Source organism: Wolbachia endosymbiont of Oedothorax gibbosus (assembly GCF_936270435.1).
Lineage (GTDB): Bacteria > Pseudomonadota > Alphaproteobacteria > Rickettsiales > Anaplasmataceae > Wolbachia.
The window spans coordinates 1,589,343-1,684,633 of sequence record NZ_OW370567.1 but is presented as its reverse complement, the minus strand read 5'-3'; the positions used below and the strand labels follow the sequence as shown (position 1 = coordinate 1,684,633).

The 95,291-nt window shown below is 35.0% G+C and carries 84 protein-coding genes, 1 tRNA gene, 2 rRNA genes and 22 pseudogenes; 62 read left to right on the top strand and 47 right to left on the bottom strand.

Annotated elements, in window-relative coordinates:
• Positions 1-39 precede the first annotated feature (39 nt).
• Positions 40-858, top strand: a complete 819-nt coding sequence (locus NBW39_RS08645) for a transporter associated domain-containing protein (RefSeq protein ID WP_250295211.1) — start codon at positions 40-42, stop codon at positions 856-858.
• A 63-nt stretch (positions 859-921) separates the two neighbouring features.
• Here NBW39_RS08645 and NBW39_RS08640 read toward each other — a convergent pair whose 3' ends face one another.
• Entirely contained in the window at positions 922-1,200 is a 279-nt protein-coding gene (locus NBW39_RS08640) for a hypothetical protein (RefSeq protein ID WP_410543413.1), read from the bottom strand.
• Positions 1,201-1,280: 80 nt separating this feature from the next.
• Positions 1,281-1,574, bottom strand: coding sequence for a hypothetical protein (locus tag NBW39_RS08635; protein ID WP_370273653.1), 294 nt, complete (start codon positions 1,572-1,574; stop codon positions 1,281-1,283).
• A gap of 133 nt (positions 1,575-1,707) precedes the next feature.
• On the opposite strand from NBW39_RS08635, the gene purM reads away from it, so the two are divergent.
• Positions 1,708-2,745, top strand: coding sequence for a phosphoribosylformylglycinamidine cyclo-ligase (gene purM, locus NBW39_RS08630; protein WP_250295209.1), 1,038 nt, complete (start codon positions 1,708-1,710; stop codon positions 2,743-2,745).
• On the opposite strand, the gene purC is transcribed toward purM, so the two are convergent.
• Positions 2,742-3,464: a phosphoribosylaminoimidazolesuccinocarboxamide synthase gene (purC, locus tag NBW39_RS08625; protein ID WP_250295208.1), complete on the bottom strand. Its 723-nt coding sequence runs from the start codon at positions 3,462-3,464 to the stop codon at positions 2,742-2,744. The genes purM and purC overlap by 4 nt on opposite strands.
• 74 nt (positions 3,465-3,538) lie before the next feature.
• Between purC and trmD the strand changes: the two genes are divergently transcribed.
• From trmD to NBW39_RS08600, 5 genes are all read left to right on the top strand, one after another.
• Entirely contained in the window at positions 3,539-4,249 is a 711-nt protein-coding gene (gene trmD / locus NBW39_RS08620) for a tRNA (guanosine(37)-N1)-methyltransferase TrmD (protein WP_250295207.1), read from the top strand.
• On the top strand, positions 4,233-4,610 hold the full coding sequence (rplS, locus tag NBW39_RS08615) for a 50S ribosomal protein L19 (RefSeq protein WP_250295206.1): 378 nt from the start codon (positions 4,233-4,235) through the stop codon (positions 4,608-4,610). Before trmD ends, rplS begins: the two co-directional genes overlap by 17 nt.
• Positions 4,611-4,819: 209 nt before the next feature.
• On the top strand, positions 4,820-6,070 hold the full coding sequence (locus NBW39_RS08610; protein ID WP_250295205.1) for a PstA family ABC transporter permease: 1,251 nt from the start codon (positions 4,820-4,822) through the stop codon (positions 6,068-6,070).
• Between the two features lie 6 nt (positions 6,071-6,076).
• On the top strand, positions 6,077-6,874 hold the full coding sequence (locus tag NBW39_RS08605; RefSeq protein ID WP_250295204.1) for a phosphoribosylformylglycinamidine synthase subunit PurQ: 798 nt from the start codon (positions 6,077-6,079) through the stop codon (positions 6,872-6,874).
• A 19-nt stretch (positions 6,875-6,893) separates the two neighbouring features.
• The gene (locus tag NBW39_RS08600; protein ID WP_250295203.1) at positions 6,894-7,130 is read left to right on the top strand and encodes a hypothetical protein; all 237 of its coding nucleotides are present in this window, start codon (positions 6,894-6,896) and stop codon (positions 7,128-7,130) included.
• A 25-nt stretch (positions 7,131-7,155) separates the two neighbouring features.
• Here the strand turns inward: NBW39_RS08600 and NBW39_RS08595 are convergent.
• Positions 7,156-7,443: pseudogene (locus tag NBW39_RS08595) on the bottom strand (transposase); the annotation flags it as partial.
• 94 nt (positions 7,444-7,537) lie between these two features.
• Between NBW39_RS08595 and NBW39_RS08590 the strand changes: the two are divergent.
• Positions 7,538-8,410, top strand: a complete 873-nt coding sequence (locus tag NBW39_RS08590; protein ID WP_250294632.1) for an IS982 family transposase — start codon at positions 7,538-7,540, stop codon at positions 8,408-8,410.
• Positions 8,411-8,423: 13 nt separating this feature from the next.
• Here NBW39_RS08590 and NBW39_RS08585 read toward each other — a convergent pair.
• Positions 8,424-9,001 (bottom strand): annotated as a pseudogene (locus tag NBW39_RS08585) (IS630 transposase-related protein); the annotation flags it as partial.
• A 60-nt stretch (positions 9,002-9,061) separates the two neighbouring features.
• On the opposite strand from NBW39_RS08585, the pseudogene NBW39_RS08580 reads away from it, so the two are divergent.
• From NBW39_RS08580 to NBW39_RS08540, 9 genes and pseudogenes are all read left to right on the top strand, one after another.
• A pseudogene (locus tag NBW39_RS08580) lies at positions 9,062-9,457 on the top strand (IS66 family transposase); the annotation flags it as partial.
• 69 nt (positions 9,458-9,526) lie between these two features.
• A pseudogene (locus NBW39_RS08575) lies at positions 9,527-9,625 on the top strand (IS5/IS1182 family transposase); the annotation flags it as partial.
• Positions 9,626-9,685: 60 nt separating this feature from the next.
• Positions 9,686-10,478 (top strand): IS5 family transposase gene (locus NBW39_RS08570; protein ID WP_250294670.1). Its coding sequence is split into 2 segments (ribosomal slippage): positions 9,686-9,949 and positions 9,951-10,478, totalling 792 coding nucleotides; the frame shifts between segments, so codons are not numbered across the junction.
• Between the two features lie 13 nt (positions 10,479-10,491).
• Positions 10,492-10,644, top strand: a pseudogene (locus tag NBW39_RS08565) (IS4 family transposase); the annotation flags it as partial.
• An 872-nt stretch (positions 10,645-11,516) separates the two neighbouring features.
• On the top strand, positions 11,517-14,405 hold the full coding sequence (locus NBW39_RS08560) for an ankyrin repeat domain-containing protein (RefSeq protein ID WP_250295202.1): 2,889 nt from the start codon (positions 11,517-11,519) through the stop codon (positions 14,403-14,405).
• Positions 14,406-14,656: 251 nt separating this feature from the next.
• Positions 14,657-15,516, top strand: a protein-coding gene (locus NBW39_RS08555) for an IS630 family transposase (protein WP_250294642.1) whose coding sequence is annotated in 2 segments (ribosomal slippage) — positions 14,657-14,981 and positions 14,981-15,516 — 861 coding nt in all. Because the reading frame shifts where the segments join, the coding sequence is not laid out codon by codon here.
• On the top strand, positions 15,513-16,181 hold the full coding sequence (locus NBW39_RS08550) for a hypothetical protein (protein ID WP_250295201.1): 669 nt from the start codon (positions 15,513-15,515) through the stop codon (positions 16,179-16,181). Before NBW39_RS08555 ends, NBW39_RS08550 begins: the two co-directional genes overlap by 4 nt.
• A gap of 23 nt (positions 16,182-16,204) precedes the next feature.
• Positions 16,205-17,031, top strand: a protein-coding gene (locus NBW39_RS08545) for an IS5 family transposase (RefSeq protein WP_250294694.1) whose coding sequence is annotated in 2 segments (ribosomal slippage) — positions 16,205-16,592 and positions 16,592-17,031 — 828 coding nt in all. Because the reading frame shifts where the segments join, the coding sequence is not laid out codon by codon here.
• A complete protein-coding gene (locus NBW39_RS08540; protein ID WP_250295200.1) occupies positions 17,028-17,558 on the top strand; it encodes a hypothetical protein in 531 nt (176 codons plus the stop codon). Before NBW39_RS08545 ends, NBW39_RS08540 begins: the two co-directional genes overlap by 4 nt.
• Positions 17,559-17,601: 43 nt before the next feature.
• Here the strand turns inward: NBW39_RS08540 and thyX are convergent, their stop codons facing one another.
• The 4 genes from thyX to acpP form a co-directional block, all read right to left on the bottom strand.
• Positions 17,602-18,456: an FAD-dependent thymidylate synthase gene (gene thyX / locus NBW39_RS08535; protein ID WP_250295199.1), complete on the bottom strand. Its 855-nt coding sequence runs from the start codon at positions 18,454-18,456 to the stop codon at positions 17,602-17,604.
• Positions 18,457-18,465: 9 nt separating this feature from the next.
• Positions 18,466-19,743 (bottom strand): UDP-N-acetylglucosamine 1-carboxyvinyltransferase, encoded by a 1,278-nt coding sequence (gene murA, locus NBW39_RS08530; protein WP_250295198.1) that lies wholly within the window; start codon positions 19,741-19,743, stop codon positions 18,466-18,468.
• A 114-nt stretch (positions 19,744-19,857) separates the two neighbouring features.
• A complete protein-coding gene (gene fabF / locus NBW39_RS08525) occupies positions 19,858-21,129 on the bottom strand; it encodes a beta-ketoacyl-ACP synthase II (RefSeq protein ID WP_250295197.1) in 1,272 nt (423 codons plus the stop codon).
• A gap of 13 nt (positions 21,130-21,142) precedes the next feature.
• Positions 21,143-21,403: an acyl carrier protein gene (acpP, locus tag NBW39_RS08520; RefSeq protein ID WP_182158739.1), complete on the bottom strand. Its 261-nt coding sequence runs from the start codon at positions 21,401-21,403 to the stop codon at positions 21,143-21,145.
• Between the two features lie 145 nt (positions 21,404-21,548).
• Here acpP and NBW39_RS08515 point away from each other — a divergent pair, with 145 nt between their 5' ends.
• Positions 21,549-22,547: a polyprenyl synthetase family protein gene (locus NBW39_RS08515; RefSeq protein ID WP_250295196.1), complete on the top strand. Its 999-nt coding sequence runs from the start codon at positions 21,549-21,551 to the stop codon at positions 22,545-22,547.
• Entirely contained in the window at positions 22,540-23,463 is a 924-nt protein-coding gene (locus NBW39_RS08510; protein ID WP_250295195.1) for an FKBP-type peptidyl-prolyl cis-trans isomerase, read from the top strand. The genes NBW39_RS08515 and NBW39_RS08510 overlap by 8 nt, the downstream gene beginning before the upstream one ends.
• 79 nt (positions 23,464-23,542) lie before the next feature.
• On the opposite strand, the gene hslU is transcribed toward NBW39_RS08510, so the two are convergent.
• From hslU to NBW39_RS08495, 3 genes are all read right to left on the bottom strand, one after another.
• Positions 23,543-25,033 carry an ATP-dependent protease ATPase subunit HslU gene (hslU, locus tag NBW39_RS08505; protein WP_250295194.1) on the bottom strand — a complete coding sequence of 497 codons (1,491 nt, stop codon included), beginning with the start codon at positions 25,031-25,033 and terminating at the stop codon, positions 23,543-23,545.
• 1 nt (position 25,034) lies between these two features.
• Positions 25,035-25,589 carry an ATP-dependent protease subunit HslV gene (gene hslV / locus NBW39_RS08500; RefSeq protein ID WP_250295193.1) on the bottom strand — a complete coding sequence of 185 codons (555 nt, stop codon included), beginning with the start codon at positions 25,587-25,589 and terminating at the stop codon, positions 25,035-25,037.
• A gap of 226 nt (positions 25,590-25,815) precedes the next feature.
• Positions 25,816-26,608, bottom strand: a protein-coding gene (locus NBW39_RS08495) for an IS5 family transposase (protein WP_250294889.1) whose coding sequence is annotated in 2 segments (ribosomal slippage) — positions 25,816-26,343 and positions 26,345-26,608 — 792 coding nt in all. Because the reading frame shifts where the segments join, the coding sequence is not laid out codon by codon here.
• A gap of 61 nt (positions 26,609-26,669) precedes the next feature.
• On the opposite strand from NBW39_RS08495, the pseudogene gshA reads away from it, so the two are divergent.
• Positions 26,670-27,728 (top strand): annotated as a pseudogene (gshA, locus tag NBW39_RS08490) (glutamate--cysteine ligase); the annotation flags it as partial.
• 82 nt (positions 27,729-27,810) lie between these two features.
• Here gshA and NBW39_RS08485 read toward each other — a convergent pair.
• The 3 genes from NBW39_RS08485 to NBW39_RS08475 form a co-directional block, all read right to left on the bottom strand.
• Positions 27,811-28,548, bottom strand: coding sequence for an alpha/beta hydrolase (locus NBW39_RS08485; RefSeq protein ID WP_250295803.1), 738 nt, complete (start codon positions 28,546-28,548; stop codon positions 27,811-27,813).
• Between the two features lies 1 nt (position 28,549).
• Complete coding sequence (locus tag NBW39_RS08480; protein WP_250295192.1) at positions 28,550-29,077, bottom strand: c-type cytochrome; 528 nt, start codon at positions 29,075-29,077, stop codon at positions 28,550-28,552.
• A 357-nt stretch (positions 29,078-29,434) separates the two neighbouring features.
• Positions 29,435-29,818, bottom strand: a complete 384-nt coding sequence (locus NBW39_RS08475) for a hypothetical protein (RefSeq protein WP_250295191.1) — start codon at positions 29,816-29,818, stop codon at positions 29,435-29,437.
• 612 nt (positions 29,819-30,430) lie between these two features.
• Between NBW39_RS08475 and NBW39_RS08470 the strand changes: the two genes are divergently transcribed.
• The 8 genes and pseudogenes from NBW39_RS08470 to NBW39_RS08435 all read left to right on the top strand — a co-directional run bounded on the left by NBW39_RS08470 (position 30,431) and on the right by NBW39_RS08435 (position 35,010).
• On the top strand, positions 30,431-31,075 hold the full coding sequence (locus NBW39_RS08470) for a recombinase family protein (RefSeq protein WP_250295190.1): 645 nt from the start codon (positions 30,431-30,433) through the stop codon (positions 31,073-31,075).
• Positions 31,035-31,181, top strand: a complete 147-nt coding sequence (locus NBW39_RS08465; RefSeq protein WP_153295669.1) for a recombinase family protein — start codon at positions 31,035-31,037, stop codon at positions 31,179-31,181. The genes NBW39_RS08470 and NBW39_RS08465 overlap by 41 nt, the downstream gene beginning before the upstream one ends.
• 61 nt (positions 31,182-31,242) lie before the next feature.
• The gene (locus tag NBW39_RS08460) at positions 31,243-31,440 is read left to right on the top strand and encodes a hypothetical protein (RefSeq protein ID WP_250295189.1); all 198 of its coding nucleotides are present in this window, start codon (positions 31,243-31,245) and stop codon (positions 31,438-31,440) included.
• A gap of 27 nt (positions 31,441-31,467) precedes the next feature.
• Positions 31,468-32,241, top strand: a pseudogene (locus NBW39_RS08455) (IS5 family transposase).
• Positions 32,242-32,314: 73 nt separating this feature from the next.
• A protein-coding gene (locus NBW39_RS08450; RefSeq protein ID WP_250294889.1) for an IS5 family transposase occupies positions 32,315-33,107 on the top strand; the annotation gives its coding sequence in 2 pieces (ribosomal slippage) (positions 32,315-32,578 and positions 32,580-33,107; 792 coding nt in all).
• On the top strand, positions 33,073-33,423 hold the full coding sequence (locus NBW39_RS08445) for a recombinase zinc ribbon domain-containing protein (RefSeq protein WP_250295188.1): 351 nt from the start codon (positions 33,073-33,075) through the stop codon (positions 33,421-33,423). Before NBW39_RS08450 ends, NBW39_RS08445 begins: the two co-directional genes overlap by 35 nt.
• A gap of 31 nt (positions 33,424-33,454) precedes the next feature.
• A complete protein-coding gene (locus tag NBW39_RS08440; RefSeq protein ID WP_250295187.1) occupies positions 33,455-33,820 on the top strand; it encodes a hypothetical protein in 366 nt (121 codons plus the stop codon).
• Between the two features lie 121 nt (positions 33,821-33,941).
• Positions 33,942-35,010 (top strand): annotated as a pseudogene (locus tag NBW39_RS08435) (transposase).
• On the opposite strand, the gene NBW39_RS08430 reads toward NBW39_RS08435, so the two are convergent.
• From NBW39_RS08430 to NBW39_RS08420, 3 genes and pseudogenes are all read right to left on the bottom strand, one after another.
• Positions 34,960-35,832: an IS982 family transposase gene (locus tag NBW39_RS08430; protein ID WP_250294632.1), complete on the bottom strand. Its 873-nt coding sequence runs from the start codon at positions 35,830-35,832 to the stop codon at positions 34,960-34,962. The pseudogene NBW39_RS08435 and the gene NBW39_RS08430 overlap by 51 nt on opposite strands.
• A 238-nt stretch (positions 35,833-36,070) precedes the next feature.
• Positions 36,071-36,381 (bottom strand): annotated as a pseudogene (locus NBW39_RS08425) (transposase); the annotation flags it as partial.
• Between the two features lie 661 nt (positions 36,382-37,042).
• The gene (locus NBW39_RS08420; protein WP_250295186.1) at positions 37,043-38,341 is read right to left on the bottom strand and encodes a cbb3-type cytochrome c oxidase subunit I; all 1,299 of its coding nucleotides are present in this window, start codon (positions 38,339-38,341) and stop codon (positions 37,043-37,045) included.
• Between the two features lie 62 nt (positions 38,342-38,403).
• On the opposite strand from NBW39_RS08420, the gene NBW39_RS08415 reads away from it, so the two are divergent.
• A complete protein-coding gene (locus tag NBW39_RS08415) occupies positions 38,404-40,179 on the top strand; it encodes an ABC transporter ATP-binding protein (RefSeq protein WP_250295185.1) in 1,776 nt (591 codons plus the stop codon).
• A gap of 41 nt (positions 40,180-40,220) precedes the next feature.
• Here NBW39_RS08415 and NBW39_RS08410 read toward each other — a convergent pair whose 3' ends face one another.
• Both NBW39_RS08410 and NBW39_RS08405 read right to left on the bottom strand, forming a co-directional pair.
• Positions 40,221-41,159, bottom strand: a complete 939-nt coding sequence (locus tag NBW39_RS08410; RefSeq protein WP_250295184.1) for an ATP-binding cassette domain-containing protein — start codon at positions 41,157-41,159, stop codon at positions 40,221-40,223.
• Positions 41,072-41,638 (bottom strand): ATP-binding cassette domain-containing protein, encoded by a 567-nt coding sequence (locus tag NBW39_RS08405; RefSeq protein ID WP_250295183.1) that lies wholly within the window; start codon positions 41,636-41,638, stop codon positions 41,072-41,074. The genes NBW39_RS08410 and NBW39_RS08405 overlap by 88 nt, the downstream gene beginning before the upstream one ends.
• Positions 41,639-41,726: 88 nt before the next feature.
• Between NBW39_RS08405 and NBW39_RS08400 the strand changes: the two are divergent.
• Together NBW39_RS08400 and NBW39_RS08395 are read left to right on the top strand one after the other, a co-directional pair.
• A pseudogene (locus NBW39_RS08400) lies at positions 41,727-41,909 on the top strand (hypothetical protein); the annotation flags it as partial.
• A 54-nt stretch (positions 41,910-41,963) separates the two neighbouring features.
• Positions 41,964-43,604, top strand: coding sequence for an ABC transporter ATP-binding protein (locus NBW39_RS08395; RefSeq protein ID WP_250295182.1), 1,641 nt, complete (start codon positions 41,964-41,966; stop codon positions 43,602-43,604).
• Here NBW39_RS08395 and NBW39_RS08390 read toward each other — a convergent pair.
• Complete coding sequence (locus tag NBW39_RS08390; RefSeq protein WP_250294632.1) at positions 43,554-44,426, bottom strand: IS982 family transposase; 873 nt, start codon at positions 44,424-44,426, stop codon at positions 43,554-43,556. The genes NBW39_RS08395 and NBW39_RS08390 overlap by 51 nt on opposite strands.
• Positions 44,427-44,521: 95 nt before the next feature.
• Between NBW39_RS08390 and NBW39_RS08385 the strand changes: the two are divergent.
• Together NBW39_RS08385 and NBW39_RS09280 are read left to right on the top strand one after the other, a co-directional pair.
• Positions 44,522-44,731 (top strand): annotated as a pseudogene (locus NBW39_RS08385) (hypothetical protein); the annotation flags it as partial.
• A 491-nt stretch (positions 44,732-45,222) separates the two neighbouring features.
• Positions 45,223-46,101: pseudogene (locus tag NBW39_RS09280) on the top strand (transposase).
• A 150-nt stretch (positions 46,102-46,251) separates the two neighbouring features.
• Here the strand turns inward: NBW39_RS09280 and NBW39_RS08370 are convergent.
• The 3 genes and pseudogenes from NBW39_RS08370 to NBW39_RS08360 form a co-directional block, all read right to left on the bottom strand.
• Entirely contained in the window at positions 46,252-46,869 is a 618-nt protein-coding gene (locus NBW39_RS08370; protein ID WP_250295180.1) for an SURF1 family protein, read from the bottom strand.
• 1 nt (position 46,870) lies between these two features.
• Positions 46,871-47,347 carry a bacterioferritin gene (bfr, locus tag NBW39_RS08365; protein WP_250295179.1) on the bottom strand — a complete coding sequence of 159 codons (477 nt, stop codon included), beginning with the start codon at positions 47,345-47,347 and terminating at the stop codon, positions 46,871-46,873.
• Positions 47,348-47,602: 255 nt separating this feature from the next.
• Positions 47,603-48,897: pseudogene (locus NBW39_RS08360) on the bottom strand (iron-containing alcohol dehydrogenase).
• Positions 48,898-48,939: 42 nt separating this feature from the next.
• Between NBW39_RS08360 and dapE the strand changes: the two are divergent.
• A complete protein-coding gene (gene dapE / locus NBW39_RS08350) occupies positions 48,940-50,136 on the top strand; it encodes a succinyl-diaminopimelate desuccinylase (protein WP_250295177.1) in 1,197 nt (398 codons plus the stop codon).
• An 879-nt stretch (positions 50,137-51,015) separates the two neighbouring features.
• On the opposite strand, the pseudogene NBW39_RS09275 reads toward dapE, so the two are convergent.
• Positions 51,016-51,894: pseudogene (locus NBW39_RS09275) on the bottom strand (transposase).
• 696 nt (positions 51,895-52,590) lie between these two features.
• Entirely contained in the window at positions 52,591-53,502 is a 912-nt protein-coding gene (gene ftsY, locus NBW39_RS08335; RefSeq protein ID WP_250295176.1) for a signal recognition particle-docking protein FtsY, read from the bottom strand.
• A gap of 185 nt (positions 53,503-53,687) precedes the next feature.
• Between ftsY and iscU the strand changes: the two genes are divergently transcribed.
• The 5 genes and pseudogenes from iscU to NBW39_RS08310 form a co-directional block, all read left to right on the top strand.
• Complete coding sequence (iscU, locus tag NBW39_RS08330; protein WP_250295175.1) at positions 53,688-54,080, top strand: Fe-S cluster assembly scaffold IscU; 393 nt, start codon at positions 53,688-53,690, stop codon at positions 54,078-54,080.
• Between the two features lie 10 nt (positions 54,081-54,090).
• Positions 54,091-54,495 carry a HesB/IscA family protein gene (locus NBW39_RS08325; RefSeq protein WP_250295174.1) on the top strand — a complete coding sequence of 135 codons (405 nt, stop codon included), beginning with the start codon at positions 54,091-54,093 and terminating at the stop codon, positions 54,493-54,495.
• Positions 54,488-54,946, top strand: a complete 459-nt coding sequence (locus NBW39_RS08320; RefSeq protein WP_370273648.1) for an iron-sulfur cluster co-chaperone HscB C-terminal domain-containing protein — start codon at positions 54,488-54,490, stop codon at positions 54,944-54,946. Before NBW39_RS08325 ends, NBW39_RS08320 begins: the two co-directional genes overlap by 8 nt.
• Positions 54,924-56,894 (top strand): Hsp70 family protein, encoded by a 1,971-nt coding sequence (locus tag NBW39_RS08315; RefSeq protein ID WP_250295172.1) that lies wholly within the window; start codon positions 54,924-54,926, stop codon positions 56,892-56,894. Before NBW39_RS08320 ends, NBW39_RS08315 begins: the two co-directional genes overlap by 23 nt.
• A 261-nt stretch (positions 56,895-57,155) precedes the next feature.
• A pseudogene (locus NBW39_RS08310) lies at positions 57,156-57,362 on the top strand (IS66 family transposase); the annotation flags it as partial.
• Between the two features lie 12 nt (positions 57,363-57,374).
• Here the strand turns inward: NBW39_RS08310 and NBW39_RS08305 are convergent.
• The gene (locus tag NBW39_RS08305; RefSeq protein WP_250294632.1) at positions 57,375-58,247 is read right to left on the bottom strand and encodes an IS982 family transposase; all 873 of its coding nucleotides are present in this window, start codon (positions 58,245-58,247) and stop codon (positions 57,375-57,377) included.
• Positions 58,248-58,340: 93 nt separating this feature from the next.
• On the opposite strand from NBW39_RS08305, the pseudogene NBW39_RS08300 reads away from it, so the two are divergent.
• A pseudogene (locus NBW39_RS08300) lies at positions 58,341-58,988 on the top strand (IS66 family transposase); the annotation flags it as partial.
• Between the two features lie 28 nt (positions 58,989-59,016).
• On the opposite strand, the gene NBW39_RS08295 reads toward NBW39_RS08300, so the two are convergent.
• Positions 59,017-59,876, bottom strand: a protein-coding gene (locus NBW39_RS08295) for an IS630 family transposase (protein WP_250294642.1) whose coding sequence is annotated in 2 segments (ribosomal slippage) — positions 59,017-59,552 and positions 59,552-59,876 — 861 coding nt in all. Because the reading frame shifts where the segments join, the coding sequence is not laid out codon by codon here.
• Positions 59,877-59,936: 60 nt separating this feature from the next.
• Between NBW39_RS08295 and NBW39_RS08290 the strand changes: the two are divergent.
• A pseudogene (locus NBW39_RS08290) lies at positions 59,937-60,444 on the top strand (IS66 family transposase); the annotation flags it as partial.
• A 330-nt stretch (positions 60,445-60,774) separates the two neighbouring features.
• Here the strand turns inward: NBW39_RS08290 and NBW39_RS08285 are convergent.
• Positions 60,775-61,305 (bottom strand): disulfide bond formation protein B, encoded by a 531-nt coding sequence (locus tag NBW39_RS08285; RefSeq protein ID WP_370273646.1) that lies wholly within the window; start codon positions 61,303-61,305, stop codon positions 60,775-60,777.
• Positions 61,302-62,711: a ribosome biogenesis GTPase Der gene (gene der / locus NBW39_RS08280; RefSeq protein WP_250295170.1), complete on the bottom strand. Its 1,410-nt coding sequence runs from the start codon at positions 62,709-62,711 to the stop codon at positions 61,302-61,304. The genes NBW39_RS08285 and der overlap by 4 nt, the downstream gene beginning before the upstream one ends.
• Positions 62,712-62,846: 135 nt before the next feature.
• Here der and NBW39_RS08275 point away from each other — a divergent pair, with 135 nt between their 5' ends.
• The gene (locus tag NBW39_RS08275) at positions 62,847-63,947 is read left to right on the top strand and encodes a hypothetical protein (protein ID WP_250295169.1); all 1,101 of its coding nucleotides are present in this window, start codon (positions 62,847-62,849) and stop codon (positions 63,945-63,947) included.
• Between the two features lie 119 nt (positions 63,948-64,066).
• Positions 64,067-65,101 (top strand): annotated as a pseudogene (locus NBW39_RS08270) (acyl-CoA carboxylase subunit beta); the annotation flags it as partial.
• Between the two features lie 383 nt (positions 65,102-65,484).
• Here NBW39_RS08270 and NBW39_RS08265 read toward each other — a convergent pair.
• Complete coding sequence (locus tag NBW39_RS08265) at positions 65,485-65,697, bottom strand: MbtH family protein (RefSeq protein WP_250238581.1); 213 nt, start codon at positions 65,695-65,697, stop codon at positions 65,485-65,487.
• A gap of 535 nt (positions 65,698-66,232) precedes the next feature.
• On the opposite strand from NBW39_RS08265, the gene NBW39_RS08260 reads away from it, so the two are divergent.
• From NBW39_RS08260 to NBW39_RS08240, 5 genes and pseudogenes are all read left to right on the top strand, one after another.
• Positions 66,233-66,799 carry an acyl-CoA dehydrogenase family protein gene (locus NBW39_RS08260; protein ID WP_250295168.1) on the top strand — a complete coding sequence of 189 codons (567 nt, stop codon included), beginning with the start codon at positions 66,233-66,235 and terminating at the stop codon, positions 66,797-66,799.
• Positions 66,800-66,819: 20 nt separating this feature from the next.
• A complete protein-coding gene (locus tag NBW39_RS08255) occupies positions 66,820-67,215 on the top strand; it encodes an acyl-CoA dehydrogenase family protein (RefSeq protein WP_250238969.1) in 396 nt (131 codons plus the stop codon).
• A gap of 536 nt (positions 67,216-67,751) precedes the next feature.
• Positions 67,752-67,892, top strand: a complete 141-nt coding sequence (locus NBW39_RS08250; RefSeq protein ID WP_250295167.1) for a hypothetical protein — start codon at positions 67,752-67,754, stop codon at positions 67,890-67,892.
• Between the two features lie 52 nt (positions 67,893-67,944).
• On the top strand, positions 67,945-68,979 hold the full coding sequence (gene ltrA / locus NBW39_RS08245; protein ID WP_250238971.1) for a group II intron reverse transcriptase/maturase: 1,035 nt from the start codon (positions 67,945-67,947) through the stop codon (positions 68,977-68,979).
• Positions 68,980-69,079: 100 nt separating this feature from the next.
• A pseudogene (locus NBW39_RS08240) lies at positions 69,080-69,199 on the top strand (IS982 family transposase); the annotation flags it as partial.
• Between the two features lie 410 nt (positions 69,200-69,609).
• Here NBW39_RS08240 and NBW39_RS08235 read toward each other — a convergent pair.
• From NBW39_RS08235 to NBW39_RS08220, 4 genes and pseudogenes are all read right to left on the bottom strand, one after another.
• Positions 69,610-70,662 (bottom strand): annotated as a pseudogene (locus NBW39_RS08235) (IS256 family transposase); the annotation flags it as partial.
• A gap of 20 nt (positions 70,663-70,682) precedes the next feature.
• On the bottom strand, positions 70,683-71,087 hold the full coding sequence (locus NBW39_RS08230) for a transposase (RefSeq protein WP_250295166.1): 405 nt from the start codon (positions 71,085-71,087) through the stop codon (positions 70,683-70,685).
• A gap of 172 nt (positions 71,088-71,259) precedes the next feature.
• A complete protein-coding gene (locus NBW39_RS08225; protein WP_250294925.1) occupies positions 71,260-71,598 on the bottom strand; it encodes an IS110 family transposase in 339 nt (112 codons plus the stop codon).
• Between the two features lie 105 nt (positions 71,599-71,703).
• Positions 71,704-72,496, bottom strand: a protein-coding gene (locus NBW39_RS08220; protein WP_250294670.1) for an IS5 family transposase whose coding sequence is annotated in 2 segments (ribosomal slippage) — positions 71,704-72,231 and positions 72,233-72,496 — 792 coding nt in all. Because the reading frame shifts where the segments join, the coding sequence is not laid out codon by codon here.
• A 170-nt stretch (positions 72,497-72,666) separates the two neighbouring features.
• On the opposite strand from NBW39_RS08220, the pseudogene NBW39_RS08215 reads away from it, so the two are divergent.
• Positions 72,667-72,963 (top strand): annotated as a pseudogene (locus NBW39_RS08215) (transposase family protein); the annotation flags it as partial.
• Positions 72,964-73,651: 688 nt separating this feature from the next.
• Here the strand turns inward: NBW39_RS08215 and NBW39_RS08210 are convergent.
• The 3 genes from NBW39_RS08210 to NBW39_RS08200 all read right to left on the bottom strand — a co-directional run bounded on the left by NBW39_RS08210 (position 73,652) and on the right by NBW39_RS08200 (position 76,847).
• The gene (locus NBW39_RS08210; protein WP_250295165.1) at positions 73,652-74,242 is read right to left on the bottom strand and encodes a CvpA family protein; all 591 of its coding nucleotides are present in this window, start codon (positions 74,240-74,242) and stop codon (positions 73,652-73,654) included.
• Positions 74,243-74,299: 57 nt separating this feature from the next.
• Positions 74,300-75,040, bottom strand: coding sequence for a riboflavin synthase (locus tag NBW39_RS08205; protein WP_250295164.1), 741 nt, complete (start codon positions 75,038-75,040; stop codon positions 74,300-74,302).
• 67 nt (positions 75,041-75,107) lie between these two features.
• Positions 75,108-76,847, bottom strand: coding sequence for a hypothetical protein (locus NBW39_RS08200; RefSeq protein ID WP_250295163.1), 1,740 nt, complete (start codon positions 76,845-76,847; stop codon positions 75,108-75,110).
• A 147-nt stretch (positions 76,848-76,994) separates the two neighbouring features.
• On the opposite strand from NBW39_RS08200, the gene pheS reads away from it, so the two are divergent.
• The 8 genes from pheS to NBW39_RS08160 all read left to right on the top strand — a co-directional run bounded on the left by pheS (position 76,995) and on the right by NBW39_RS08160 (position 82,904).
• Entirely contained in the window at positions 76,995-78,038 is a 1,044-nt protein-coding gene (gene pheS, locus NBW39_RS08195; protein ID WP_250295162.1) for a phenylalanine--tRNA ligase subunit alpha, read from the top strand.
• On the top strand, positions 78,039-79,331 hold the full coding sequence (glmU, locus tag NBW39_RS08190) for a bifunctional UDP-N-acetylglucosamine diphosphorylase/glucosamine-1-phosphate N-acetyltransferase GlmU (protein ID WP_256466297.1): 1,293 nt from the start codon (positions 78,039-78,041) through the stop codon (positions 79,329-79,331).
• A gap of 70 nt (positions 79,332-79,401) precedes the next feature.
• Positions 79,402-79,869, top strand: a complete 468-nt coding sequence (locus NBW39_RS08185; protein WP_250295160.1) for a P44/Msp2 family outer membrane protein — start codon at positions 79,402-79,404, stop codon at positions 79,867-79,869.
• Positions 79,870-80,198: 329 nt separating this feature from the next.
• Positions 80,199-80,501, top strand: a complete 303-nt coding sequence (rplU, locus tag NBW39_RS08180) for a 50S ribosomal protein L21 (RefSeq protein WP_182366585.1) — start codon at positions 80,199-80,201, stop codon at positions 80,499-80,501.
• 10 nt (positions 80,502-80,511) lie between these two features.
• Positions 80,512-80,781, top strand: a complete 270-nt coding sequence (gene rpmA, locus NBW39_RS08175) for a 50S ribosomal protein L27 (protein WP_096617064.1) — start codon at positions 80,512-80,514, stop codon at positions 80,779-80,781.
• Positions 80,782-80,790: 9 nt separating this feature from the next.
• Positions 80,791-80,867 (top strand) — tRNA-Ile (locus NBW39_RS08170).
• Positions 80,868-80,930: 63 nt separating this feature from the next.
• A complete protein-coding gene (gene metK / locus NBW39_RS08165; RefSeq protein WP_250295159.1) occupies positions 80,931-82,103 on the top strand; it encodes a methionine adenosyltransferase in 1,173 nt (390 codons plus the stop codon).
• A 126-nt stretch (positions 82,104-82,229) separates the two neighbouring features.
• Positions 82,230-82,904: a thiaminase II/PqqC family protein gene (locus tag NBW39_RS08160; RefSeq protein WP_250295158.1), complete on the top strand. Its 675-nt coding sequence runs from the start codon at positions 82,230-82,232 to the stop codon at positions 82,902-82,904.
• A 207-nt stretch (positions 82,905-83,111) separates the two neighbouring features.
• On the opposite strand, the gene NBW39_RS08155 is transcribed toward NBW39_RS08160, so the two are convergent.
• Together NBW39_RS08155 and NBW39_RS08150 are read right to left on the bottom strand one after the other, a co-directional pair.
• Positions 83,112-83,938, bottom strand: a protein-coding gene (locus NBW39_RS08155; protein ID WP_250294694.1) for an IS5 family transposase whose coding sequence is annotated in 2 segments (ribosomal slippage) — positions 83,112-83,551 and positions 83,551-83,938 — 828 coding nt in all. Because the reading frame shifts where the segments join, the coding sequence is not laid out codon by codon here.
• Between the two features lie 296 nt (positions 83,939-84,234).
• Positions 84,235-85,107, bottom strand: coding sequence for an IS982 family transposase (locus NBW39_RS08150; protein WP_250294632.1), 873 nt, complete (start codon positions 85,105-85,107; stop codon positions 84,235-84,237).
• 83 nt (positions 85,108-85,190) lie between these two features.
• On the opposite strand from NBW39_RS08150, the gene NBW39_RS08145 reads away from it, so the two are divergent.
• The 3 genes from NBW39_RS08145 to ruvC are packed head-to-tail and all read left to right on the top strand — an operon-like array spanning position 85,191 to position 86,860.
• Complete coding sequence (locus NBW39_RS08145; RefSeq protein WP_305879772.1) at positions 85,191-85,496, top strand: thiaminase II/PqqC family protein; 306 nt, start codon at positions 85,191-85,193, stop codon at positions 85,494-85,496.
• Positions 85,497-85,543: 47 nt separating this feature from the next.
• Complete coding sequence (locus NBW39_RS08140; RefSeq protein WP_250295156.1) at positions 85,544-86,371, top strand: cytochrome c oxidase subunit 3; 828 nt, start codon at positions 85,544-85,546, stop codon at positions 86,369-86,371.
• Positions 86,372-86,860 carry a crossover junction endodeoxyribonuclease RuvC gene (ruvC, locus tag NBW39_RS08135; RefSeq protein WP_250295155.1) on the top strand — a complete coding sequence of 163 codons (489 nt, stop codon included), beginning with the start codon at positions 86,372-86,374 and terminating at the stop codon, positions 86,858-86,860.
• A 44-nt stretch (positions 86,861-86,904) separates the two neighbouring features.
• Here ruvC and ruvX read toward each other — a convergent pair whose 3' ends face one another.
• The 4 genes from ruvX to NBW39_RS08115 form a co-directional block, all read right to left on the bottom strand.
• Positions 86,905-87,372: a Holliday junction resolvase RuvX gene (ruvX, locus tag NBW39_RS08130; RefSeq protein ID WP_250295154.1), complete on the bottom strand. Its 468-nt coding sequence runs from the start codon at positions 87,370-87,372 to the stop codon at positions 86,905-86,907.
• A complete protein-coding gene (locus NBW39_RS08125) occupies positions 87,373-89,157 on the bottom strand; it encodes a ribonucleoside-diphosphate reductase subunit alpha (protein WP_250295153.1) in 1,785 nt (594 codons plus the stop codon).
• A gap of 58 nt (positions 89,158-89,215) precedes the next feature.
• Entirely contained in the window at positions 89,216-90,292 is a 1,077-nt protein-coding gene (locus NBW39_RS08120; protein WP_250295152.1) for a class I SAM-dependent DNA methyltransferase, read from the bottom strand.
• Positions 90,293-90,423: 131 nt separating this feature from the next.
• Positions 90,424-91,216, bottom strand: a protein-coding gene (locus NBW39_RS08115) for an IS5 family transposase (protein WP_250294670.1) whose coding sequence is annotated in 2 segments (ribosomal slippage) — positions 90,424-90,951 and positions 90,953-91,216 — 792 coding nt in all. Because the reading frame shifts where the segments join, the coding sequence is not laid out codon by codon here.
• Between the two features lie 277 nt (positions 91,217-91,493).
• Between NBW39_RS08115 and NBW39_RS08110 the strand changes: the two genes are divergently transcribed.
• Together NBW39_RS08110 and rrf are read left to right on the top strand one after the other, a co-directional pair.
• Positions 91,494-94,260: ribosomal RNA gene (locus tag NBW39_RS08110) — 23S ribosomal RNA — on the top strand.
• A gap of 66 nt (positions 94,261-94,326) precedes the next feature.
• Positions 94,327-94,433: ribosomal RNA gene (rrf, locus tag NBW39_RS08105) — 5S ribosomal RNA — on the top strand.
• A 16-nt stretch (positions 94,434-94,449) separates the two neighbouring features.
• Here the strand turns inward: rrf and NBW39_RS08100 are convergent.
• From NBW39_RS08100 to rpmH, 3 genes and pseudogenes are all read right to left on the bottom strand, one after another.
• A complete protein-coding gene (locus NBW39_RS08100; protein WP_250295151.1) occupies positions 94,450-94,668 on the bottom strand; it encodes a hypothetical protein in 219 nt (72 codons plus the stop codon).
• Positions 94,669-94,759: 91 nt separating this feature from the next.
• Positions 94,760-95,035 (bottom strand): annotated as a pseudogene (gene rnpA, locus NBW39_RS08095) (ribonuclease P protein component); the annotation flags it as partial.
• Positions 95,036-95,102: 67 nt separating this feature from the next.
• Positions 95,103-95,237, bottom strand: a complete 135-nt coding sequence (gene rpmH / locus NBW39_RS08090; protein WP_006279898.1) for a 50S ribosomal protein L34 — start codon at positions 95,235-95,237, stop codon at positions 95,103-95,105.
• Between the last annotated feature and the right edge of the window lie 54 nt (positions 95,238-95,291).

Sequence of the window (95,291 nt, the reverse complement as noted above, 5' to 3'; positions counted from 1 at the left end):
ATCTGATCTGAAAACGTTTTTGCCATTACAGAGAATAAATTGAGTAAAAAAAGAACCTTAGTAGAAAAAATAGCATATAGAATTTTTCTCTTCCTTTTCAAAAAAGCTTCTGTGTTGAAAAAGTGTGCGACTGAGGCATTAATGAAAGATCTGCCAGACCTTAATATATTTAATGGTCTATTAAAATTCCGCGATTGTGGTATAATGGATATAATGACTCCACGTACAGAGATATGCGCAGTAGATATTGAGTCAAGCGAGCATGAAATAATAAAGAAGATAAAAAACACTTGCTACACTAAAATACCAATTTATAGAAATAACTTTGATAACGTAATAGGCTTTTTTTATGTAAAAGATGTTATTTTTAATAGGGATAAAAATTTTAATCTGAGAAATATCATACAAAGCGTAATATTTGTTCCACCCTCGATGAAGACAACTAATCTTTTTGTTAGGATGAAATCTTCTAAATCATACTTAGCTATTGTATTGGATGAATATGGTGGAACTGATGGTTTAATTTCAATGACCGATCTTATAGAGGAGCTAATATCAAACATTGATAGTGAAAATGAAGTAAATTCAGAATATACCATTACTGAATTGTCTCAGAATAAGTTTGAAATATCAGCAAGAGCTCTTATAAAAGATATAGAAGAGGATCTAAAAATAGAATTACGTGACCCTGAAGAAGACTATGTTACACTTGGTGGTTTGATTCTTTCGATTGCTGGTAAAGTGCCTTCTGTAGATGAAGTCATTAAATATAAAAATGGTATGAAGTTTATCATCAAAGATGCAAATGAACGCTACATTAATAAAATAGTACTAGACTTAAGTGATTACAAAAATTAGATTTGGTATCCTTTGTCGGTTGCCTTGAAACGAAGAAAAAGTTGTAATAACCAAATATGCAACTCAAGTTATAGTTAAACCTATCTCCAGCAAATTATTTTCGCAAGTACAATGCATTTCAGTGTTATAGTACTCTAATAATAAAGAGGTCATATAGATATTAATATCTTTTGTATTTAAATTAGTGTCATTTTTTTTGATTAATTTGTCTACTAATGATTTGCTTATTGGTTTGTGTTCATTTAGAATTTTTATAGTTAATAGCATTTTATCTTCTGTTTGACTCAGTAAAACAGACATTAGTTCAACTTCCGCCACTGCACTGGCTATAGTTAGCACCATATTAGAAATTATCTTATTTATCTTTTCAATTAAATCTTCCTTATTTTTTGCGGAGTATGCATCTATTTTCCACGTAAGCTTTACTTTTTTTTTAATAAATAATTTTCGATATTAGATTTGGTCTGATCAAAGCTGTAATTATCCGCTGAAGAAGAATATGCCTGCTTCATAACTTTATGTTTATATATTAAATCATCGGAGCTTTCTTTAAGCAACGACAACGCTTCCTTCTGCGCATCGGCATCATTCTTATCTATTACTTCAAGCTCTTCTAAGCCAAACATTATTCCATTCATAGAGTTAGCAAAGTCATGAAGCAACCGTCCTGATAGCAGTTCCGTTATTAACAGTATGTTTTTGGTATTTTTGCTCATTGGATAATTATAAATGATTTAAGTTACCCTATATGGGTAAGCATATAATAGTCAATTAAGAGAAAGTTTTGTTGTACTTTTTATATCAAGGCGTTAATATAGTATTAACAATTTTAAAATTTATAGAAGAATTATGAATGCTTATATCAGATCAGGAATAAATCTTGAGCTATATAATAAGTTGCTAAAAGAAGTCAAGCCTATTGCTCAAGAAACTACTAGAGAAGAAGTAATCAGCGAAATAGGTTCATTTTCTGCGTTGTTTGATTTTGCTGCACTAAGTAAGAAGTATGACCATCCAGTACTTGTTTCCTCAACTGATGGAGTAGGTACAAAACTGTTGATAGCTCAAGAAGTGAATAAGCATGATACTATAGGTATAGATTTAGTTGCAATGTGTGTAAATGACTTACTTGCACAAGGAGCAACGCCTTTATTTTTTCTTGATTACTTTGCAACAGGCGTTTTGAGCAAAGACGTTTTGTTATCTGTGGTCCAAAGCATTGCAAAGGGGTGCAAGCAAGCTAAAATAGCATTGGTTGGTGGAGAAACTGCAGAAATGCCTGGAATGTATGATAATAATCACTATGATCTTGCAGGATTTGTGGTTGGTGTAGTTGATCGAAAGCAAATTCTTCCAAACTGTAGCATGATGAAAGCAGGTGATTATATAGTTGGCTTAGAGTCAAGTGGAATTCACTCAAATGGGTTTTCTTTGGTGCGCCATATTTTCAAAAGCTTAGGTATAAATTATAACGATATATCTCCATGGAATAATAAATCTTGGAGTGAAATACTACTTGAACCAACAAAAATATATGTTGATTCTTTGTTGCCTATTATGCCAAAGGTAAAAGGTGTTGCACATATAACAGGTGGTGGCTTGATAGATAATATTCCACGGGTTCTTCCAAAAAACTTATTTGCAAACATAGACATTAATTCCTGGAAATGGCCAGATATATTTTTATGGCTAACAAAGGAGGGTAAAATAGAGGAGAAAGAGATGCTAAAAACATTTAATTGTGGCATTGGTATGGTGCTGATTGTAGATTCCGAGAATATGAAGGATGTGGAAAGCCATTTCCAAAAGCGTGGAGAAAAAATTGAGATTATTGGAAAACTTAATGAGGCATGTAACCCTCCACTTGATAGAGTAGTATTTAGTTAACCTAACTTTACTGACAGTCTTTTTGCAACTTCTAGGTATGCTTTCTTTAAATCTCCTAAATTCAAACGAAAGACGTCTTTATCTAGCTTTTTATAAGTATTTTTATCCCATAACCTGCAGTTATCAGGGCTGATTTCATCAGCTAAAATGATTTTAGTACTGTCGTTTATCAATCTGCCAAATTCTAACTTGAGATCAACTAAATATATACTTGCATTTGAAAATAGGTGGACTAAAATTTCGTTGATTTTTAAAGTTGTAGTTTTAACTTCATCCATTTCTTTGCTAGATAGCCAATCAAAATACAGTATGTGATTTTCATTCACCATTGGGTCGGCTAGGTCATCATTTTTGTAAAAAAACTCGATTATAGGGGATGCAAGCCTCTCACCTTCTTTGATATTAAAACGTTTGCAAAAGCTGCCAGCTGCAACATTTCTAACTACCACCTCAAGAGGTATTATCTTGAGCTTTTTGACTAGCTGTTCTCTTTCGTTTAGAGTTTTTATAAAGTGCGTGCTAGTTCCTGCTTCTTCAAGTTTTTCCATGATAAAAGCACTAACATGATTATTAATTATTCCTTTGCCCTCAATAATTTCATATTTTTCCTTATTGAATGCTGTAACATCATCTTTAAAGTGCTGTATAACAGTTGATGAGTCTTCAGTTTCAATAATGGCTTTCGCTTTACCTTCGTATATCGTTTTATTCAGTGACATGCTTAATTTAACTATATATTATATCAATTTACTGTTTTTAGAGTATAGCCCCAAATAACTTAAAATAAACCTTAATGGCATTCAATGTTACAATATTAACCATATTTCCAGAAATGTTCCCCGGGTTTTTGAACTATTCTCTTGCCGGAAAAGCGTTAGAAAAAAAAATATGGAACCTTGAAGTAATAAATATTCGTTCTTTTGCGAAAGATAAACATTCAACTGTGGATGATGTTCCATATGGAGGTGGAGCAGGAATGGTTATGCGCCCTGATGTAATTGGTAGTGCAGTGGATAGTATGCTCTCTATTCATAAAAACACTAAGTTTATTTACATGACTCCATCTGGAACTAAGTTTAATCAGAATATTGCCAGAGAATTATTAGAGTTTCCTCATATAACAATATTGTGTGGTCGATTTGAAGGTATTGACCAAAGGATAATTGATGCGTATACTCCTTATGAGTTAAGTATCGGAGATTATATACTTTCAGGAGGTGAGCCAGCTGCGATGGTGGTTCTCGATGCATGCATTAGACTTCTTCCAGGTGTAGTAAATAATACCGATAGTATTACTGAAGAAAGTTTTAATTATGGTGGTGGTATACTTGAATATCCTCAATATACTAGACCTGAGCAGTGGAAGGGATATAAAGTACCTGAGGTTTTGTTATCTGGCAATCACAAAAAAATAAGTGATTGGAGGCAGAAGCAGTCTCATGTTATAACAAAAAAGCGTAGGCCTGAATTATTGAATGGAGAGATAAATGACAAATTTACTTAAAAAATTTAACGAACAGCAAATGCAAGTGTTAGCTAAAGAAATACCAGAATTTCGTCCTGGCGATGATCTGAAGGTCACTTTTAAAGTAGTTGACGGTGCAAGTGAACGTATACAGATATTTGAAGGTGTATGTATATCAAAAAGGAACCGCGAGTTACATTCTTCTTTTGCGGTCAGAAAAGTAAGTCATGGAGAAAGTATAGTATCACAATTTTTTGTTTACTCTCCTGCATTAATTTCAGTACAAGTGACAAGAAAGGGAAAGGTCCGTAGAGCAAAATTATATTATCTGTGCAAGCTATTTGGGAAAGCTGCAAGGATCAAAGAACGTACTACTTATGTTAAAAAGAAATCTAAGTAGATACAATAGGGAAATTGTGTCATCCCAGCGCTTCCCAGTGTCATCTAAGTAGCTGATACTGGGGTCTGCCTTATTCTATATTATGTTTTAGCATGGACTCTGTTGCCATTTGCCTGATTTGCAAGTATTTTTATAACTGGATTCCAGTGTCAGCTACTTGCATGACATCAATGGTTATTAAACTTGACGATGGGATCCAGGAAAAATAAATGGGTATAAAGAAAAAATTCCTTAAATTACTTCAGTCAAGGCGTGTGCACGCTCGTATAAAAAGGAAAAATAAAAAGAACAGAATGTTACGCTTTTGCTCTTTCACGGCACTAGTTATCTCACTTGGCTGCCCTATATGTATACTGCTCAGTATATTAGTTAACTCCTATAGCGCTTTAACAGTAACGAAAATTTTATTGCCAGTTGAAATAAATGCTGATCTTACTTTGGCGAGTAATCCTAGTGATTTGCGATATAAGTCCATCGGCTTACTCAACGATTCTTTACGTAAGGTGTTTAAAGGAACTGATTTTAAAGACAGTGACGAAATTTTAAGTCGTAATTCTTACAAAGAACTAGAGAAATTTTTTCGTAAGAAAGTAAAAGATAGTGGTGAATATGAGATCTGGTTTACCGCGTCAAGTATAATTAATTCAATAAATAAAGATAAACATTTGAATGATTATTATGCTAAATTACTTGATTGGCTAAAAGAAAAGAGGAGAGTGAAAAAATTTTTTAATAAGTCTTTATTCCTTAAATCTGACTCTCGTGAACCTGAGAATGCAGGGATTTTAGGGGCATTTATTGGTTCATTAATGACAATTATAGTGTGCTTAGCATTAGCATTACCAATAGGAATTATGTCGGGCATCTGTCTTTACGAATTTATGCCTAAAAATAGGCTAATGACCAATATTGTAGAAATTAGCATAAATAATCTTGCTGCAGTGCCTTCAATAATATTTGGTGTAGTGGGCTTAACTCTCTATCTTGGCATATTTGGGCTGCCCCGTTCTTCGCCACTTGTTGGTGGAATGACTCTTTCATTTATGATGTTACCTAATATTATAATTGCAACAAAAAATGCCTTTGCGAATGTTCCTATTACGATAAAAGATGCAGCGTTTGCACTCGGTGCACCTCACATCAAGGTGATATTAGATCACTCTTTACCGATTGCGTTACCAAGAATAATACATGGTGCTGTGCTTGCAATTGCAAGGATTTTAGGCGAATCTTCCCCTTTACTTATGATAGGTATGGTAGCATTTATTGCTGATACACCTACGTCCTTCTTCGATCCGGCAACTGTTTTGCCTGTACAAATATACATATGGTCAAGCAGTCCTGAAATTGCATTTATTGAACTTGCTGCTATCGCAATTATAGCTTTATTATTGGTGTTATTTGCGTTAAATTTAGTAGCAAATTTTGTAAAAAGGAAATTCGAATTTTTTAATTTTTAGCAATTCATGAAAATCACAGTCCTATCTGGTTATGGCTTAAATTGCGAAAAAGAAACCGCATTTGCATTTATGGAATGCAGCAGAAAACTTGGTATTGGTAATATTGAAGTAAAAATCGTTCACATTAACGATATCATAGATAATCCAGGTGAACTGAAATTAAGCAATATACTTGCAATTCCAGGAGGTTTTTCCTATGGTGATGACACTGGTGCTGGTAATGCGTTTGCTTTACGTATTAAAAACAACTTGTTGGATGAGTTTCAAGAGTTTTTATCTCAGGACAAGCTGATTATAGGAATATGTAATGGTTGTCAGATATTAGTAAAATTAGTTCCAGAGTTCTCTAATCTAGCTTTAATCCATAATGATATAGGCAATTATCAATGTCGTTGGATTAGAGTGAGAGTTAATCCGCAGAGTAATTCTGTTTGGCTACGTGGCCTGAGTGAACTATATCTCCCTGTTGCTCATGGGGAAGGCAAATTTTTTATGGATCAAGATATTTTGAACCAATTGATTGAGAGCAATTCCGTTGCACTGCGTTACATTGATGAAAATGGCAACTATGCTAACCTACAATTTCCTTACAATCCGAACGGATCTACATACGACCTAGCAGCTTTATCAGATAAAAGTGGAAGAGTGCTAGCTTTAATGCCCCATCCAGAGAGGGGAATATTTTTTACCCAGCAAGATAATTGGCCTCTTGAAAAAGAGAAATGTAACCGTGCAGGAGTTACTATACCAGAATATGGTGATGGAATGCTTATATTTGAAAATGCACTGAAGTATTTTTGTTAAAATTTATTGATAGGGGTTTATGGTCAAATTTGTGAAAATCTCAACCAAATTCATCAGAACAGACCAGGAAAATAGCATTAAAATAAGAGCATTCACTGAATCTGATATCTCAATTCTTTTTACAAGCTTTGCAGAAATAAATTGGCTAAAACCGCTATCTACATTTGAAATTTATTTGAAAGAGCAAAAATTTGGTGAGCGTATTGTATGGATTGCTTCTTATAATAATGAATTTGCTGGATACGTGACATTATAGCACTTCTCATAATAATCCGAACAGATCATAGAAAGGCAGAATCAACAGCATGACGAAAAGACTTGAATAGAGGAATGTTTTTCCTGACTCTGTTTTTTATAGCAAACCAATGATGTTCAATTTTGTTAAAATCTGGAGAATACGGTGGCAGATACAAAATTTCTGCACCAATCCCTTTAGCAAGCTTAATGATCTTATCAGACTTATGAAAAGTAGCATTGTCAAGAATGACAGTTTGTCCAGGTTCCAAGGTCGGTATCAAAAATTGCTCAAACCATCCATTAAAAATATCCATATTACAGTGGCCTTCAAAACCTCAGTTATGGATTAGAAAATAGATAAAAGTATAACTAAGAAGAGGGAAACAGGGTAAACTCGAGTATTTTAGTAATAATAAGAGGTTACCCATGAAGAAAGATATTACAGAACTGTACTGTTGCGTCGAGGATTTTTGTCGTGCGGTAGATGATAATTTTGCAAATAGGTTCTTATCAAACGGCAAAAAACCAACCAGAGTACCAGAAATAGCGCACTCAGAAATTCTAACCATAATCCTATTATACCATAAATCACCATGTAAAAACTTCAAGGCTTTTTATCTTTGTTATCTTCAGTTATTCTATAGATCAGAGTTTTCAAAGCTGCCTTCATATCACAGATTTATTGCCTTAAAGCCGCGAGTTTTGTGGTATTTAGCATTACTTTTGCAATGGTTTTGTGAACAAGCAAAAATGACCGGGATTTCCTACATAGATTCTACTTCAATAGCAGTATGCCATCGAAAAAGAATCTCAAGAAATAAGGTTTTCAAAGGATTAGCAGAGTTAGGAAAGAATACTTACGGCTGGTTTTTTGGTTTTAAATTACATGTAGTAATCAATGAAATAGGTGAAATTCAAGGTGTTACGCTAACCAGAGGTAACGTCGATGACAGAAAACCTGTACCAACTCTAACCAAAAAACTAACTGGACTTTTGTTTGGAGATAAGGGCTATATAAAGAAAGAGCTCTTTGAGAAACTATTCGATAGAGGTCTAAAACTCGTCACTAAAGTGAAAAAAGGTATGAAAAATGCACTGATTTCGCTGAAAGAGAAGATTTTACTAGGGAAAAGATCGATTGTTGAAACGGTTTTTGGCTGCCTAAAAAACAAATTTGAACTTGAGCACACTCGGCATAGATCCACAGTAAATTTCTTGGTACATATTTTTTCTACCCTCATTTCTTATTCAATGCAATCGAAAAAGCCCTGTATTTCTCAGCTTTACTTCGTTGGTTAATCCATAACTGGGGTTCAAAGGTTAATGGAGCAACTATTTTTCTTTCACTTAAAGCTGCAATCATACTGATTCGTTGAGTTTTCTTCCCAGATTTTAGGGCATAAAACCGCTGTCCCTTCTGACAATATCCATAGGGGTAGTCTTCAGTGTTGTCAATGCCAGACTCATCTATATACACTAAGTTTTTAGGTTCTTTTGTTGCTATAATTTTCAAGAATTTAGCACGTTTTTCTTCGCTTCTTTCCTTGTACCCATAGGTCTTTTTTTGCGTGTAAATCCAATTTTTTTCAGGGCTCGGTGGATAGTTTGGATACTAACGTTGCTCCAAAGTTTAGCCATTTCCAATAGAGTCTTTCCTCCGTTTTCTCTGGCAAATTTAGCAAAGGCATCCCAGTCGGTAATTTTGTGATTGTAACCTCCATTTCCAAGTTTTTTTGATTGAAAGTCACCTGTTTCTTTTCTTCTTTGCTGCCACTCCCACAAAGTAGTTCGTCCAATTTTAAATCTTGCTGCCACTGTTTCTCTGCTTTCTCCCTCGTCTAGAGCTTCCATTGCTTTTTTCCTTAAGTCATAACTATATGCTGCTGGCATACCTACCTTCACTACTACAAATCCTTATTTTACCTTATTTGGACTATTATGAAAAGTACTATAACTGACAGATATGCAGCATACAATTATTTTTCTGATGAAAAGAGGCAAATTTGTTGGATCAAGGGATTTTGAAACATAGTTGGAACATTGAGGTCAAAATTCTCGGCTGTTATTTGAGAGATGTTGCTGCTGAGTTGTTTGCACTGAAAAAAGCTCTGTTAAAAAATGAGATAGATGTTTTTAGATTTGCCAGACGCGCAAGAAAATTGCGAAAGCGTACACGATGTTACTTGAAGGAAATATCTCCCTTACCTGAAGCAATTGGAGCTTCTCGAGTTGCAAAAAATATTTTGAAATCTGAAAGAATGATGTGGAATTTTTTGAATGATTCAGAAAACATTCCATTGACATGCTGAACAACAGATACGACACTATGTCGTTTACCGTAAAAACTAGACCTCTTTCGAAACTAGCATAAAGCCAAAGAAGATATACAATGGTAATTTAGTGTGAAGGAGATAGATGAAATACAAAACAGCAAAAGAGTTAGAAGATGAGAAATTTCGCAGATTAACAGGGCTAAAAAGAGCAACGTTTGATAAGATAGTGGAAATTCTAAGAACCTGTTCATAATCTCAAAAAAGTGATAAACTATGAGATGATGTATATGAATAAGGATATATGAGAAATTTATACCCAAGTGACATAAGTCGAGAACAATTTGAAAAAATCAGATCAATTCTGGAGAGTAGTAGGAAGAAAACAAAACCAAGAAAACTTGATTTGTATGATGTATTTTGTGCAGTGCTGTACGTCCTAAAAAGTGCCTGTCAGTGGAGAATGCTGCCAAAAGATTTTCCAAAATGGCGAAGTTGTTACGAATATTTTAAAAAATGGAGTGAAAAACCAAGCGAAGATACAGAAAGTACTTTGGAGCGTGTATTAAAAAAAATTAGTTGGAGAGACACGTATCAGCAATGGTCGGAAAGAAAGAACTAGTTTTTGTATAATTGATGCTCAGAGCGTAAAAAATGCAGATACTGCTGAAAATAAGGGCTACGATGCAGGTAAAAAAATTTCAGGAATAAAGCGCCATATTGCAGTAGATACACAAGGTTTACCACACGCGATTTATGTAACAACGGCAGAAGCAACCGACCGCAGCAGTGCCATGAAAATGGTCGAAAATGCTAAAGAAAAACTCTCTGAAGTTAAAAATATACTTGTTGATGCAGGCTACACTGGAGAAAATTTTGCAACACAAATAAAAGCAACTATTGGTTCGACGGTCGAAGTAATAAAGCGAAGTGAATTACACACCTTTGTTGTACTGCCAAAGAGATGGGTTGTTGAGCGCTCTTTTGCTTGGTTGGAAAAATGTAGGCGTTTGTGGAAAAATTGCGAGCGGAAACTCAACACTAGCTTACAAATGGTCGTTCTTGCTTTCACTTCTTTACTCCTTAAAAGATTATGAACAGGTTCTAAGAGAAATTGTGAGGTGGGTGGCCAAGTTAGGAGGGTTTTTAGCTCGCAAAAATGACTTAGAACCAGGCCCTATAGCTTTGTGGAAGGGATGGAAACGTCTCTTTGATTTAGCAGAAGGATGGAGACTTGCTCATGAATTCTATACTTGTGGGTAATAGTAAGTGTCATCCCAGTGCGTGACACTGGGATCTCATTTCGTAACTTCATAGTATAAATTATTTCAAATTGTATCTATTTGCAAGTATATAAATATAATAATTTTGCATAAAAAATTAGATCCCAGTGTCACGCACTGGGATGACACCATAGGGGGCACTGGGATCCAGGATTTTGACTGTAAACAAGCATACTATACAACATTTTCAATGAAATTGCCAAAAACTGGATTCCATCGTCACGCGCTGGAATGACACCTCTCTTGGGCTCTTTTAGCCATAAATATTAAGAAATTCACCAAATGAAAAAAAGGCAAAAGGAACCCCATAGTTGGCTAATTACCTATATTAACTTTATAAATTGGCGTTTTTTATCCTCAACGTCCCAATTTAGCTACTTTTATAACCCAAATTGTAAACGTTAAGAAATTTACTAAGCAGAAAAAAAGGCAAAAGAAACCCTGCTAGCCAGTTATTCACTATCTATTTTTTTAATTGGCGTTTTTTGTTGTCTTAAATGCTTTAATAAGCGCATTTTAGCTTATGTGGGTAAAAACCCGAAAGTTTTATAAAGACATAAAGTGCACATAGTGCAAAAAATTAAAAATAAGACGCCAACTACGTTATTTTCTTGCTGTTTAATCTGCACAGACTGAAGATAAATAAATAGCTTCAGTTTCATGATAAGGAGGCTGGAGGAGTTTGTCAAGGAAGTTTTATGGCCTAGCGTCACGCGCTGAAATGACAGATTACTGTTACCTTATTTAGGTACAGAAAAAAAATCTCAACGTTTAACACATTTTTCATAGTATACACCGTATGATTGATAAATAAAATAATGAATAGATTTACATAATGTTTGGAGGCTACCAATGGTCAACAACAAGATTACTTTGAATTTTGAGATAGAGAAAGGTGAGCCTATAGATCGATATTACTTTTCTGCACGTATAAAGCTTACAGATGAAAGCAAAAATCTTTTGCGTGAGAAACTTGGCAGTACAGCTCAATTCGATAATCTAGACGACCACTTCAATCTTAACCATGAGAATTTTTATATCTACTACAATAAATATAGTGAGCACAACGGTAGAAATGAGCTAACCGTTAGGGATGATAACGGTAGATATTTAACTTCCAATCTTCCACTCAATCATAACGGATTCTCAATGGAACTGTCATCTGATGGGGCATCAATTGTAGATTATGGTTTTTATCCTTTAGCTGTAATTTATAATCCAAATTACTACGATAAGGCAAAGGAAAAAGTATTTGATGATCATGGCACATTGCTACCAACTATATCAAACGTACTAGATAAATTACTAAGCAACACAAACGGCTTAACCATACAAGAGATGTTTTTACAGCTGCAAAATGAAGCTGCTGAAAAAGAGGTGAAGTTAGTAAGAGAAAAGAGACAAGCAGAAGAAGAATTAAATCAAAAGAATGAAGAGTTAAAAGAGCTCATAGAGAAAGGCGGTATTACCTTATTTAAAGTAGTAAAAGGTAATGATATAGGTAACGGGCGTTCAGCAGTAGTTTTACAGTTTACTGCAGAAGGTAAGGGAATAAATGAAATTACCCTTGATTATGAAAAATTCTATATAGCAGATTATGAAGATAGTGAATTCTTGCATTGTGTTAGTTCTGATTATGACATGCTACTTGATTATGAAAATTTATTTTTTGTGCTCAATCAAAGCTCCTACTCCGGCTTTGAAAGTGGGTTTTATTCAGCAGATAGCACTGATCCCTATCATTACGCTAAATATTCAAAGGAACCATATTTGAGTGGTGATCAGCTATCTGAAAAATTATCTAATGAGTTGGAGGAAGATAGTAATCAGATAGATGCAGAAGTTATGTTTAATGATCAACCTATGAACGAAGAAGTTACAGTGAAAAGTGAAGTCAAATCTAGAAAGAAAAGGGCAGTCGATGAGGATAATAAGAAAAACGTTATAGAAGATGTAAATAAGGCAGATGAAAACGGTTCAACACTTTTGCACTCTGCTGCTTCATTGGGAGATTTAAGTAAGATAGTAACGCTTATAGAACACAATGCGTATATTGACGCAAGAGACCATAACGGACAAACACCACTACATTATGCTATTCAGTCAGGAAATACAGAAGTAGCAAAATGCCTTATTGATAATGGTGCAAACCTTAATATTCAGGACAATTATTATCAGAAAACTAATACTCAATATGTTTATTACAAAACGCCTTTACACTATGCTGTTGAATCTGGAGATACAGAGATAGCTAAATACTTAGTAGATCATGGTGCAAATCCTAATATTCAAGATGCTTATTCCAGAACACCGCTACAAAGTGCTATTTATTCAGATAATACAGAAATAGTGGAATATCTGTTAGATCATAATGCAGATCCTAATAGTAAAGGTCATTATAGTATTCCTCCGTTGTTTATTGCTGTTAAGCTAGGACATACAGAAATAGTTAAGAATTTAGTTGAACATGGTGCAGATCTTAATGTCAAAAACACCTCTGCTCAAACACTACTACATTATGCTATTGAACTCAAACATACAGAGATAGCTAAATACTTAATAGATCACAATGTAGATATTAACACTCGAGATATTAGTTCTGGTAAATCTCCATTACATTTTGCCATGAGCATGAAAAATATGGAAGTAGTTAAATATCTCATAGAGCACAATGCGAATATTGATGCTCAGGATGGCTACGGTTTAACACCTTTACACCTTGCTGTTAATTTAGGAAATCAAGAGATATTAGAATACTTAATAAAGAATAATGCAAATATTGATGTTCGAGATAGTGAAGGCTGGACACCACTTATTCATGCAGTAAGGCATGGGCAATTGGACAAAGTAAAGTACCTGATAAAGAATGGAGCTGATATTAATGTTGTGGATAAAGAAGGAGATACATTGTTTGATCATGCTATGTTTTGTATAAAAGATGCAAGACTGCACAAAAATGTGGCAGATAGTAAAAAATATGGTGATAACGATTCTTATTATCAAGAGCTTTCAAAAAAAGCTGCAATTTTGGAGAAGACTGGAGAGGATATGCTTAACTACCTCAAAAAACTTACTAACAATACTATGGAAGAAGAAGAATCTAACTATATAGATCAAATGCAAGCGGATGATAGCAGCAGTTATAAACCAGCTTTGCAAAGCAATCGTGATGATTATGCTGATACGAAAAAAGCTCTGCAGGAAAAATTGCATGGAGATGAAATACACAAGCAAAGTAATGAGAAAGCTAAAAAAGATATAGAAGTAAAAAAAGTAACCGTAGAAACTGACAGTAGCAATAATAAAATTGAAAAACAAACAAAACCAATAGAAGACGAACAAAAAACTGTTATGGCAAGTGTGATAGAAAATATGGATAAGAATTCTGATAGTGAAGCAGAAGATTCTAACAGTATTGCAAATGCACAACACCCCTTAAAAATAAACAAAGGTGAGCTTCTTGAAACAGGAAAATATAAAGTGGAGCTGCAAGCTACAGGCGAAGACATAAATAATTTTTATCAAAACTTAAGTAGTCAGTATACCACTGGGAAATACAGTTATGATCAAATGACGGTTCTATATAATAAAGTTTATGCACGAGATTCTAGTCACGATGGAAAGCTGATGCTTCTTCCTGAAGCATATGTTGCAGATGGTCACCTGTTTATTCAGGAGAGAGATTTTGGCACTTTGTATGATTTTAATGAGATGTTCTATAAAAGTGATGAATTGATTTGATCAATACTAACACAATAAGTTAAGTTTAATAAGCATATAATTAAAATATTAATTACTTAGCGGTGTAAATTATTGTAATATTAGCTAATATAGTTAATATTTTAAATAATTAATATGCCAAAATATGTTAATAAATATGTCAATCATATCGATGAATCCAGTATATTAAGAGTCTATACCTCTAAAGATATAGTACTTTTCATAATAGTCCAAATAAGGTAAAATAAGGATTTGTAGTAGTGAAGGTAGGTATGCCAGCAGCATATAGTTATGACTTAAGGAAAAAAGCAATGGAAGCTCTAGACGAGGGAGAAAGCAGAGAAACAGTGGCAGCAAGATTTAAAATTGGACGAACTACTTTGTGGGAGTGGCAGCAAAGAAGAAAAGAAACAGGTGACTTTCAATCAAAAAAACTTGGAAATGGAGGTTACAATCACAAAATTACCGACTGGGATGCCTTTGCTAAATTTGCCAGAGAAAACGGAGGAAAGACTCTATTGGAAATGGCTAAACTTTGGAGCAACGTTAGTATCCAAACTATCCACCGAGCCCTGAAAAAAATTGGATTTACACGCAAAAAAAGACCTATGGGTACAAGGAAAGAAGCGAAGAAAAACGTGCTAAATTCTTGAAAATTATAGCAACAAAAGAACCTAAAAACTTAGTGTATATAGATGAGTCTGGCATTGACAACACTGAAGACTACCCCTATGGATATTGTCAGAAGGGACAGCGGTTTTATGCCCTAAAATCTGGGAAGAAAACTCAACGAATCAGTATGATTGCAGCTTTAAGTGAAAGAAAAATAGTTGCTCCATTAACCTTTGAAGGCCACTGTAATATGGATATTTTTAATGGATGGTTTGAGCAATTTTTGATACCGACCTTGGAACCTGGACAAACTGTCATTCTTGACAATGCTACTTTTCATAAGTCTGATAAGATCATTAAGCTTGCTAAAGGGATTGGTGCAGAAATTTTGTATCTGCCACCGTATTCTCCAGATTTTAACAAAATTGAACATCATTGGTTTGCTATAAAAAACAGAGTCAGGAAAAACATTCCTCTATTCAAGTCTTTTCGTCATGCTGTTGATTCTGCCTTTCTATGATCTGTTCGGATTATTATGAGAAGTGCTATAACTCTCAAATTAAAGTATTTTTCAAAACTGCAAATGAAGAAATTGATAGAATTTTTTCAGGGCAAGAAGTAGTGAAATTTTTAAATCAAACTACCAATATAAGAGATCATAAAAACAAATCTGCCATTAGTAAAAATGTGGAACAAGGCATCATTAAAGATGTAGAAGGTATACATAGAGAGAATGGTAGATATGTATATAAAGCACCAGATTTATTAGCTGAAGAACAATACAATAAATTATTTGAAAGTGAGCAAGCCGTTCAATTTAATTTGAATGATTTTATGTCAGATAGTATATCAAACATTGTACAATTAAAAGGTAGATTTGAAAAAATTTTAGATTTTGATCCCGAGGAAGGGTTATGTCACCCATTAAATTACTTTATTACCCTAATAGGATTAGAGAATAGGAAAGACTTTACTGGACTCAAATTTGGTGATGTTGTATCTGAACAAGATTTTATAGATTATATTGACGAAAGAAAAGAACAAACGACTGAATTATTAATAATGAAGGTCTTGTTGCAATTCTTACCTATTCTTCATATTCAGAGCATTGAAAGGCGCGAGGGAGAGTTATTTTATGACGAGACAATAGACTTCTTTCAAAATTGGAAAAGAGCAAAAAATTAGTATAAAATCATACATTTAAAAGTATGAGATATGAAGAAACTAAGGAGTTAGATGAAGAGAAGTTTCGTCGTCTGACAGGAGTAAAGAAGGCAACTTTCAACAGGATGGTAGAAATTTTAGATGAAGAAGATAGAAGGAAAAAAGCAAAAAGTGGGCGTAAAAGCAAGCTCTGTATAGAAGACAGGCTACTTATGGCATTGGAATATCTTCGTGAATATCGGACATATTTCCACATTGGTCGAAGTTATGGTATGAGCGAAAGTACGACCTATAAAATCATAAAGTGGATTGAAAATACATTGGTAAAACATCCGGATTTTGCATTGCCAGGGCGAAAAGAGGTTCTAAAAAGTGATATAGAATATGAGGTTTTAGTGATAGATGCAACAGAAACTCCTGTGGAAAGACCCAAAAAAAGCAAAAAAGATTTTATTCAGGAAAAAAGAAAAAGCACAGTATAAAAACACAGATTATTTCGGAAAAAGAAAGCAAAAAGATCATTTGCACGTCTTTTTCAAATGGTAGGAAACATGATTTTCGGCTTTTTAAGGAGTCAAAAGTGCACATACTACCAAGTATCAAAGTCCTAGCAGATAGCGGTTACAGAGGTCTACAAAAAATTCACGCAAATGTTGAATTGCCACATAGAAAAACGAAAAAGCACCCATTGACTAAGAAACAAAAGCAAGAAAATCAAGAGCTTGCAAGCAAAAGAGTTGTGGTTGAGAATGTAATCGGTTTGCTTAAAAGATTTAAAATTATTGCAGATAAATATCGCAATCGGCGAAAACGTTTTGGATTGAGATTCAATTTGATAGCTGGAATTTACAATCTAGAGTTGATGATGTGAATTTTGAAAGAGGTCTAATATATGAGCAAGAGTGTAATGATTTATCTTCAACAGAGGTATGGGTTCATACTAACCAAGAAAAAGTCAAGTGTGCTTTAGATAATGTAGAGATAGGATGCTATTTAGAATTTAGTTTTTCTTGTTATGCATGCAATGGAGAAGAGGACGAAAATGACGATAATATTTCACATTCTATATTGATATATAAAGCAGAGAATAGTAAATACATATTTTTTGACCCTAATAGAGGAGCAATTGGCTTTTGTCCTAATACAGGAGTTGCTAATTTTACATCAGAGGAAGTTTGTAAAGCAGTAGAGTTGGCTGTAAACCATTATTCATATGATATGTATATTGAAAATTCTCCAGACTATTGTGAAATCTACGTTACGCTTAGAAACGCAACATTAATGTTAAGGAAAGCTGAGGAACTTTATGAAACAAGAGAGAGAACAAATTCAAAAATAGTTGATATATCAGTTGATAACAATACTGGTGAATTGTTGCTTACACCTATAAATCTATAAAGATATACAATTGCTATAAAAATTTATGCATATGCCTTTATCTTTAAGATTGTTTATCAAGTATGGACATCAGCTCGTCCCATTCTCTTTTACCAATGTTACTTTCTTCTCTAGTAACGTTTTTCCCTTTAATTAATTTACGAATTGTTTCTAAACCAGCTCTTGAAATACAAGCTGACTCTAAGCAATATTCAACAAAGGCATTATAGGCCAGTGGAACCCACTTCTTTATTATATCCAGCATAACTTCTGCATAGACTCTAATTTCATATTGGGCATGCTTATCAGCTCTAAGCTTCAAAAAATGAAGGAGGTTATGCAGATCTATTTTCCAATAAAATTGCGTGTAGTAATTAAGCGTTAGGTTAGTTCGGGCAATTTCTCTTGCAAGCCCCTGCTCAATAAATTTTTCATAATGAGAATATACTAAATTAGAGTCATTTGTTAGAGAATCCATTATTTCCTTTGAAGTACCCGAATCAAAAGCTTCCCCGCTACCTTGTTTATTATTATCAGATTGTTTTGCAACCTGTTCTGGTTTTGGTATATAAAATTCATTATCAAGTATTGAATACCTTGCTGAATACTCATTCACATTTGCAGTTCTATGCCTTATCCATTGCCTTGCAACAAAAATTGGAAGTTTCACGTGAAACTTAATTTCACACATTTCAAATGGAGTTGTATGGTGATGTCTCATTAAATACTTTATAAGTGCTTCATCTTGACTGATCTGTTTTGTTCCCTTACCATAAGAAACACGAGCAGCTTGAACTATTGCGCTATCAGAACCCATATAATCTATTACTCGAATAAATCCATGATCTAGTACCTTATGCTCTTCGTACAGAATTTCATCTATTTCTTTCACTGTGACTCGTTTAGTTATTTCATTCATAGCATGTCCTCAAGATGAAATAGAGATATCAGCTCCACATGAATTAAGTTTTTCGTGCATTGCCTCATATCCTCTCCATAAATGATGCGAATTATTTATTGTAGTTTCTCCACTAGCTACCAAAGAAGCAAGCACTAAAGCTGCTGTTGACCTTAAGTCAGTGGCACACAGATTAGCTCTAGATAAGCTTTTTATTCCATTTATAGTAGCTTTATTTTTCTTGATGCTGATATTAGCACCTAACTTTCTCAATTCATTTGCATGTGTAAATCTGTTTTCAAAAATGTTCTCTTCAATTACTGATATCCCATCAGCGATACACATTGCAGACATCAGTTGTGGTTGCATATCACTGGGAAAGTTGGGGTATGGATCTGTTGCAACGTTAGCAGACTTAATAGAGCCATTTTTTCTGGAAATAACAATGCCCCCATCATACAGTTCAATCATAGCTCCTATAGCCTTCAATTCATTTACAATACATCTTATATCAGATAGACTTATTCCTTCTAACTCCAACTTACCACCGGTTATTATAGCAGCTAGTGCATAGGTGCCTGCTTCTATGCGATCTGGTATTATTTTATGAACACATCCATTTAATGCTTCAACTCCTGTTATTGTGATCCTTGTATCACTAATCTCAATATTAGCACCCATTTTCTTTAGAAACTCTATTAAATCAAGAACTTCCGGCTCTGTTGCAGCATTGTTTATTATTGTCACTCCTTCTGCAAGTGTTGCTGCCATTATTATATTTTCTGTTGCACCAACGCTTATTTTCTCAAGTGTAACTTCTTTTCCTTGTAGCTTTCCTTTCACTGTTGCAATTATATTACAGCCTTCAACTTCAATTTTAGCCCCCATTTCTTCTAATGCTTTGATATGCATATTAACAGGACGCTTTCCGATATTGCATCCACCAGGAAAGACCGTTGTGATTTTACCAAATCTACTGAGAATTGGACCTAGCATTAAAAGAGATGCTCGCAGCTTACTTGCAGTTTCATGTGACATTACGTGATTGTTGATATTACTGCAGTCAATTTCCAAAGTATGATTTGCTTTATAATCTTTATTGCGTGTAAAGTCCACTTTCGCTCCAAGACTCTCAAGCAGCTTAGACATTAGATGCACATCAATTAAATCAGGTACATTATGCAAAATTACCGGGAAGCTACTCAATAGACTTGCTGCCATTATTGGTAAAACAGCATTTTTTGAGCCATTAATCTTGATTTTTCCGACCAGAGGTTTATGGTTACTACTTACTAATATTTTGTGCATTTTAGATCTTACCAAATAAGTATAGTAAATCGACAGTAAAAGGCAAATTACAGATAATATAGCTATCACAGATCATAATGTTCGTACATTTTAGCTATTCAGCAGCAGAATTGATTACACTTGTCCAAAGATGAGCGATGCATTAGTGCCACCAAAACCAAACGAATTAGAAAGTGCATATTGAATTTTATGCTCCTGAGCTTTAAACGCTACAAAATTTAAATCACATCCTTCTGAAGGTTTATGTAAATTTAAGGTTGGCGGAATAATTCCATTATTTAACGCAAGAATACTGAATATTGCTTCAACGCTCCCTGCAGCACCAAGTAAATGTCCTATAGAAGATTTAGTTGAAGAAACAGGTATTTTATAAACGTAGTCACCGAATAACTGTTTCATTGCTATTACTTCAATTTTATCTCCAAGTGGCGTTGAAGTTCCATGTGCGTTGATATACCCAATTTGACTTGGGCTCACTTGTGCACTCTTTAAAGCAAGCTGCATTGCCTTAAATGCGCCTCTTCCTTCTAAATGCGGTGCTGTAATGTGGTACGCATCTCCTGTAAGTCCGTATCCAGTAAGTTCTGCATATATTTTTGCTCCCCTTTTTTTTGCATATTCATGTTCTTCCAACACCAATATACCTGCTCCTTCACCCATGACAAATCCATCGCGTTCTTCATCCCATGGCCTTGAAGCTTCTTCTGGTTTATCATTGAATTTAGTTGATAATGCTTTCATAGACGCAAAACCTGCAATTCCAACTCTACACAGTGCACTTTCTGCTCCACCTGCAATCATAACATCTGCTTCACCAAGTTTTATAGTTCTTGCTGAGTTTATGATTGCATGCGCACCTGTTGCACATGCGGTTACTGCTGAATCGTTTGGACCTGTAAATTCGTATTTAATAGAAATATGACCAGATATCAAATTTATTAGACTTGCAGGGACAAAAAATGGACTGACACGTCTGGGCCCCTTTTCCTGCATGGTAATTACATTTTCCTGAATTGATGGTAAACCACCTATACCAGAGCCAATAGTCACACCAATACGCTCCCGATTGATATTTTGGCTTTCCAAAATTAACGAATCATCTACTGCCTGAATAGCTGCTGCAATGCCGTAATGAATAAAACGATCTGTCCTTTTTAGATCTTTTTCAGTAATATAATCTATAGGATTAAAGTAATTCTCAACATTATCGGATTGCACAGGTACCTGCCCTGCAATTTTGCAAGCAAGATCAGAAGAATCAAATCTATCTGTATTGATTGCTTTTATGCCAGATTCGCTTTTTATTAGCCTTGACCAAGTGTTGTCAACATCTGCCGCTAGTGGAGTGATTAAACCAATACCAGTGACTACTACTCTTCTGCTCATTTAACACTAACTATTAGCCTTTTTTATTATTAATGTACTCAACTATTTGCTCCATAGTTTCCATTTTTTGTGCGTCTTCATCTGGAATTTCTATTCCGAACTCTTCTTCTGCCGCCATGATGATTTCAACTGCATCTAAACTGTCTGCACCATGCTCCGAAAGCTTTGAAGAGCTGTTGAATTTCTCTACATCCTTACTAATGTGCTCCAGTATAATCTTTTTCACTTTTTCTTCTATGTCTTCTCTAGTGCTCTTTGCTAGTTCGCTATTCACATTTCTTACCAAAAAAATAACCTATTCTTTGATGTTATAAAAAATTTTTATGTTTGCAATATCTTTTATAACTGGTAAACTACAGTAAAGTTTTCTACTGCCCTAGCTGGCTAGCGTTACGTGCTAAACAATTAACAATTCAAAGATGCTAGACGAAACAACAAAAAATTTGCTTATTGTAGAAGTAAACAAACTTTTACCTGAAAATAGCGAGAATAAGCTTATATCAGCTATGCGTTATATACTCCTTGCTCCTGCAAAACATATACGCTCCTTTTTAGCCATAACTTCATCGCGAATGTTTAACGTAGAAGCTAAAAAAGTAATATCAGCTGCTGCAGCGATTGAATTTGTTCATGCTTACTCTCTAATTCACGATGATTTACCGTGCATGGACAACAGTGACACTCGAAGAGGCCAGCTGAGCTGCCACAAAAAATTTGATGAAGCAACAGCAGTGCTTGCCGGAGATGCACTACTTACTCTGGCTTTTGAGGTATTATCTTCGTTAAATTGTGAAATCATGAAAGTTCTTTCTCAGGCAATAGGAATTAGGGGAATGGTGGGAGGACAGATTTTAGATATTAACAGTGAGCATATAGATCTTAACCCCCAACCCTCTGTCATCCCAGTGCTTGACACTGGGATCCAGAAGGCTTTGCCTACAAGCATTTCGTGCAAAAAGCCATGCGATGGTGGAGCTGAACATGAAATGGATTCCAGTGTCAGCTACTCGAATGACACCCTTTCTACCTTAAAACCACAACATTCGTACGGCTGTATGTATAACGCTGGAATGACGTCGGGCCAAGCTGATAAAATAAAAGAAATTCATTTAATGAAAACCGCAAAACTATTTGCAGCTTCATGTGAAATAGGCGCTATAATAGGGGGTGCTACAGGCAAAGAGCGGAGAGCATTATATAATTACGGGATAAATCTAGGGCTTATCTTTCAAGCTAAGGATGATATTGAAGACTACGAACAAGATAAAACAAATAATCTTATGTCTGTGCTTGGTAAAAGTGAAGTAGAGGACTATATAGACAGCCTCTTTAAACAAGGCTTGGATAATTTGAGTGCGCTTTCAGGGGATACTAATTATTTATATGATTTATTAAATCAAGTAAAGAAAGATGGTTAGAAAAATTATATTACAAATGCTTATCTCTGTAGTAATGATTCTCACTTTAACTTCTGCTTTTGTGTTCACTATTGTCTATATAAACAAAAGTAAATCGGAAAAAAAGGACAAGCTTTATGAGATAAGTGCCACGCATGGTGGTTTGATACAGACGATAGCACATTATCTAGTGAAGCCAATACTTGAATCAGCGCTTGACCGCTATATTGAAAAGCATGGGCTAACAGAATATTTAGAAGAAATGACGCAGCAAAAGGAAGAAGATTCGATAAATTTTTATGAAATTACTGAAGGCAGTGGCAGTAAGGCTTTCTGTGGCCTGGAAGTCCTATTGCAAATATATAAAATTTCTAATAATAACTCAGCAACACTCCCTAGCAAAGTTTCTGATGTTACTTTGAAAATAGGTCAAGATGACCTAAAAGAAGTGAGTTTAGGGGTAATAGGTATGAAAGAAGGCGGAGAGCGTGTAGTTACTATTGCCAATGATAACAAAATGAATTTTAATTCTTATTACGTCAAACTGATCGAAGTAAAGGATAAATATCCCGACTCAGTAAATAATCTGATGGTTTTTAATGACTTAATTAACAAGACTGGAAAACAAGTAAGGTGCGGCGATGAGATATCGGTTAAATATAGTGTAAAGAAGCATAATGGGGAATATATAGTCAAAGATCAAGCAGTACAATTTAAGGTTGGTGATAGAAAAGCACCACTTGCTATAGAGCTTGGAGTTGTAGGAATGAGAGCTGGTAATAAAAGAACTATCCTTTCTCCACCCGACCTTTTCACTATTACTGACGATATGTTAATAAAAAACATAGATTATGATGAAGAAAATATCTCAATAATTGACTTAAACTTAGATGTTAAGCAAGAGGTTGTAGCACATTATTCTACTGTTGAAAAATAGCTTAAAGAATACAGTTTAGATTTACTGGCTAATCTTCTGAACACTCTCTATATTACTTAAAGTAGACTTTTCATTTTTCCTAAAGTATAAACTTAGATAAATCAAGCTGCTTCGAAATTGACTCAAGCTTATCTTTTACATACTTGCTGTCTATAATGAATTTTTCGCTATTTTTCTCAGAAGCAATGAAACTTATTTCATCTAGAAGCTTCTCCATGACAGTGTGAAGCCTTCTTGCGCCTATATTTTCCACTTGCCTATTAACTGTAAACGCTATTTCAGCTATGGTTTTTATACCATCATCAGTGAACTCAAGCGTCACATTTTCTGTTTTCATTAAAGCTATGTACTGCTTTAACAAACTAGATTCTGGTTCCTTTAATATTCTTACTAAATCCTCTTGAGTAAGTGCCTTAAGTTCTACCCTAATCGGTAATCTGCCCTGCAATTCTGGTAAGAGGTCAGATGGTTTAGACTGATGAAAAGCACCAGATGCAATAAATAATATATAGTCTGTTTTTACATGGCCATACTTAGTTGTAACAGTTGTTCCTTCAAGTAGTGGTAACAGATCGCGTTGCACTCCTTCTCTGTTTACTTCACCTTTTACTTCTGTACGTGCTGCAATTTTGTCTATTTCATCCAAAAATACTATACCGTCATTACTAACAAGATCAATGGCTTCTTTGATTATCTTATCTTCATCCATTAGCCTTTCACTTTCTTCACTAATTAATATTTCACGCGCTTCTTTTACCTTCAACGTAATAGTTTTTGTTTTTTTGCTCCCATTAAACATTTTGCCCATTATTTCTGTTACGTTCATCACACCAACTTGCCCACCTGGCATGCCTGGTATATCAAAAGTAGGTAACGTACTCTTGCTTTCTCTGACGTTAATAGAAACTTCTCCGTCCTCACACTCTTTACTCTTCAACCTTTCTCTAAAATTTTTTTTACTTTCTTCGGTTGCATTTTCGCCTACCATAGAATTGACTATTATCTCCTCAGCTAAATTTAAAGCTTTTTTAGCTAAGGCTTTACGGGCTTTCTCTTTAACTAAAACTATTGCTGCATCAACCAAATCACGTATTATCGAGTCAACATCACGTCCAACATATCCTATTTCAGTAAACTTTGTTGCCTCAATTTTTATGAACGGTGCACCGGCAAGTTTTGCTAAGCGGCGAGCTATTTCAGTTTTACCAACTCCTGTATGACCAATCATCAATATATTCTTAGGTATGATTTCATCACGCAATGGAAATGGAACCTGATTGCGACGCCAACGATTTCTGAGCGCAATAGCAACAGCACGCTTTGCATCATCCTGTCCGATTATGAATCTGTCCAATTCTTTAACTATCTTCTGTGGTGGAAGGTCATCTAACAAAACTTGAGTACTGTCATTAACTTGAACATCACTGTCACTTAAATCAAAACCACTCTTAGTATCTTTATAGAGATCATTTTTTTCATTGTAGGTGTCACTACTACAAGACTGCCCTTCTGAAAGAGTTATAGGCTGATTGGAAAAATTGGTGCATAAAATTTTTTGCTTGGAAGACATATCACTCCTCTATCTTTTCAATAATTACATTATGGTTCGTATAAACACATATATCGCCAGCTATCTTCATAGCCTTTTTCGCAATTTCCTCTATTGATATTCCTTTAATATCAATTAAAGCTCTTGCTGCAGATAGAGCAAAATTTCCCCCAGAGCCAATAGCAGCGATTCCATCTTCAGGTTCAAGAACATCACCTGTTCCCGTAATTACTAATGAAATAGACTTATCTGCAACGATCATCATAGCCTCTAATTTCCTCAGATATTTATCCATTCTCCAGTCTTTTGCAAGTTCAACACATGCTCTCATTAATTGTCCTGGGTGCTTATCAAGTTTAGATTCTAATCTTTCAAAAAGAGTAAATGCATCAGCTGTTGCTCCAGCAAACCCAGCAATTACAGAATCACCAGAGAGACGCCTAACTTTTTTTGCTCCGGATTTTATAACAGTGTGGCCCAGTGAAACCTGTCCATCACCTATTACTACTACACTTTTATCTTTTCTAATTGACAGTATAGTGGTTCCATACATTTTACTATTGTCATGGTGGATCATTTTTCTATCACTTTAAATAATAATCTCATTATACTTTAATCGCTAGTCAAATTTACTAAATATGTTTAACTATAGCTTATAATATAGTACCTTCCTTATAACATTTAAAGTGCAGATGCAAAACATAATTCACCCATATTTGGAAAGAAGTATAGATAATTGGTTCGTAGCAAAATTTAACGGCCTTACATTGCCATTTTATAGCTCTATAGATCTTAGAACCTGTTCATAATCTTTTAAGGAGTAAAGAAGTGAAAGCAAGAACGACCATTTGTAAGCTAGTGTTGAGTTTCCGCTCGCAATTTTTCCACAAACGCCTACATTTTTCCAACCAAGCAAAAGAGCGCTCAACAACCCATCTCTTTGGCAGTACAACAAAGGTGTGTAATTCACTTCGCTTTATTACTTCGACCGTCGAACCAATAGTTGCTTTTATTTGTGTTGCAAAATTTTCTCCAGTGTAGCCTGCATCAACAAGTATATTTTTAACTTCAGAGAGTTTTTCTTTAGCATTTTCGACCATTTTCATGGCACTGCTGCGGTCGGTTGCTTCTGCCGTTGTTACATAAATCGCGTGTGGTAAACCTTGTGTATCTACTGCAATATGGAGCTTTATTCCTGAAATTTTTTTACCTGCATCGTAGCCCTTATTTTCAGCAGTATCTGCATTTTTTACGCTCTGAGCATCAATTATACAAAAACTAGTTCTTTCTTTCCGACCATTGCTGATACGTGTCTCTCCAACTAATTTTTTTTAATACACGCTCCAAAGTACTTTCTGTATCTTCGCTTGGTTTTTCACTCCATTTTTTAAAATATTCGTAACAACTTCGCCATTTTGGAAAATCTTTTGGCAGCATTCTCCACTGACAGGCACTTTTTAGGACGTACAGCACTGCACAAAATACATCATACAAATCAAGTTTTCTTGGTTTTGTTTTCTTCCTACTACTCTCCAGAATTGATCTGATTTTTTCAAATTGTTCTCGACTTATGTCACTTGGGTATAAATTTCTCATATATCCTTATTCATATACATCATCTCATAGTTTATCACTTTTTTGAGATTATGAACAGGTTCTTAGAAACTCTGGCTACAAAATTGCTCCAGTAGACGCTAATTTATTTCCTGCGGGGTTCAACAATCTAAGTGAGATATCAAGAGCAATAGCAGCAAAACTAATAAAAAGTTATTTTGAAACAAAACAATATAAAAAGACTCTCATAATACCGGAGAATTACACACGAAATAAAATGTATATAGAAAACGTATTTGCCATAGAGAAAATACTGCAACTCGCAGGTTTTGAAACTAGAATTGGCCTCTTTCATAATGAAACGTACAATTTAATAGAACCGTATGAAGCTATTGTGAAAGAAAACTCTCTATTAAAGACAACTTCAGGATTTGCGCCTGATGTTATTATACTGAACCGCGATATGACGAGCCACATACCAGACATGCTAAAAGACGTAAAGCAAGATATAGTACCAAGCCCACTATATGGTTGGCATAGCAGGCAGAAATTTAAGTATTTTGAAATCTATAAAGAATTAGCGTCCGAGTTTTGTAGCGAATTTAAAATAGATCCATGGCTTATTTCTGCGCTTACAGAAAACTGCAATGGAGTTAATTTTAATGATGATTCATCACTAGGAGCAGTAGCAACTAAAGTTGACCAAATATTATCTCTAGTGCAAAAAAAATATGAGGAATATGAAATAAAAACACAACCTTACGTTTTTATCAAAGCAAGCAATGGCACATATGGGATGGGCATTATAACGGCAACAAGTGGAGAGGAAATATTAAACCTCAATAAAAAAAAGCGTCATAAAATGAAAAAGATAAAAGAAGGAATAGCAATTAATAGCGTTATTATACAAGAAGGTGTACCAACCATTGACATATTTAAAAGCAGTTCTGCAGAACCGCTAATATACTATATAGGAGATACTCCAGCATGTTACTTATACCGATGTAATAGCAGGAAAGATGTATATTCCAGCTTAAACTCCATTGACTGTGAATTTCATGACATTAGCAAAATAGTGGAAGAAAAAACTCCAGCACTTTGGAATATAGTTAGTAAATTAGCAATGTTAGCATTAGCGGTGGAAATAAAAGCTTTTCATTAAATTCTCTCAAAGCTTGTGTCCGTTCAGCAGAATGGTTTAAGAAACGATAGCTTTTTTTAGTGCAAATAATTCAAAAGATTAATCATAACATGGCTCTAATAGTCCTAAATAAAACTTCCAGTGAATGATTGTCAGACATGTTGTGCTCTGCTGATTTTATCAAGTACACCTCAACATCGGTTGACTTAATTTTTTCAGCTAAATTTAATGAAGTTTGATAAGGAACATCTTTATCATTAATACTGTGCAATAAGCACACAGGACAGTTTATATCTATTGTCTCTTTGTTTAAAAGAAGATTCTTTCTGCCATCTTCGATCAAATTTTTAGTTATTTTGTATGTACAATGCTCTGAAGTAAAATCTATTGCACCTTTAGAATCTAGTTCTTCCTTTTGCTTGCCTGACAATTGCTTGAATATCAAATCTTCAGTAAAATCAGGAGCAGACGATATGCCGATTAATGCTGCAATTTTTTCTGGAAATTGAAGGGCAGTGAGCAGCATCAGCCATCCCCCCATACTTGAACCTATAATTATTTGTTTATCGCTAGTTAATTCACTTATCACTTTAGCACAATTTTTTTGCCAATCGCTTATCGTGTAATCAATAAAATCACCACTTGAATGACCGTGACCAAAATAATCAAATAGCACAAGTGCTACGCCATTTTCTTGGCAAAATTTGTAAATAGCAGTTGCTTTCGTTCCATCCATATTGGATGCAAATCCGCCGAAAAAAACTACAGAAGCTTTCTTTCCTTGTAGCTTTTGATATGCTATGTGACCATTATTTCCATCAAACAATTTACAGTAATCCATACTACTTTGGCAAAGCAACCGGACTATCGCTCATCGAACGCAAATAACTGACTAAGTCTGCAATTTCTTGTGGATTGGAAATACCTGCAAATGCCATACGTGTACCTTTTATATAGGCTTTTGGGTTCTTTAAAAAGGCAAATAGCTCCTCATATCCCCATTTTCCTTCTTTTTCAAGCACTGCTTTTGAGTAATTGAATGAGTTACCAAGATGAGCCTTTTTATTTCCAACTACGTTCCATAAGTTTGGTCCTACTTTATTCATTCCACCTTTCTCAAAACTATGGCAAGCTATACATTTTTTTGCTGCTGACTTACCTTTCTCAAAGCTAGCATTCTGCATGAGCGCTCCAATATCCAGCGCCACTTGCTCAATTTTCTGCTGAGATCCATTGCTGCCAGCAGCTACTATCGTTTGGTGTTCAATCTTATATTCCTCTGGACTGTAAAGCATATCAACTACATTACTAACTATCATAATGATTAGCCCAGAAAGTAAAATCGATGCTGCAATCTTATTAAGCTCCATAGTTAATTTTTATTAAGTAATGTTACTTAAATTATGCAAATATTTTCGCAAATAGCAACCAATTACCTTGAAGCTCGCTAAAGATGAGAGTCTCTACCACTTTAAGTTAGCTAGTAGGATCTCTCGCTAGACCATTTTTCTGTTCTGCTTGAGTAACTCTTGGTCCAATCACATACTGATCTGGAATAATATATTCAAATAGATTTCCTGCAAACTTTCCTGTAACAATTACTGCTGTAGTTATTCCTGCAAGTAGTGCTATAGCCCCTATTCCTGCACCCGCTGCTACTGACCACCAAGTTGCAAATATACCAGGGAGAACAGCATTTGCGGTTACAGCAAGGCCAACTCCTGTTGCTATGCTAGCGACGTCATAGGAATAAAGAAAGGCATAAGGGCTGCTATTACACGTTTCTCCACAAAGCCTACTTTCTTTTTCAATTCGTTAATATCATTGCGAAGGTAATAGCGTGCTCCTATAGCCAAAAGTGCTAACAAAGCTGGAAATACAGCACCAACTGCTCCACCTATAACTAAAGGTGATAAAGCTGTAAAACTAAGTCCTAATCCTGCAGGAGCTCCGACCAAACAACCTATTATGCTACTTACTGCTGCAATATACCCTATTGCACGTGCTATACTCGTATCTTTTTCTTTCATAGCTTTTTCTATATTAGGCCGAAAGTCATATATACGATCTACTATATCATCGAATCCTCCAGTATAATTTCTTTTTCTCATATAACCTCCTTAATGCTTTATTAAAGAGCATACAGTAGCACTTTTACATCGAATTGTCAAGCTAACAAGAGTATAAATCATTTTCAAAAGAATACAAAGGAGTTCTTGCATAACCTAGAAAAAAGAATGGTTTCATGAAAGTAGCTGACACTGGTTCCTTTATGACGGCAGTGCCCTCTTCTTGTCATCCAAGTAGCCCCTATAATGTCATCCGAGTAGCCCCTCTATCTGTCATCCCAGTGCCCTTATAATGTCATCCCAGTGCTTCCTTCTCCTGTCATCCCAGTGCCCTTATAACTACTCCGCCAACAATGTTGCAAAAAACATAAAATTAGAGAAAAGCATTTCTCGAAAACTTCTGTGTCCAAAAACAAAAGTGCCATTTATTTATAGCGCTAATAATCGATTAACCATCAGCTTCAATGAATGATATGAACATATTATTTCAAGGAAAGATCATGGGAAATAAGAGATTAGCTATACGAATTAGCTGTAGCTATGAACCTAACCGGTTGGCAGGAAAGTATTTGTTAGATGCTTATGAAAGAGCAGCGTCAAAGCAAGTAAGTCAAAAAAACTTAAAACATAAAAATGGGATTCAAGGAGGATCAAATGGTAACAGTGAGTTTATATGCAAGAGTTTCTTCGGGGAAACAAGCGCAAGAAAATACAATAGCAAGCCAAGTTGCAGCTTTAGAGAAGCAAATTAGTATGGATTGGTACAGATGTGAGTATAAATTTATTGATACGGCTACAGTGTTAGTCCGTCCTGGTCTAGAAAAATTACGTGATAAAGTAATAGAAGGCAAAATTGACAGGATTTACATTCATTCTCCTGATCGTTTATCTAGAAAATATGCATATCAAATGGTATTACTTGAAGAATTTCAGAAAGTAGGAGCAGAAGCGGTTTTCTTAAATTATGAGGTTAATGATAATCCAGAATCTCAATTGCTGTTACAAATGCAAGGTATGATAGCAGAATATGAACGAGCGAAAATTATGGAACGAAGTCGTCGTGGAAAGATTTATGCGGCTAATAAAGGTTGTGTAAGCGTAATGGGAGGAGCTCCTTATGGTTATCGTTATATAGATAAATATATTGGAGGAGGACAAGCTTTATTTGAAATAAACGAAGAAGAAGCTGATGTTGTTCGGAAAGTATTTTTGTGGGTGGGAAGAGAAAGGGCAAGAAGTATGTCGTCGGCTAAATACTATGTCAATTATAACACGAACAGGGAAAAAGTGCTGGGATAGAAGTGTAATTTGGGGTATGTTAAAAAACCCTGCTTACAAAGGACAAGCAGCTTTTGGTAAAACAAAAGTAGGTACAACATATAAGACCACAAAAACATTCTTGTGAACAACCGAAAGATAATTACTCTACTTATTCTGTTGAAAAAGCAAATTGGATTTATGTTGAAGTGCCAAATATAGTGGACGAGGATGTATTTGATATAGTTCAAGAACAACTAGCTGAAAATAGAAAAATAGCCAGGACAAGAGAAAGAGGAGCAAAGCATTTACTACAAGGTTTAATTGTATGTAAGCGTTGTTGTTATGCATATTACGGAAGTCCTGTAAGAACCTGTTTAAAATCTCGGAGAGATGAGGTAAAATAGGCATAGATTTAAGAAAGAGGTGTATCTATGCGTAAAAATTATCCAAGTGATATAAGTCGAGAGCAATTTGAAAAAATCAGACCAATACTAGAGAGTAGCAGGAAGAAAACAAGAGCAAGAAAACTTGATTTATATGAAGTATTTTGTGCAGTCTTATACGTACTGAAAAGTTGTTGCCAGTGGAGAATGTTGCCAAAAGATTTTCCAAGGTGGGAGAGCGTATATTACTATTTTCAAATGTGGAATAAAAAGAATGGAGAAGAACCAAGTTTGTTGGAATTAGTTTTAAAAAAAATTGGTTGGAGAGATTCGTATCAACAATGGTAGGAAAGAGAAAACCAGTTTCTGTATAATTGATGCTCAAAGTGTTAAAAACACAGATACTGCTGAGAAAAAGGGCTATGATGCAGGTAAAAAGATTTCAGGGCCATATCGCAGTTGATACTCAAGGTCTACCACATGCAATTTATGTAACAACTGCAGAAGCAACTGATCGTAGTAGCGCTGTGAGAATGGTCGAAAATGCTAAAGAAAACCTCTCTGAAGTTAAAAATATATTGGTTGATGCTGGCTACACAGGAGAAAATTTTGCAACTCAAATAAAAACTACTATTGGTGCAACCGTTGAAGTAATAAAACGAACATACCTTTGTTGTATTGCCAAAGAGGTGGGTCGTTGAACGCTCTTTTGCTTGGTTGGAAAAGTGTAGGCGGTTGTGGAAAAATTGCGAACGTAAACTCAACACCAGTTTGCAAATGATTGTCCTTTCCTTCATTTCTCTCCTATTACGAAGATTTTAAACAGGTTCTAAGAACCTGTTCATAATCTCAAAAAAGTGATAAACTATGAGATGATGTATATGAATAAGGATATATGAGAAATTTATACCCAAGTGACATAAGTCGAGAACAATTTGAAAAAATCAGATCAATTCTGGAGAGTAGTAGGAAGAAAACAAAACCAAGAAAACTTGATTTGTATGATGTATTTTGTGCAGTGCTGTACGTCCTAAAAAGTGCCTGTCAGTGGAGAATGCTGCCAAAAGATTTTCCAAAATGGCGAAGTTGTTACGAATATTTTAAAAAATGGAGTGAAAAACCAAGCGAAGATACAGAAAGTACTTTGGAGCGTGTATTAAAAAAAATTAGTTGGAGAGACACGTATCAGCAATGGTCGGAAAGAAAGAACTAGTTTTTGTATAATTGATGCTCAGAGCGTAAAAAATGCAGATACTGCTGAAAATAAGGGCTACGATGCAGGTAAAAAAATTTCAGGAATAAAGCTCCATATTGCAGTAGATACACAAGGTTTACCACACGCGATTTATGTAACAACGGCAGAAGCAACCGACCGCAGCAGTGCCATGAAAATGGTCGAAAATGCTAAAGAAAAACTCTCTGAAGTTAAAAATATACTTGTTGATGCAGGCTACACTGGAGAAAATTTTGCAACACAAATAAAAGCAACTATTGGTTCGACGGTCGAAGTAATAAAGCGAAGTGAATTACACACCTTTGTTGTACTGCCAAAGAGATGGGTTGTTGAGCGCTCTTTTGCTTGGTTGGAAAAATGTAGGCGTTTGTGGAAAAATTGCGAGCGGAAACTCAACACTAGCTTACAAATGGTCGTTCTTGCTTTCACTTCTTTACTCCTTAAAAGATTATGAACAGGTTCTAAGAAATAAACGAGGAGAAAAAGTTGATCATTATGCATATTATCGTTGTATTGGTAGAGATTCTTACCGTTTTGGTGGTAACAAAATTTGTGATAATAAACACATTCGTACAGATGCATTAGAAACAGCTGTGTGGGAAGAAGTTAAGCATTTATTAAAAAATCCAAATAGAATTTTAGAAGAATACAAACGTAGACTTTCAGAGTTTAAAAAATCATCGTGGGATCAAAAAAGCGATTTACTAGAGAAACAAGAAAATAAATTAAAACGTGGTATTGCTAGACTTATTGATAGTTATGCTCAATAATCAAGAAGAATTTGAACCACGAATTAAAGCCATGAAACAGAGCTTAAAAGCAATTGAAGAGGAGAAAAAAAGGATATTCGATCAAAAGAAGTTAAAACAGGAACTAACTCTGATTGTAACCAATTTAGAAGACTTTTCTTCCAATATTACATCAAACCTTGATAACGCAGACTGGCTAATTAAACGTGATATTATTAGAACATTAGTTAAGAGAATTGACATTGAGGATGTAAACGTGGTGTTCCGCATAAAAGAGCTGCCAAACTCTTCTGGACATAATGGAGAAGAAAAGCAAAATTTGCAACATTGTTGGCGGAGCACTGGAATTTTTGTTTCAGCATTAGCCATGCATCTGAACAGACAATGGCGTCAACTTAAGGAAAAATATCAGCGATAGTGTATAAAATTTCTCTCTAAAACTTTTACCATTAAATTATCCAGAAGCCGCAGGAAACAGCACTTTTGTTTCTATTTTATTTCAACAAAGAAGTTTAAAATGTGTCCTTTTTAGGTGAAGCATGCAAAAAGGAAAAAATTTTATTCTACAAATTAAAAATATAATATACTCGAAAGCTTTTCAGAGAATCCATTGTGTTGAGTTTCACGCGAACAAGCTTTTACGACAGTATTTTCTATGATTTTAAAGTTAGTTAAAAAAAGTTTGGGAATAGAATGTGAACTTATGGAGCCATTGACATGTACCCTCAAAGCAAGCTTTTTCTAAAGCAAGGTATAAATACAGGTTTTAAAGAATTTAAGCATCCAAACAGCCTATCAAGATGAATCTGAGCTGGAGAGGCTATAGACTTATTGCAGCAGATGGTTCTGGTATGAGATTACCCAGCTCTGAGGAAATTGTATCCGAGTTTGAACCAAATGGAACAACAGGCACCGCTGGCAATTTGTTTGTTGATTTATGTACTTCACTGATTTGCAGTGCTCGCCTTGCGGCTTGGGAACAAACGTTGGCGGAAGAGCAATTACCCGAAGTTATCACTCAAATGCGTTCATTAAATCAAAAGAAATTATTATTTATCTATGATCGTCTTCAGATTCAGCAGCATGATGATTTGGAAGTAGATTTTATTTTTCGCTTGCAAAAAAGAAATTATAGCAAGCTATGGGAACGCTGGCGAATCAGATTTTGATTTTATATTAGAAAATGAAAAGCTAAAAAATAAAATGAAAGGACAGAAAGTAAGAGCTGACATTAGCCAACGGAGAAACAGAGTTTTTGACCGAGACTTTGGAGCAAAGCTTATGTATTAAGGTGGCACATAGAGGAAACGACTCAAAGTAGGAGCAGAGTTAGAAAATTTTTCTGGAGAGGCTGTATTACAAGAATTTTGGGCAAACTTGGTCATGTGCAATATATTATCGCTTCATATGTGTGATGCACAAGGGCCTTGGAACCCAGATCAAATTGCCGAGTACCGTTTAAATTTTTCAGTTTTATTTGGTGTGATGAGACAGAAACTTTATCAAGTGCTCGTTGCGCCAAAAGATTTTCAAGCCCTTTTTAACCCCAGTTATGGATTAACCAACGAAGTAAAGCTGAGAAATACAGGGCTTTTTCGATTGCATTGAATAAGAAATGAGGGTAGAAAAAATATGTACCAAGAAATTTACTGTGGATCTATGCCGAGTGTGCTCAAGTTCAAATTTGTTTTTTAGGCAGCCAAAAACCGTTTCAACAATCGATCTTTTCCCTAGTAAAATCTTCTCTTTCAGCGAAATCAGTGCATTTTTCATACCTTTTTTCACTTTAGTGACGAGTTTTAGACCTCTATCGAATAGTTTCTCAAAGAGCTCTTTCTTTATATAGCCCTTATCTCCAAACAAAAGTCCAGTTAGTTTTTTGGTTAGAGTTGGTACAGGTTTTCTGTCATCGACGTTACCTCTGGTTAGCGTAACACCTTGAATTTCACCTATTTCATTGATTACTACATGTAATTTAAAACCAAAAAACCAGCCGTAAGTATTCTTTCCTAACTCTGCTAATCCTTTGAAAACCTTATTTCTTGAGATTCTTTTTCGATGGCATACTGCTATTGAAGTAGAATCTATGTAGGAAATCCCGGTCATTTTTGCTTGTTCACAAAACCATTGCAAAAGTAATGCTAAATACCACAAAACTCGCGGCTTTAAGGCAATAAATCTGTGATATGAAGGCAGCTTTGAAAACTCTGATCTATAGAATAACTGAAGATAACAAAGATAAAAAGCCTTGAAGTTTTTACATGGTGATTTATGGTATAATAGGATTATGGTTAGAATTTCTGAGTGCGCTATTTCTGGTACTCTGGTTGGTTTTTTGCCGTTTGATAAGAACCTATTTGCAAAATTATCATCTACCGCACGACAAAAATCCTCGACGCAACAGTACAGTTCTGTAATATCTTTCTTCATGGGTAACCTCTTATTATTACTAAAATACTCGAGTTTACCCTGTTTCCCTCTTCTTAGTTATACTTTTATCTATTTTCTAATCCATAACTGAGGTTTTTTAAGTATACGCGCCAAAGTTAAGATCCGACCGGGAAGATTGTATAGCCGCAATAAAGTAGATAAGCCCAAACGCCATCATGTCTTTAGGAGAGTTTGCTAATGTATGCTCTTAAGTTGACGCCATTGTCTGAACAGATACAATTCTGCAATCATTTATCTTAATATCAAGTTTCTTTTGATGCTTGTGAATAGCTGCAAATTTCTTCCTATTTGTTGCAAATATCCTTTTATAAACCCTACCGTTTGTCTTAAACCAATTCTAAAAAGATTGACGATTATATGCACCAAAATTACGACTTTATCACTGTAAATATAGTTGCCGCCTTGCATTTTTGGACTATTTTCATACCAATTTTCGATAGCTTCATCGATGTAACGAAAAATATTTCCTCTTTCCTGGAGAAATTTGTTATATTCGTTTTGGTTACTGACTCTCATTTTTTGTGGCATATTTTTTCTTCAAAGGTTAAATGGCTATTTTATAATGAATTTTGTCAGTAGCTACCAGATTTTTTCGGTTGCTATGCAACAAAGCCCACTGGGATCCAGGAAAGTTTGCTTGTAAGCAAGCAAACTAGCACAGAAAAACGTTTTCAATGAGATTATATGGAAAACTGGATCCCAGACTGGGATGACACCCTAGTAGAAATCGTTTTTGTAATTGCAACATTCGTGCAATCTTTAGCCATAAATATTTAAGCAAATAAAAAAAAGGCAAAAGAAGCCCTGGTCATTGTCTATTTTCTGTATTGGCGTTTTTTTAAGTCTTAAACGCTGCAATTTAGCTGCTTTTAAATGCAACTAACCTTAGCTATAAATGTTTAAGAAATTTACTAGGCAGAAAAAAAAGGCAAAGAATCCCCAGGGTAGCCAGTATTCAAATTCTCCCTTGTTCTATTTGACGTCTTTTGATGTCTTGAACGCTTTATAAGCGCGTTTCTGCTTGTATAGGTAGAAACCTAAAAGTTTTATAAAGACATGAGGTGCACATAGTGCAAAAAATTAAGCATGATTTACGCCAAATACAAAGTTCCCTTTGTCGTTTTAATCTGCAGATTGCGAAGATAAATAAATAGCTTCAGTTTCATGATAGGGGGGCTGGCGAGGCTTGTCAAGTAGTTTTAGTCCTGTTTTTACCCTTGAGCAGAGACAAAAGCACAATTATTACGAACAACATTCCGCCAATAACTGATATAGCTCCGCCCGTAATAAAGCAGATACGCGCTAATATTGATGAAATGCTTGGCAAATCTGCAACTTTTCTTAAGGCACCATATCCACCAAGCCAAACAAGGCCAGTAATATGGAGAAAATGTCCCACACTGTAGGCATAAATCTGCAATCTTACCACAAAGCTTTTTATTTCTTTACAGCCCAGTTTTGGTAATATCCAGTAGACAAAATTCATAAAAGCTATAGTGATACCAACTACAGAACCATGATAATGAGCGGGAATCGTGACATTACCTTCAATAGTCAGCACTCCAAGCATACCTCCATAAATGAACAATACAAACGAATGGAGTAGATAATTGCCCTTATCACTGAGCAGAGTTTTTATGTTGCGATACGCTAGTATTATTAGGAAACACGGCAAAACTGCTCCCGCAATTCTCATATGCCAAGTAAAGAACTGTATTAACTCAACACTGTCAACTGAATAGAAAAAGTACACAAATGGCGCGCCTACAGCCAAAATTGTGTTTATAAATAGTGGTAAAATGGTAATTTTATTTAGACTAATATCACTAGCATTCAGTATTATCAAATAAACTAAAAACATTGCTTGAGCAAAAGCAAATTGCAGCAAATGTCCGCCTCCCCAGAAGAGATATTCGTAAAATAAATTCTTATCCGAGTGATATATATCTGCCGGCATATTATTGTATGCTAAAACAAAGCAAAGAAATGACGATACAAGTATAATAACCAGTCCAATTTGTCCCATGCAGAGGTATGAGGCTTGCTTATTTGACATATATGCAAGAACTGCATTTATTAATATGCTGGCAATAAATAAACTGAGTCCAAGTAAAAATAATTTGTTTTGTAACACGGGAATATAGTTACTTTTGATAACTTCAGTGTTTGGAACAAATGCGGATATAAACATGAGCAGCATCGAAAGGGTTGATAGAACCCATGAAAAGTTAAACCAACTATTGGTATTTTGTAGGTTTATGATAAAGAGCAGAGATATTATAGAGCACATCCACACCAAAATTGACAAGTTCACGTGTATCACCAGCGCATTATCAAAGATATATTGTGCAGAAGGAACAAGAGAGGAGATAAAAGGCAATCGTAAAAAAATAACAATTATTGACAACAATCCAGAGCAAGCAAGGGCACATACTGCTAAGAATATCCACTGTTTGCAAAGTGTAGCGTTATTTTGTATGTTGAGCATTTACTTTTAGGTACTATAGCATAAGACAGTATACATTTTTCAAATTAATATGAGTAGTTCAAATGAATCATCAGCTACCTAAAACTTTATATTCTTTCATCTGGCATTTTTTGAAGCCATACAAATTATCGGTCTCGATTTTTGTTTCCCTTGCAATCTTTGCAGGGTTTTGGGGACCTTTTAACAATATGCTGATTAAGAACATCATCAACCTTCTACCACATGTGCAGAATGGAGATATTTCAATTTTAATATTACCATCAAGCCTGATTGTCGTGAATTTTATCGTATTTGATAATTTCACTTGGAGAGGAATTGGTTATATACGCTGTAGATTTATTCCTGTTGTTATTAATAGTGTCATTGGAAAAGTGATGGATCATGTACTCGGAAAATCTAATCAATTTTATCAGGATAATTTATCAGGGAAAATTTCAAGACAAATTACTAATCTAGCAGATGGAATTGAAATTCTGATAAGCAGAGTTGCACCGAATTTCTTAAGAGGAGCTTCATTGTTGTTGGCTGCTTTCGTAGCTGCTTACTCTGTAAATTCTGTATTTTATTTCATATTGGTTGTCTGGTTCATATTCTTTGCAAGTGCAAGCATTATGATGTCACGAAAGCTTATTTCGCTGTCTGATGTTCAAGCTAAAGAAGAATCGATAGTGATAGGTGAGCTGGTTGATTCTCTATCTAATCAAAGTAATGTCAGAAATTTTTCTAGAAAGTCTTATGAAAATTCAAGAATGATTCCATTCTTGTGTAATCAGCAAAAAGCGTATACAGCAACCCATTTTTACTCATTTATCATGCACTCCATACAAGGAGGATTAATAGCCATTATGATGGCTTCTTCTGCTTGTTTTCTAATTTATCTTTACAGCAAAAACTTAGTGTCTATAGGTGATTTTGCTTTAATATTAGGTTTATTGATGGAAACAGGAAATATGATGTGGGTTACCATGTCAGAAGTCAATGAGTTCAATAAAGCAGTTGGTCGGTGTAAGCAAAGCTTGAGTTCATTGATGATACCGCTAGAAATTCTAGATAAGTCCAACGCCGCTGCCCTCAAATGTGATCGTGGCCAAATTACCTTCAATAACGTTAAATTCCATTACAATGGTACAGAACCTCTTTTCCAGAATAAATCTATCAAAATTAAAGCTGGGCAAAAAGTAGGGTTAGTTGGCTATTCAGGTGGAGGAAAATCTACTTTCGTGAACCTGATTCTTAGGCTTTATGACGTACAATCTGGAAAAATTTTAATTGACGGACAAGATATTTGTAATGTTACGCAGGATTCTTTGCGTGCAAAAATCGCAATGATCCCACAAGATCCATCGCTTTTTCATAGGACTTTGATGGAGAATATTCGCTATGGAAAAACAGATGCTAGCGATGATGAAGTAATTGAAGCGGCAAAAAAAGCACATGCTCATGAGTTTATTTTGAAATTATCACAAGGTTATGATTCACTTGTTGGTGAAAGAGGTGTAAAGCTTTCAGGAGGGCAGAGGCAACGCATTGCAATTGCAAGGGCTATTTTAAAAAATGCTCCTATATTAATTCTGGATGAAGCAACTTCACAACTTGATTCTGTGACTGAAAGTAATATTCAAGAATCTCTATGGGAGTTGATGCAAGATAAAACTACAATAGTAATAGCCCACCGCCTATCTACGCTTTTGCATATGGATCGCATTTTAGTGTTTGATCAAGGCAAGATTGTAGAAGATGGCATGCATCAGGAACTTCTTGATAAAAACGGAATGTATAAGACTCTGTGGGATGTACAAGTTGGTGGATTTTTGCCAGAGAAAAAGGAAAGTGAGTAGAAAGTGTGATATTTTACTTCAAAAACGTCTTAACTTTCTCCCTACTTTTTTGAGGTTAGGTCAGTTCTTGAAGGTACATTATAACAGTCATGTATTCCTATTTCCTTTAGAAAATCGGTGTCGTGAGAAATAACAATCATTGCACCTGGATAGTGTTTAATAACGTTGATAATATGGCTTTTTGTTTCCAAATCAAGATTGTTAGTAATTTCATCTAAGATTAGAAGTCTTGGTGTAATGGCTGCAATCTGCGCAAGGGTAAGTCTTGCTTTTTCACCTCCTGAAAGTTGACCTATGTAGCTATTTACTTCTTCATTTTTTCGAAATAAGAAATCGTTTAAATGACACCTTACTTCTGAATGAGACCAACTGGAAACGAGGGAAGATATTGATTCAAGTATAGTTTTATCCGTATCAAGCGTACTATAATGCTGGTCTAAATATCCAATATCAGCTCTCTTGGGCACATGCCAATCGCCTGTTTTTTTCACATTAACATCATCTAAGATAGCTTTAACCATAGTGGACTTGCCGCTACCATTCTCACCAAGTATGGCTATACGTTTCCTGGAGTTAAGAGACAAATTAACGCCACGAAGAAGTGGATTATCTACTGTATAACCAACTGAAGCATCATTAATTGAAACAATGGTGTAATCCCCTATATCGGAAGAGTTAAGAGAAAATTTAGGTAAAATGATTTCCGGTAAGACAAGATTTGAGAGCTGTTCTGTAAGTTTCTGTTTCTTATGATCAATAGCTGATTTTTTGTTTCCTGATGTTACTTCTGCACGCAATGCCTTAGCTTTACTAACAACAGAAGGCCATTTTCGCTGTTGAATACTTTTTTTACCTTTGGCTTTGCTTTTTGCAGCGCGATCTTGTTCTCTCATCAATTCTTGGTGTGTATCTTTTTTCTGGCGTTCAAGCAGGGATAGCTTACATTCAATAGAAGATCGTGCTTTACGTGTTTCACGCATATAATCATCATACCATTATCAATGTGCCACAGTGTATCAACGCAATTTCTGAGCAATTCTGTATCATGCGAAACAATTATCAATGTTCCAAGATAGTTGGAAAGCATACGCATAAGGCCCTTGCGGTTTCTAATATCCAAATGATTAGTTGGCTCATCCAACAGCAATACATTAGGATCAAGACCCAAGGCATGAGTCATAGCTTGATTAAGTCGTTGTCCACCACTTAAGTTACAGAACTCATCAATAATCTGCGGCACGTAACCAAACACCACATCTTCTGGTACCTTAATATATCCACTTGTAGCCTTAGAAGTATCGAGCAAAATCTTGAGCAAAGTAGATTTTCCACTTCCATTACGGCCAATAATAGCAATGCGACTACCACTATCTATTTGAATATTAAAATCCTGAAAGCAGGTTTTATGGGAAAATGACAACTCAAGGTTTGTGATTTGGATTGGTTTATGTATAATCATCAAGTATTTCTACTAGGCACACTATATAAAATTTCACCTGAATATTGCACATATTTTCATATTAGTCAAAGTTATGACCTGAGCGAGAGCCCATCGTCTATCCACATTTTTGCACATGGATCGTATTTTGGTTCTTGACCAAGGTAAAATTGTAGAAGACGGCACACACCAAGAACTGCTCGATAAAAATGGAATGTATAAAACCCTATGGGACGCACAAGTTGGTGGATTTTTGCCAGATAAAAAGGAAGGTGGTGAAGATTTACGATAGACTAATTTTCACTGTATACTTATTACGATCACATGAAAATCTTGAGTAAACAGAATGACTAAACTTTCAACCTACCTTAAGTCTATTTTTTTAAAATACAAAATATATCTTTGCTCATTGTGTCTAATAGCAATTACTGCATCTGTGTCTAAAACAATTAAAAGTTATAATATAAAAGAAATCATCGATTCAATCCAATTAAACACCAATGTTACAACATTATTAATGCTGTTTGTTTTTTACACACTTATGCATCATGGAATGTTTTTTATCACTCGGCTATTAGATATAAAGTATAAACCTATAATACTAGCTGAAACTATAACTAACATGTATACAAAAACACTTGGGCATTCATTACATTGGTTTGATTCTCATTTATCAGGTGAAATCTCAAGTAAGATTACAGATTTTCAAAATAGTTTAACCACTTTAATAGGCTCCTGTTTTCAGGCTTTGAACAATGTAGCAACCGTTGTTATAAGTATATTATTTCTTTTTAGCATTAATGTAACATCGGCAACTGTAATACTTGCATTTGTAACAATTTACACACCAGTTATAGCTTTTTTATTAAAAAAGCAAATGGAACTTCAGGAGCAATATGTTGCGGCAAGACAAGAAACTCTGGGGATTATAAATGATTCTATAGCAAACATATTCGGCATAAAAATTATTGGTAATGTGTGGACGGAGTTTAAGCTAAAGATAACTCCGGCATTGTTACGCTGGCAAGATTCAGAGAAAAGAGTCCGTAAATTTGATGCTTATTGGGTAGATAATGCCGATACAATCATGGTGACTATTATGTGTGCTGTGCAAATTTATTTACTGGCTTATTTATATCAGAGCGGACAAATTACCGCAGGTGGTTTTGCTTTTATTTCAATGATTACGCTTAATGTACATGAAGAACTGGATGATTTTTTAAAAAATCTGTTATTTAGTATAAACCCAGGAATCGCATCAATGAAAGCGTCATTTTCATTTATTAATCGTGATTATGACATCGAGGATATGCCAAATGCAGGGCTTCTTACAAATGTGCGTGGCGAAATTAAATTTGAGAACATATGCTTTGCATACAGTGGAAGTAAAACTGATGTGCTACATAATTTCAATTTACATATTCAATCCGGTCAGAGAATCGGCATTGTAGGCATTTCTGGTGCAGGAAAAACAACTATCATTAAGTGTTTGCTCCGGTATTTTGATGTGCAGAGTGGACAAATCCTTATCGATGACCAAAATATCACCAATGCTACACAAGAATCTTTGCGGGCAAATATATCAGTAATTCCGCAAGATATTACTATGTTTCATAGAACTATCTTGGAAAATTTACAGCTTGCTAAACATGATGCAAGTTTTGATGAAGTTGTTGAAGCATGCAAAAAAGCAAAAATCCACAAAGATATTATGCAAATGACCAACGGGTATCATTCTATTGTAGGCGAGAGGGGTGTTAAAGTAAGTGGTGGACAAAGGCAACATATTGCAATTGCAAGAGCTATTTTAAAAAATGCTCCTATATTAATTCTGGATGAAGCAACTTCTGCACTTGATACTCCAACAGAACAGTTAATACAAGAATCACTCAACGAAGTACTTGAAACAAGCAATGCTACAAACCCCAGTTATGGATTAACCAACGAAGTAAAGCTGAGAAATACAGGGCTTTTTCGATTGCATTGAATAAGAAATGAGGGTAGAAAAAATATGTACCAAGAAATTTACTGTGGATCTATGCCGAGTGTGCTCAAGTTCAAATTTGTTTTTTAGGCAGCCAAAAACCGTTTCAACAATCGATCTTTTCCCTAGTAAAATCTTCTCTTTCAGCGAAATCAGTGCATTTTTCATACCTTTTTTCACTTTAGTGACGAGTTTTAGACCTCTATCGAATAGTTTCTCAAAGAGCTCTTTCTTTATATAGCCCTTATCTCCAAACAAAAGTCCAGTTAGTTTTTTGGTTAGAGTTGGTACAGGTTTTCTGTCATCGACGTTACCTCTGGTTAGCGTAACACCTTGAATTTCACCTATTTCATTGATTACTACATGTAATTTAAAACCAAAAAACCAGCCGTAAGTATTCTTTCCTAACTCTGCTAATCCTTTGAAAACCTTATTTCTTGAGATTCTTTTTCGATGGCATACTGCTATTGAAGTAGAATCTATGTAGGAAATCCCGGTCATTTTTGCTTGTTCACAAAACCATTGCAAAAGTAATGCTAAATACCACAAAACTCGCGGCTTTAAGGCAATAAATCTGTGATATGAAGGCAGCTTTGAAAACTCTGATCTATAGAATAACTGAAGATAACAAAGATAAAAAGCCTTGAAGTTTTTACATGGTGATTTATGGTATAATAGGATTATGGTTAGAATTTCTGAGTGCGCTATTTCTGGTACTCTGGTTGGTTTTTTGCCGTTTGATAAGAACCTATTTGCAAAATTATCATCTACCGCACGACAAAAATCCTCGACGCAACAGTACAGTTCTGTAATATCTTTCTTCATGGGTAACCTCTTATTATTACTAAAATACTCGAGTTTACCCTGTTTCCCTCTTCTTAGTTATACTTTTATCTATTTTCTAATCCATAACTGAGGTTACAACTATCGTTATTGCCCATCGTTTATCTACACTTTTGCATATGGATCGCATTTTAGTGTTTGATCAAGGCAAGATTGTAGAAGATGGCATGCATCAGGAACTTCTTGATAAAAACGGAATGTATAAGACTCTGTGGGATGTACAAGTTGGTGGATTTTTGCCGGATAAAAAGGAAAATGAGGAAATGGAATGTTCAAAAGCTACCTAAAACTTTATATTCCGGGCTGTTGAAAAAGTATAGATATAGCTTAATCCACAAAGGTAGAGACATTTTTAAGGATAAAGTAAACGGCATTAGCAAACATGCGAGATATTTTTCGAATGTTGTGCTTAATTTTAAACCAATAGTGCTCAATAGGGTTGAGATCTCACTTTTACTCACAATTTTGAGAGGTCATTATGTGAAGCATAACTATGCTCTCCTTAAGGTTTTCATAGCCCCGCCATAGAGTCATAGACCCTGGTACTTTTTCTATTCATAAATCCACCCAATTTTCCTAACCAAATAATAGCTGTATCCATTCAGGATAGCGGCAAGACCATAGAGTAAAAGTGAGTTTACAACAAATGGTGTCATCCCAGTGCTTCTTTTTTTGTCATCCCAGTCTGGGATGGCTTTGTTGCATAGCAACTGAAAAAATCTGGTAGCTACTGACAAAATTCATTATAAAATAGCCATTTAACCTTTGAAGAAAAAATATGCCACAAAAAATGAGAGTCAGTAACCAAAACGAATATAACAAATTTCTAGAAAAAAGAGGAAATATTTTTCATTATATCAACGAAGCCATAGAAAATTGGTATGAAATTGGGCCAAAAATGCAGGGCGGCAAATATATTTACAGTGATAAAGTCGTAATTTTGGTGCATATAATCGTCAATCTTTTTAGAATTGGTTTAAGACAAACGGTAGGGTTTATAAAAGGATATTTGCAACAAATAGGAAGAAATTTGCAGCTATTCACAAGCATCAAAAGAAACTTAATATTAAGATAAATGATTGCAGAAAATAATATGGAAGATATCGAAATTGCTATAGACAGTACAGATATACAACAATACTCCTGAAGGAAAATAGCAAAGATAGAAAGTATTGCAGCTATAGAAAATTGCATGTAATGTTGAATATATAGCTGTAAAATACAGTAACGGTCTGATCACTATGGAGCTTGTGATTTGCTAAAAGAAGTTCATGCCATAAAAGCACTATATGCAGATAGAGCATATGATAGGCACAAGTTTTATAAGTTGTGTAACGAATATGATATAAAGGCAAAAATTCCACCAATAAACAATGCGGCAGAACATCCAGAAATAGATTATATGTCTGACAGAAATGCTGCTATTAGATTAATAAAATTATACGGTGAAGATGGCGTGAAAGAATGGAAAAAGAAAGTAAATTATGGGAAAAGATCTTATGTAGAAGGTTTTTTCTCGCGACTGAAACAAACATTCTGGTTTAGTTTTCGGAACAAATCTGAGGTTAATCGTGAGAAGGAACTGCGACTCAAGTGTTATTTGCTCAATAAATTCACTGACATTGGTATGCGAAATGGCTACATGAATTTATCGTAAATTACTACCAGTATAAGGTGCGATGCAACAAAGCCATGCCAGTGTCAGCTACTTGCATGACACCCATTTGTTCCTATAGTTGTCTTTTCTCGTCTACCTTATTTTGCCACTCTGCTGAACAGATACCTCTAATTTTATGTACAGAAAGCTTCAAGCTTTATTGAGATTTTGCTTATGGTAAATTACGCACATAATCAACCAAGTTAAGGAAAGTGCAAACCAAGTGACTGCATATTCCAAATGCTTCATTGGCTGTATAGTTAATTTACTGCCAAAATCGTCCTGCCACAATACACACTTCTCTAGCTCAATACCTAATTCATTGGAGATTTCTTCTGTGTTAAAAGTAAACCACGTATTCGAAGCAGTATCATTCTTGATAAACCAATTTTTGCTTTTACTGCTATCGCAATATAAAACTCCACCTGCAGCTACTTTTTCAATTTTTGCTCTTTCCTCTTTTTTTTCTTTAACTATTCCTTTGTTCACTAGCATATAATTTCCAGTAGTAAGTAGCATAGGAGATAACACATGATAGCCACGTTGTCCTGCAAAAACGTATAGTTCTATATCACTTAGAATCCCATCAATCTTGACATGTCTGTAGTTAAATTTCGCAAGATCATCATTGAGCAACAGATGAACAACAGGAAGATTCATATTTTTGATAATATTATTCTTCCAGTTCAATCTGAATATTTGCCATAATCCTAAAAAAAAAAGAAGTGAGCAAGGTATAATTAAAATAAATACTGTTTTTTTTAACACTCTATATTTGTGTTCTTAAATAGTTTTCAACACCCATTAGTTCAATAAGGTCAATCTGTTTCTCAATCCAATTGAAATGCTCTTCTTCATTCTTTAACATCTCTTCTAATAACATTACACTAACAAAATCTTTTTCTTTCTCAGCGATAGAAATCGTTTCTTTGATATCCGTAATACCTTTTCCCTCTAATTTTAAATTAGCCTCTAAGATTTTCTGTATTGTGTCTTTTGTGAACTTTCCATCATGCTTTGATATTTCGTTTGTATCCTGAAAATTTGGGATTCCTTTAAATAACAAAATTCTTTCTGCCAACTTGTTTGCATGTTCAAGTTCCTCGTTAAGCTCATTTTTTACCTTTTCTGCAAGTCTATTAATTCCATTGTTTTTGAGAATCGCAAAATGCAAAAGATACTGACGTACAGAAGTCAGCTCATTGGTCAATAATTTGTTCAAACGTTTTACTATCTCTCCATTCATAATCTTTCCTTAGTTCAATTCATCAGCATAATTTATATGATAACAATGATTATAGCAACTCATTTAATAGTTCCTTTGATAACAACCGTATTGAATGAATACGCGCTAAAGTTAACAGCGATAAAGTGCTAAACGCCATCATGTCTTTAGGAGAGTTTGCTAATGGAGGCTCTTAAGTTGACGTCATTGGCTGAACAGATACAAAGTTTAGCTTTTAGCCTATGATCCCTTTAAATGACAGTTTCACTACAAAACTTAACTTTTTTCTATGCAGTTAGCTAAATCAAGAAAGGTGAATCTATCTCTTGTTGCAAACGCAAGATTGACCACTTTACAATATTGTTCTTTATTCCAACTGAGGTGCTCTGGTAAGTGTGGAATTGATAGATCTTCAAATATTTTTTGCAGGTGTTTTGCAGGTAGTAAATTTTGCTTAATTAAACTGGAAATATTATGCCATTCTTTACAAATAATCTCTTGGATTTTTTGCTGCATAATTTGCTTCTGTTCAAAAGTTCTTACAAATTCAATATTATCAAAGCACTGAGTTATATGTTTTACATCTAAAGTGGTCGGTTTGATAATCGGGTTTTGTATTGATAATATCTTTTCCTGCAAATTAGCCATGGTAATCGTCGTAACAGCAATTTTTTCGCCATGTAGTGAGGAATGGTCTCTTGTTACCATCTCCATTGCGTGAGCTATCATATGCTCTCCTTGGCTTGCAGAATAGCTGCCTTTTGATATTACCATTCCAAGTCCTGAAATTAGTAGAACTTCCATAAGTAATAGGACCACTTTTCTACTTCTTTTAGTAAGCGCCGTATACTCTCTTAGCAAAATTTGCTCCAAATCGCGAACAAGTGTAAAAGGTAATTCATTGTATTTTGTGCCAAGCAACAAATGAGATAGTAGCCAGTCAGCCTGAACTGTTGAACGACAAATGAAATCTGCAAATCCGCTTAATGTGAGGCGCAGTGGTGCATTGGCAAGTATGTCTATATCTATATATATCGCTCTTGGAAGATGTGCTTCGAACGATTTTTTATATCCATTCACTAATATTGAAGCATTTGCAGATGTATATCCATTCATGGAAGCGGCTGTTGGGAACGATATATAATCTTTTTTCTCGAGGTAGCTTGCATATTTGCAGATATCGTTAACAGTTCCAGTCCGCTACCAAATGCAACTATTAAATCACTGTCTTTTGCTTTGTTTCTAACTAGATTTACGGTTTCAAGAGAGGCAAGTGTCATTTTTCTACTTGGTGTCATCCAAGTAGCTGACACTGGAATCCAGGAAAACAACTTATGGATTCCAGTGTTACGCGCTGGAATGACAGGTGGGGCTGGAATAATTAAATGAGAAATTTTATTAAATACGTTTTTATTTAAAAGTTTTGCTGTATTTTCATCTGCAACTAGAAAGATGTCATTTCCGTGTCGTGTGCATATTTCATAGATATCATCAGCAAGGTGGTAATCTGTTATTACTTCCCTTAAAAAAGTTTGTTCGGTTTGATGTAATATTTGTTTTAAATAGTGCATAGAGTGTTTACAATATAGCAATATAAGTATTTTAAGATTGACATGAAAATTGACCCTGTAGAGCTAACTAAGAAATTGATCTCTTTTGAGAGTATAACACCAAGGGACAGCGGGGCAATAGAGTATATAGCAACAATCTTCAAGAAGAGTGGCTTTGATTGTGAAATTTTAGAGTTTGGTGATAAAGTTAAAAATCTTTATGCGAAATATATAAATGGAGTACCAAATTTGTGCTTTGCTGGACACGTTGATGTTGTACCACCAGGTCAATTAAAAGATTGGACATTTGGTCCATTTAATCCAGAAGTGAGGGATGGAATGTTATATGGGAGAGGGGCTGCTGATATGAAAAGCGGAATAGCTGCATTTATTGCTACTATGGTAAATTTGATTGCAGAGAAGTTTCAATTTAATGGTTCGATAAGTGCATTGATTACCAGTGCTGAAGAAAGCACGGAAGAATATGGAACAAAGGCAGTTTTGGAATGGATGAAAAGTAAGCAGAAAAAGATAGATTTTTGTGTAGTTGCCGAACCAACCAGTAGTGAGAAATTAGGTGATACCATAAAAATAGGCAGAAGAGGTTCTGTAACATTTGAATTAATTTGCCATGGAAAACAAGGGCACGTTGCCTACCCAGACCTAGCAGATAACCCAATATATAAGGTAATATCGATATTGAGTAAGGTAAAAAATACTACTTTTGATCATGGTAATAAATATTTTCAGCCTTCACATTGCGAAGTTACTACTATCGATGTTGGAAATAATACTAGTAATCTAATACCTGGCTCAGCAACTACACGTTTTAACATTCGATATAACAATGAACAAACACCGGGTGGCTTATATAAGCTGATTGATGAAATGTGCTCCAGTGTAACTAACGATTATAAACTTTCTATGCATAGCAGCAGGGACGTTTTCCTCTCTACTCCCGATAGAAATACTGATATTATGCTTGATGCGATAAATAAAGTTACCAGTATTGATGCTGTGCTGAGCACAAGTGGTGGCACATCTGACGCTGCGTTTATCAAAGATGTTTGTCCAGTGATTGAATTTGGTATAATCAACAAAACCGCACATCAGATAAACGAATGCGTATTAGTAAACGATATACACAAATTAACAGCTATATATAAGGAATTTATAGAAAATTATTTCAATCCCACTAATAAAATATTGAATCAGGTCAACGTGATTAGTAATATATCTAGTGGTCCATTATTAGCTTAGATGTAATTAAATCTCTTGCATAACTGTTGTTTGAGTAACAATTGGTATCATTTCAGCATGTGACGTAAAAACCATGAGAGCTACAAAAACTTCCTTGACAAACTCCTTCAACCCCCTTATCATGAAACTGAAGGTATTCAGTTATCTTCATCTGTGCAGATTAAACAGTAAGAAAACAACGTAGTTGGCGTCTTATTTTTAATTTTTTGCACTATGTGCACCTTATGTCTTCACAGTATTGCTAGCTATATAAGCTGAAACGCGCTGTTTAAGAAAGTATAGTACGCCAATTTGCAGGATTAGAGAGTGAACACTAATTACTACGGGGTTTCTTTTGCCTTTTTTTCTGCTTAGTAAATTTCTTAAACATTTTAGCTAAGGTGAGTTGCACTTAAAAGCAGCTAAATTGCAGTGTTTAAGACTTAAAAAACGCCAAATACTGAAAATAGACAATGACCAGGGCTTCTTTTGCCTTTTTTTTATTTGGTAAATTTCTTAATATCTGTAGCTAACATGAACAAACATTTGAGAGTAACTTCCGCTAGTAGGGTGTCATCCCAATGCCCTCTTCTTGTCATCCGAGTAGCCCCTCTTTTTTGTCATCCCAGTGCGTGACACTGGGATCTAATTTTTTATGCAAAATTATTATATTTATATAATTGCAAATAGATACAATTTGAAATAATTTATACTATGAAGTTACGAAATGAGATCCCAGTGTCACGCACTGGGATGACAGGGGAGGGAGGCATTGTCCTCTTGGATGGAAACCAGTGTCAGCTACTCGGATGACAGGAGAAGGTATTAGGATGACAACGTCATAAAGTAAAATGAGATCCCAGTGGGCTTTGTTGCATCGCACCTTATACTGGTAGTAATTTACGATAAATTCATGTAGCCATTTCGCATACCAATGTCAGTGAATTTATTGAGCAAATAACACTTGAGTCGCAGTTCCTTCTCACGATTAACCTCAGATTTGTTCCGAAAACTAAACCAGAATGTTTGTTTCAGTCGCGAGAAAAAACCTTCTACATAAGATCTTTTCCCATAATTTACTTTCTTTTTCCATTCTTTCACGCCATCTTCACCGTATAATTTTATTAATCTAATAGCAGCATTTCTGTCAGACATATAATCTATTTCTGGATGTTCTGCCGCATTGTTTATTGGTGGAATTTTTGCCTTTATATCATATTCGTTACACAACTTATAAAACTTGTGCCTATCATATGCTCTATCTGCATATAGTGCTTTTATGGCATGAACTTCTTTTAGCAAATCACAAGCTCCATAGTGATCAGACCGTTACTGTATTTTACAGCTATATATTCAACATTACATGCAATTTTCTATAGCTGCAATACTTTCTATCTTTGCTATTTTCCTTCAGGAGTATTGTTGTATATCTGTACTGTCTATAGCAATTTCGATATCTTCCATATTATTTTCTGCAATCATTTATCTTAATATTAAGTTTCTTTTGATGCTTGTGAATAGCTGCAAATTTCTTCCTATTTGTTGCAAATATCCTTTTATAAACCCTACCGTTTGTCTTAAACCAATTCTAAAAAGATTGACGATTATATGCACCAAAATTACGACTTTATCACTGTAAATATAGTTGCCGCCTTGCATTTTTGGACTATTTTCATACCAATTTTCGATAGCTTCATCGATGTAACGAAAAATATTTCCTCTTTCCTGGAGAAATTTGTTATATTCGTTTTGGTTACTGACTCTCATTTTTTGTGGCATATTTTTTCTTCAAAGGTTAAATGGCTATTTTATAATGAATTTTGTCAGTAGCTACCAGATTTTTTCAGTTGCTATGCAACAAAGCCATCCCAGACTGGGATGACAAAAAAAGGAGCGCTGGAATGACACCTCTCTTGGGCTCTTTTAGCCACAAATATTAAGAAATTTACCAAACGAAAAAAAAGGCAAAAGAAGCCCTGGTCATTGTCTATTTTCAGTATCGGCGTTCTTTAAGTCTTAAACACTGCAATTTAGCTGCTTTTAAACGCAACTAACCTTAGCTAAAATATTTAAGAAATTTACTAAGCAGAAAAAAAGGCAAAAGAAATCCCGTGGTAATTAGTGTTCACTCTCTAATCCTGCAAATCGGCGTACTATACTGTCTTAAACAGCGCGTTTCGGCTTGAAAACCCAGAAATGTTGTGAAGACATAAGGTGCACATAGTGCAAAAAATTAAAAATAAGACGCCAACTACGTTGTTTTCTTGCTGTTTAATCTGCACAGATGAAGATAACTGAATACCTTCACCATCATGATAAGGGGGCTGGCGGAGCTTGTCAAGGAAGTTTTTTGTTTCTATTCCCAATGTTATATGGTTATGCAAGAAGTCTAGTGTTATGCGCTGAAATGACACCATCTAAAAATGGTAATTATGATATTGAGATAATTAAATGTAAGGGAATTAAGAGAAATCTTTAATTACAATTAAATAGTGCTTCAGCAAATTCTTTGCTAGTAAACTCCCTTAAGTCTTCTATACTTTCGCCAATTCCTATAGCATGTAACTTTACCTTATAAGCTTCTGCAAGTCCAATTACTACTCCACCTTTAGCGGTGCCATCTAGCTTTGTTACAATTAGCCCGGTAACATTAACCATTTTGCTAAATGCTTCCAATTGGCTATAAGCATTTTGGCCGGTAGTTGCATCAAGAACTAAAATAACATCGTGAGGGGCAGTGTCATCCAATTTCTTTATCGTTCTATATATTTTTGATAACTCCTCCATAAGGTTCACATTATTTTGTAGCCTTCCTGCTGTGTCAATTAGAACAACATCAACGTTATCTTTTATAGCTTGACTTACAGCTCTATATGCCACACTTGCAGAATCGCTACCATACTCTCCAGTAACAATAGAGCAATCAGAACGTTCTGCCCAAATGTTTAATTGTTCACTAGCAGCAGCTCTAAATGTGTCACACGCAACAAGCATAACGGATTTTCCCATTTCTTTATATTTATATGCGAGCTTACCTATAGTTGTGGTTTTACCATTACCGTTTACTCCGCACACCATTATTATATGTGGTTTTTTATTTAAAATTAACGGTTGCACGACAGGGTTTAATATAGCTTCTATTTCGTTCATTAACTGCCGTGTGATAATGTTATGCTCAACTTCCTTGTCAAATTTGATGCTTGTGAGCCTGTCAATAATCAACTTAGAAGTTCTATGACCAATATCCATGCTAATTAGCAATTCTTCTAGCTCATCTAAAAGCGACTGATCTAATTTTTTTTTGCCAGAAAAAATACTCTTCACCCCGTCGCTAAAGCGAGAAGAAGTTTTTAACAGGCCTTTATAAAGGTTACCAAATAAACTCAAGGGAATACTCCTTTTAAAATTACAAACTTAATATAGAGAATGACACGCACTGAGTGTATTTGTAAAGTAAATACACTCATTTTAGTGTTATTTTGTGAGTAAAATTCCCGTGATACTAGTGTATTTTACTTTAGTTTTTCACCTAAATATGTTATAATGTAAGATAATGGTTTATAGGTAATTTTATGAGTTATAATGAGAAAATATTAGATCATTACGAAAATCCAAGGAATGTTGGCTCTCTGGATAAAAATGATCCAAGTGTTGGTACTGGTTTAGTTGGTGCACCATCGTGCGGTGATGTGATGAAATTGCAGATAAAGGTCAATGACAAAGGTGTTATTGAAGATGCAAAATTTAAAACTTTTGGTTGTGGTTCTGCCATTGCTTCAAGTTCTTTGTTAACAGAGATGATTAAAGGAAAAGCTATTGAAGATGTAACACAGATAAAGAATACTCAAATAGTGGAAGAGTTGTCTCTACCTCCAGTGAAGATACACTGTTCGGTGCTTGCTGAAGATGCTATAAAGGCCGCTATTTATGACTATCAAAGCAAACAAAGTAAAGGTGGACATTGAGAACTAAAGCATGAAAGAAGTAGGCGGAGGTGAAACTGTAAAAAAGAATAAAAAACTTATCACTATAACTGCAAATGCAGTAGAAAGGATAAGGTATTTATTGGATCAAAAAAAGCATGCTAACCTTGAGAAATCAGAAGAAGCAATAGGAATAAGAGTGCTAATTAAACAAAAAGGATGTTCTGGTTTAAAATATGATATTGAATATGCGTATGATACTCGTCCTTTAGAGTCGATGATTGAGGAAAACTGCAGTGATGACCAAAAAGTTAAAGTGTTGATCGATCCAAAATCCGTCATGTTTATTCTTGGCTCTGAAATGGATTATGTAGAAGAAAAATTTTCATCGGGTTTTGTTTTCAAAAATCCTAATGAGAAAGGAAAATGTGGTTGTGGAGAGAGTTTTCATGTCTAGCAACTATTTTGCATTGTTTGAAATTGAACCAGCTTTCAATATCAGCTTTGATGAGTTAGAGAAAAAATATATTGAGCTAAGCAAGACTGATATAAATGAAAGACAGTCCAAAAACATGGAAAATATCAACAAAGCTTATCAAGTGCTAAAGTCACCACTAAAACGTGCTGAGCATTTGCTGGATTTTTTTGATGTAAAAAGCCAAAAGGACCACTTAAATTCTAAAATACTGAGTGAGTCAATGGAAATAAGGGAGTACTTGCTAGACTGTGACGACTTACAATTTGCAAGTAGAATGATTGATGAAAAAATAAAAGGTTGCATTAAAAACCTAATTAATGCTTTTGCTGTAAAGAATCTTGATGGAGCTGCTACACAAGTCTTAAGATTGAAATATTTATATAAGTCATTTGAGGAGGTGAAGAAAAATGCAACCAATTCAAATTTCTGAACCAAATTCAAATGAAGTAGTTTTTGGTATAGACCTTGGCACCACCAATTCTTTGATTGCTATGGTAAATAAAGCTGGCAATGTAAAAGTATTTAAAGATAAGCAGGGAAGAGAGCTATTGCCTTCTGTTATTTCGTATGAAAATAATACATTAAAAACTGGCTACGATGTCAACTCAGGTGCAATTTATTCGATAAAACGTTTAATGGGTAAAAGTGTTAAAGATTTGAACAAGATGGGTGTTTATTTTGAAATAGATCATGAAAGCGAAAAAGTTATTAGAATAAAATGCGCAGAGGAAAAGTATCTTACTCCTGTTGAGATTTCTGCTGAGATATTAAAAGCTTTATGCGAGAGGGTGAAAAAGTCTATAGGAATGGAAGTAAAAAAAGCAGTGATTACTGTGCCAGCTTACTTTGACGATTCAGCACGTAACGCAACTAAATATGCAGCAAAATTAGCTGGCATAGAAGTTCTTCGCCTCGTTAACGAGCCAACCGCTGCAGCGCTTTCTTACTCCATTGAAAAGAACAATAATAGTGGAATATATGCAGTTTATGACCTTGGTGGTGGAACATTTGATATTTCGATATTGAAATTGCATCAAGGAGTGTTTCAAGTCCTTGCGGTTGGTGGTGACACCAAACTCGGCGGTGATGATTTTGATCACCTACTAAGTTCAATTGTGCTTAATAAGTATAGAGAAAAAGTAGGTCTAAATAAAGAATGCTCTAGTGTCATCCAGTACCCTGACTACTTGGATCCAGAAAATCTAGCTGCAAATGAGCACGCTGGGCAATTGTATAGTAAGAACTGGATTCCAGTGTCAAGCACTGGAATGACAGGGCCATCATTTATTGAAGCACGTTCTGTGAAAGAATATCTGAGCAAAAACACTGTAGGTGCTTTTGAATTCAACATTAGACCTTACCCTGTCATCCCAGTGCGTGACACTGGGATCCAGGAAGAAAAAAATATGTGGATTTCAGCGTCACGCGCTGAAATGACATCTAACCGAGTTGTTAACGGCAAGCCATTTGAATGCGAAATTACTAGGGAAGAATTCGAGCAGGCGATCAGTCCTTTGGTTAACAGGACTATCAATATAGTCACTCGTACTATAAGCGATATAGATCTTAAAATTGACGATATAAAAGGAGTAATTTTAGTTGGTGGTGCAACTAGAACACCATTGGTTCAAAATTCACTAGTCAAACTCTTTGGAAATAAAGTACTAAATGACGTGGATCCAGATAAAGCAGTTGCCATTGGGGCAGCTCTGCAGGCTCATGATTTAACTTCGAGCTCAAAAGATAGGAATATTCTCCTGGATGTTCTACCTTTATCACTTGGCATAGAAACTATGGGAGGCATAGTTGAAAAAATCATACCAAGAAATACGCCACTACCAGTTTCAGAGATAAAAGAGTTTACAACTTATGTTGATAGGCAAACAGCAATGAAAATTCACGTTTGTCAGGGAGAACGTGAAATGATAGAGGATAACAAATCTCTAGCGCAGTTTGAACTAAAAGGTATACCGCCACTGCCTGCAGGTTCTGCAAGAATTGAAATAGAATTCACAGTTAACGTTGACGGAATCTTGACTGTTACTGCAAGAGAAAAAGCTACTGGAATTGAGCAGACAGTTGAAGTAAATTCAAGTTTTGGCTTAAGTGAAGCCAACATACAAGATATGGTCAATCAGTCAGTAAACAACTTTGATGGAGACATAAAGGCTCGTTCCCTTGCAGAGGCTAAAATCAATGGCAACAAATTCATACAGTTAGTTGAAGGCAATAATGGCTTTTCCACTGACCAAAAGTTGAAAATTTTATTACAGAACGCAAAAAACGCTTTACAAAGCAACGACTTGAATGAAATTAACAACGCTATCGTCGAGTTAGAAAATTCTTCTTTAGAGTTGTGTGAATTAACAAGTAGGTAGAAAAAACGTATCCGTTCAGGCAATGGCGTCAACTTAAGGAAAAATATCAGTAATTGTGTGTAAAGTTTCTCTCTAAATTTTTACCATTAAATTATCCAAAGAGTGAAGAAAACAGCACTTTTGTTTTTATTTTGTTTCAACAAAAAAGTTTAAAATGTATCCTTTTTAGGTGAAACATGCAAAAAGGAAGTATCCGTTCAGCGGAGCGGTAAAATAAAAAGTAGACAAGGAGTGCTAAAAACATAATATCGCAAGTAGTATGTGTGGTCTGATCTACTAGCTAGTCTTCTCAAGCTCTGTGAAAGCTTTAAAATAGAGATAGAGCAACTAAAAGCAGAGATAAAGAGGTTAGAGATAGAAAACGAAAATTTTAGATCTGAGAATAAGGCGCTAAGAATCGAAAATGCTGAATTAAAGGAAAGACTTGGTTTAAACTCGAAAAATTCATCTCTACCAAGCTCTAGAGACCCCAGTTATGGATTAACCAACGAAGTAAAGCTGAGAAATACAGGGCTTTTTCGATTGCATTGAATAAGAAATGAGGGTAGAAAAAATATGTACCAAGAAATTTACTGTGGATCTATGCCGAGTGTGCTCAAGTTCAAATTTGTTTTTTAGGCAGCCAAAAACCGTTTCAACAATCGATCTTTTCCCTAGTAAAATCTTCTCTTTCAGCGAAATCAGTGCATTTTTCATACCTTTTTTCACTTTAGTGACGAGTTTTAGACCTCTATCGAATAGTTTCTCAAAGAGCTCTTTCTTTATATAGCCCTTATCTCCAAACAAAAGTCCAGTTAGTTTTTTGGTTAGAGTTGGTACAGGTTTTCTGTCATCGACGTTACCTCTGGTTAGCGTAACACCTTGAATTTCACCTATTTCATTGATTACTACATGTAATTTAAAACCAAAAAACCAGCCGTAAGTATTCTTTCCTAACTCTGCTAATCCTTTGAAAACCTTATTTCTTGAGATTCTTTTTCGATGGCATACTGCTATTGAAGTAGAATCTATGTAGGAAATCCCGGTCATTTTTGCTTGTTCACAAAACCATTGCAAAAGTAATGCTAAATACCACAAAACTCGCGGCTTTAAGGCAATAAATCTGTGATATGAAGGCAGCTTTGAAAACTCTGATCTATAGAATAACTGAAGATAACAAAGATAAAAAGCCTTGAAGTTTTTACATGGTGATTTATGGTATAATAGGATTATGGTTAGAATTTCTGAGTGCGCTATTTCTGGTACTCTGGTTGGTTTTTTGCCGTTTGATAAGAACCTATTTGCAAAATTATCATCTACCGCACGACAAAAATCCTCGACGCAACAGTACAGTTCTGTAATATCTTTCTTCATGGGTAACCTCTTATTATTACTAAAATACTCGAGTTTACCCTGTTTCCCTCTTCTTAGTTATACTTTTATCTATTTTCTAATCCATAACTGAGGTCTAGAGAGTTGTACAAAATAAAAAAGGACAAGCCAAAGAGCGACAGAAACGTCGGTGGTCAGGTTGGTCATAAAGGAAGTTTTCGCGCCAAAATGGATGCAGATGAGGTGATAAAAGTAAAGTTGTCATCTACTTGTGAATGCGGAGGAGAGATTGCAATATGCAAGGGACCGTACATTCATCAAAAAGTTGATCTTCCGTAAATTAGGCCTTATGTAGTGGAATATCAATGGTCGTTGCCGGAGATGCGGGAAAAGAAGAAGCAGTAAGTTACCAGAAGGTGTTACGCCAGATACATTTGGTCCAAAAGTTAAGTCAACAATCGCGGCGCTGAGCGGATTTTACAAGAACTCGAAAAGAGAAATAGCAAATATTATAAAAAATATTTTCAACCTGGACATCAGTGTTGGTAGCGTGTCAAATAGCGAGGCTAGAGTTGCAGAAAAATGCCAAGAAGCATATGAGCAGATCGAACAAGAGATAAGTAGGAGTAAAGTTCTACTTATTGATGAAACGAGCCATTATAAGAAAGGTAAACTCGCTTGGTGTTTGCAAGCAATACGGCAAGTTTTGTAAAATTTACAGAGTCAAGGGGAATGAAAGTTTTAAAAAACAGTGTATGCTGCAATCGTAATAGCTTGGTAGTATAGCACTTCTCATAATAATCCGAACAGATCATAGAAAGGCAGAATCAACAGCATGACGAAAAGACTTGAATAGAGGAATGTTTTTCCTGACTCTGTTTTTTATAGCAAACCAATGATGTTCAATTTTGTTAAAATCTGGAGAATACGGTGGCAGATACAAAATTTCTGCACCAATCCCTTTAGCAAGCTTAATGATCTTATCAGACTTATGAAAAGTAGCATTGTCAAGAATGACAGTTTGTCCAGGTTCCAAGGTCGGTATCAAAAATTGCTCAAACCATCCATTAAAAATATCCATATTACAGTGGCCTTCAAAGGTTAATGGAGCAACTATTTTTCTTTCACTTAAAGCTGCAATCATACTGATTCGTTGAGTTTTCTTCCCAGATTTTAGGGCATAAAACCGCTGTCCCTTCTGACAATATCCATAGGGGTAGTCTTCAGTGTTGTCAATGCCAGACTCATCTATATACACTAAGTTTTTAGGTTCTTTTGTTGCTATAATTTTCAAGAATTTAGCACGTTTTTCTTCGCTTCTTTCCTTGTACCCATAGGTCTTTTTTTGCGTGTAAATCCAATTTTTTTCAGGGCTCGGTGGATAGTTTGGATACTAACGTTGCTCCAAAGTTTAGCCATTTCCAATAGAGTCTTTCCTCCGTTTTCTCTGGCAAATTTAGCAAAGGCATCCCAGTCGGTAATTTTGTGATTGTAACCTCCATTTCCAAGTTTTTTTGATTGAAAGTCACCTGTTTCTTTTCTTCTTTGCTGCCACTCCCACAAAGTAGTTCGTCCAATTTTAAATCTTGCTGCCACTGTTTCTCTGCTTTCTCCCTCGTCTAGAGCTTCCATTGCTTTTTTCCTTAAGTCATAACTATATGCTGCTGGCATACCTACCTTCACTACTACAAATCCTTATTTTACCTTATTTGGACTATTATGAAAAGTACTATAACTGACAGATATGCAGCATACAATTATTTTTCTGATGAAAAGAGGCAAATTTGTTGGATCAAGGGATTTTGAAACATAGTTGGAACATTGAGGTCAAAATTCTCGGCTGTTATTTGAGAGATGTTGCTGCTGAGTTGTTTGCACTGAAAAAAGCTCTGTTAAAAAATGAGATAGATGTTTTTAGATTTGCCAGACGCGCAAGAAAATTGCGAAAGCGTACACGATGTTACTTGAAGGAAATATCTCCCTTACCTGAAGCAATTGGAGCTTCTCGAGTTGCAAAAAATATTTTGAAATCTGAAAGAATGATGTGGAATTTTTTGAATGATTCAGAAAACATTCCATTGACATGCTGAACAACAGATACGACACTATGTCGTTTACCGTAAAAACTCATATTTTACACAATCACAGCGAGGAAACACATTCCTCGAACGGATAATTTCATTATACTTAACATGGAAACAAAGGGGCTTTCCAAAATCTCCTATCTATTGTTTCTTAAACCACTCTGATGAACGGATACCAACAAACAACCTTGCAGAACGGCAAATTAGACGGCTATCGTAAAAACAGCTTTTTCACTTGGTCAGAACGTGGAGAAAGATTTGTGGAAAGAATGTTGTCAATATTTTTGACATCACGTCTCAATGCCCTTTCAAAAATTACAGAGTTTAGTTGCTACTCCTGCTTAGTATTAAGAGATCCGTGAACGGTTACAAAGTTCTGAGTGCTGTGTAGCAGTTGTGTTAAAAGTTAATAGAAAAATAGTGCAGTGTCTATTATCTGTCCATTATCCATTTCAGTATATTAGAAAAAATCTATATCAGAATCACTACCGCTGTACCTTAAATTTCTTTCTTTCTCCACAATACAACTTACCTGATACAAATAGAGCTGCTATGAGATAAATTAAATTCCATGTTGCTAAGGAAACACCTAGAACGTAATGAGGTCTGTCACAAGATGGAGAGTAATTAGGATTTAGTAGATTATTTCTCAGCTCTTCTATACTAACGTTACCACCTGCTTGCTCTGTGCATCCTAAAACGTCATGAAATAAGTGGAGTTCAAGACCTACATGATAAAAAGATATTATTGCACCTACAAGGTAACTGCAAAACATTGCATAGATTAAAATTTTGTTATTTTTCAGTATACACGCTACTGCAAGTAACCCTGCAACATAGTAAACTACCCGCTCGTATGTACATAACTTGCATGGCAGCATATTGAAAAAATACTCTAGCACATATGCAAAAATTAGAGCAAAAGCACTTGATAGCAGAAAGATTGCAGGAATTCTGGAATTATTACACATAACTTTAAGCAAATTATCCCTGAAAGTATAAAGCAGAGTATTCATTTTACATAGGGATTTTTATTTTTTTTCAAAAGTAGCCTAACTGGTACGCCGTCTGCAAAAAAAAATTTTCTAAGGTCATTAATTAAATAGCGTTTGTAACTTTCATCAACACTTTCAGGTATGTTACATATCAAAGAAAAAGCTGGAGGTTTAGTACCAATTTGAGCGATATACTTCATTTTAACTGCTTTGCCTTTTACAAGCGGGTGAGAATGTTTTTCCACAGCATCTATTAGCCACTTATTCAGTTTTGCAGTGCTGACTTTCTTGTTCAAAGATTCACTCACTTCAAGACACTTATCTATCACATCGCCGCAGCGCATGCCTTTCAACGCAGAAATTGTTACAGTTGGCACTTCCAAGAATAACCGAGTCACTTCCTGTTGTTTGACAAATTTTATTAACTTACTTCTGTCATCCTTACCTATTAAATCCCACTTATTTAAAACAACAATAATCCCTTTCCCCCCCTTAATTGCAGCTTCACCAATTGATAAATCCTGCTGCTCAATGCCAAGCAGGGAGTCTAGCATTAAAACTACCACATGAGAGCGCTTGATTGATTCCAAGCTTTTTTCAACAAATCTTGATTCTAAGCCATCTACAACATTCGCCTTTCTGCGGATTCCTGCAGTATCAATGAGAGTAATTAGCTCCCCATTATGATCATATACAATATCTACAGAATCACGTGTGGTGCCTGGCTCTGAATTCACTATTACTCTGTTTTCTGTAAGTAGGCTGTTTAAAAAAGTTGATTTTCCGACATTTGGGCGACCGATTATCGAAATTCTTAATTTACCGGACTCATTAGAGCTCTTATTGTCATCCCAGTGCTTGACACTGGGATCCATACTATTTTTTTTCTGGATTCCAGTGTCAAGCACTGGAATGACACCGAAAGGAGGACTATTTGCACTGATATTTTCAATAACACTAGCCAACGCATCATAAAGATCAACCATACCAAGATTATGTTCGGCTGAGATGTATACCGGGCCAAGAAAATCAAAAAACTGCAAATAATCAACATTTTCAGACTTATGACTCTCGCATTTATTTGCTATCAGTATCACAGGTTTATTTATTTTTCTCTTCAGCCACTTTGCAAACTCTTTATTTCGCTCATTTTGCACTTTTGCATCAACAAGAAAGAAAATTATATCTGCACTCAATAAAGAAAATTCGATTTGTTCAATAACTTGCAGTGAAAAATTAGTTTGGTCGTTCCATCCTCCTGTATCTATAACTTTAAACTCCAGATCGCTAATTCTCCCTATTCCCTCACGTCTATCCCTCGTCACCCCTGGAATATTACTTACCACTGCCGCTTTTCTTCCCACCAATCTATTAAAAAGAGTTGATTTACCAGCATTTGGCAGGCCTACTATAGTGATTTTTAGCATAATTCAAGGGCATCTTCTATGTAAAGTAAATTATAATCAAAATTTTTCAATTTAACTATTGACTTTATAAGCCATACGAATATTCTATAGTTAAGGTATTTTATCTTATTTTATTATGTAGAATTGGGGGTGGTTATGCTAATATCAGAGCAAGTAGAGAGTGTAGATAAAAAAGAATTAAAACAACAAGAGTCACAAAAGCGTTCATATAAAAGTATAGAGCGTGCAGAAAAAGCAAGTGATTTCCAATTAAGCATGACAATATATCAAAATTTTGAAAAGGAGAAACGAGAAGAAATCTTAAAGCAGGTAGAAGATATAGAAAAAGAGTATCAAGTGCTTTCTGATCAAACTGTAGGAAGAATGTTAGATGAACTATTAAAAGTTGTAGAGCATGCAGATAAGCATATCATGTTTGGCATGCCTGGCAAGTTGGTGCACGGTATGTCTGAAGAAAAAGAGCAAGAAGCGATAAAAGAAACATCATTGATAGGCTATCTGATAAAAAGTGTAAGCCTAATCAAAAAACAAAACTTAAATCTCGAAGAAAATAATGAAGGTAGGCTAAATTTCCTTTGCTCAAAAATATCCAATTTAATTTCAACGGGTACATATGTTAAAAAAGAAATTTTAGATTCATATTGTAACGATATACTAGTAGATTCAGCTCTAGAAGAAAAGCGCAACAGTTACTTATTGAGCCTAGAGAAAGCTGTGTGTGACAGTATTAAAAATGACAAAAAAGAAGGAATTGTAGTAGAAAGAGATAATAAATTTTATTGTGTAAAATGTCCAGAAGAAAGTGTGATCACTCCTGCAAGGTTTATGAATTCTCCGGAATTTAAGGATTTAGAATATGGTGCATTACGAATGGGAGAAGGAGATAATATAATCCGGTTATACAAGGGAAAATATTGTGACATGAAAGGTAAGTTAAAGATGACCTTTAAGGTAGGCAATGAAAAGCTTGAAATGACTTTATCTTCTATAAAAGATCATACATTAAGTTTTGGTGCAATAACAGTGCATATGGATGATAAAAGTTGTGAAATCTTCTCAAAGTACCTTAAAGAGCTAGAAAAAGAACCTCGTGTAAGCAAGGTCGTCGAAGCTGCTAAAAGTTTTGTGCAAAGTAAAACTGTTTCACCTCCTCTTTCTTCTATGGGCGATGCTAATGTCCAGCAGCGTCAGGACAATGCCAAAAGTTCACAGAGTAATTGCCAAAGTCCAAATTGAAAAAGTTTTAATTATTACGATACACATACACTGTTGCATATAGCAATAGTGTATGTATATAGTAGTAGAGTTTGTAAGCTTAATAAAGTCTACAACTAATTTGAAAACTACTTTATTGTATGCAAGACTTTAAAATACTAGAAAATCTAAAAACCAAAGCACTAGAAGCTGAAAAAGGAGGTGGTTCTGACAGGATTACTAAACAACATGAAAAAGGGAAATTAACTGCTAGAGAAAGACTTAGTATATTGCTTGATGAAAATTCATTCGAAGAATACGATAAATTCGTGAAGCATCACGCAACTGATTTTGGCATGCAAAATGCTAATTTTTTAGGTGATGGAGTAGTGATTGGTCATGGTACTATTTATGGCAAAAAAGTTTTTGTTTATTCTCAGGATTTTACTGTCTTTGGTGGATCACTTGGTGCGTCACATGCAAAAAAAATATGCAAAATTATGGATATGGCAATTAATGCCAGAGTTCCAATCATTGGGCTAAACGATTCTGGTGGAGCCAGAATTCAGGAGGGAGTAAGTTCTCTTGCTGGTTATGGAGAAATTTTTCAAAGAAACGTAAATGCATCGGGTGTTATACCACAAATCTCTTTAATTATGGGCCCATGTGCAGGAGGTGCTGTTTACTCTCCAGCATTAACTGACTTTACTTTTATGGTAAAAAACAGTTCATACATGTTTATAACCGGACCAGATGTAGTAAAAAAGGTTACCTATGAAGATGTAAGCTTCGAAGACCTCGGTGGAGCAAAAATTCATACAAGCAAAACAGGAGTGGCAGATTTTGCATTCAATAATGATGTTGAGATGCTACTCAAAATGCGTGAATTCCTTACCTTTTTACCAGCAAATAATCAAGAATCACCAAAATCTGCATCAATCTGTGATGACGTTGATGAGTCTTTAAATACTCTAATTCCAATCAATCCTAACACTCCTTATGATATGTATGAACTCATTGAAAAAGTGTGTGATGGAAGGAAATTTTTTGAGTTAAAACCTGACTTTGCTCGTAATATCATAATTGGTTTTGGTAGAATTGGAGAAAACACTGTTGGTATTGTTGCAAATCAACCCATGCACCTTGCAGGATGTTTGGATATTGATTCTTCAAGAAAGGTTTACCATAGGCTCCGTAGGAAAATATAATATCTTTTGGATGCTGCTTAGTGTAATAGCCTAATATATACCTTAAAATTCCATGTGAGATAATGTACTGCCTCCTTAAATGGTCCGTATAATATTTGCTGGCTTGAACTTGTTCTTCAGCTGCTAAACATTGAAGGAATGGGTTTATATTTAATTTGCACTCAGCTAGATTGACAATATAAATAAACACTTTATTAGGGTTTTGATTGAATACCAACTGGTCTAAAAGTTTTTGTTCAAAAATACCAGCACATTCCATTAAACCCTTTAGCATATATTGCCCTAGCTTATGATTATTTCACTTTATGTCCTATAGCCCATATGCAAACATACACCAAGTATCAAGCAAAGCTGCTTTGCTTAGATTTTCCCTAATTAGAGGCAGTTAATTTGTCCATTTTTTCCCTAAGGCTTTTTGGTTTCATATCTGTCCATACCTGATTGATGTATTGCAAGCACTCCTCTTTACTACCTTTGGGCCTAACCTGCTTCCAACCATGTGGAATGGGTTTCCATGCAAACCAAAGTGAATACTGTTCTTCCTCATTTATCAAGCATATATATGTTTCATGTTTGTCTGACATAGTATATAATAATTTACTGGTTACATCTTGTTTGCGACAATGGACTTAGATTGGAGGATTGGTCATCCCCACAGTTGTGTTCTAAGCCCCTAAGTATAGAGTTAAAATAAACATTAAAATAGATACAGTACAAGACCCTAATTTAGCATAATCTTATTCTTGTCATAAATTATACTCTTAATCACATAAAAATAATTTTTTAAAAGAAGAATTTTTATATAAAATATCAGAGCATATTGCATAATACAATTTTTTTCCTTTTATATCGTACATAAAGCCTTGTTGAAATTAAAGGTCTAAGAGGAGCCTTAAAAAGCAGGAGCAAGGTTAGGAAATGAATGCATGGTAACCAATCAAAGATAAATATAGTCTTATATCGGTGAAATCATCATATCATTTTATACTGATTTTTAGTTAATCTATCCTTAGTGTTATATAAACATTAGGTATAAAAGTGGCTTTATAAGGCTGCCGTTACTATCTAAATAGGATAACCCTACATTTATATGTACTAATCATATCAACTTACATAGCAATGGTTAGACAAAAGCTTAGCAAGGAGTTAACATCATTATCTCCCCACCATACAGATAAGAAATTAAGGTTGGCGGGGATGTATGGTCTATTTAGGCATGCTATAGACCAAAGTCATGGAGGTAATGGGGATAGTTTTTTTGATTTAATTGCCCATCACAAGGATTTAGGTAAATCTACTTTAGATAGTAGCTTACTACTTTCCATAAATGGCCATTTATGGGGCGCTCTTTTTCCCATCTATTACTTTGGTACCACGCAACAAAAAAGTCAATACCTCAAGCCATTGATGGATGGGAAATTAATAGGTGGACATGCTATTACCGAAGCACAAGCAGGATCTAATGTATCTTTAATGAAAATGCGAGCAGATAGTATAGATGATGGCTTTAGACTAAATGGATCCAAGCGATATATTACTAATGTTCCCATTAACGACATCTTATTAGTTTATGCAAAGACAGGGGATACCGTAATGCATTTATCATTGAAAAGCAAGACTCAGGGGTCTATTTGCATCAAGATCACAGGGTTACTGGTTTTCCTCATTCGTCTATGGGTGAAGTAGTTCTTCAAGATTGAAAAATAGTGCATAATAGGTTAGTAGGTTCAGTAGGTACAGGGCAGGTAATTATCCAAAAAGTATTGGAGTTAGAACGGGCATTTATCTTTGCAGGTATATTGGGCATTATGGAATGGCAATTGGAACAAGTTATCAGATATACCAAGTTAAGACGGGTTGGTAAACAGGTTGCACTCTATGATTTACAAGCTATTTATCATAAGATAGCTGATATTTCCATGAAGCTTAAAACGGTAACATTATGGTTGCATAGATGTGCTCAATTAAAAGATAGTGATGCACGTATTACGCTAGAGAGTTCATATACTAAATTGTTTTGTAGTGAAGCATTTCTACAAGTTCCTATAGATATTGCCCATATGATAGGTGCCTTTGGACTAGAAGTAAACCAAACCCTTTAGCCGATGGGTATTGGATGGGCTAGCTTCTAGGCTATTTTCTGGAACCAGTGAGATACAAAAAAATATTATTGGTGCATTATTGTAAGTTAACAAAAACCCAAGTCATAAAACTATGAAAAATACAATACAAGATAAAATAGATGAATTTGTTCGCCAGCATTTACTGGTCAGCGATGAGTGATTCAATATTCAATATGATGATGACCGTGTGCCGTAGAAGCACAGGAAAGTGTTGAAGCTGTGCAGTAGATGAGGGAAGGCCCCTCAAAGCCGGCTTACAAGAGCAGGCTTTAAACAACCATAAGCTGCTTTGGTAAAGAGTCAAGGTAGTGAGCGTTATGGAAAAGGCACAATTATGTGTCATGTATGAAATAGAGAGACGAACGGAAGTGAACCATTGATGAAGTGTCGAAAGTGTAAAGAAGAAGTCAAAACCAGGGGGTAGTCGTTAACCTGGGACAAATCTACCGGGAGCTTGTTTACTGGGTAGGTGGCCTCTGGCATAAAAGTGGCGTGAATCTATTTCAGGCTATTGCATGGAACTACGGGAACCTGTCATTTCGATGATAAGGGAGAAATCTAAAGAGCTGATCTCTGAGGATCAGAGTATGGATGCGAAAAACAGGGGCGGAGCAACTTGTAGTAGTGATGAAGTTTCTGTAATGGAAATGGAATGAAAGGGTTGCGTTATTTAGTTTTAATTATTAATCAACTGAAAGGGAGGAATTAATGAATGAAACAAAGTCTTTTGATATACCAAAGCAGTTGATTTGGAAAGCTTATAAACGAGTATCCAAAAATAAAGGTGCAGCAGGTGTAGATGAAGTCTCGATAACAAAGTTTGAAGAAAATCTAAAAGATAATCTATACAAACTATGGAATCGGATATCATCCGGAAGTTATTTTCCAGAGCCAGTAAAAGCTGTTTCTATACCAAAAGATACAGGAGGGAAAAGAAACTTATGTGTACCTTCAGTATCCGACAGGATAGCACAAACAGCTGCTAGCATGTATCTTGAACCATTAGTAGAGCCGAAATTTCAAGAAGACTCCTATGGTTATAGACCAAATAAGTCTGCATTGGATGCGATATACACAGCACGGAAGAGATGTTGGGCAAATGATTGGGCAATAGATCTTGATATATCTGGATTTTTTGACAATCTGGACCACGAATTAGTACTGCGGTCTATTAAGCAACATACAAGCTGTAAATGGGTCATACTCTACGTTGAAAGGTGGATGAAAGCTCCTATTCAACTAGCAGATGGTAGCAAGGTAATTAGGAATAAGGGAGTTCCGCAAGGAGGTTCTATAAGCCCGATCATTTCAAACATATTTATGCATCACGCATTTGATGAATGGATGAAACACAATTACCCAACAATACCATTTGAGAGGTACGTTGATGACGCGATAGTACATTGTAGGACTAAGAGACAGGCAGAATCTATGCAAGTAATGATCGGAGAAAGATTGGCTAAGTGCAAATTGCAGTTGCATCCTGAAAAGACTCAGATTGTCTATTGTAAGGATGACGATAGAAGAAAGGAATTTCCTACACAGAGTTTTGATTTCCTAGGCTATACTTTTAGACCTAGAGGGGCAAAGAATAAGATGGGGAATTATTTCATCTCATTATTAGAGGAAATATCTAAGAAAATAGATCCAATAGTCAGAGGCTGGTTTAAGTACTATGGCAGGTTTTGTAAATCAGAGATGTATCCATCTCTGAGAAATATAGAGAGGTACCTCATAACCTGAATTCGGGATTAGCTTGTTAAAAAATAGCTTTAAAAAGCTCCTTTGTGTTTTAAATTTGGAGATAAAAAAATACTAACCAGATTATCCAAAGGAGCCAGTTATGAATGTAGAAAAATTAGTTGAAATATATTATGCTGTTGATGAATTTCTCATAAAGTTTATGCCGTATATGGAAAAACAACTGTTAACCAATTCTAAAAGAAAACCCACTAGAACTTGTTTTGGAAGTGTTCTATAAACTGTGTCACATCTCCTGTTCATCTCAACGTCTCTTTTAATCTACCGGGAAAAAAGATGTCTATCTGAGATATGGTCAACGCCCAGTTTCGTAGCGGCATAGTCCGTTTATCCTCGATCTTCTTTATGGCACAATATACTAATTTAACGTGAGTTCGGGATTTATTTGACTGATTTACAACAATTTAATATCAATTATTTAGTTAATATTTGCACCTATTTAACAAGTTTTTATATCTAATTTTATAAATATAATATATATAATAAACTGATTATCAGAATTATTTGTTATTCAACTACCTATTTAACTGTCTATAAAACAAATTTTATAAATTTTCATTTATATTGATTATCAAATGAAAAAATAATCTAATCCCGAACTCACGTTAAATTATACAAAGCATTTATACTGGTAAACGCTCCTTTTGTCTTGGTAAACTTCCTAATCTGCCTATGCAAGCTTTCTATAGGATTGGTGGTATAAATTAGCCTTCTGACAGGATCTGAATACTTAAAATAACCAGACAAATGTTCCCAATTATTTTGCCGAGATTTGGTAACCATTGGATACTTCCCCCCCCATTTTTCTTCTAATTCCAATAGATAATGCTCAGCAACTTCCTTACTTGAAGCTTGATATATTTGCTTTAAATCAGTTAAAAAAACGTTTTACGTCTTTGCTAGCTACATACTTGAGTGAGTTTCGTATCTGATGTACTACACAGACCTGCACTTGTGCATTAGGGAAAACGCTATTTATGGCTGAAGGAAAGCTTTTTAGGCCATCAACACAGGCAATAAGGATATCTTCTACACCTCTTTCCTTAAGCTCGTTAAGTACACCCAACCAGAAGTTAGCCCCCTCACTTTCAGACAAATAAAATCCCAATACTTCTTTTTTACCCTCTTGATCTATGCCTAATAAGGTAACACTATTGGGTACACAGACTGCAATGGGCGACTACGCCATTCGTTGATTACCGGTAGCAATTTGTCGGTAATACTTGATATCTCTGCCGCCGATATTTTGTGATCATAAATTTCCTCAACGTGTGACGCTATATCTCTATAACTCATACCACTGGCAAATGTGCTCAAGATCTTCGTTTCAAGCTCTGGATGTAAGTTTGTTTGCCTTTTTTTGACTATTTGCGGCTCAAAACTTCCTTCTCTATCCCTTGGCGTCAAAAGTTCAAATGAACCGGCACTTGTCCTTAAAGTCTTTCCATTTCTCCCATTTCTTCGATTATTTTCTTCGCTTTCAGCCAACAAGTGATTTTCTATTTCACCTTCCAAACTTGCCTCCAGCAGCTTTTTTATCAATGGTGTTAATACTCCGTCCCTTCCCGTCAGCGGCCTTCCTTCTCGTATAGACGACAGGATATTTGTTTCTAATTCTTTATAATCTACCAATCCAGTAGTTTTATTTGCTATTCTTTGATTCATATGTGAAACCTCCATTTTTTTTATATCAATTTATTACTTTTTTTTCGGTTTGACACACTTTTTTGAACATTCCCCATAGCAGCAGTGGAAGCAATTTTATATGGCTTTTTATATTGATTATATAATCTAGTAAAGAAAGGTTTGATATAAGAATTAACTTTTTGTGCACTGAGAATACACATGTGTAAAACTTTCCTGATTTGTGATCTACCTCCCTGAATGCACCTTTTTCCTCTACTAAAACCACTATCTCGATTAAAAGGCGCAAGTCCGACAAGGCTAGATATTTGTTTTTCTTGAAGAGTTCCAAGTTCAGGTAAATAGCAGATCAAAGTTAGGGCTGTGATTTTACTTATACCTGGTATACTGGTTATTGATATGTATTTTTTTGCAAGGTCTTGGTTTTGATCGATAAATGTAATCATTTCATCTTCTAAAGTTTTTATTTGATTGTGTAAAATTGCAAGAAGATCTTCTATCTGCTTGATTATAGATGTATCAGTTACCTGTTGGTTTTTTGTATTTTTGCTATTTCTACTAGCTGGTTTCTACGAGATAATTTTTGTTTCAAGCAATCAATATTACTATTACCAACTGTTAAGGGAGTAGCACGCATATCTGTGTTATTAATATAACGTGCTGCAGTCTAGTTTTTGTAGTAATACCAAGGCTTTTAGCATAGTCTCTAACCCATCTAGGTTGAATGACGTACACCTCAAAACCATTGCTTAGTAAAGTATATGCGCATAATTTTTCGTATCCGCCGGTTGCCTCAAGACCAACTTTGGTTACATTATGCAAACGTAAAAAGTCTAGTGTTTTATCGATGGCTTGTATACTGTTTTCAAACGTTTTATAATGTCCAAATGGGTGAATGTGGATATCTAATTTACTTTTGCTAACATCAATGCCAGCAATAATGTTTGATGAATTCATAATTCCTCCGTAATAATAACATATACTGCATTTTCCAGTCTTATATACGAGCCTAAAAGCTCAATCAGTTGTTCGGAACTTTCAGTATAAAACCTAAGAACCTGTTCATAATCTTTTAAGGAGTAAAGAAGTGAAAGCAAGAACGACCATTTGTAAGCTAGTGTTGAGTTTCCGCTCGCAATTTTTCCACAAACGCCTACATTTTTCCAACCAAGCAAAAGAGCGCTCAACAACCCATCTCTTTGGCAGTACAACAAAGGTGTGTAATTCACTTCGCTTTATTACTTCGACCGTCGAACCAATAGTTGCTTTTATTTGTGTTGCAAAATTTTCTCCAGTGTAGCCTGCATCAACAAGTATATTTTTAACTTCAGAGAGTTTTTCTTTAGCATTTTCGACCATTTTCATGGCACTGCTGCGGTCGGTTGCTTCTGCCGTTGTTACATAAATCGCGTGTGGTAAACCTTGTGTATCTACTGCAATATGGCGCTTTATTCCTGAAATTTTTTTACCTGCATCGTAGCCCTTATTTTCAGCAGTATCTGCATTTTTTACGCTCTGAGCATCAATTATACAAAAACTAGTTCTTTCTTTCCGACCATTGCTGATACGTGTCTCTCCAACTAATTTTTTTTAATACACGCTCCAAAGTACTTTCTGTATCTTCGCTTGGTTTTTCACTCCATTTTTTAAAATATTCGTAACAACTTCGCCATTTTGGAAAATCTTTTGGCAGCATTCTCCACTGACAGGCACTTTTTAGGACGTACAGCACTGCACAAAATACATCATACAAATCAAGTTTTCTTGGTTTTGTTTTCTTCCTACTACTCTCCAGAATTGATCTGATTTTTTCAAATTGTTCTCGACTTATGTCACTTGGGTATAAATTTCTCATATATCCTTATTCATATACATCATCTCATAGTTTATCACTTTTTTGAGATTATGAACAGGTTCTTACATTTTTATTCATGGGTAACCTCTCTATTTTTTGATAATATGTTTCCGGAGTTTACCCTATTTTCCTATCTTTTTCACTGACTTCTAATCCGCAACTGGGGTTTAAAGGAGTCAAGAATGCACATACTCTCGGACATAAAAGTCTTAGCTGATTCTGGCTACAGAGGAATGCAAAAGATACACAAAAATGTTGAATTACCGCACAGGAAGACGAAAAAGAAGCAGTTGAATAAGGTAGAAAAGAAAGAAAATCAAGAGCTTGCAAGTCAAAGAGTGATTGTAGAAAATGTAATTGGTCTGTTAAAAAGATTCAAAATAATTTCAGATAGATATAGAAATCGAAGAAAACGTTTTGGCTTGAGATTTAACCTTATTGCAGGAATTTATAATTGGGAGTTGTAGATGTGAAGTTTCGAAAGAGGTCTAATCACAGCGAGGAAACACATTCCTCGAACGGATAATTTCATTATACTTAACATGGAAACAAAAGGGCTTTCCAAAATCTCCTATCTATTGTTTCTTAAACCACTCTGCTGAACGGATACATTCACCAAATGAAAAAAAAGGCAAAAGGAACCCCATAGTTGGCTAATTACCTATACAACAAACTTTATAAATTAGCGTTTTTTATCCTCAACGTCCCAATTTAGCTACTTTTATAACCCAAATTGTAAACGTTAAGAAATTTACTAAGCAGAAAAAAAGGCAAAAGAAACCCTGCTAGCCAGTTATTCACTATCTATTTTTTTAATTGGCGTTTTTTGTTGTCTTAAATGCTTTAATAAGCGCATTTTATCTTATGTGGGTAAAAACCCGAAAGTTTTATAAAGACATAGAGTGCACATAGTGCAAAAAATTAAACATGATACGCCAAGTATATTGAGTTTTTTGTCATTTTATCTGCACAGACTGAAGATAAATAAATAGCTTCAGTTTCATGATAAGAGGAATGGCGGAGTTTGTCAAGTCGTTTCTATTCACAATGTTATATGGTTATGCAGGAAGTCTACTGAATTTTGCTTGCTTTTATTGCAAGTTTTGAAGAGAAAAACGGGAACTGCAGAAGTATAACATATTTATAAATGAATATTTACTCTTCTTTTTTATTGTTTTGAGGTTTTTCTTGATCAACCATTCCTCCACCGATCTCTTTTATTTTTAGTATCAACGACTCTGGTACATACATATCAATTACTTCTTCTGCTGTCACAAATAAAGCCTGATAAGAGTGTGAATTTATTATCCAATTAGGCAATATGTCTTCTGCTTCTATTTTATACTCTCCCTCTTTTTTGTCATATACTGTGTAGCAATATAAGTGCACAGCAAAAAATAATACATAAGAGAGCAGTATTCCTTTAAGCACTCCGAGAAAGATTCCAGTAACTCTATCGATAAACCCCAACCTTATGGGTGATAATATGTACATTAGCCAGTTGTTTATTATCATCAATATAATATTAAGTATAATAAATACAGAGATTGTAGAAAGTATGTTTAGTGTAACTTGAGAATCAAAATATTTACTATAATTTGGAGTGAAAAAATCATAGTGATTAGCTGTAAGAAAAACTGATAAAAATAGAAACATTAGTGCGCATAGCTCTTTTATAAAACCTCTAGTTACCGAGATTATTACGCATAGAACAACAATGAAGATAATTAGGCTATCGAAAAGCATATTTTATATCTATATGGTTTTCAAGATATAATAGTTGTAAATAACAAGGTTGTAAAATTAATTGTATTTATGTTGCATCAATTGATCTAGATACCTAGCGATCATGTCAATTTCTAAATTCAGATAATCATTTATTTTGTTGTACTGAAAAGTTGTATTTTCCCATGTATAGGAAGTGATATTTACTGTAAATTCAGCAGATCCCTTTTGAAATTCGATTTCTGATGGCAATTTTGTTGTCGAAGCTTGACTATGCTCCTCAAATACATCTAAGTATTCTGCGGTGCTCGCCTGTACTTCTCCTAAAAATTTCTCACCACAAACAAATTTCGAAATTGGTCTGTTAATAACTGAATTCACTGTGAGGGAAACCCCGTCTAGTGTAACGGAGCTTTTTTTTGCAATAAATTTAATTAATTCTTGTGGGCACGATAGTTTGATTTCATGAGAATCTAAATTTCGTTCAATTGTTAAAATTTTTATTATCCCATCAACATGACCCTGAACCAGGTGGCCATCGATTCTATCATTTAATCTCATTGCCTGTTCTAGGTTTATTTTTTCCCCTATTTTCCACGTATTTAAGTTAGAAACCTTCATAGTTTCTTGAGACGTTTGGACTGTAAATATATCGCTCATTATATCAACAACAGTTAAACACACACCAGAGCAAGCTATTGAATCTCCTTTATTTATAGAGGGTAAGTTTTGTGTTTTGATATGGAAAATTTGATCAGAGTTGGAGTGAGTGGTAGTATCAGTTATAGTTCCGATATCCGTGATAATTCCTTTGAACATATGGTGAAAATAAATAATTTTACCATGGAAGATCTCTTAGAACAACTTGTTTACATTTTGGGTAAGTTTAAATGCGAGAAGGAGATTTGTTCTGTTCAATAGATTCTATAGAATATTCAGAATATATAAAGCGAGCTAAATTCAAAATACACAGCGCAATTAATATTGGCAACCCTATGTTCAATGCTAACCCAATACTCTCTCTTTTTTCTGGTGGCACTAGTTCTTTTAACATTGACATTTTTCCTAATGGAAAATGCCATAAGCAAAGTGTTGATGCAGATGCTACTATTATAAATAGACAAAAATAAGCCTTTTTTGAGGAAAATACAGTTTTTAATGGTGATTTGAGTGTAATGTTAGTAGATGGTAGAGTTTTAGCTTCATTTATTGCTGGTGAAGGATCTTTAATTGGTAAAGGGTTTGTAGATTTATGAGGAGTGTTCTCATGTTGCGTAGGAGGTTGTTGTATATAAACACTTGAAACTAATTGCTCTTTTTTTCTATATACTTGTTTTTGTAAATATTCTTTACCTAAAAGTGAGTTATTAAGAGGTTGTGGTTTTTCGAGTATCTGTAATACTTCTGATATCTCAACTGGTTCTAATATTTCATGTAATTGTTTATCTTGAAAATAAACAATATTGAATATTGAGTTAAAAACATTGCGAAATGTTTCTGGATCTTGATTTTTGTATCCACTCATCACTTCAATAAATATTTCATCGAGTTTTTTCCCTCTACGCTCAATCTGGTTATCTATCATAGCTACTCTAGCATCATTTTGAGCTTGTTTTATGGTAGATTGTTTTTCTTCTTCTGATAGTTCTTGAGCTTGCTTTTTTGACTTCTTTTTTCTGTTAGCCTTAAAATACTCTGTGTGCGAAGTAGTTTGACCTACATTCTGTTCTGCTTCTTGAGGTATTGGATTTCCTATACTATCCTCTGTCATCCGAGTAGCTTGACTACTTGGATCCATGTTTCTTTTTTCCTGGTCAAGCGCTGGAATGACACCAAATGGTATATTGTTGCTCTGTATAGAAAGTTTTGGTGTTCTTAAAAGGGATAACCTTATTACATCATTAAAAAAATTAGATAAGGGAAAGAAGATTCTATATTTTGGTATATTAGCTTTTATTGCAGCAGTAACCACTGGAGCTTTACAATTTACTTTGCTTGCTACGTTAAAGCCAAACGAGCCTGTAAATGGTACGATTTGTCTATTTTGTGCGTTCTCTTTGTCAATTACGTTCTGTTCTTTTTCGTTTTTACTTTTAGTTTCTTCTACTTGTAGCGTATCTCGACTTCGTTCTTCATTTTTAGTTTTTTCTGCATGTTTTAGCTGCTCATTCAAAAATGCCTCCAAGCTATCCAGCTTAATGTTTTTAATATCTGTTTGCAGTGTTATTGTTACTCCTTGTAGGAGAATTTGAGATGGAGCATTACTTATGAATTCTTCTACAGTTTTATAACTGTTAGTTTTACAGTAGTTATTATATAATTCACTGCTTTCTTTGGGCACTTTTATGTTGACTATAAAATTTTTTTCCCGGGAAAGGCAGATTTTGAAAAAATCAATTAAAGATTTTATTTGAAATGGTCTTGTATTAAAGGTGTCTTGATCTGTTGCTGTTAGCTTAAATGAAAATTCTTGTATATTACTTTCAATACTTCTCGAGCGAATGGTACTGATCTTAATTATTTCGCTAGAAAGTGTTTTGCTTATGTTTTTGGATCTTTCCTTAAAGAGCTTGGGTAAATACTCTATTTTGTACTTATTATTAGTTTCAATGTCACTGTTGTGCATGGTTGATACAGCAAAATTCATCAGTATAAAGGTAAATAAAAAAAATTAATTGGTCAATAAATTAATAATTAGAATGGGGCAGTTTTTCGGATTGTTGATGATATTTAAAATTTTACTATAATGAAAGTTTAAGCCAGCGTTTCTAAGATGAATAAAGAGCTACTGAATGAAATACCTTCACTTGAGGATAAAGCAGTTTCTGAAATTGAGAGTGCTTCTTCTTTACAAGATTTAGAAAAAGTTAGGCTATCATATCTGGGAAAAAAGGGAGTAATTAAAGCTTATTTTGACAACTTAAAAGAGATAGAAGACGCAGGAAAAAAGCGCAATTTAGGCGAAGTTATCAACGTTTTACGTAATAAGCTAGATCAGCTTATAATGAATAAGGAAAATATACTAAGAACCGAAGAAGTTAACTTTAAATTGCAGAACGAGGCAATTGATATCACGTTGCCTGCAAGGCCAGAAAAAATTGGCAGGGTTCATCCACTCAGTAAGGTTATAAACGAAGCAAAGCTCATTTTTGCACATATGGGTTTCAAAGCAGTTGATGGTCCTGATATCGAAGATGAATTTCATGTATTTGATGCACTGAATACTCCAAGTCACCACCCTGCGCGGGAGGAGCAAGATACCTTCTACTTAAAGAATAAAATAAACGACAAAAGAATGGTGCTGCGCACTCATACTTCATCTGTGGAGATCAGAACTATGGAAAAAGCGAAAACTTTTCCGATTAAAATCGTAGCTCCTGGTAGAGTATATAGAAACGACTTTGATGCAACTCACACTCCTATGTTTCACCAGATAGAGGGGTTATATGTCAGTGAGAATGTCAATATGGGTCAGTTAAAATTTACTATTCATCACTTCCTTAATAAGTTCTTTGGCGATAAAGGGTTAAAGATACGCTTTCGTAATAGTTTTTTTCCCTTTACTGAGCCTTCTGCAGAAGTGGACATAAGTTATAAAGGTAGTAAATGGATAGAAGTACTGGGGTGCGGTATGACGCATCCAAATGTATTTCAAAATGTTGGAATAGATCACACTAAATACAGCGGTTTTGCGTTTGGCATTGGTATAGAAAGGCTTGCAATGCTAAAATATCAAATTAGCGACTTAAGGAGCTTTTATGACAACAAAATCAGCTGGCTTGATCATTACGGTTTTCATTTTTCATCTTTAAGATAAGTGATAAGTAAAACTCATACGTTCGTTATACTTGCTGCAGGGCATGGCAGGCGGATGAATTCAGATTTGCCTAAGGTCCTACACAAAATAGGCAGTTTTTCCATGCTCCAGCATGTCATTTACAATGCAAAACAGTTAAATTCTGAAAATATTGCTGTTGTAGTTGATCTGCCTTTAATTGAAAGACTAAAGTGCTTTAAGGATATACAGTTAATTACACAAGAATTAACACTTGGCACGGGAGATGCAGTCAAAACTGCGATGAGAAACCTGAAAGAATTGCCAGATTCGAGCATAATTATTGTGCAGTATGGAGATACCCCACTCATAAAAAGCAGCACAATAACTAAAATGGTTAGTTGCTTAGAAGGCAAGGCTCTAGTTTGCCTAGGTTTTAGGACAAGCAATAAAGAATACGGTAGGTTAATTATTGAGAATGGTTCCTTAAGAGAAATCGTAGAAGCAAAGAGTGATAAAAATAGTCATGAAGAGTTTCTTGCCAATGCTGGAATAATGGTTGCATATGCAAAGAATTTACGTGAATTGGTGGAGAAAATAGAGTGCAATAGCTTAACTCATGAGTATTATTTGACCGATATAGTTTCCATTGCAGTGAGGAGTAATTTAAATGTCGGTTACGTTATTACGGGTGGAGAAGAAGCAACTGGAATAAATAATAGAAATGACCTTATAAAAGCTGAATTTTACTTTCAAGAAAATAAAAGAAAAGTTTTTACCGACTCCGGAGTAACGCTTGTTGCGCCAGAGACTGTTTTCTTTTCTCTTGATACGCAAATTGCCAGAGATTCAGTTATTTACCCATACGTTTTTTTCGGTCCTGGAGTGAAAATAGAGTCTGGTGCGAAAATACTGCCATTTTCGCATTTAGAAAACTGCTTAATTAAAAGTAATGCTGAGGTCGGTCCATTTACCAGAATACGTGGAAATACAACAATTGATAATAAGGCAAAAATAGGAAATTTTGTGGAAGTGAAAACAAGTGAAGTTGGTCAAAACACTAGAATAAAACACTTAAGTTATATAGGAAATACTAAGGTAGGACAGGGGAGTAATATAGGAGCAGGCACTATTGTTTGTAATTATGATGGGAAAAATAAACATGAAACAAATATTGGGAGCAATTGCTTTGTTGGCGCCAATAGCTCGCTGATTGCGCCACTTAATATTCATGATGAATCTGTAATTGCAGCAGGTAGTGTTATAGTTGAGGATGTACCAGAAAAAAGCCTTGCAATAGCAAGAGAAAAGCAAGTGATTAAAAAAATAAAGTAATTTGACTATAATTATCTATTTTTAACGTTTATATGTGTATACATGCGTGTACCGATATTTAGAGGTAAAAATGAAAAAATTATTTACTTTAGTAGCTATATTGCCTGCTGTTTCTTTGTCAGTACCATGTTTTGGAGTTGATTGTGTTAGAGATAGGATCTATACTTCTTCGTCATACAGTTCTGGCAATTTTAGTCATAGTATCGGTTATCACTACACAAACAGCGTAAAAATTTCAGTTGAGCCTATGATTTCAGTTGCAAATATTTTTAAATATAGACTGCAAGGAGGAATTTTGGCAAATTCACGTTATCACTACGAGTTTACAAACACAGATATCACTCTATATGTTAATGTTGGTATAGGTGCTGCTATTGATTTTGTTGGACAGTCAAAGTTTGGTTTCTCATATAAAATAAGCTCTGGTCTTGATTTTCCGCTTTCTTCAAGGACAAGTGCTTTTGCTGGTTATAGTCTATTGAAAGCATTTGAAGATTATAATCATGGATTTGAGCTTGGAATAAATTATAACTTATAAAATCCCAACTGAATAGCAACAGGTTGTACTTTTTTCAAATTGAAGCTGAATTTTTGCTAGATAATTAATAAGCCTTATTATGGAGTTTTAATTAGAGACCTGCTATAAAAGCAAAGTGAGGGGGATTAAAAATGACCAAGTTTTGCTTCTGTTTAAAACAAGATTTTTTGAGAATTAATTATTGTCTGAGAAAAAGCAGATAAAGGGTGAAGAAAGATAGAAGTATTTAAGTAGCTCAGAAGGAGCATTAAGTCATGTTTTTTATTTATATTGACAGCATATATGACATCGTTTACGATTAAAGTTAATAACAATAATTTATATTTATCATGTTTGCAGTAATTGAGACTGGTGGAAAGCAATATTTAGTAAAAGAAGGCAGTATAATAAAAGTAGAGAAGTTAGAAGCTGAAGAAAAAAAAGAGGTGGAAATCAATAAGGTGATTTGTATTTCAAATAATGGCTTATCTTATTCATCTAATGCTACTGTTAAAGCTGAAGTATTGGAGCAGTGCAGGGGGGAAAAAATTATAATCTTTAAGAAGAAAAGAAGAAAAAATTACCGTAGGAAAACTGGTCATAGGCAGTATATAACTGTTCTTCGTATCAATGAAATTAATCTTCAAAAGTAAGAGGTAAGATATGGCAACTAAAAAATCAGGTGGTAGTTCCTGTAATGGTAGAGATTCAGCAGGTCGTAGGTTAGGAATAAAGAAGAATGGGAAAGTTATTCCTGGTAACATAATTGTGCGCCAAAGAGGCACAAAATTCCATCCTGGGAAGAATGTTGGTATAGGTAAAGATCATACGATTTTTGCCAAAGTAGAAGGCTGGGTCAGCTTTAGAAGGTCAGCAAATAAAAAGACTTTTATTGATATCTTGCCTACAGATAATATGAAAGCTTCAGCTTGAATAAATCAGGGGTCTGTAGCTCAGGTGGTTAGAGCGCACGCCTGATAAGCGTGAGGTCGGAGGTTCAACTCTTCCCAGACCCACCATTTAGTAATTATTAACTGTGTTTTTATAGCGGTTTTGGTATTGTATCAGCAGAAACCTAAAGCATGAGTTTATATAAAAATTTAATAACCAGTGAATCAGTGGCGGCTGGTCATCCAGATAAAGTAGCAGATCAAATTTCAGATGCAATACTTGATGAGTACCTTTTCACTGATCCTTTTGCGCGAGCTGCAATAGAGACTTTAGTCACCAAAGATAACGTTATTATAGCTGGGGAAGTATTCGGACCTAACATCAAAAATAGCAGGATTGAAAGTATTGTACGGAATACAATAAAAGATATTGGTTATGAGCATGATGGTTTCCACTGGAGAAAAGTGAAGGTAAATATACTGCTGCATGAGCAATCAAATGACATTGCAATAGGGTTGGATCAAGGTGCTGGAGATCAGGGCATAATGTATGGCTATGCAACAACAGAGACAGAAAACCTTATGCCAGCACCCATTTTTTATGCACACTCGATTCTGAAAAATATCATGAGTGCAGTTAAAGAAGTAAAACTTGGTCCGGATGCAAAGTCACAAATCACTTTGGCATATGAGAATAACCTCCCGGTACGTGCTGAAAGTATTATTGTCTCAATACAGCACCCTGAGGATTTGGATCAATCAAAAGTAAAAGAAATAATTTACCCTTACATAGTTTCATCTTTACCTGAAGGATGGATGTGTCCTGAGGAAAATCTCTTAGTCAATCCAACTGGTAGATTTGTTATTGGTGGGCCAGTTGGTGATTGTGGATTAACCGGACGAAAAATTATGGTTGATACTTATGGAGGTTATATTCCACACGGTGGAGGGGCGTTTTCCGGAAAAGATGCAACCAAAGTTGATAGATCTGCAGCTTATATGGCAAGATACCTTGCTAAAAATATTGTCTTTGCAGGTTTGGCTAAACGCTGTCTTGTGCAGCTTTCTTATGCAATTGGTATATCACAACCCACTTCATTCTATATTGACACATTTAGTACAAATACGATAGATGAAAAAAAGATTAAAAAGTTTATTGAGAGTAGTGTAGATTTATCAACAAAAGGCATAATCAAGCATTTATCGCTTAATCGTCCTATATATAAACGTACAGCCTGTTATGGACATTTTGGTAAAGAGTCAGAAAATGATGGTGGATTTTCTTGGGAAAGCATGAACTTGTCTGCTGATCTTTGTAGAGAATTCAATATAGAAGGTAATAGTAAAATTTCTTTAGGTTGCTAAAATTTTTGATTTACAGCCCCATATTTATATACTAGCTTATTGTTAAAGTATAACACGCTTTTTCATAATAATTATACCACGTTGATAATAATTTTTATATTCAATTTTTATTGTGAGGCTTATAAAGTGTATAACGAAATAGAAGGAGAACTGTACAACGTAATTGTAAAAGAGTTTTCCGATCTTATTGATAAGATGAAAGAACATCCTTTTTATGTTGCATTAATGAATGGTACTTTAGATTATAAAAGATTTAAATTTTACCTTCAGCAGGATTTTCTAGGTTCTGTAGATTGCGCTCGTGCTCATTTAGTTGTTGCAGCTAAAGTTAATGATGTTGAAATAATGAGTAGGTTAATCGATATAACAAAAGGAGCATTTGATTTTCGAGAACAATATAAGAAATATTTCGAGGATTGTGATTTATCTGATAATCATAAAAAGTCAAGAGCTTGTTCTGCCTGTGTTGACCTTTTCATGAGTACTGCGTATCATAATTCTGTTACTGAGACCTTAGTGTTGTCTTATTCTCTCTTTAATGTGTACCAAATTGTTATATGCCATATGGCAAATGAGATAACAACTAAGGGGATTAAAAATAACAAATACAAAAAGTGGATTGATGTCTGTAATAGCAAAGGAATGGACGCGGTGATTGAAGAGGTTAGTGATATTACAAGTAGGCTATACAAAAAAGCTAGTGACTGTGAGAAGGAAAGGATATATGAACTTTGTAGGAAAGGACTGGAACTAGAGATAACGTTTTTAGATGAGGCATATTACTCTAATATACCTCAATAAAAATGCATTAGCACAAGTTGTTTACGTTGTCAGTATTATAGTGTTCAGTGGTATAATTAAGAGTTGTTATGGGTCAAATCTTTTAAAGGATATAATTAAGCATCCTTTTAATGTTGAATTGGCGAGTAACACTCTAAGTATAGAAAGTTTCAGATTCTATATTCAACAAGGTACATTACTCTTGAGTGATTAGACCTCTTTCAAAATTCACATCATCAACTCTAGATTGTAAATTCCAGCTATCAAATTGAATCTCAATCCAAAACGTTTTCGCCGATTGCGATATTTATCTGCAATAATTTTAAATCTTTTAAGCAAACCGATTACATTCTCAACCACAACTCTTTTGCTTGCAAGCTCTTGATTTTCTTGCTTTTGTTTCTTAGTCAATGGGTGCTTTTTCGTTTTTCTATGTGGCAATTCAACATTTGCGTGAATTTTTTGTAGACCTCTGTAACCGCTATCTGCTAGGACTTTGATACTTGGTAGTATGTGCACTTTTGACTCCTTAAAAAGCCGAAAATCATGTTTCCTACCATTTGAAAAAGACGTGCAAATGATCTTTTTGCTTTCTTTTTCCGAAATAATCTGTGTTTTTATACTGTGCTTTTTCTTTTTTCCTGAATAAAATCTTTTTTGCTTTTTTTGGGTCTTTCCACAGGAGTTTCTGTTGCATCTATCACTAAAACCTCATATTCTATATCACTTTTTAGAACCTCTTTTCGCCCTGGCAATGCAAAATCCGGATGTTTTACCAATGTATTTTCAATCCACTTTATGATTTTATAGGTCGTACTTTCGCTCATACCATAACTTCGACCAATGTGGAAATATGTCCGATATTCACGAAGATATTCCAATGCCATAAGTAGCCTGTCTTCTATACAGAGCTTGCTTTTACGCCCACTTTTTGCTTTTTTCCTTCTATCTTCTTCATCTAAAATTTCTACCATCCTGTTGAAAGTTGCCTTCTTTACTCCTGTCAGACGACGAAACTTCTCTTCATCTAACTCCTTAGTTTCTTCATATCTCATACTTTTAAATGTATGATTTTATACTAATTTTTTGCTCTTTTCCAATTTTGAAAGAAGTCTATTATATTCGTACTATCTTAATTACTGCATCCAGGGTAGAAGACTGTAACAATGTTGTTTCACTTATTAGGGTGGCTCGAGGGGCAATTGCTATTGAGAGAATTTTGCATAACCACTACTTTACTATATATGCTATAAGTCGTGGAGAGAAATCTCTTGAGTGCTTAAATTTCACTAATTTTCTTTTGTCTACCTCATATAGCAACACTTATGAAGCTATAAACCCCAGTTATGGATTAACCAACGAAGTAAAGCTGAGAAATACAGGGCTTTTTCGATTGCATTGAATAAGAAATGAGGGTAGAAAAAATATGTACCAAGAAATTTACTGTGGATCTATGCCGAGTGTGCTCAAGTTCAAATTTGTTTTTTAGGCAGCCAAAAACCGTTTCAACAATCGATCTTTTCCCTAGTAAAATCTTCTCTTTCAGCGAAATCAGTGCATTTTTCATACCTTTTTTCACTTTAGTGACGAGTTTTAGACCTCTATCGAATAGTTTCTCAAAGAGCTCTTTCTTTATATAGCCCTTATCTCCAAACAAAAGTCCAGTTAGTTTTTTGGTTAGAGTTGGTACAGGTTTTCTGTCATCGACGTTACCTCTGGTTAGCGTAACACCTTGAATTTCACCTATTTCATTGATTACTACATGTAATTTAAAACCAAAAAACCAGCCGTAAGTATTCTTTCCTAACTCTGCTAATCCTTTGAAAACCTTATTTCTTGAGATTCTTTTTCGATGGCATACTGCTATTGAAGTAGAATCTATGTAGGAAATCCCGGTCATTTTTGCTTGTTCACAAAACCATTGCAAAAGTAATGCTAAATACCACAAAACTCGCGGCTTTAAGGCAATAAATCTGTGATATGAAGGCAGCTTTGAAAACTCTGATCTATAGAATAACTGAAGATAACAAAGATAAAAAGCCTTGAAGTTTTTACATGGTGATTTATGGTATAATAGGATTATGGTTAGAATTTCTGAGTGCGCTATTTCTGGTACTCTGGTTGGTTTTTTGCCGTTTGATAAGAACCTATTTGCAAAATTATCATCTACCGCACGACAAAAATCCTCGACGCAACAGTACAGTTCTGTAATATCTTTCTTCATGGGTAACCTCTTATTATTACTAAAATACTCGAGTTTACCCTGTTTCCCTCTTCTTAGTTATACTTTTATCTATTTTCTAATCCATAACTGAGGTTATAACAGTTTTGTATTCTTACATGTTTATATACAAGACTATCGTTGATAGTATGAAAAATAGATTCAAGAAAAATAATAGATATAAGGATTGGTTTGATTTTTATAGCGGTAGTTTTATAGAATCTGGATGCATTATTTTGGAAAATATTGTTGATGAATATTGCAGCAGGGCAAGAGAAAATGAAAAGAGCAGAATGCTGAAGTTATTTAAGATAAGCGCCCAATTCATATTGGATTTTTTGAACGGTGCATATAATTTTTCACAAATCAATCAAGATTTTGAGGAATATTGACAATTTTAAGCTAATTTGTATCCTTAATAAGTATTTTTTAAAATGCTATGAAAAGTAAAGAACATGATTTTCATTTAGTAGATCCAAGCCCTTGGCCAATTGCTATATCAGCGGCAATTCTTATTCTTGCACTTGGATTAGTTGGCGCGCTTCATAAACAAATTTTCGGAATGTTTTGTTTAGTTCTGGGAATCTCCGCAGTATCAGGGGTGCTGTTCTATTGGTGGAGAGATGTAATAAGGGAGGCCATTTATGACAAATGTCACACTGCCATTGTAAAACATGGACTCAAATTTGCAATGTACTTATTTATTCTCTCAGAGGTCGTGTTTTTTATAGTGTTCTTTTGTTCATTCTTTAAAGCTTGGCTTGATCCAGTTTTTTTATTTGAGGCGTTTTCTCCTGCAAAAAAAGTTGAATGGCCCCCTGAGGGAATTTTGCCACCTGATCCGTGGTCACTACCATTCATGAATACATTAATATTATTGCTTTCTGGTACAACAATTACTTGGGCAAATCACTCTTTACTTGAAAATGATAAAAAGAGCATGATTAAAATGCTGTCCATAACTATATTGCTTGGGTTTTTTTTTATAATAGTGCAAGCAATAGAGTATCATGAAGCGAGTTTTTCTCTACAAGAAACAGGAGAAAAGCTTATTTATACATCCAATTTTTATATGATTACCGGTTTTCACTGCGTACATGTTATAATAGGGATAATATTTTTATCAGTGTGTTTATTTAGAGTGCAGAAAGGCCAATTTACACCTCAGGACCATTTGTGCTTTGAGTTTGCCTCCTGGTATTGGCACTTTGTAGATATAGTCTGGATATTTTTATTTTTATTTGTCTATTGGTTAAGCGTTTATTAAGTGGTGAAAATAATAGGTCTAGATCCAGGGATAAGCAAGACTGGGTGGGCCATTATCAGCCTGAACGAGAAAAATAATATTGAATTTTTGGGCGGCGGTACCATATCAACTGACAATAAGCTCAATACAGATGAACGCCTATATGTAATTTTTGAACAATTAAAGAAAGTAATTTCCCTATACTCTCCTGATGAAGCTGCGGTAGAAAAAATTTTTGTTAATAAAAATCCTAAATCTTCACTAACTTTAGGATATGCAAGAGGAGTTGCAATTTTAGCATTAAAAATAACAGATCTTCCTATAAGTGAGTATGACGCGAACTACATAAAAAAAAGTATTACCGGAAACGGCCATGCTGATAAGGATCAGATTATATTTATGGTGAAGCAAATAGTTAAAAATTTGAGTATAAAATGTCACCATGCTGCTGATGCTCTTGCTGTAGCAATTTGTCATGCTTATACGAAAGGTTCTTGTTTTGTTGAGTAACTTTTATATGAGATTCAGTTTGAAGATTTCCAGATCTGGAAAAACTATTTGATTGTATTTATTTTGTCTAACGTTCGTTGTAAAATGATACATGCGGAGATTTTATCATCTATTTTTTTCGATTTTGTGATTGATATTCCAGTAATTTTTAGTGTATGAGTTGCGATAGATGTTGAGAAGCTTTCGTCTTGTAAGTATATATGTACTTTATATTTTTTTATTATTTTATTTGCGAATTGGATTATGGTTTTACACCATTTAGTTTCTTGCTCGTCCATTTTTAATGGTAGTCCTATTACCATTGATCCAGCTTCATTTTCTTTAAATATTCTATGCAAATAACCTAAATCTTTGCTCATATTTTTTCTATAATATACACTATGAGCTGTAGCTATAAGCTGTGTTTTATCGCTAAACGCTATGCCTATTTGTTTTTCTCCCATGTCAAGGCACATTATGCGCTTATCTTTTGGAATAGACTTTAGAAACTCATCTGGATTTTTATGTAGCATCTATTGGCATGACAAACATTCATCGTAGTCAATATCTGTTTTTTGTTGCAATATTTCACTTTTTTTGAATATGTCATGCGAGACCTTATCGGCTCTCTGCATTGATTGTGATCTGCAGTAATATAAGCTCTTCAATCCTTTTTTCCAAGCAAGCATGTGTATTTTGTGCAAGTAACGTTTATGTATGTTGGCAGGTAAGAACAGATTTACTGATTGAGATTGACAAATATACGAAGTTCTATCACTTGCATGTTCTATAATCCATCTTTGGTCAAGCTCGTACGCTGTTTTAAATGTCAATTTTTCATGCTCACTAAGAAAATCTAAATGCTGAACGGAACCCTCGTTTGTTGAAATTGAAGACCATATTTTATCATTGTCTTGATTTTTTTCTGCTAATAGTTTTTGCAAGAATTTATTTCGCACTACAAATGAGCCTGTAAGTGTCTTTTGTATGAATACGTTTGCTGCATATGGTTCTATTCCAGGAGAGGTATTACCTGCAATAATGGAGATCGAGGCAGTAGGAGCAATAGCGAGCTTGTGTGTAAATCTTTCCATTAGATCAACTTCTTTGGCATCAGGACATGCCCCCTTTTCTTCTGCTAATTTTTTAGAAACTATATCTGCTTGCTCGCGTAAATACTTAAATATTTTTTTATTCCATTGTTGTGCTGTTACTGATTCAAAAGGAACCATTTTGCTTTGTAAAAATGAGTGAAAGCCCATCACGCCAAAACCAATACTGCGTTCTCTTATTGCAGAATATTTTGCTCGCTGCATTTCACTTGGCGCTTTATTTATGAAATCTTCCAATACATTGTCAAGAAAGCGCATTATATCTTCTATGAAGAGTTTATTGTCTTTCCATTCTTCGTAGTACTCAAGGTTTACGGATGATAGACAACACACAGCAGTGCGTGACTTATTCAGGTGATCATAACCTGTAGTTAAAGTTATTTCACTGCATAGATTTGACATCTTGATATCTAAGTTGAGCTTTTTGTAAGATTCTGGCTTATTGTTATTTGTTGCATCAAGGAAAATAATGTAAGGTTCTCCAGTTTCAACTCTTGCTGTTAATATTTTGACCCATATGTCGCGTGCTTTTACGGTTGAAATAACCTTATTATTATGAGGGCTTATTAGATTCCATTCTTGGTCATTCTCAACAGCTTGCATAAATTTATCTGTTACTATTACAGCATGATGTATATTTAATGCTTTGCGATTTGGGTCACCGCCTGTTGGCTTGCGTAAATCCAGAAACTCTTCTATCTCCGGATGAAATACAGGAAGATAGACTGCTGAACTTCCTCGCCTTAAGGATCCCTGACTAATTGCAAGCGTTAGAGCATTTTGCACTACAATAAATGGAACAATTCCTGATGTTTTGCCGCTACCTTTTACACTTTCGCCAATTGAACGTAGATTTCCCCAATAACTACCTATGCCTCCACCACGTGCAGCTAGCCAAACATTTTCATTCCATAAATCAACTATTCCCTGCAAGCTGTCTTCAGTTTCATTAAGAAAGCAAGAAATAGGTAATCCTCTCTTAGTGCCACCATTACTAAGTATTGGTGTTGAAGGCATGAACCACAAGTTGCTCATGTAGTCATAAAGACGCTGCGCATGTTCTTTATTATCAGAATAGTAATTACCAATACGTGCAAAGAGGTCTTGATAACTTTCATTTTCTATTAAATACCTGTCTGATAGAACTGCTTTTCCAAAATCGGTTAATTTGCTATCCTTTGCATAATTAATAGTAATGTTATTCATAAAGTTCCTTTTATTCTTTTATTACATATAGATACTTAAAAGCCACTTTGAGCGATTTTTAAGTGAGGTTTTTCAGATTTTTTTGTTGATGCTGTAATGCAAACAAGATACCGTCAACCTGACTGCCATATATTTTACAGTAACTCATATAACTTATCTGCATATTTATTTCTTTTGCAACATGTTGAACATAACTTTCTGAGTGACGAAAATAGTCTCCTTTGTTTACAAAGTCAATACCTTCACCTTCCTTTCTTCTTATTAAACATACGATAACTCCTTTTTTACTTATAAATCTTTTTGCTAATTCCAATTCTTCTTGAAAATTATATAGATAATGTAGCACTTCAGCAAAGATAATTACATCATACTTCTGGTTTTTCTCTTGTTTAAGAAACTCTTTCATTTCCATATGTATTAATTCATTGTAAACAGGCTTACCTTGTATAAAGCATCCTCTTGCTATATTTAGCATTCTACTTGAAATGTCAATTCCTGTTATGTGGCTTTCAGTACTATTTATTTTCAAGAAGTGACCACATATTCCAGTCCCACAACCAAGGTCAAGTATATTGAGCTTAGAAGTGGAGTTGTTGAAGATTTTTGTAATTATCATGTGTACAAGTTCATGCCCTCTATATTGTTTAGCAATCAACCAATGCTCAACAAAATATTCACCTGTGTAATCAAAATATTGTCTTATGAGGTTTTTTGGCAATTCTGTAATAGGCGCTGAGTTTGTCATTTTTTTTACATAGTAAGACGCCTCCTCGTGGTCACTATCTAATTTTAGCGTCTTTGTTAAATAATTATAAGCTTTGTTAGTATTCCCTACCGCAAAATGACACCTTCCGATGTTATACCAGACTATAGGTAAATGGGGGTAAAATATGCTAATCAACCAAAATCGTAACTTTGCATCTGATATGCTACCTTTATAAAAGTGATATAAACCGATTTCAATGTTGGTATTTAACAGGTTTTTAGATTTTTCAAGAAGCATTATCATTTCTTTATGGAGAGTATTGTATTTATTCACAATGAAATGTTTTACTTTCTTAATATTTAATACGCCAATGAGCTTAGACATACAATTTAAAGCAACGTTTTTTATAAAAGAGAGATTACTTTTCATACATTAGAAATACTCCGAATGTTCATTATCATTTTTAGGCAATTGATTTTAACACATTTTATCTTACAAAATATCTTTTTCATTAATTTTTACTGTATATATAAGTTTACCGCATATTTCTCAGAACCTGTTCATAATCTTTTAAGGAGTAAAGAAGTGAAAGCAAGAACGACCATTTGTAAGCTAGTGTTGAGTTTCCGCTCGCAATTTTTCCACAAACGCCTACATTTTTCCAACCAAGCAAAAGAGCGCTCAACAACCCATCTCTTTGGCAGTACAACAAAGGTGTGTAATTCACTTCGCTTTATTACTTCGACCGTCGAACCAATAGTTGCTTTTATTTGTGTTGCAAAATTTTCTCCAGTGTAGCCTGCATCAACAAGTATATTTTTAACTTCAGAGAGTTTTTCTTTAGCATTTTCGACCATTTTCATGGCACTGCTGCGGTCGGTTGCTTCTGCCGTTGTTACATAAATCGCGTGTGGTAAACCTTGTGTATCTACTGCAATATGGCGCTTTATTCCTGAAATTTTTTTACCTGCATCGTAGCCCTTATTTTCAGCAGTATCTGCATTTTTTACGCTCTGAGCATCAATTATACAAAAACTAGTTCTTTCTTTCCGACCATTGCTGATACGTGTCTCTCCAACTAATTTTTTTTAATACACGCTCCAAAGTACTTTCTGTATCTTCGCTTGGTTTTTCACTCCATTTTTTAAAATATTCGTAACAACTTCGCCATTTTGGAAAATCTTTTGGCAGCATTCTCCACTGACAGGCACTTTTTAGGACGTACAGCACTGCACAAAATACATCATACAAATCAAGTTTTCTTGGTTTTGTTTTCTTCCTACTACTCTCCAGAATTGATCTGATTTTTTCAAATTGTTCTCGACTTATGTCACTTGGGTATAAATTTCTCATATATCCTTATTCATATACATCATCTCATAGTTTATCACTTTTTTGAGATTATGAACAGGTTCTCAGATTATACTGTTTAGGATTGCTAGTATATTGTTGTTGATAATATAAGTAAATGTTTTGTGCAAAAAGGCGTTGACATATTATTTGTTAGGTTATAATATATAAAAGATTAGTTTAATTTTTAGATGTTTGACAAGTTTTATGGTAGAGATTAATTTAATCTCAATTCAATTTTAATAATATTTAACTCTGCATATTCTGCATATAGTCGGATAAATAAATTATTAAGAGCACTTGATGGATGCCTTGGCGTTAAGAGGCGATGAAGGACGTGGCAGGCTGCGATAAGCTGTGGGGAATTGTCAACAAATTTTGATCCGCAGATTTCCGAATGGGCAAACCCAACTAGTTTAGCTAGTTATTACGTACTAAGTATGTAAAGCAAACTTGGTGAACTGAAATATCTAAGTAGCCAAAGGAAAAGAAATCAACCGAGATTCTGTTAGTAGTGACGAGCGAAAGCGGAAAAGGCTAGTGATTTAAGAATAAGAATTAGAATACTCTGGAAATAGTAACCATAGAAGGTGATAGTCCTGTATAAGTAGAAAGTCTTTTAAATCCTTGAGTAGAGCGGGGCACGTGAAATCCTGTTTGAATATGGGGGGACCATCCTCCAAGCCTAAATACTCCTTAACGACCGATAGTGAACAAGTACCGTGAGGGAAAGGTGAAAAGAACCCCGGGAGGGGAGTGAAATAGAATCTGAAATCAAGTGCTTACAAACAGTTGGAGCTCTATATCAATTTATTGATATTTAGAGTGACAGCGTACCTTTTGCATAATGGGTCAGCGAGTTAATCTATGAAGCAAGCTTAAGCCGTTAGGTGTAGGCGTAGCGAAAGCAAGTCTGAATAGGGCGTTTTAGTTTTATGGATTAGACCCGAAACCAAGTGATCTAGTCATGACCAGATTGAAGGTGTGGTAAAACACACTGGAGGATCGAACCAGTTAATGTTGCAACATTATTGGATGAGTTGTGATTAGGGGTGAAAGGCCAATCAAACTTGGAAATAGCTGGTTCTCCGCGAAATCTATTTAGGTAGAGCGTTGTATGTATGTTGTTGGGGGTAGAGCACTGGATAGACTAGGGGGATTCACCGTCTTACCAAATCTAACTAAACTCCGAATACCAACAATTAATTATACAGCAGGCACACTACGGGTGCTAAGTCCGTGGTGGAAAGGGAAACAACCCAGATCACTATCTAAGGTCCCAAAATTACAGCTAAGTGGGGAAGGAAGTAGAAAAACCATTACAGCTAGGAGGTTGGCTTGGAAGCAGCCATCCTTTAAAGAAAGCGTAACAGCTCACTTGTCTAAATAAGTTTTTCTGCGCCGAAAATGTACCGGGGCTAAAGCTGTATACCGAAGATGTGAGTGCTTATTGATTTCGATTAATAGGCGCGGTAGCGGAGCGTTCCGTAAGTCTGTGAAGGTGGTTTGTGAAAACTGCTGGAGATATCGGAAGTGAGAATGCTGACATAAGTAGCGTAAAAGAGTGTGAAAAACACTCTCACCAAAAATCTAAGGGTTCCTACGTTAAGTTAATCTGCGTAGGGTTAGTCGGTTCCTAAGGCGAGTCCGTAAAGGAGTAGTCGATGGCAATTAGGTTAATATTCCTAAACCTCTTAAGTGTGACGGGTTTCGTATTTGTATAGATCTTATTGGATTGATCTATGCTTAAAAGAAGCTCCAGGAAATAGCACTTATATTTATGAGGCCGTACCGCAAACCGACACTGGTGGATGAGTAGAGTATACTAAGGTGTTGAAAGAATGATGTTGAAGGAACTCGGCAAATTATACCTGTAACTTCGGAAGAATGGTAACCTGCTTTTAGGCAACTATGAGTAGGTGGCACAAAATAGGGAGTAGCGACTGTTTACTAAAAACACAGGACTCTGCAAACACGTAAGTGGAAGTATAGGGTCTGACGCCTGCCCGGTGCTGGAAGGTTAATAGGAAGGGTGCAAGCTCCGAATTGAAGCCCCAGTAAACGGCGGCCGTAACACTGACGGTCCTAAGGTAGCGAAATTCCTTGTCGGGTAAGTTCCGACCCGCACGAATGGCGTAACGATTTCTCCACTGTCTCCAACATCACTTCAGCGAAATTGAATTCCCCGTGCAGATGCGGGGTACCCGCGGTTAGACGAAGAGACCCCGTGCACCTTTACTATAGCTTTACATTGCTATTAAAAGTGTGATGTGCAGGATAGGTGGGAGACTTTGAAGTTATGGCGCTAGCTATAATGGAGTCAACCTTGAGATACCACCCTTTACACTTTTGATATCTAACTATGTTTCATTATCTGGAACTAGGACATTGTATGGTGGGTAGTTTGACTGGGGCGGTCGCCTCCTAAAAAGTAACGGAGGCGTGCGAAGGTAAGCTAGAGCTGGTCGGAAATCAGCTTGATAGTATAATGGCATAAGCTTGCCTGACTGCGAGGCTGACAAGCCAAGCAGAGACGAAAGTCGGTCATAGTGATCCGGTGATTCTGTATGGAAGGGTCATCGCTCAACGGATAAAAGGTACGCCGGGGATAACAGGCTGATGGTGTTCGAGCGTTCATAGCGACGACACCGTTTGGCACCTCGATGTCGACTCATCACATCCTGGGGCTGAAGAAGGTCCCAAGGGTTCGGCTGTTCGCCGATTAAAGTGATACGTGAGTTGGGTTTAGAACGTCGTGAGACAGTTCGGTTTCTATCTGCCGTGGGTGAAGGAAATTTGAGAAGGTCTGACTCTAGTACGAGAGGACCGAGATGGATATACCTCTGGTGTACCAGCTGTTATGCCAATAGCATCGCTGGGTGGCTATGTATAGATGGGATAATTGCTGAAAGCATATAAGCAAGAAACCCTCTTCAAAAAGATTTCCCAATTAAGGCCGTGGGAGACTACCACGTTGATAGGCTAGGTGTGGAAGCATGGTAACATGTGAAGCTAACTAGTACTAATAGCCTGATTGATTTATTTGCTTTCTATATGTGTGTATGCAGTGTTAAATATTAAGTTAAAATTGTTAAGTTAGAAATTTTTATTGACTTGGTGGCTATAGCAAAAATGAACCACCCGATCTCATCTCGAACTCGGAAGTGAAACTTTTTAGCGCTGATGGTACTTGAAAAGGGAGAGTAGGTCGCCGCCAAGTTTATAAAAATTTTTTTTTATCGCCTTTTAATAATTCTTTTATTACGAGAAGTCGCTTCTATATTCAAATCTAATAATTGCGGTCCAGGCTTGTTCTTATTCTGCTCTAAGTATTGATTTTGCTCAAATGCTAATTCCCATTGTGTACGATAACTAGATTCTTTATATTCATAAAAATCTTCTTTAACATTATTTATATTGAGATTTTTATCTTGTTCTTTTCTACTCTCTACCATTAAACAACCCACACCTGTTAATTTATTTTAAAAATTTTACTTATGTTATCATAAAAAATATAGTTGTAAATACCTTAATTGAGATTTTTTTTTATTTTATCTTTTTTAAGCAAATAGTTAGATCTTTTTGTAAGTTTTTATAATTTGCTTGCATAATGTTTCTATGAGTTAGTATTATGTAGTAGTGCCCTATATTACTTATATTTAAAATGCTAATTTTAGCAAGCATTCGTAGTTGCCTTTTTATTTTATTTCTTTTTGCTGCTTTTCCGGCTTTTTTACTGATAGCCAGACCTACTCTAATAGTATGAATGTACTTTTCAGGTTCTCTTTCTTTTATAGCGTACAGTGATATATAAAGCCCACGATAAAAAAGACTGTTGAGTGCTAACTTATTTTTGAAAGCAGAGGAAAAATCTTTTTTTTTATACTTACTATGCGCATAATTTGTTACACCCTAATGAACGGCGCCTATTAAGGATTTTTCTTCCAGCTCTTGTTGCCATACGTGAACGAAATCCGTGTCTACGCTTTCTTATCAAATTTTTTGGTTGAAATGTTCTCTTCATTGTTTTTAATTAATATAATTATTTATTTTAAATTATTTTACTTTATTGTCAAAT

What these genes read in the sequence shown, in the direction of transcription:
- NBW39_RS08640 (WP_410543413.1), bottom strand. Translation starts at nt 1,200, where the DNA reads ATGGTGCTAACTATAGCCAGTGCAGTGGCGGAAGTTGAACTAATGTCT.
- NBW39_RS08635 (WP_370273653.1), bottom strand. Translation starts at nt 1,574, where the DNA reads ATGAGCAAAAATACCAAAAACATACTGTTAATAACGGAACTGCTATCA.
- purM (WP_250295209.1), top strand. Translation starts at nt 1,708, where the DNA reads ATGAATGCTTATATCAGATCAGGAATAAATCTTGAGCTATATAATAAG.
- purC (WP_250295208.1), bottom strand. Translation starts at nt 3,464, where the DNA reads ATGTCACTGAATAAAACGATATACGAAGGTAAAGCGAAAGCCATTATT.
- trmD (WP_250295207.1), top strand. Translation starts at nt 3,539, where the DNA reads ATGGCATTCAATGTTACAATATTAACCATATTTCCAGAAATGTTCCCC.
- rplS (WP_250295206.1), top strand. Translation starts at nt 4,233, where the DNA reads ATGACAAATTTACTTAAAAAATTTAACGAACAGCAAATGCAAGTGTTA.
- NBW39_RS08610 (WP_250295205.1), top strand. Translation starts at nt 4,820, where the DNA reads ATGGGTATAAAGAAAAAATTCCTTAAATTACTTCAGTCAAGGCGTGTG.
- NBW39_RS08605 (WP_250295204.1), top strand. Translation starts at nt 6,077, where the DNA reads ATGAAAATCACAGTCCTATCTGGTTATGGCTTAAATTGCGAAAAAGAA.
- NBW39_RS08600 (WP_250295203.1), top strand. Translation starts at nt 6,894, where the DNA reads ATGGTCAAATTTGTGAAAATCTCAACCAAATTCATCAGAACAGACCAG.
- NBW39_RS08590 (WP_250294632.1), top strand. Translation starts at nt 7,538, where the DNA reads ATGAAGAAAGATATTACAGAACTGTACTGTTGCGTCGAGGATTTTTGT.
- NBW39_RS08560 (WP_250295202.1), top strand. Translation starts at nt 11,517, where the DNA reads ATGGTCAACAACAAGATTACTTTGAATTTTGAGATAGAGAAAGGTGAG.
- NBW39_RS08550 (WP_250295201.1), top strand. Translation starts at nt 15,513, where the DNA reads ATGATCTGTTCGGATTATTATGAGAAGTGCTATAACTCTCAAATTAAA.
- thyX (WP_250295199.1), bottom strand. Translation starts at nt 18,456, where the DNA reads ATGAATGAAATAACTAAACGAGTCACAGTGAAAGAAATAGATGAAATT.
- murA (WP_250295198.1), bottom strand. Translation starts at nt 19,743, where the DNA reads ATGCACAAAATATTAGTAAGTAGTAACCATAAACCTCTGGTCGGAAAA.
- fabF (WP_250295197.1), bottom strand. Translation starts at nt 21,129, where the DNA reads ATGAGCAGAAGAGTAGTAGTCACTGGTATTGGTTTAATCACTCCACTA.
- NBW39_RS08515 (WP_250295196.1), top strand. Translation starts at nt 21,549, where the DNA reads ATGCTAGACGAAACAACAAAAAATTTGCTTATTGTAGAAGTAAACAAA.
- NBW39_RS08510 (WP_250295195.1), top strand. Translation starts at nt 22,540, where the DNA reads ATGGTTAGAAAAATTATATTACAAATGCTTATCTCTGTAGTAATGATT.
- hslU (WP_250295194.1), bottom strand. Translation starts at nt 25,033, where the DNA reads ATGTCTTCCAAGCAAAAAATTTTATGCACCAATTTTTCCAATCAGCCT.
- hslV (WP_250295193.1), bottom strand. Translation starts at nt 25,589, where the DNA reads ATGATCCACCATGACAATAGTAAAATGTATGGAACCACTATACTGTCA.
- NBW39_RS08485 (WP_250295803.1), bottom strand. Translation starts at nt 28,548, where the DNA reads ATGGATTACTGTAAATTGTTTGATGGAAATAATGGTCACATAGCATAT.
- NBW39_RS08480 (WP_250295192.1), bottom strand. Translation starts at nt 29,077, where the DNA reads ATGGAGCTTAATAAGATTGCAGCATCGATTTTACTTTCTGGGCTAATC.
- NBW39_RS08475 (WP_250295191.1), bottom strand. Translation starts at nt 29,818, where the DNA reads ATGAGAAAAAGAAATTATACTGGAGGATTCGATGATATAGTAGATCGT.
- NBW39_RS08470 (WP_250295190.1), top strand. Translation starts at nt 30,431, where the DNA reads ATGGTAACAGTGAGTTTATATGCAAGAGTTTCTTCGGGGAAACAAGCG.
- NBW39_RS08465 (WP_153295669.1), top strand. Translation starts at nt 31,035, where the DNA reads ATGTCAATTATAACACGAACAGGGAAAAAGTGCTGGGATAGAAGTGTA.
- NBW39_RS08440 (WP_250295187.1), top strand. Translation starts at nt 33,455, where the DNA reads ATGAAACAGAGCTTAAAAGCAATTGAAGAGGAGAAAAAAAGGATATTC.
- NBW39_RS08430 (WP_250294632.1), bottom strand. Translation starts at nt 35,832, where the DNA reads ATGAAGAAAGATATTACAGAACTGTACTGTTGCGTCGAGGATTTTTGT.
- NBW39_RS08420 (WP_250295186.1), bottom strand. Translation starts at nt 38,341, where the DNA reads ATGCTCAACATACAAAATAACGCTACACTTTGCAAACAGTGGATATTC.
- NBW39_RS08415 (WP_250295185.1), top strand. Translation starts at nt 38,404, where the DNA reads ATGAATCATCAGCTACCTAAAACTTTATATTCTTTCATCTGGCATTTT.
- NBW39_RS08410 (WP_250295184.1), bottom strand. Translation starts at nt 41,159, where the DNA reads ATGCGTGAAACACGTAAAGCACGATCTTCTATTGAATGTAAGCTATCC.
- NBW39_RS08405 (WP_250295183.1), bottom strand. Translation starts at nt 41,638, where the DNA reads ATGATTATACATAAACCAATCCAAATCACAAACCTTGAGTTGTCATTT.
- NBW39_RS08395 (WP_250295182.1), top strand. Translation starts at nt 41,964, where the DNA reads ATGACTAAACTTTCAACCTACCTTAAGTCTATTTTTTTAAAATACAAA.
- NBW39_RS08390 (WP_250294632.1), bottom strand. Translation starts at nt 44,426, where the DNA reads ATGAAGAAAGATATTACAGAACTGTACTGTTGCGTCGAGGATTTTTGT.
- bfr (WP_250295179.1), bottom strand. Translation starts at nt 47,347, where the DNA reads ATGAATGGAGAGATAGTAAAACGTTTGAACAAATTATTGACCAATGAG.
- dapE (WP_250295177.1), top strand. Translation starts at nt 48,940, where the DNA reads ATGAAAATTGACCCTGTAGAGCTAACTAAGAAATTGATCTCTTTTGAG.
- iscU (WP_250295175.1), top strand. Translation starts at nt 53,688, where the DNA reads ATGAGTTATAATGAGAAAATATTAGATCATTACGAAAATCCAAGGAAT.
- NBW39_RS08325 (WP_250295174.1), top strand. Translation starts at nt 54,091, where the DNA reads ATGAAAGAAGTAGGCGGAGGTGAAACTGTAAAAAAGAATAAAAAACTT.
- NBW39_RS08320 (WP_370273648.1), top strand. Translation starts at nt 54,488, where the DNA reads ATGTCTAGCAACTATTTTGCATTGTTTGAAATTGAACCAGCTTTCAAT.
- NBW39_RS08315 (WP_250295172.1), top strand. Translation starts at nt 54,924, where the DNA reads ATGCAACCAATTCAAATTTCTGAACCAAATTCAAATGAAGTAGTTTTT.
- NBW39_RS08305 (WP_250294632.1), bottom strand. Translation starts at nt 58,247, where the DNA reads ATGAAGAAAGATATTACAGAACTGTACTGTTGCGTCGAGGATTTTTGT.
- NBW39_RS08285 (WP_370273646.1), bottom strand. Translation starts at nt 61,305, where the DNA reads ATGAATACTCTGCTTTATACTTTCAGGGATAATTTGCTTAAAGTTATG.
- der (WP_250295170.1), bottom strand. Translation starts at nt 62,711, where the DNA reads ATGCTAAAAATCACTATAGTAGGCCTGCCAAATGCTGGTAAATCAACT.
- NBW39_RS08275 (WP_250295169.1), top strand. Translation starts at nt 62,847, where the DNA reads ATGCTAATATCAGAGCAAGTAGAGAGTGTAGATAAAAAAGAATTAAAA.
- NBW39_RS08265 (WP_250238581.1), bottom strand. Translation starts at nt 65,697, where the DNA reads ATGTCAGACAAACATGAAACATATATATGCTTGATAAATGAGGAAGAA.
- NBW39_RS08260 (WP_250295168.1), top strand. Translation starts at nt 66,233, where the DNA reads ATGGTTAGACAAAAGCTTAGCAAGGAGTTAACATCATTATCTCCCCAC.
- NBW39_RS08250 (WP_250295167.1), top strand. Translation starts at nt 67,752, where the DNA reads ATGGAACTACGGGAACCTGTCATTTCGATGATAAGGGAGAAATCTAAA.
- ltrA (WP_250238971.1), top strand. Translation starts at nt 67,945, where the DNA reads ATGAATGAAACAAAGTCTTTTGATATACCAAAGCAGTTGATTTGGAAA.
- NBW39_RS08230 (WP_250295166.1), bottom strand. Translation starts at nt 71,087, where the DNA reads ATGATTACATTTATCGATCAAAACCAAGACCTTGCAAAAAAATACATA.
- NBW39_RS08225 (WP_250294925.1), bottom strand. Translation starts at nt 71,598, where the DNA reads ATGAATTCATCAAACATTATTGCTGGCATTGATGTTAGCAAAAGTAAA.
- NBW39_RS08210 (WP_250295165.1), bottom strand. Translation starts at nt 74,242, where the DNA reads ATGCTTTTCGATAGCCTAATTATCTTCATTGTTGTTCTATGCGTAATA.
- NBW39_RS08205 (WP_250295164.1), bottom strand. Translation starts at nt 75,040, where the DNA reads ATGTTCAAAGGAATTATCACGGATATCGGAACTATAACTGATACTACC.
- NBW39_RS08200 (WP_250295163.1), bottom strand. Translation starts at nt 76,847, where the DNA reads ATGCACAACAGTGACATTGAAACTAATAATAAGTACAAAATAGAGTAT.
- pheS (WP_250295162.1), top strand. Translation starts at nt 76,995, where the DNA reads ATGAATAAAGAGCTACTGAATGAAATACCTTCACTTGAGGATAAAGCA.
- NBW39_RS08185 (WP_250295160.1), top strand. Translation starts at nt 79,402, where the DNA reads ATGAAAAAATTATTTACTTTAGTAGCTATATTGCCTGCTGTTTCTTTG.
- rplU (WP_182366585.1), top strand. Translation starts at nt 80,199, where the DNA reads ATGTTTGCAGTAATTGAGACTGGTGGAAAGCAATATTTAGTAAAAGAA.
- rpmA (WP_096617064.1), top strand. Translation starts at nt 80,512, where the DNA reads ATGGCAACTAAAAAATCAGGTGGTAGTTCCTGTAATGGTAGAGATTCA.
- metK (WP_250295159.1), top strand. Translation starts at nt 80,931, where the DNA reads ATGAGTTTATATAAAAATTTAATAACCAGTGAATCAGTGGCGGCTGGT.
- NBW39_RS08150 (WP_250294632.1), bottom strand. Translation starts at nt 85,107, where the DNA reads ATGAAGAAAGATATTACAGAACTGTACTGTTGCGTCGAGGATTTTTGT.
- NBW39_RS08140 (WP_250295156.1), top strand. Translation starts at nt 85,544, where the DNA reads ATGAAAAGTAAAGAACATGATTTTCATTTAGTAGATCCAAGCCCTTGG.
- ruvX (WP_250295154.1), bottom strand. Translation starts at nt 87,372, where the DNA reads ATGCTACATAAAAATCCAGATGAGTTTCTAAAGTCTATTCCAAAAGAT.
- NBW39_RS08125 (WP_250295153.1), bottom strand. Translation starts at nt 89,157, where the DNA reads ATGAATAACATTACTATTAATTATGCAAAGGATAGCAAATTAACCGAT.
- NBW39_RS08120 (WP_250295152.1), bottom strand. Translation starts at nt 90,292, where the DNA reads ATGAAAAGTAATCTCTCTTTTATAAAAAACGTTGCTTTAAATTGTATG.
- NBW39_RS08100 (WP_250295151.1), bottom strand. Translation starts at nt 94,668, where the DNA reads ATGGTAGAGAGTAGAAAAGAACAAGATAAAAATCTCAATATAAATAAT.
- rpmH (WP_006279898.1), bottom strand. Translation starts at nt 95,237, where the DNA reads ATGAAGAGAACATTTCAACCAAAAAATTTGATAAGAAAGCGTAGACAC.